General features: G+C 67.2%; 109 protein-coding genes and 2 pseudogenes (1 of these 111 only partly in view). 47 read left to right on the top strand and 64 right to left on the bottom strand.

Features of this window, described 5'->3' with window-relative positions; all coding sequences use genetic code 11:
• Window positions 1-1,424, top strand: the 3' portion of a protein-coding gene (locus KQ310_RS08700; RefSeq protein WP_259721356.1) for a bifunctional aminoglycoside phosphotransferase/ATP-binding protein. The gene continues 217 nt to the left of window position 1, outside the view; only the last 1,424 of its 1,641 coding nucleotides appear in the window; its start codon lies beyond the left edge, outside the window; the stop codon is at window positions 1,422-1,424.
• A gap of 31 nt (window positions 1,425-1,455) precedes the next feature.
• On the opposite strand, the gene KQ310_RS08695 is transcribed toward KQ310_RS08700, so the two are convergent.
• Entirely contained in the window at window positions 1,456-1,872 is a 417-nt protein-coding gene (locus tag KQ310_RS08695) for a Rid family detoxifying hydrolase (RefSeq protein ID WP_259721355.1), read from the bottom strand.
• An 86-nt stretch (window positions 1,873-1,958) separates the two neighbouring features.
• Here KQ310_RS08695 and KQ310_RS08690 point away from each other — a divergent pair, with 86 nt between their 5' ends.
• The gene (locus KQ310_RS08690; RefSeq protein ID WP_259721459.1) at window positions 1,959-3,059 is read left to right on the top strand and encodes an ABC transporter ATP-binding protein; all 1,101 of its coding nucleotides are present in this window, start codon (window positions 1,959-1,961) and stop codon (window positions 3,057-3,059) included.
• Between the two features lie 49 nt (window positions 3,060-3,108).
• Here the strand turns inward: KQ310_RS08690 and gloB are convergent, their stop codons facing one another.
• On the bottom strand, window positions 3,109-3,906 hold the full coding sequence (gloB, locus tag KQ310_RS08685; protein WP_259721354.1) for a hydroxyacylglutathione hydrolase: 798 nt from the start codon (window positions 3,904-3,906) through the stop codon (window positions 3,109-3,111).
• A gap of 89 nt (window positions 3,907-3,995) precedes the next feature.
• Here gloB and hisG point away from each other — a divergent pair, with 89 nt between their 5' ends.
• On the top strand, window positions 3,996-4,673 hold the full coding sequence (gene hisG / locus KQ310_RS08680) for an ATP phosphoribosyltransferase (protein WP_259721353.1): 678 nt from the start codon (window positions 3,996-3,998) through the stop codon (window positions 4,671-4,673).
• The gene (locus KQ310_RS08675; protein WP_259721352.1) at window positions 4,673-6,472 is read left to right on the top strand and encodes an ABC transporter ATP-binding protein; all 1,800 of its coding nucleotides are present in this window, start codon (window positions 4,673-4,675) and stop codon (window positions 6,470-6,472) included. Before hisG ends, KQ310_RS08675 begins: the two co-directional genes overlap by 1 nt.
• 10 nt (window positions 6,473-6,482) lie before the next feature.
• Here the strand turns inward: KQ310_RS08675 and KQ310_RS08670 are convergent, their stop codons facing one another.
• Window positions 6,483-7,316: an alpha/beta fold hydrolase gene (locus KQ310_RS08670; protein WP_259721351.1), complete on the bottom strand. Its 834-nt coding sequence runs from the start codon at window positions 7,314-7,316 to the stop codon at window positions 6,483-6,485.
• 64 nt (window positions 7,317-7,380) lie between these two features.
• On the opposite strand from KQ310_RS08670, the gene KQ310_RS08665 reads away from it, so the two are divergent.
• Window positions 7,381-7,857 carry a GNAT family N-acetyltransferase gene (locus KQ310_RS08665; protein ID WP_259721350.1) on the top strand — a complete coding sequence of 159 codons (477 nt, stop codon included), beginning with the start codon at window positions 7,381-7,383 and terminating at the stop codon, window positions 7,855-7,857.
• A gap of 33 nt (window positions 7,858-7,890) precedes the next feature.
• Here the strand turns inward: KQ310_RS08665 and KQ310_RS08660 are convergent, their stop codons facing one another.
• Complete coding sequence (locus tag KQ310_RS08660) at window positions 7,891-9,042, bottom strand: trypsin-like peptidase domain-containing protein (protein WP_399237981.1); 1,152 nt, start codon at window positions 9,040-9,042, stop codon at window positions 7,891-7,893.
• Between the two features lie 82 nt (window positions 9,043-9,124).
• Here KQ310_RS08660 and dnaA point away from each other — a divergent pair, with 82 nt between their 5' ends.
• Window positions 9,125-10,537 (top strand): chromosomal replication initiator protein DnaA, encoded by a 1,413-nt coding sequence (dnaA, locus tag KQ310_RS08655; protein ID WP_259721349.1) that lies wholly within the window; start codon window positions 9,125-9,127, stop codon window positions 10,535-10,537.
• 45 nt (window positions 10,538-10,582) lie between these two features.
• On the opposite strand, the gene cbbX is transcribed toward dnaA, so the two are convergent.
• The 7 genes from cbbX to KQ310_RS16020 all read right to left on the bottom strand — a co-directional run bounded on the left by cbbX (window position 10,583) and on the right by KQ310_RS16020 (window position 17,273).
• Window positions 10,583-11,587 carry a CbbX protein gene (cbbX, locus tag KQ310_RS08650; protein WP_259721348.1) on the bottom strand — a complete coding sequence of 335 codons (1,005 nt, stop codon included), beginning with the start codon at window positions 11,585-11,587 and terminating at the stop codon, window positions 10,583-10,585.
• Window positions 11,571-11,819 (bottom strand): 4a-hydroxytetrahydrobiopterin dehydratase, encoded by a 249-nt coding sequence (locus KQ310_RS08645; RefSeq protein ID WP_259721347.1) that lies wholly within the window; start codon window positions 11,817-11,819, stop codon window positions 11,571-11,573. Before KQ310_RS08645 ends, cbbX begins: the two co-directional genes overlap by 17 nt.
• Before the next feature lie 14 nt (window positions 11,820-11,833).
• Window positions 11,834-13,027 carry a CO2 hydration protein gene (locus tag KQ310_RS08640; protein WP_399237978.1) on the bottom strand — a complete coding sequence of 398 codons (1,194 nt, stop codon included), beginning with the start codon at window positions 13,025-13,027 and terminating at the stop codon, window positions 11,834-11,836.
• Entirely contained in the window at window positions 13,027-14,541 is a 1,515-nt protein-coding gene (locus tag KQ310_RS08635; protein WP_259721346.1) for an NADH-quinone oxidoreductase subunit M, read from the bottom strand. The genes KQ310_RS08640 and KQ310_RS08635 overlap by 1 nt, the downstream gene beginning before the upstream one ends.
• Before the next feature lie 10 nt (window positions 14,542-14,551).
• Window positions 14,552-16,372 (bottom strand): NAD(P)H-quinone oxidoreductase subunit F, encoded by a 1,821-nt coding sequence (locus KQ310_RS08630; protein ID WP_259721456.1) that lies wholly within the window; start codon window positions 16,370-16,372, stop codon window positions 14,552-14,554.
• Between the two features lie 83 nt (window positions 16,373-16,455).
• Window positions 16,456-16,959 carry a ferritin-like domain-containing protein gene (locus KQ310_RS08625; protein ID WP_259721345.1) on the bottom strand — a complete coding sequence of 168 codons (504 nt, stop codon included), beginning with the start codon at window positions 16,957-16,959 and terminating at the stop codon, window positions 16,456-16,458.
• 5 nt (window positions 16,960-16,964) lie between these two features.
• The gene (locus tag KQ310_RS16020; protein WP_259721344.1) at window positions 16,965-17,273 is read right to left on the bottom strand and encodes a BMC domain-containing protein; all 309 of its coding nucleotides are present in this window, start codon (window positions 17,271-17,273) and stop codon (window positions 16,965-16,967) included.
• Here KQ310_RS16020 and KQ310_RS16015 point away from each other — a divergent pair.
• The gene (locus tag KQ310_RS16015) at window positions 17,251-17,817 is read left to right on the top strand and encodes a hypothetical protein (protein ID WP_259721343.1); all 567 of its coding nucleotides are present in this window, start codon (window positions 17,251-17,253) and stop codon (window positions 17,815-17,817) included. The two genes, KQ310_RS16020 and KQ310_RS16015, sit on opposite strands and share 23 nt — an antisense overlap.
• A gap of 31 nt (window positions 17,818-17,848) precedes the next feature.
• Here the strand turns inward: KQ310_RS16015 and KQ310_RS08610 are convergent, their stop codons facing one another.
• The 9 genes from KQ310_RS08610 to KQ310_RS08570 form a co-directional block, all read right to left on the bottom strand.
• Window positions 17,849-18,100, bottom strand: coding sequence for a carboxysome peptide B (locus KQ310_RS08610; protein ID WP_259721342.1), 252 nt, complete (start codon window positions 18,098-18,100; stop codon window positions 17,849-17,851).
• Complete coding sequence (locus tag KQ310_RS08605; RefSeq protein WP_259721341.1) at window positions 18,100-18,378, bottom strand: carboxysome peptide A; 279 nt, start codon at window positions 18,376-18,378, stop codon at window positions 18,100-18,102. Before KQ310_RS08605 ends, KQ310_RS08610 begins: the two co-directional genes overlap by 1 nt.
• Before the next feature lies 1 nt (window position 18,379).
• Window positions 18,380-20,113, bottom strand: a complete 1,734-nt coding sequence (locus KQ310_RS08600) for a carboxysome shell carbonic anhydrase (protein WP_399237974.1) — start codon at window positions 20,111-20,113, stop codon at window positions 18,380-18,382.
• A gap of 4 nt (window positions 20,114-20,117) precedes the next feature.
• Window positions 20,118-22,589: a CsoS2 family carboxysome shell protein gene (locus KQ310_RS08595; RefSeq protein ID WP_259721339.1), complete on the bottom strand. Its 2,472-nt coding sequence runs from the start codon at window positions 22,587-22,589 to the stop codon at window positions 20,118-20,120.
• An 82-nt stretch (window positions 22,590-22,671) separates the two neighbouring features.
• Window positions 22,672-23,013, bottom strand: a complete 342-nt coding sequence (locus KQ310_RS08590) for a ribulose bisphosphate carboxylase small subunit (protein ID WP_259721338.1) — start codon at window positions 23,011-23,013, stop codon at window positions 22,672-22,674.
• Window positions 23,014-23,158: 145 nt separating this feature from the next.
• Window positions 23,159-24,571, bottom strand: coding sequence for a form I ribulose bisphosphate carboxylase large subunit (locus KQ310_RS08585; RefSeq protein ID WP_259721337.1), 1,413 nt, complete (start codon window positions 24,569-24,571; stop codon window positions 23,159-23,161).
• A gap of 66 nt (window positions 24,572-24,637) precedes the next feature.
• Window positions 24,638-24,949, bottom strand: a complete 312-nt coding sequence (locus KQ310_RS08580; RefSeq protein WP_197156600.1) for a BMC domain-containing protein — start codon at window positions 24,947-24,949, stop codon at window positions 24,638-24,640.
• Window positions 24,950-25,224: 275 nt separating this feature from the next.
• Entirely contained in the window at window positions 25,225-25,506 is a 282-nt protein-coding gene (locus tag KQ310_RS08575; protein WP_259721336.1) for a P-II family nitrogen regulator, read from the bottom strand.
• Window positions 25,507-25,565: 59 nt separating this feature from the next.
• Window positions 25,566-26,558: a sodium-dependent bicarbonate transport family permease gene (locus tag KQ310_RS08570; protein ID WP_259721455.1), complete on the bottom strand. Its 993-nt coding sequence runs from the start codon at window positions 26,556-26,558 to the stop codon at window positions 25,566-25,568.
• 364 nt (window positions 26,559-26,922) lie between these two features.
• Here KQ310_RS08570 and rdgB point away from each other — a divergent pair, with 364 nt between their 5' ends.
• Window positions 26,923-27,522, top strand: a complete 600-nt coding sequence (gene rdgB, locus KQ310_RS08565) for an RdgB/HAM1 family non-canonical purine NTP pyrophosphatase (protein WP_259721335.1) — start codon at window positions 26,923-26,925, stop codon at window positions 27,520-27,522.
• Between the two features lie 8 nt (window positions 27,523-27,530).
• Here rdgB and KQ310_RS08560 read toward each other — a convergent pair whose 3' ends face one another.
• Window positions 27,531-28,346: a BMC domain-containing protein gene (locus KQ310_RS08560; protein ID WP_259721334.1), complete on the bottom strand. Its 816-nt coding sequence runs from the start codon at window positions 28,344-28,346 to the stop codon at window positions 27,531-27,533.
• 306 nt (window positions 28,347-28,652) lie between these two features.
• On the opposite strand from KQ310_RS08560, the gene KQ310_RS08555 reads away from it, so the two are divergent.
• From KQ310_RS08555 to bchL, 3 genes are all read left to right on the top strand, one after another.
• A complete protein-coding gene (locus KQ310_RS08555; RefSeq protein WP_259721333.1) occupies window positions 28,653-29,951 on the top strand; it encodes a ferredoxin:protochlorophyllide reductase (ATP-dependent) subunit N in 1,299 nt (432 codons plus the stop codon).
• A 95-nt stretch (window positions 29,952-30,046) separates the two neighbouring features.
• The gene (locus tag KQ310_RS08550) at window positions 30,047-31,753 is read left to right on the top strand and encodes a ferredoxin:protochlorophyllide reductase (ATP-dependent) subunit B (protein ID WP_259721332.1); all 1,707 of its coding nucleotides are present in this window, start codon (window positions 30,047-30,049) and stop codon (window positions 31,751-31,753) included.
• A gap of 464 nt (window positions 31,754-32,217) precedes the next feature.
• Window positions 32,218-33,144, top strand: a complete 927-nt coding sequence (gene bchL, locus KQ310_RS08545; RefSeq protein ID WP_259721331.1) for a ferredoxin:protochlorophyllide reductase (ATP-dependent) iron-sulfur ATP-binding protein — start codon at window positions 32,218-32,220, stop codon at window positions 33,142-33,144.
• Window positions 33,145-33,422: 278 nt separating this feature from the next.
• Here the strand turns inward: bchL and KQ310_RS08540 are convergent, their stop codons facing one another.
• The 3 genes from KQ310_RS08540 to psaM form a co-directional block, all read right to left on the bottom strand.
• A complete protein-coding gene (locus KQ310_RS08540; RefSeq protein ID WP_259721330.1) occupies window positions 33,423-34,403 on the bottom strand; it encodes a protochlorophyllide reductase in 981 nt (326 codons plus the stop codon).
• 24 nt (window positions 34,404-34,427) lie between these two features.
• Entirely contained in the window at window positions 34,428-34,946 is a 519-nt protein-coding gene (locus tag KQ310_RS08535; RefSeq protein ID WP_259721329.1) for a hypothetical protein, read from the bottom strand.
• 86 nt (window positions 34,947-35,032) lie between these two features.
• Complete coding sequence (gene psaM / locus KQ310_RS08530; RefSeq protein WP_197156612.1) at window positions 35,033-35,137, bottom strand: photosystem I reaction center subunit XII; 105 nt, start codon at window positions 35,135-35,137, stop codon at window positions 35,033-35,035.
• A gap of 89 nt (window positions 35,138-35,226) precedes the next feature.
• Here psaM and KQ310_RS08525 point away from each other — a divergent pair, with 89 nt between their 5' ends.
• On the top strand, window positions 35,227-35,745 hold the full coding sequence (locus KQ310_RS08525; RefSeq protein WP_259721328.1) for a CRR6 family NdhI maturation factor: 519 nt from the start codon (window positions 35,227-35,229) through the stop codon (window positions 35,743-35,745).
• A 76-nt stretch (window positions 35,746-35,821) separates the two neighbouring features.
• On the opposite strand, the gene KQ310_RS08520 is transcribed toward KQ310_RS08525, so the two are convergent.
• Complete coding sequence (locus KQ310_RS08520) at window positions 35,822-36,583, bottom strand: sulfite exporter TauE/SafE family protein (protein WP_259721327.1); 762 nt, start codon at window positions 36,581-36,583, stop codon at window positions 35,822-35,824.
• Window positions 36,584-36,603: 20 nt separating this feature from the next.
• Between KQ310_RS08520 and KQ310_RS08515 the strand changes: the two genes are divergently transcribed.
• Window positions 36,604-37,383 (top strand): lipoate--protein ligase family protein, encoded by a 780-nt coding sequence (locus KQ310_RS08515; protein ID WP_259721326.1) that lies wholly within the window; start codon window positions 36,604-36,606, stop codon window positions 37,381-37,383.
• Here the strand turns inward: KQ310_RS08515 and KQ310_RS08510 are convergent.
• Window positions 37,380-38,624 (bottom strand): site-2 protease family protein, encoded by a 1,245-nt coding sequence (locus KQ310_RS08510; RefSeq protein WP_259721325.1) that lies wholly within the window; start codon window positions 38,622-38,624, stop codon window positions 37,380-37,382. The genes KQ310_RS08515 and KQ310_RS08510 overlap by 4 nt on opposite strands.
• A 95-nt stretch (window positions 38,625-38,719) precedes the next feature.
• On the opposite strand from KQ310_RS08510, the gene KQ310_RS08505 reads away from it, so the two are divergent.
• Window positions 38,720-39,388 (top strand): phosphoribosylanthranilate isomerase, encoded by a 669-nt coding sequence (locus tag KQ310_RS08505; protein WP_259721324.1) that lies wholly within the window; start codon window positions 38,720-38,722, stop codon window positions 39,386-39,388.
• A gap of 74 nt (window positions 39,389-39,462) precedes the next feature.
• Window positions 39,463-40,053 (top strand): hypothetical protein, encoded by a 591-nt coding sequence (locus KQ310_RS08500; RefSeq protein WP_259721323.1) that lies wholly within the window; start codon window positions 39,463-39,465, stop codon window positions 40,051-40,053.
• A 180-nt stretch (window positions 40,054-40,233) separates the two neighbouring features.
• Here KQ310_RS08500 and folE read toward each other — a convergent pair whose 3' ends face one another.
• The 6 genes from folE to KQ310_RS08470 form a co-directional block, all read right to left on the bottom strand.
• On the bottom strand, window positions 40,234-40,980 hold the full coding sequence (gene folE / locus KQ310_RS08495) for a GTP cyclohydrolase I (protein ID WP_399237965.1): 747 nt from the start codon (window positions 40,978-40,980) through the stop codon (window positions 40,234-40,236).
• A 9-nt stretch (window positions 40,981-40,989) separates the two neighbouring features.
• On the bottom strand, window positions 40,990-41,700 hold the full coding sequence (locus KQ310_RS08490; protein ID WP_259721322.1) for an SDR family oxidoreductase: 711 nt from the start codon (window positions 41,698-41,700) through the stop codon (window positions 40,990-40,992).
• A 24-nt stretch (window positions 41,701-41,724) separates the two neighbouring features.
• Window positions 41,725-42,717 carry an acetyl-CoA carboxylase carboxyltransferase subunit alpha gene (locus KQ310_RS08485; protein WP_259721321.1) on the bottom strand — a complete coding sequence of 331 codons (993 nt, stop codon included), beginning with the start codon at window positions 42,715-42,717 and terminating at the stop codon, window positions 41,725-41,727.
• Window positions 42,718-42,743: 26 nt separating this feature from the next.
• Entirely contained in the window at window positions 42,744-43,814 is a 1,071-nt protein-coding gene (locus KQ310_RS08480; RefSeq protein WP_259721453.1) for a long-chain acyl-[acyl-carrier-protein] reductase, read from the bottom strand.
• Window positions 43,815-43,910: 96 nt separating this feature from the next.
• The gene (locus tag KQ310_RS08475) at window positions 43,911-44,651 is read right to left on the bottom strand and encodes an aldehyde oxygenase (deformylating) (protein ID WP_259721320.1); all 741 of its coding nucleotides are present in this window, start codon (window positions 44,649-44,651) and stop codon (window positions 43,911-43,913) included.
• 18 nt (window positions 44,652-44,669) lie between these two features.
• Window positions 44,670-45,503, bottom strand: coding sequence for a creatininase family protein (locus KQ310_RS08470; protein ID WP_259721319.1), 834 nt, complete (start codon window positions 45,501-45,503; stop codon window positions 44,670-44,672).
• Between the two features lie 51 nt (window positions 45,504-45,554).
• Between KQ310_RS08470 and KQ310_RS08465 the strand changes: the two genes are divergently transcribed.
• The 3 genes from KQ310_RS08465 to pgeF are packed head-to-tail and all read left to right on the top strand — an operon-like array spanning window position 45,555 to window position 48,630.
• A complete protein-coding gene (locus KQ310_RS08465) occupies window positions 45,555-46,871 on the top strand; it encodes a S1 RNA-binding domain-containing protein (protein ID WP_259721318.1) in 1,317 nt (438 codons plus the stop codon).
• Window positions 46,868-47,803 carry a Tab2/Atab2 family RNA-binding protein gene (locus tag KQ310_RS08460; RefSeq protein WP_259721317.1) on the top strand — a complete coding sequence of 312 codons (936 nt, stop codon included), beginning with the start codon at window positions 46,868-46,870 and terminating at the stop codon, window positions 47,801-47,803. Before KQ310_RS08465 ends, KQ310_RS08460 begins: the two co-directional genes overlap by 4 nt.
• A gap of 14 nt (window positions 47,804-47,817) precedes the next feature.
• The gene (gene pgeF, locus KQ310_RS08455) at window positions 47,818-48,630 is read left to right on the top strand and encodes a peptidoglycan editing factor PgeF (RefSeq protein ID WP_259721316.1); all 813 of its coding nucleotides are present in this window, start codon (window positions 47,818-47,820) and stop codon (window positions 48,628-48,630) included.
• A 3-nt stretch (window positions 48,631-48,633) separates the two neighbouring features.
• Here the strand turns inward: pgeF and KQ310_RS08450 are convergent, their stop codons facing one another.
• A complete protein-coding gene (locus KQ310_RS08450; RefSeq protein ID WP_259721315.1) occupies window positions 48,634-50,385 on the bottom strand; it encodes an NAD(P)/FAD-dependent oxidoreductase in 1,752 nt (583 codons plus the stop codon).
• A 182-nt stretch (window positions 50,386-50,567) separates the two neighbouring features.
• On the opposite strand from KQ310_RS08450, the gene KQ310_RS08445 reads away from it, so the two are divergent.
• From KQ310_RS08445 to KQ310_RS16010, 3 genes and pseudogenes are all read left to right on the top strand, one after another.
• The gene (locus KQ310_RS08445; RefSeq protein WP_259721314.1) at window positions 50,568-50,702 is read left to right on the top strand and encodes a hypothetical protein; all 135 of its coding nucleotides are present in this window, start codon (window positions 50,568-50,570) and stop codon (window positions 50,700-50,702) included.
• A gap of 278 nt (window positions 50,703-50,980) precedes the next feature.
• Window positions 50,981-51,106: a hypothetical protein gene (locus KQ310_RS08440; protein ID WP_259721313.1), complete on the top strand. Its 126-nt coding sequence runs from the start codon at window positions 50,981-50,983 to the stop codon at window positions 51,104-51,106.
• Between the two features lie 118 nt (window positions 51,107-51,224).
• Window positions 51,225-51,323: pseudogene (locus KQ310_RS16010) on the top strand (mechanosensitive ion channel family protein); the annotation flags it as partial.
• Between the two features lie 442 nt (window positions 51,324-51,765).
• On the opposite strand, the gene KQ310_RS08430 reads toward KQ310_RS16010, so the two are convergent.
• Both KQ310_RS08430 and ppsA read right to left on the bottom strand, forming a co-directional pair.
• Window positions 51,766-53,475 carry a bifunctional UDP-sugar hydrolase/5'-nucleotidase gene (locus KQ310_RS08430; protein ID WP_259721312.1) on the bottom strand — a complete coding sequence of 570 codons (1,710 nt, stop codon included), beginning with the start codon at window positions 53,473-53,475 and terminating at the stop codon, window positions 51,766-51,768.
• Window positions 53,476-53,508: 33 nt separating this feature from the next.
• Window positions 53,509-55,995 carry a phosphoenolpyruvate synthase gene (gene ppsA, locus KQ310_RS08425; protein WP_259721311.1) on the bottom strand — a complete coding sequence of 829 codons (2,487 nt, stop codon included), beginning with the start codon at window positions 55,993-55,995 and terminating at the stop codon, window positions 53,509-53,511.
• 131 nt (window positions 55,996-56,126) lie between these two features.
• On the opposite strand from ppsA, the gene KQ310_RS08420 reads away from it, so the two are divergent.
• Complete coding sequence (locus tag KQ310_RS08420; protein ID WP_259721310.1) at window positions 56,127-56,891, top strand: Tic22 family protein; 765 nt, start codon at window positions 56,127-56,129, stop codon at window positions 56,889-56,891.
• A 39-nt stretch (window positions 56,892-56,930) separates the two neighbouring features.
• Here KQ310_RS08420 and KQ310_RS08415 read toward each other — a convergent pair whose 3' ends face one another.
• The 5 genes from KQ310_RS08415 to hemH all read right to left on the bottom strand — a co-directional run bounded on the left by KQ310_RS08415 (window position 56,931) and on the right by hemH (window position 61,418).
• Window positions 56,931-57,161 (bottom strand): GIVxVP protein, encoded by a 231-nt coding sequence (locus tag KQ310_RS08415; protein WP_259721309.1) that lies wholly within the window; start codon window positions 57,159-57,161, stop codon window positions 56,931-56,933.
• 40 nt (window positions 57,162-57,201) lie between these two features.
• Window positions 57,202-57,546, bottom strand: coding sequence for a nuclease (locus KQ310_RS08410; protein ID WP_259721308.1), 345 nt, complete (start codon window positions 57,544-57,546; stop codon window positions 57,202-57,204).
• Window positions 57,547-57,587: 41 nt separating this feature from the next.
• Window positions 57,588-59,360, bottom strand: a complete 1,773-nt coding sequence (gene ilvB / locus KQ310_RS08405; protein WP_399238024.1) for a biosynthetic-type acetolactate synthase large subunit — start codon at window positions 59,358-59,360, stop codon at window positions 57,588-57,590.
• 200 nt (window positions 59,361-59,560) lie between these two features.
• Window positions 59,561-60,121 carry a M23 family metallopeptidase gene (locus KQ310_RS08400; protein ID WP_259721307.1) on the bottom strand — a complete coding sequence of 187 codons (561 nt, stop codon included), beginning with the start codon at window positions 60,119-60,121 and terminating at the stop codon, window positions 59,561-59,563.
• Between the two features lie 43 nt (window positions 60,122-60,164).
• Complete coding sequence (hemH, locus tag KQ310_RS08395) at window positions 60,165-61,418, bottom strand: ferrochelatase (RefSeq protein ID WP_259721306.1); 1,254 nt, start codon at window positions 61,416-61,418, stop codon at window positions 60,165-60,167.
• Between the two features lie 110 nt (window positions 61,419-61,528).
• On the opposite strand from hemH, the gene KQ310_RS08390 reads away from it, so the two are divergent.
• A complete protein-coding gene (locus KQ310_RS08390) occupies window positions 61,529-62,944 on the top strand; it encodes a site-specific integrase (protein ID WP_259721305.1) in 1,416 nt (471 codons plus the stop codon).
• Between the two features lie 88 nt (window positions 62,945-63,032).
• Complete coding sequence (gene cobO, locus KQ310_RS08385; RefSeq protein ID WP_259721304.1) at window positions 63,033-63,728, top strand: cob(I)yrinic acid a,c-diamide adenosyltransferase; 696 nt, start codon at window positions 63,033-63,035, stop codon at window positions 63,726-63,728.
• A 25-nt stretch (window positions 63,729-63,753) separates the two neighbouring features.
• Here the strand turns inward: cobO and KQ310_RS08380 are convergent, their stop codons facing one another.
• Window positions 63,754-63,939, bottom strand: a complete 186-nt coding sequence (locus tag KQ310_RS08380) for a hypothetical protein (RefSeq protein ID WP_259721303.1) — start codon at window positions 63,937-63,939, stop codon at window positions 63,754-63,756.
• A gap of 122 nt (window positions 63,940-64,061) precedes the next feature.
• On the opposite strand from KQ310_RS08380, the gene pyrH reads away from it, so the two are divergent.
• The 3 genes from pyrH (at window position 64,062) to KQ310_RS08365 (ending at window position 66,587) form a co-directional block, all read left to right on the top strand.
• Complete coding sequence (pyrH, locus tag KQ310_RS08375; protein WP_259721302.1) at window positions 64,062-64,775, top strand: UMP kinase; 714 nt, start codon at window positions 64,062-64,064, stop codon at window positions 64,773-64,775.
• Window positions 64,776-64,875: 100 nt separating this feature from the next.
• Window positions 64,876-65,415, top strand: coding sequence for a ribosome recycling factor (frr, locus tag KQ310_RS08370; RefSeq protein WP_259721301.1), 540 nt, complete (start codon window positions 64,876-64,878; stop codon window positions 65,413-65,415).
• Window positions 65,416-65,426: 11 nt separating this feature from the next.
• Window positions 65,427-66,587 (top strand): geranylgeranyl reductase family protein, encoded by a 1,161-nt coding sequence (locus KQ310_RS08365; RefSeq protein WP_259721300.1) that lies wholly within the window; start codon window positions 65,427-65,429, stop codon window positions 66,585-66,587.
• Between the two features lie 125 nt (window positions 66,588-66,712).
• On the opposite strand, the gene KQ310_RS08360 is transcribed toward KQ310_RS08365, so the two are convergent.
• The 5 genes from KQ310_RS08360 to KQ310_RS08340 form a co-directional block, all read right to left on the bottom strand.
• Entirely contained in the window at window positions 66,713-67,090 is a 378-nt protein-coding gene (locus tag KQ310_RS08360; RefSeq protein ID WP_259721299.1) for a Crp/Fnr family transcriptional regulator, read from the bottom strand.
• Window positions 67,091-67,196: 106 nt separating this feature from the next.
• Entirely contained in the window at window positions 67,197-68,366 is a 1,170-nt protein-coding gene (locus tag KQ310_RS08355; protein ID WP_259721298.1) for a transaldolase, read from the bottom strand.
• Between the two features lie 100 nt (window positions 68,367-68,466).
• Window positions 68,467-70,278: a penicillin-binding protein 2 gene (locus tag KQ310_RS08350; RefSeq protein ID WP_259721297.1), complete on the bottom strand. Its 1,812-nt coding sequence runs from the start codon at window positions 70,276-70,278 to the stop codon at window positions 68,467-68,469.
• A gap of 39 nt (window positions 70,279-70,317) precedes the next feature.
• Window positions 70,318-70,761 (bottom strand): hypothetical protein, encoded by a 444-nt coding sequence (locus KQ310_RS08345; RefSeq protein WP_259721296.1) that lies wholly within the window; start codon window positions 70,759-70,761, stop codon window positions 70,318-70,320.
• A gap of 99 nt (window positions 70,762-70,860) precedes the next feature.
• Window positions 70,861-72,351 carry a CPBP family intramembrane glutamic endopeptidase gene (locus KQ310_RS08340; RefSeq protein WP_259721295.1) on the bottom strand — a complete coding sequence of 497 codons (1,491 nt, stop codon included), beginning with the start codon at window positions 72,349-72,351 and terminating at the stop codon, window positions 70,861-70,863.
• 107 nt (window positions 72,352-72,458) lie between these two features.
• On the opposite strand from KQ310_RS08340, the gene KQ310_RS08335 reads away from it, so the two are divergent.
• Window positions 72,459-73,799, top strand: coding sequence for a histidine phosphatase family protein (locus tag KQ310_RS08335; protein WP_259721294.1), 1,341 nt, complete (start codon window positions 72,459-72,461; stop codon window positions 73,797-73,799).
• Between the two features lie 8 nt (window positions 73,800-73,807).
• On the top strand, window positions 73,808-75,076 hold the full coding sequence (locus KQ310_RS08330; RefSeq protein WP_259721293.1) for a dihydroorotase: 1,269 nt from the start codon (window positions 73,808-73,810) through the stop codon (window positions 75,074-75,076).
• On the opposite strand, the gene lepB is transcribed toward KQ310_RS08330, so the two are convergent.
• Complete coding sequence (gene lepB / locus KQ310_RS08325) at window positions 75,042-75,815, bottom strand: signal peptidase I (RefSeq protein WP_259721292.1); 774 nt, start codon at window positions 75,813-75,815, stop codon at window positions 75,042-75,044. The two genes, KQ310_RS08330 and lepB, sit on opposite strands and share 35 nt — an antisense overlap.
• A 60-nt stretch (window positions 75,816-75,875) precedes the next feature.
• Between lepB and KQ310_RS08320 the strand changes: the two genes are divergently transcribed.
• Window positions 75,876-77,525, top strand: coding sequence for a hypothetical protein (locus KQ310_RS08320; protein WP_259721291.1), 1,650 nt, complete (start codon window positions 75,876-75,878; stop codon window positions 77,523-77,525).
• A gap of 118 nt (window positions 77,526-77,643) precedes the next feature.
• On the opposite strand, the gene KQ310_RS08315 is transcribed toward KQ310_RS08320, so the two are convergent.
• Both KQ310_RS08315 and KQ310_RS08310 read right to left on the bottom strand, forming a co-directional pair.
• Window positions 77,644-78,003, bottom strand: a complete 360-nt coding sequence (locus KQ310_RS08315) for a Spx/MgsR family RNA polymerase-binding regulatory protein (protein WP_259721290.1) — start codon at window positions 78,001-78,003, stop codon at window positions 77,644-77,646.
• Window positions 78,000-78,362, bottom strand: a complete 363-nt coding sequence (locus KQ310_RS08310; RefSeq protein WP_259721289.1) for a (2Fe-2S)-binding protein — start codon at window positions 78,360-78,362, stop codon at window positions 78,000-78,002. Before KQ310_RS08310 ends, KQ310_RS08315 begins: the two co-directional genes overlap by 4 nt.
• A gap of 141 nt (window positions 78,363-78,503) precedes the next feature.
• Between KQ310_RS08310 and KQ310_RS08305 the strand changes: the two genes are divergently transcribed.
• The gene (locus KQ310_RS08305; protein ID WP_259721288.1) at window positions 78,504-79,214 is read left to right on the top strand and encodes a class I SAM-dependent methyltransferase; all 711 of its coding nucleotides are present in this window, start codon (window positions 78,504-78,506) and stop codon (window positions 79,212-79,214) included.
• Here the strand turns inward: KQ310_RS08305 and KQ310_RS08300 are convergent.
• Complete coding sequence (locus tag KQ310_RS08300; RefSeq protein WP_259721287.1) at window positions 79,181-79,744, bottom strand: inorganic diphosphatase; 564 nt, start codon at window positions 79,742-79,744, stop codon at window positions 79,181-79,183. The two genes, KQ310_RS08305 and KQ310_RS08300, sit on opposite strands and share 34 nt — an antisense overlap.
• A 583-nt stretch (window positions 79,745-80,327) precedes the next feature.
• Window positions 80,328-80,759 (bottom strand): hypothetical protein, encoded by a 432-nt coding sequence (locus KQ310_RS08295; RefSeq protein ID WP_259721451.1) that lies wholly within the window; start codon window positions 80,757-80,759, stop codon window positions 80,328-80,330.
• A 403-nt stretch (window positions 80,760-81,162) separates the two neighbouring features.
• Here KQ310_RS08295 and KQ310_RS08290 point away from each other — a divergent pair, with 403 nt between their 5' ends.
• The 4 genes from KQ310_RS08290 to KQ310_RS08275 all read left to right on the top strand — a co-directional run bounded on the left by KQ310_RS08290 (window position 81,163) and on the right by KQ310_RS08275 (window position 86,087).
• Window positions 81,163-82,986: a proline--tRNA ligase gene (locus tag KQ310_RS08290; RefSeq protein WP_259721286.1), complete on the top strand. Its 1,824-nt coding sequence runs from the start codon at window positions 81,163-81,165 to the stop codon at window positions 82,984-82,986.
• Between the two features lie 56 nt (window positions 82,987-83,042).
• A complete protein-coding gene (gene psb27 / locus KQ310_RS08285) occupies window positions 83,043-83,465 on the top strand; it encodes a photosystem II protein Psb27 (protein ID WP_259721285.1) in 423 nt (140 codons plus the stop codon).
• 307 nt (window positions 83,466-83,772) lie between these two features.
• Window positions 83,773-85,086, top strand: a complete 1,314-nt coding sequence (locus KQ310_RS08280) for an adenylosuccinate synthase (RefSeq protein WP_259721284.1) — start codon at window positions 83,773-83,775, stop codon at window positions 85,084-85,086.
• An 8-nt stretch (window positions 85,087-85,094) separates the two neighbouring features.
• Window positions 85,095-86,087, top strand: a complete 993-nt coding sequence (locus KQ310_RS08275; protein ID WP_259721283.1) for an adenosine kinase — start codon at window positions 85,095-85,097, stop codon at window positions 86,085-86,087.
• Here KQ310_RS08275 and cutA read toward each other — a convergent pair.
• On the bottom strand, window positions 86,056-86,550 hold the full coding sequence (gene cutA, locus KQ310_RS08270) for a divalent-cation tolerance protein CutA (protein ID WP_311134724.1): 495 nt from the start codon (window positions 86,548-86,550) through the stop codon (window positions 86,056-86,058). The two genes, KQ310_RS08275 and cutA, sit on opposite strands and share 32 nt — an antisense overlap.
• A gap of 43 nt (window positions 86,551-86,593) precedes the next feature.
• Entirely contained in the window at window positions 86,594-87,466 is an 873-nt protein-coding gene (locus KQ310_RS08265; RefSeq protein WP_259721282.1) for a precorrin-6A/cobalt-precorrin-6A reductase, read from the bottom strand.
• 31 nt (window positions 87,467-87,497) lie between these two features.
• On the opposite strand from KQ310_RS08265, the gene KQ310_RS08260 reads away from it, so the two are divergent.
• Entirely contained in the window at window positions 87,498-88,028 is a 531-nt protein-coding gene (locus tag KQ310_RS08260; RefSeq protein WP_259721449.1) for a single-stranded DNA-binding protein, read from the top strand.
• A 33-nt stretch (window positions 88,029-88,061) separates the two neighbouring features.
• Here KQ310_RS08260 and KQ310_RS08255 read toward each other — a convergent pair whose 3' ends face one another.
• Complete coding sequence (locus KQ310_RS08255; protein ID WP_259721465.1) at window positions 88,062-88,340, bottom strand: hypothetical protein; 279 nt, start codon at window positions 88,338-88,340, stop codon at window positions 88,062-88,064.
• Window positions 88,341-88,397: 57 nt separating this feature from the next.
• Here KQ310_RS08255 and KQ310_RS08250 point away from each other — a divergent pair, with 57 nt between their 5' ends.
• The 3 genes from KQ310_RS08250 (at window position 88,398) to KQ310_RS08240 (ending at window position 91,174) form a co-directional block, all read left to right on the top strand.
• Complete coding sequence (locus KQ310_RS08250) at window positions 88,398-88,991, top strand: DUF2854 domain-containing protein (protein WP_259721281.1); 594 nt, start codon at window positions 88,398-88,400, stop codon at window positions 88,989-88,991.
• 148 nt (window positions 88,992-89,139) lie between these two features.
• Window positions 89,140-90,039, top strand: a complete 900-nt coding sequence (argB, locus tag KQ310_RS08245) for an acetylglutamate kinase (protein WP_259721280.1) — start codon at window positions 89,140-89,142, stop codon at window positions 90,037-90,039.
• A 19-nt stretch (window positions 90,040-90,058) separates the two neighbouring features.
• On the top strand, window positions 90,059-91,174 hold the full coding sequence (locus KQ310_RS08240; protein ID WP_259721279.1) for a DUF3153 domain-containing protein: 1,116 nt from the start codon (window positions 90,059-90,061) through the stop codon (window positions 91,172-91,174).
• Window positions 91,175-91,198: 24 nt separating this feature from the next.
• Here KQ310_RS08240 and priA read toward each other — a convergent pair whose 3' ends face one another.
• The gene (gene priA, locus KQ310_RS08235; RefSeq protein WP_259721278.1) at window positions 91,199-93,457 is read right to left on the bottom strand and encodes a primosomal protein N'; all 2,259 of its coding nucleotides are present in this window, start codon (window positions 93,455-93,457) and stop codon (window positions 91,199-91,201) included.
• 718 nt (window positions 93,458-94,175) lie between these two features.
• On the opposite strand from priA, the gene rpoD reads away from it, so the two are divergent.
• The 7 genes from rpoD to KQ310_RS08200 all read left to right on the top strand — a co-directional run bounded on the left by rpoD (window position 94,176) and on the right by KQ310_RS08200 (window position 103,075).
• Window positions 94,176-95,687 carry an RNA polymerase sigma factor RpoD gene (rpoD, locus tag KQ310_RS08230; protein ID WP_259721277.1) on the top strand — a complete coding sequence of 504 codons (1,512 nt, stop codon included), beginning with the start codon at window positions 94,176-94,178 and terminating at the stop codon, window positions 95,685-95,687.
• A 73-nt stretch (window positions 95,688-95,760) separates the two neighbouring features.
• Window positions 95,761-96,870: a glycosyltransferase family 2 protein gene (locus tag KQ310_RS08225; protein ID WP_259721276.1), complete on the top strand. Its 1,110-nt coding sequence runs from the start codon at window positions 95,761-95,763 to the stop codon at window positions 96,868-96,870.
• A gap of 107 nt (window positions 96,871-96,977) precedes the next feature.
• Complete coding sequence (locus tag KQ310_RS08220) at window positions 96,978-98,762, top strand: glycosyltransferase family 39 protein (RefSeq protein WP_259721275.1); 1,785 nt, start codon at window positions 96,978-96,980, stop codon at window positions 98,760-98,762.
• Entirely contained in the window at window positions 98,762-99,406 is a 645-nt protein-coding gene (locus KQ310_RS08215; protein WP_259721274.1) for a phosphatase PAP2 family protein, read from the top strand. Before KQ310_RS08220 ends, KQ310_RS08215 begins: the two co-directional genes overlap by 1 nt.
• Window positions 99,406-99,822: a DUF1824 family protein gene (locus KQ310_RS08210; protein WP_259721273.1), complete on the top strand. Its 417-nt coding sequence runs from the start codon at window positions 99,406-99,408 to the stop codon at window positions 99,820-99,822. Before KQ310_RS08215 ends, KQ310_RS08210 begins: the two co-directional genes overlap by 1 nt.
• 184 nt (window positions 99,823-100,006) lie before the next feature.
• Complete coding sequence (gene hemC, locus KQ310_RS08205; protein ID WP_259721272.1) at window positions 100,007-100,972, top strand: hydroxymethylbilane synthase; 966 nt, start codon at window positions 100,007-100,009, stop codon at window positions 100,970-100,972.
• A 27-nt stretch (window positions 100,973-100,999) separates the two neighbouring features.
• Entirely contained in the window at window positions 101,000-103,075 is a 2,076-nt protein-coding gene (locus tag KQ310_RS08200; RefSeq protein ID WP_259721271.1) for a chloride channel protein, read from the top strand.
• Window positions 103,076-103,364: 289 nt separating this feature from the next.
• Here KQ310_RS08200 and KQ310_RS08195 read toward each other — a convergent pair whose 3' ends face one another.
• From KQ310_RS08195 to KQ310_RS08180, 4 genes are all read right to left on the bottom strand, one after another.
• Window positions 103,365-104,042, bottom strand: coding sequence for a L,D-transpeptidase (locus KQ310_RS08195; RefSeq protein WP_259721270.1), 678 nt, complete (start codon window positions 104,040-104,042; stop codon window positions 103,365-103,367).
• Between the two features lie 121 nt (window positions 104,043-104,163).
• Complete coding sequence (locus KQ310_RS08190; protein WP_259721269.1) at window positions 104,164-104,751, bottom strand: inorganic diphosphatase; 588 nt, start codon at window positions 104,749-104,751, stop codon at window positions 104,164-104,166.
• A 68-nt stretch (window positions 104,752-104,819) separates the two neighbouring features.
• Window positions 104,820-106,358 carry a carboxypeptidase M32 gene (locus tag KQ310_RS08185; protein ID WP_259721268.1) on the bottom strand — a complete coding sequence of 513 codons (1,539 nt, stop codon included), beginning with the start codon at window positions 106,356-106,358 and terminating at the stop codon, window positions 104,820-104,822.
• A gap of 78 nt (window positions 106,359-106,436) precedes the next feature.
• Complete coding sequence (locus tag KQ310_RS08180) at window positions 106,437-106,610, bottom strand: chlorophyll a/b-binding protein (RefSeq protein ID WP_399237943.1); 174 nt, start codon at window positions 106,608-106,610, stop codon at window positions 106,437-106,439.
• A gap of 497 nt (window positions 106,611-107,107) precedes the next feature.
• On the opposite strand from KQ310_RS08180, the gene KQ310_RS08175 reads away from it, so the two are divergent.
• On the top strand, window positions 107,108-108,484 hold the full coding sequence (locus KQ310_RS08175) for a carbohydrate porin (RefSeq protein ID WP_259721266.1): 1,377 nt from the start codon (window positions 107,108-107,110) through the stop codon (window positions 108,482-108,484).
• 28 nt (window positions 108,485-108,512) lie between these two features.
• Here the strand turns inward: KQ310_RS08175 and gltS are convergent, their stop codons facing one another.
• The 5 genes and pseudogenes from gltS to KQ310_RS08150 form a co-directional block, all read right to left on the bottom strand.
• Complete coding sequence (gene gltS, locus KQ310_RS08170) at window positions 108,513-109,706, bottom strand: sodium/glutamate symporter (RefSeq protein WP_259721265.1); 1,194 nt, start codon at window positions 109,704-109,706, stop codon at window positions 108,513-108,515.
• Window positions 109,707-109,748: 42 nt separating this feature from the next.
• On the bottom strand, window positions 109,749-110,159 hold the full coding sequence (locus KQ310_RS08165; protein WP_259721264.1) for a hypothetical protein: 411 nt from the start codon (window positions 110,157-110,159) through the stop codon (window positions 109,749-109,751).
• A gap of 135 nt (window positions 110,160-110,294) precedes the next feature.
• Entirely contained in the window at window positions 110,295-111,275 is a 981-nt protein-coding gene (gene glsA, locus KQ310_RS08160) for a glutaminase A (RefSeq protein WP_259721263.1), read from the bottom strand.
• A gap of 61 nt (window positions 111,276-111,336) precedes the next feature.
• Complete coding sequence (locus tag KQ310_RS08155; protein ID WP_259721262.1) at window positions 111,337-111,999, bottom strand: 20S proteasome subunit A/B; 663 nt, start codon at window positions 111,997-111,999, stop codon at window positions 111,337-111,339.
• A gap of 341 nt (window positions 112,000-112,340) precedes the next feature.
• Window positions 112,341-112,620, bottom strand: a pseudogene (locus KQ310_RS08150) (sulfate ABC transporter permease subunit CysW); the annotation flags it as partial.

Here is a 112,620-nt window from a genome sequence, read left to right as displayed (position 1 = left end):
GCCAGTTCTGCGCCGAGGAGCTTCGGCTCAACCAACGGCTCGCCCCCGATCTGTACCTGGACGTGGTGCCGATTCTCGGCCCGGTGGCGCAGGCGCGCTTCGGCCCGCCCGAGGCCCTGCTGGCGTCGAGCGACGATCCCCTCGAAGACGAGCTCGACGCGGTCATCGAGGTGGCCGTGCGGATGCGCCAGTTCGATCAGGACGACCTGCTGCCGGCCGCCCTGGAACGGGGTGCCATCGATGGCGGGATGATCGATCGGCTGGCCCACGATCTGGCCTGTTTTCAGGCCCGGGCCGCCATCGCCGCTCCGGCCGACCCCTACGGCAGCCCGGCGGCGGTGGCGGCCCCGGCGGAGGCCAACTTCGAGGCGCTGATGGCGGTGGAGGCCCTGATCCCCCGGTTGCGGCCCCTGCAGGACTGGAGCCGCGCCACCCTCGCCGCCCTGGCCCCACTGCTGCCCGCCCGCCGCCAAGCGGAGCGGATACGCGAAGGTCACGGCGATCTGCACCTCGGCAACATGGCCCTGCTGGGCGGGCGGATCACCGTGTTCGACGCCCTCGAGTTCAACCCGGCCCTGCGTTGGATCGATGTGATCAGCGACCTGGCCTTTCTGGTGATGGATCTGCACCAGAGCGGCCACCCGGGCCTGGGCCGGCGCCTGCTCAACCGCTGGCTGGAGAGCAGCGGTGACTACGAAGGCCTGCGGCTGTGGCGCTGGTATGAGGCCTATCGCGCCCTGGTGCGGGCCAAGGTGGCGGTGCTGCGCGCCATCCAGCAGGGCCTGTCCCCCATGGGCGACCCATCCACAGCGGCAAGCGTGGAGCGTTATCTGGCGGTGGCCGAGGGATTGATGCAGCCAGCCCCGCAGGCTCTGGTGCTCACCCACGGGGTGTCGGGATCCGGCAAATCCCACCACAGCCTGCAGGTCTGCAAGCGGCTGGGCGCGATCCGCATCCGCTCCGACGTGGAACGCAAACGGTTGGCGGGCCTGTGGGGAGAGCCCCGCCAGCAGCACCCCCAGGCCAGCGGCCCCCTGTACGGAGCCGCCATGCATGAGCTGCTGTTCGAGCAGCGCCTGCCGCAGCTGGCCGAGGCGGTGCTGGCGGGTGGGTTCACGCCGATCGTGGATGCCACCTTCCTGCGGCGGAGTCAGCGGCAGGCCTGGGCGGAGCGGGCGCGGCGCTGGGGCGTGCCGCTGGTGATCCTGGAGTTCAGCGCCCCTGCCGAGCTGGTGCTGCAACGGATCGCCGAGCGGAGCCGCCGGGGGGACGATCCCTCCGACGCCGACGCGGCGGTGGTGCGGCAGCAGTGGGACTCGCTCGAACCGCTGGATTCCGGCGAGCGAACCCAGGCCGTGCAGGTCGACGCAACTGCCAACCCGGAGCGTACCGCCGCCGCCGTGAGGCAGCGCCTCAGGGTCTGAAGCGACGGGCAGCGCCTGCGGGCATCACGCCTCAGGCCAGCACCGCAATGCAATCGATCTCCACCCGCGCGTCCTTGGGCAGGGCCGCGACTTCCACACAGGCCCGTGCCGGGGAGATGCCGGCGCCGAACACCTCGGCGTAAAGGGCGTTGACACGGGCGAAATCCCCCAGATCCGCCAGGAAGACCGTGGTGCGCACCACCTGCTGGGGCGTGCAGCCGGCGGCGGCCAGCACCGCCTGCAGGTTGGCCAGCACCTGGCGGGTCTCGGCTTCCACGTCGCCGTCGCCCACCATGGCGCCGGTGGCCGGATCGAGGGCGATCTGGCCGGAGCAATAGAGCACGCCGCCCGCCTTCACGGCCTGGTTATAAGGACCCACCGGCGCCGGAGCGCCGCTGGTGATCACGGCTTCCAGCTGCGGGGCACCACTGGGGGAGGACGCGCTCATGGCCCGGGGACCGTTGGGAGAAGATGACGGCTGAGACTATGGCCCTTCCCGGCCCCGGCCCCATCGCCAGCGACCTCGACTCCCTGATGCCTCCCGATCTGCCGCGGCGCCAGCACGTGCGGATCGAGGGGCTCTGGCACCGCTATCCCGGCACCGACCCTGAAGCCTGGACGCTGCGGGGCATCGATCTCAGCCTGGCCCAGGGTGAGCTGGTGGGCCTGCTGGGCCCCTCGGGCTGCGGCAAGACCACCCTGCTGCGGCTGATCGCCGGCTTCGAGCACCCCAGCCGCGGCAGCGTGGCGATCGACGGCCGAGTGGTGGCGGGGCAGAACCGCTGGCTGGAACCGGAGCGCCGTGGCGTGGGCATGGTGTTTCAGGACTACGCCCTGTTCCCCCATCTCGATGCCTGGCGCAATGCCTGCTTCGGGTTGCGGCGCGGCCAGGACAGCAGCCGGGCCACCTGGCTGCTGGAACTGCTCGGCCTCAAGGGGCTGGAGGAGCGGTACCCCCACGAGCTCTCGGGAGGCCAGCGCCAGCGCCTGGCCCTGGCCCGCGCCCTGGCGCCAGGTCCCTCGGTGGTGCTGCTGGACGAACCCTTCTCCAACCTGGACGTGGAGGTGCGTCTGCGCCTGCGCAGCGAACTGCCGGCGGTGCTGAGCCGCTGCGGCGCCAGCGGCCTGATCGTGACCCACGACCCGGAGGAGGCCCTGGCGATCTGCGATCGGGTGGCGGTGCTGCGCAACGGCAACCTCGATCAATGCGCCAGCCCGCGGGATCTGGTGCAGCGGCCGGCCACACCCTTTGTGGGCCGCTTTGTGCTGCAGGGCAACCTGGTGCCGGCCCAGCGGCAGGGCGACCATCTCGACACGGCCCTGGGCCGGCTGGCTCCGCTCGACGGCCAGCATCTCCAGACCTCCCAGGGCGAAGCCCTCGAAGCCCTGATCAGCCCGGAGGCGATCAGCCTCGAAGCCGACGGCGAGGGTGACGCCTGGGTGATGGGCCGCGAGTTCCTGGGCCGCGACTGGCTGTATCAGGTTCAGCAGGGCTCCGGTTCGACTGCGGTGCAGCTGCGGCTGCGGCTGCCCCTGGAGCAGGAACATCCCCGCGGGCAACGCTGTCGCCTGCGCCTGCGCCGCGGTGAAGCGGCCCTGTTGTTTCCGGAGCGGCAGGCACTGGTGGCGCTCTGAACCGTGGCGCTTTCAACCGTGGCGCTCTGAACAGCGGCCGCCAACCCCCTCAGCCGCGCCAATGGTCCTTGCGGCCGCGGCGCTCGCCCAGCTGCTCGGCCGTGGCGGCCCGCACCATCAGGTTGGTGGCCCGCTCCAGCGCGATCGTGCTGGGGATGGTGGGGATCCCGTTACGGCGCTCAGAGCGCACCTGCGCGAGCCGGGCGGCGATCGCCGCGTCGCCAGGCTCCTCAGCCGCGGCCCAGCGCAGGTTGGCTTCGGTGTATTCGTGGGCGCACCAGACCCGGGTGGTGGCAGGCAGAGCCGCCAGGCTCTGGAGGGAGGCATACATCTGGGCGGGCGTGCCCTCGAACAGGCGCCCGCAGCCGCCCGCGAACAGGGTGTCGCCGCAGAACAGGTGGCCGCCGGCCGGTTCGCCCGGCTCCTGCATCGGCAGATGAAAGGCGAGATGGCAGCGGGTGTGGCCGGGAACCTCCAGCACCTGCACTGTTGTTCCCAGCAGCTCGAAGCGGTCGCCACCACGCACGCCGCGGGTCTGGAAAGGAATGCGGGACCGATCCGCGGCGGACGCGATCACCGCCGCTTGCGGCCAGCGCCGCAGCAGCGCCGGAGTGCCACCGATGTGATCACTGTGGTGGTGGGTCTGCAGCACCGCCACCAGCTCCAGACCCTGGCTCTCGAGGGCGGCCATCACCGGCTCGGCCACGGCCGGATCCACCACCGCCGCCTCGTTGCCGCGGCGCAGCAGGAACACGTAATTGTCCTGCAGCACCGGCAGCAGCGAGACCTCCAGAGCAGGCGCTGGAGGGTGCGGTGGGGGCTCCAGTCCCGGCGTGGTCAGTCCCATCGTTAAAGTCCGGCTGCGGCTCGGTCCCATGATCACCGCTGCATGATCTGCGCAGCAGCGCTGGCTGCGCGCCTCCCGCCGAGCCCGCCATGATCACCGTCGCCCTGGCCAAAGGAGCTCTGCTCAAGCATTCGGTGCGGCGCTTCGCAGCGGCCGGTCTCGATTTTTCGTCGCTGCTCGATCCCGACAACCGCCAGCTGATGGTGGCGAGCAGCTGCGGCCGCGCCCGCGCCCTGCTGGTGCGCAACGGCGATGTGCCGGTGTATGTGGCCTACGGCCAGGCCCAGCTGGGGGTAGTGGGGTACGACGTGCTGCGGGAGCACCAGCTGCCGGTGGCCCAGCTGGTGGATCTCGGCTTCGGCGGCTGCCGCATGGCGGTGGCGGTCAAGGCCGCCAGCGGCTACAGCCGGGCGGCCGACCTGCCGGCCCACTGCCGCATCGCCAGCAAGTTCACCCGTTGCGCCGAAGACTTCTTCGCGGCCCTCGATCTGCCGGTGGAGGTGATCCACCTCACCGGATCGGTGGAGCTGGGGCCGATCACCGGCATCTCCGAGGCGATCGTCGATCTGGTGGCCACCGGCCGCACCCTGCAGGACAACGGACTTGTGGCGATCGAGGATCTGTTCCACAGCACCGCCCGCCTGATCGGCCATCCGCTCGCCCTGCGGCTCGATGGCGGTGAGATCCAGACCCTGATCGACCGCATCGCCAGCGTGGGCCTGGCCGCCACCCTGCCGCTGCAGCCGGTCCTGGCGCAGGCCAGCTGATGGCCAGCCTCGATCGCCAGCGCCTGCTTCGTCTGATCCCCTATCTGGGCCGGGATCGGCGCCGGCTGCTGCTCACCCTGCTGCTGCTGATCCCCCTGGCCCTGTCAGCCGCCGTGCAACCGCTGCTGGTGGGCCAGGCGATCGCCGTTCTGCGGGGCGAACCCACCATGACCTGGCTGCAGGGTCAGCCGGTCCCCGCCGCCCTGCGGCAGCTGGTGTTGCTTCTGCTGGCGGCGGTGGCGGTGCGGCTCTCCCTGCAGAGCGTCCAGACCTACAACGTGCAGGCGATCGGCCAGCGGCTCACGGCCCGCATCCGTGACGATCTCTTCCGCCACGCCCTGGCTCTGTCGCTGCGGTTCCACGACCGAACACCGGTGGGCAAGTTGCTGACCCGGCTCACCAGCGACGTGGATGCCCTTTCGGAGGTGTTCGGCAGCGGAGCCTTCGGGGTGCTGGCTGATCTGGTGACCCTGCTGGTGATCGCGATCACGATGATCTCAATCGAATGGCGCCTCGGCCTGCTGCTGCTGCTCAGCCAGGTACCGGTGACCCTGGGCATCCTCTGGCTGCAGGGCCGCTACCGCACGGCCAACTATCGGGTGCGGGAGGAGCTGGGCCAGCTCAACGCCGATCTGCAGGAAAACATGCAGGGTCTGGAGGTGGTGCAGATGTTCCGCCGCGAGGCCTACAACAGCGCCCGCTTCGCCCGCACCACCGACGCCTATCGCAAGGCCGTGACCGGCACGATCCTGTTCGACAGCTCCATCTCCGCCTTCATCGAATGGGTGGCCCTCTCCGCCGTGGCGGTGGTGCTGGCCCTGGGGGGCTGGCTGGTGACCAGCGGCAGCATGGGCCTGGGGGTGCTCACCACCTTCATCCTGTTCTCGCAGCGGCTGTTCGATCCCCTGCGTCAGCTGGCCGAGCGCTTCACCCAGATTCAGGGGGGCCTCACGGCCGTTGAGCGGATCGGTGAGTTGCTGGAGCAGCCGATCGAAATCAGCGACCTTCCAGAGAATCAGCGCAGCGCCGCCGCCATCCACAGCGGAGCCCAGCGGGCCAGTGCCGGCGAGGTGGTATTCGAGAACGTCTTCTTCGCCTACCGCAGCGACGATCCGATCCTCGAGGATCTCAGCTTCCGGATCGCCCCCGGCGAGCATGTGGCCCTGGTGGGACCCACCGGCTCCGGCAAGTCGACCGTGATTCGCCTGCTCTGCCGCCTGTACGAGCCCCAGCGAGGCCGCATCCTGCTCGACGGCATCGACATCCGTCAGCTGCCCATCCCCACCCTGCGCCAGCGGCTTGGGGTGGTGCTGCAGGACACCTTCCTGTTCAGCGGCAACGTGGCCGACAATCTCCGGCTCGATGCCGCCATCGACAACGCCCGGCTCGAGCAGCTCTGCCACGATCTGGGCCTCGATCCGCTGCTGCGTCGCCTGCCGGCTGGTCTGCAGACCGAGCTGCGCGAGCGGGGCGCCAACCTCTCCTCGGGCGAGCGCCAGCTGCTGGCGGTGGCACGGGTGGCGATCCGCGACCCCTCCGTGCTGGTGATGGATGAAGCCACCGCCTTCCTCGACCCCTCCACCGAGGCCACCTTGCAGAGAGACCTGGAATCGCTGCTGCAGGAGCGCACGGCGATTGTGATCGCCCACCGCCTGGCCACGGTCGAGGCGGCCGATCGCATTCTGGTGCTGCGCAAGGGCCGGCTGATCGAGCAGGGCAACCACCGTGACCTTCGGGCAGCCGGAGGCCTCTACGCCCAGCTGGCCGATCTCCAGGAGAAGGGGCTGGCCAGGCTCTGAGCTTCGGCCTTCAGTGCCGGCCCACAGGCTCGGGGCTTGAGGCGATCGGATCGTTGGCCAGCTCAGGAGTTCCAGAGCCGAGACCTTCCTCCTCCAGCCAGGTGCGGATTAAAGCCGCCAGTTCAACCGGCCGCTGCCGCATCGGCAGATGGCCCGCCCCCGCCATCAGCTCAAACCGGTGAAGGCGGCTGTAACCAGCCAGATGACGCACGTAGCGCGGTGCCATGACGCCGTCGTTGCTGCCGGTGATCCAGAGGCTCGGCACCACCAGCTCGGCGGTCAGCGCCGGCAGTTGCCGCACCGCCGCGCGGCTGGTGCTGCAGGCCAGCAGACCGCGGGCCGCCCGCGCATCCGCCAGCAGGGGCGCCGCGATCGCGGCGGTGCCGGGCAGCCGCCCCAGCCAACGGGGCCGGAGGGTCACAAACGCGGAGCCGGCGCGGCGCACCAGGGCAAAGGGGCGCGGCTGATAAACCCCACCCCCGGCGGCAATCTGCACCAGGCCAGCCAGCCTGGCCCCGAGCCACGGGGCGGCATGGAGGGCGACGCTGCCCCCCAGGGAGTGGCCGATCAGCACAACCGGCCGGCCGGAGGCCCGCTGCGTGGCGGCATCCGCGAGCCAGCGGCCGTAGCTGGCCAGGCTGGGCTGCAGACCACGGGGGCGCACAGCGCGGCCGAAGCCCGGCAGATCAGGGCACCATAGTTCCCAGGACCGTCCCAGTTCCGCAACCAGGGGCTGCCAGAGCCGGCCCGAGAGCAGCCAGCCATGAACCGCCACCAGCAACGGTGGAGCCGTACGGGCGACAGGAGGGTGGCTCAGGGTGCCAACGGCCGCAACTTGCTCCACCCTGACGCAAGTGCCCCCATCGGGCGCGGGAATGGGGCAGGATCGTCCGATTGCTTAGCCCAGGGTGCTGCTGGAAGAGCTCTACGGCGCGACCCATCGCCTCTGCCCCACCCCCAATCCCCAGGTGCACCTGGTGCTGAGCCAGGAGCGGCCGATCGATCTGATCGAACTGGAGCAGCTCTGTGATGCGGTGGGCTGGAACCGCCGGCCCCTGCGGCGGGTGCGCAAGGCCCTGCAGCACAGCCTGCTGCGAGTCAGCCTCTGGCGCCACGATCCCCGGGTGCCGCGCCTGGTGGGTTTCGCGCGCTGCACCGGCGACGGCGTGATCGAGGCCACGGTCTGGGACGTGGCCGTGCATCCGCTCTACCAGGGAGCAGGCCTGGGCAAACAGCTGATGATTTATGTGATCGACCAGCTCCAGGCCATGGGGGTGGAGCGGGTCAGCCTGTTCGCTGATCCCGGCGTGGTGGGCTTCTATCAGAGCCAGGGCTGGGAGCTGGAGCCCCTGAGCCGCCGCTGTGCGTTCTGGTACTCCCCCTGATCCGGGCGTGAGGCGACTCCAGACCCGGCCGGATCAGCTCTTGCGGGGCAGTTCCGCCGGCCGGATGGTGAGATCGAGGGAGCGATCACCGCGCCGCACCCGCAGGGCCAGGGGCTGGCCGACGCGGCCCTGATCCACGGCCAGCTGCACATCCGAGGGGTTCTTCATGGCCTTCTCACCCACCCGTTCGATCAGATCGCAGGGCTTGAGGCCGGCGGCGGCGGCGGGACTGCCGTCAATCACGTCCACCACCACCACGGCGTTCACCTCGGGCAGGCGGCACTGGTTCGTGGTGGCATTGATCTCCCGCGCCAGCTGGGGCGTAAGCGCCTGCAGACGCACCCCGATGTAGGGGTGGCTGGCGTAGCCCCGTTCCAGGATCTGGGCGGCGATCTGGCGCGCCACGTTGATCGGGATCGCGAAGCTCAGGCCCGCCCCCGGCGCCTGACGGATGGCGGTGTTGATGCCGATCACCTGACCGCGGTCGTTGATCAGCGGTCCGCCGCTGTTGCCTGGATTCACCGCTGCGTCGGTCTGGATGTAGGGCACCCGCTGGCCCTCACCCACGGCGTTGGTGCGCTGGATGGCGCTGATGATCCCGGCGGTCACGGTGTTGTCGAGGCCGAGGGGGTTGCCGATGGCGATGGCCCACTCGCCTGGCCGCACCTTGGCGGAATCGCCCAGGGGCGCCACCGGCAGCTTCGAGGCCACCACCTTCACCACCGCCACGTCGGTGAGCGGATCACTGCCCAGCACCTTGCCATTGAAGCTGCGGCCATCCGGCAGGGTGACGCTCACCTCACCGGCGCCCTCAACCACATGGGCATTGGTGAGCAGCACCCCATCGGAGCGAGTGAAGAAGCCCGATCCCTGCCCCTGCTGCTGCTGGATCGAGGGGCCCCGTCCGAACAGCCCGCCCAGGGGATTGATCACCTGCTTGGTGGTGTCGATCCGCACCACCGCCGGCCCCACCTTGTCCACCGCGTCGACGATGACGTTGCGTCCGGGCTGCAGCGACGAGGCGGGTGCGGCATCGCTGATCTTCGGCGGCGGCGGCGTGCGCTGGGCGCCGGGCATCTGGGGCAGGAAATGTCCCTGGCAGCCCCCCAGAACCACCGAGAGGCTGGCTGGGAGCGCCACCAGCGGCAGGTGCCGCAAGGCGTTGGGGGTACGGCGGGGGGACATCACGCACAGCCTGAAGGACTCATTTAAGACGGACCGCCCCCCGGGAGCTGCGTATATTCGGCACCCGCGAGGTGACGCAACGGTGCAGCAGGGTCAGGAGCTGTGGCACCAGGTTCAAGAGGCGCTCCAGGCCAACCTCAGCAAACCCACCTTCGAGACCTGGATCCGGCCGGCCCGCTGCAGCGGCATGCGCGGCGACCAGCTGCTGCTGGAGGCCCCCAACAGCTTCGCCAGCGGCTGGTTACGCAAGAACTACCTCGGCACCATTGCGGCGGTGGCCTCCGAGATCGCCGGCCGCGAGCTGCGGGTGGAGGTGGCCACGGCCAGCGAGGGCGACGCCCCGCCGGAGGCGATCGGCGGCAACGGTCTCTCCGGGCCGGTCAGCGGCACCCGCGAGGCCGGCAATGGCCGCCCTGCGGCCCCGGTGCGCTCCCCCGCCACCGGCGAGACTCCGCGCAAGCTCGCCCCTGGCCTCAACCCCCGCTACGTGTTCAACCGCTTCGTGGTGGGACCCAACAGCCGCATGGCCCACGCGGCCGCCCTGGCGGTGGCCGAAGCACCGGGCCGGGAATTCAACCCCCTCTTCCTCTGCGGTGGCGTGGGCCTGGGCAAGACCCACCTGATGCAGGCGATCGGCCACTACCGGCTCGAGATCGACCAGGACGCGCGGGTGTTCTACGTCTCGACCGAAACCTTCACCAATGACCTGATCCAGGCAATCCGCAAGGACGGCATGCAGGCCTTCCGAGACCGCTACCGCGCCGCCGACCTGATCCTGGTGGACGACATCCAGTTCATCGAAGGCAAGGAGTACACCCAGGAGGAGTTCTTCCACACCTTCAACGCCCTGCACGAGGCAGGGCGGCAGATCGTGATCGCCTCCGACCGTCCGCCCAGTCAGATTCCCAAGCTGCAGGAGCGCCTGATCTCCCGCTTCTCGATGGGGCTGATCGCCGATATCCAGGCCCCCGACCTGGAGACGCGCATGGCGATCCTGCACAAGAAGGCCGAGCAGGAGCAGATGGCCCTGCCCCGAGATCTGATCCAGTACATCGCCGGCCGCTTCACTTCCAACATCCGCGAGCTTGAGGGGGCCCTCACCCGGGCGGTGGCCTTCGCCTCGATCACCGGCCTGCCGATGACGGTGGAATCGGTGGCGCCGATGCTCGACCCCGGCGGCAGCGATGTGGAGGTGACCCCGCAACAGGTGCTCGACAAAGTGGCCGAGGTGTTCGGCGTGCGCACCGAAGAAATGCTGAGCCCCAGCCGCAAGCGGGCCGTGAGCCAGGCCCGCCAGGTGGGGATGTACCTGATGCGCCAGGGCACCAATCTGAGCCTGCCGCGCATCGGCGAAGCCTTCGGCGGCAAGGACCACTCCACCGTGATGTATGCGGTGGAGCAGGTCGAAAAGAAGCTCCACACCGACCCGGCCCTGGCCCGCCAAGTGCAACAGGTGCGAGACCTGCTGCAGATTGATTCGCGCAAACGCAAATAGGTTTCGCGCAAGCGCAAGTAAGTTTCGCGCAAACGCAGGCTGGCCTCAGCTGGTCAGTGGCCGGGAGGGATCGAGGCCTTCCAGTTCGCCGCAGAACACCCGGCTGGCAGTGATGTCGTCGGCTTCGATCGTCATCAGATCGCGCTTGGTCACGGAGCTTCCCATGCGGGTGAACAGGCGGTTGGCCTGGCGCATGCGGGCCCGATCGATGGCATTGCGGATCGAGCGGGCGTTGGCGAAGAACGGCAGCTGCATGCGCCGCTGGATGTACTCGGCAAAGGCGGCCGTGGCCTCGTCGCTGAAGCGGTAGTTCTCCGCCGCGAGAATGAGCTTGGCAATCGCCAGCAGCTCAGGGCCACTGTAATCGGGGAAATCAATATGATTGGCGACCCGCGAGGAGAGCCCCGGATTGGACTGGTAGAACACGTCCATGCGGTCTTTGTAGCCAGCGAAGATCACCACAAGATCGTCGCGGTTGGCTTCCATCACCTGCAGCAGGATCTCGATCGCTTCGGCGCCGTAATCGCGCTCGTTCTCGGGACGGTACAGGTAGTAAGCCTCATCGATGAACAGCACCCCACCCATTGCCTTCTTCAGCATCTCGCGCGTCTTCGGTGCCGTGTGGCCGATGTACTGCCCCACCAGATCGTCACGGGTGGCGGTGACCACGTGTCCCTTGCGCACATAACCGAGCCGATGCAGGATCTGGGACATCCGCTCCGCCACAGTTGTCTTGCCGGTTCCCGGTTGGCCGGTGAACGACATGTGCAGGCTCGGAGCCGCCGTCGCCAGGCCCACCTGGGTGCGGGCCCGCTCCACCACCAGCAGCGCCGCGATCTCGCGGATCCTGGCCTTCACCGGCCTCAGCCCCACCAGGTCGTGATCGAGTTGCTCGAGCACCTCCTGAACACCCACCCCCTCGTAGGCCGCCTTCAAGTCGACGCGGGTGAGATCATCGTTGCTCAGATCTGGCTGACCAGCCTCAGCGGAGGGTTCAACGGGCGCAGAAGATGGATCAGGCGCAGACGATGGATCAATCGAGGAGGGCATCGACGGCCGCGGCAAAGGATTCGTCGGCAGCGCCGATCGGGGCGTCGTCCTGCTCACTGCGCAAGGTGAGGTTCACATAGGTGCGTCCGAAGCTGATATCCGGAAACCGATTGCTGCCTTCAGAGAGCTCGTTCAGCCGCTCCAGAAACACCCGGGTCGCCTCGTAGTTGTCGAACTCGATGCGACGTTCGAGCCGTTCGGGGCGATTCCGTTTCGTCCAGGCCTGTTCCATGGACTGACCCTAGATCAACTGCGGCTGCCATCCTCCGCTGCCGACTCGTCGCTCAGGCAGTCGGTGCGGGCATGGCTGAGACGCCCAACCCAGGCAGCGGCGTAGGCACGATTGGCCTGCTGCTGCGTCAGATCGGTGCTGGTCAGCGGATGGGGAAAGGTGCCGTTGATCGCGGCATTGGTGACGCAGAACATCGCCTTCTGAAAACTGGCGCAGATCTTCACCCGCACGTCGCCCTCGCCGCGGCCCTGCTGCCGGTACCAGTGATGCAGAGGCTCGGGCAGGTGGCGATACATGTCCTGCATCAGCAAGCTGGGCGGGATGCCCGCCCCCATGGTGGGAAGGGGATCGGCGTAGAGGGCGCCGTAGGCAAAGCGGCTCTGATCCGGGGAGATCTGCTGGGCCTGGGCGTTGAACGACACCGTGCCCAGGAAGGGCATCCCCCGCAGGAACACCGCCTCGACGTAGGGCACAGCCACATCAACCAGGAAGGTGAGCGCGGCCTCGGGCGGCAGCACCCAGAACCGCTGGCCCGCCACCTCCACCCCATAGGTGATCGGCTGAGCTGCCGCTGCCACCAGCCCATCCATCAAGAAGTTCACCAGCTGGGCAATGGAACCCACGCGTCCATCCCGCTCGGCCCGGGCCAGATCAAGGAACAGGTCACTCATCACCCGCCAGAACTGGCCGAGGGCATGGGTGGTGGCGGCCGAGCGGATCAGCTCGATCAGAAAGTCTGGAAACAGAGGATGGAGCAGGCCCAGCAGCGGATCGCGTCGGGTCTTGCAGCGGATGATGGCGGCGCAGCTCTGGCGGAAGGCGTCGGTGTCGAGATAAGCATCGAGGCCACCGGTGCCATGCCAGAACATCGCCTTCTGGCAGTACTCCGCATACTCAAAGTTGATGCGGTCGTGGTTGAGGTGCTTCCAGATCCTGGCGAGACTCGGATCACCATCGAGGAACTTGAAGATCGGCAGGGGATTGAGGAACTGCTTCTCCGCCTGGTACACCAGATTGATGCTGTAGGCATCGAGCACCTCGCCGTAGCTCTCCAGAACCCCCACCACCTCCAGAAGATGGGTGGGGCTTTCGGCCAGCAGGGTCTCTCCGGCCAGCAGGCGCTGCTCCAGTTCTGCCGCCGTGGGGATCGGAGCCTGGCGGGTCCGTGAGCGGCCGGGATTGAGGGGCGCCATGGCTGAGCTGTTCATCAGGCGGGCTTCCCACTGATGGCCGCCAAAAGAGCCGGGAACTGACTCATGGCTGTGGTGGCCTGCTCCGAGAGATAGCCCAACCCCGATGGTGCCAGTCCGATCGCCACCACCAGAAGGGTGAGCACCATGGCGGGAAGGTGACGCACCAGGGGCACGGCCGGCAAGCGGATATCCAGCGGCCCTCCGGGCTCTGGAGGGGTGACAGCCAGCCGGCCGAAGAAGACACGGTTGACCAGCAACAGGAAATAGACGGCCGTCAGACCTGATCCCACCATCGAGGCCAAGGTGGCCACGGGGAAGGCCGCCAGGCTGCCGCGGAACACCAGGAACTCGGAGATGAAACCGGCCATGCCGGGCAGACCCGCACTGGCCATCACCCCCACAATCATCAACGAACCGGTCAAGGGCAGGCCCCGCTCGGGGTTGAGCAGGCCTCGCAACACGTCCAGATCGCGGGTGCCGGTCGTTGCATACACCTCGCCCACCAGCAGAAACAGCAGGGCGGAGATGAGGCCGTGGCTCACCATCTGGAATTCCGCCCCCAGCAGACTGACGGGCGTGGCTGCTGCGGCCGCGAGCAGCACATAGCCCATGTGCCCCACGGAGCTGTAGGCCACCATCCGCTTCATGTCCCGCTGGGCGATCGCCGCCAGGGATCCATACAGCACCGAGACCGCCGCCCAGATGGCCAGCCAGGGCGCCGCCACCGCCCACGCCTCCGGGAACAGGCCAAGGCAGAAGCGCAGCAGCCCGTAGGTGCCGAGTTTGAGCAACACCCCGGCCAGCAGCACCGACACCGGCGTCGACGCCTCGGTGTGGGCATCCGGCAGCCAGGTGTGAAAGGGCACCAGCGGGATCTTGATGCCAAAGCCCACCAACAGGGCACCCAACAGCACGAGCTGGGTGCCCATGCCCAGCTGGCCGCTGAGCACGGGGGTGAGGCTGAAATCGGCCTCGCCGGTGACCAGCGCCAGGCCCAGAAAAGCAGCCAGGATCAATCCGCCGGACACCGCCGTGAAGATCAGGAACTTGGTAGCCGCATAGGCGCGCCGGGCTCCGCCCCAGACCGAGATCAGCAACCACAGCGGAATCAGTTCCAGTTCGTAGAAGAGGAAAAAGAGCAGCAGATTCAACGAGAGAAACGCCCCGTTCACGGCGCCGCTGATCACCAGCAGCAGGGCGAAGTAGAGGCGCGGCCGCTGGGTCACCGTGGTGGAGGCATAGGCCGACACCAGGGTGAGGCCGGCATTGACCAGCACCAGCGGCAGGGAGAGACCATCCACACCGAGGCGATACTCCAGCCCCAGACTCTCGATCCAGGGAATCGATTCCTGCAGTTGCATCCCGCCGCAGGAGGGATCGAACAGCAGCAGCAGTCGCAGGCTCCAGGCCAGCTGCAGTAGCAGCAGGGCCAGGGCGGCGCGGCGAACCTTCTCCAGTGAGAGCTCGCCCGGCCAGAGCATCAGGCCCAGGGCACCGAGAAAGGGAATGGCGAGAAGGGCACTCAGCATCGATCGATCCTCAGGCGATGAACCAGTTCAGGGAGGCCAGCAGGAGCACGATCGCCACCAGGGCCGTGAGCACGTAGGTCTGCATGCGGCCGCTCACGGACAAACGCAGAGTTCCGGCCGCAGCCATCGAGAGGCTGCCGACACGATCGACCAGCACATTCACCACAGCGGCATCGAAACCGTTGGTGAGCCGCGAGAGGGCTGCCACGAAGGCCACGATCGTGGCGCGATAGATGCGGTCGGTATAGAAGTCGAAGGCCAGCAGATCCTGCAAGGTGCGCAGCGGCTTGAACAGGGAGCGCGACCAGGCCTTGTTCAGCGGCACCACGGCCGCGGAGACAACCCCGATCAGACCGGAGCCCATCACCAGGGCCGCCACCCCTGGGGAGAACGAGGCGATGCCTGGCACAGGATCGATGCGGGCCATGATCCAGGGCATCAACCCCACCAGCACCGTCAGGCTCACCATCGGCAGAGCCATCAGCCAGCTCACCTCCGGTGCCCGCCGCGTCTTGGGCTGAGCGTCGCCAAGGAACACCTGCCGGTACACACGGGTGAGGTTGAACAGGGTGAGCAGGTTGGTGAGCAGCACCACCACAGCGAAGGACCGGTGCTCGGCACTGAAGGCCTGCACCAGCAAGCCGAAGCACCAGAAGCATCCCAGGGGCAACAGGCCGGTGACCCCGGCCGCCGCCATCAGGAAGGCGCCGGTGGTGGCGGGCATCCGTCGGCCCAGGCCACCAAGTTCGGTGAGGTCCTGGCAGTTGGTGGTGGCGATGATGCTTCCCACGCTCATGAACAGCAGGGCCTTGGCCAGGCCGTGGGCGAACAGCAACAGCAGGGCGATCCCCGGCTGCTGCAGGGCGATGGCGATGAACACCAGCCCCAGGTAGGAGGTGGTGGAGTAGGAGAAGGCCCGTTTGAGATCCACCTGGGCGATCGCCACCAGGGCACCGCCCACCGCACTGATCGCGCCCACGGCCAGGAGCACATCGGTAGCCACCGGAGAGATCAGCAGCAGCGGCATCAGCTTCAGCAGCACGATGGCGCCGCAGGTCACCACCACGGAATTGCGCAGGATCGAGGCCGGGTTGGGCCCCTCCATCGCCTCATCCAGCCAGAGATGCATCGGGAACTGGGCACACTTTCCCATCGGCCCGGCAATCAGTCCCAGGCCCAACAGGGTTCCGGCCAGCGGTGTGAGCGGAGCACTGGCGGCCCAGGCGTAGAGCTCGGTGAACTCTGTCTGACCCGACCAGGCCGAGAGGGCCACCACACCCATCAGCAGCAGTACGTCGCCGACCCGCTTGGTCAGAAACGCATCCCGGGCCGCGGTGACCACCAGGGGCTGGGCGTACCAGAACCCCACCAGCAGGTAGGTGGACAGGGTGAGCATCTCCAGCAGGAAATAGCTCATGAACAGGCTGCTGCTCAGCACCACCCCGGACATGGCCCCCTCGAAGAATCCCACCAGGGCATAGAAGCGGGCCAGCGACCACTCCTTGTCGAGGTAGCCCAGGGCAAAGACCTGGCCCAGCAGGCTGAGGCCGGTGACCAGCTCGAGGGCGGCCAGGTTGGTGAGGGAGAGGTCGAAGCCGATCGAGAGGTTCAGATCGGCGGCGTGGAACCAGGGGATCGCCAGATGCTGGGGGCCGACCAGCCAGACCTGCCGCAGCACCAGACTGCCGTGCAGAAAGGCCACCAAGGTGACCAGCAGATTGAGGTAGGCCGCCGGACGTGGTCCATTGCGTTTGATCCAGCCGGTGGACCATGGCAGGGAGAGCAGCACCCCGCTGAAGCCATACAGCGGAATCAACCAGACCAGCTGCATCGACAGGGGCAGGTTGGGCAGGGGAAGTTCGGCGACCAAGGCAGCAGAGGGACGGCAACGAGGCTGGACGTCCGGCGCCGGACTTAGAAGCTGGCGCGGTGACGGGAGTAGTCGTAACGGGTCGGGGCGGGCAGGGCAGCGGGCTGTGGGACCACCGCCAGCTGCCGCAGCCAGCCATTCAGCTCTTCGCCGTGATGCTGTTCCTCCTTCCAGAGCGCCCGGAAGAAATCGGCGTTTTCTTCATCACCAATCAGCACACAGAAGCGCACGGCCTCGGCGTAGTGGTTGATCAAGTCGTGCTCGAGCACGCTGTTTAGTCGCAGCAGACCGACCAGATCAGGCGCATGGGTGACAGCGCGGAGCTGGGAGGCCGCCGGGGCCACCCGCAGACGGAGCATCTGCTGCACGATGCGCTCGGCATGCTGCATTTCCTCCACGGTCTCGCGGCGAAAACGCTCTGCAGCGTCTGAATCTCCCCAGAGCTCCACAAGGGAGGCCTGGGTCATGTACTGCTGCACGGCGGAGAGCTCAAGGCTCAGGGCGCGCCCGAGATAACCGAGGACGCGGGGATGGGCGGCATCGTCCATGGGGATCAGAGGCGACGGGTGGCACCGGTGCAAACCAGGGCCGGTTCAACCTCGCCATGGGGACGGGCAATGATGTGGGCCGCCACCAGGCCGTCACCGACCCGCTCGCAGGCATCGGCACCGGCCCGGACCGCGGCGTTCACAGCCCCGGTTTCGCCACGCACCATCACGGTGACGTAGCCACCACCAACGAACTCGCGTGAGATCAGAGTGACTTCCGCGGCCTTGGTCATGGCGTCGGCGGCTTCGATGGCGGGGACCAGGCCACGCGTCTCGATCATGCCAAGGGCGATGCCCTTTACGGAAGAAGCCATCGGGAAGGAAGGAGCGGCGGAACGGTTGGGAGGCGTGAGGCTTGAGGAGCCACCGCCCGTGCCACCGGAATCAGCGGCACGACCGGAGCCGGAAGCACGGCTTGTGGAAGCACGGCTGGCGGCGGGGCGGGTCGCAGCCGAGCGGCTGGAGGCCCGGGTGGTTGAGGTGCGAGCCATGGCGGTACGGGAAGAGGGGACGCGGGCAGCGGCAATGGAGCGAGCGCTGCTGCGCTTCGCCGGAGTGGTGGGGGCAGCCGTCGGGGCACTGGCGGCAGGGGTGCCAGTGGTCGAGGGGATCGGCAGGGCCCTGGGCGCGGTGGGGGCCTTGGACTCAGTGGAGACCTTGGGCGCAGTCGAGCTGACCACGGCCTCCTCAGGCTTGGCAACTGCCGCCACAGGAGCGGCAGGGGCCGCCGCCGCGGGAGTGACGGCAGGGGCAGTCTCCGCAGACGGGGCCGGGGTGGATCCGGCGGCGGAGCTGGGCGTCGGGGTGGCCATGGTCAGGGAGGGGGTGGCGGGAGCTGGCGAACGGAACGGGCGTTAGGGGCGGGCCGGCGCGTAGGGCCGGTGGAGCGTCAGCCGTCCGGCTCCCAGAAGTCGATGATTCCACCGATGGTGAGATCGGTGAACAGGTTGGCGTCACCGGTGGCATGGCGGGCAGCGGAGCCGCTGGCGGTGAACACCCAGTTGCCAGCGGCGGCCCCGACGGGATCCACGGCGACACTGAGCTTGCCCTTCGGAGTCCGAAGAACACGAAGGTTCTGGTGGGCGAATCCTTCAACCCGTTGGGTGCACACCAGGGAACCCATCACCTGCATGATCTCCATTACTGACTCCCTCCTGACGCCATCGCCTTGGCGGCATCGGGATCCCAGTGATCGATGATGCCCACGATCGTGAGATCACTCGGGTAAGACTTACTGCCTGCCGCCTCGCGGGCCGCCGAGCTGCCCACACAGATCACCCAATCACCGGGAATGCAACCGACGGCGTCAACAGCAACCTTCTGGGTACTGCCATCCAGAACCACCTGAAGATGCTTGTGCTCGAAGTCGGGAATGCGGTTGGTCGAAACCAGGGGCTTCAACACCTTGCAGATCAACATCTCAGTGTCCTCCTCCGCTGGCGAAGCTGATCGTGGACCCGATCGTCTCGGCTGGCGCGTGGCGATCCTGATCGCGAATCGTCAGCAACACGTGCAGGAGCCCTTCACGACAGAGCTCGCCGTAGCGCGACTCGATCGCCTGTTGCACCCGCCGGCAATGGCGCTCAGCCCGGTCTCGGGCACCGGGGACCTGGCCGTTGTAGTCGAATCGCACCACCACCGGCACCGGCAGACCGCGGGACACATTGAGACCTTTGAAGATCTTCACCCCCACGTCGAGGTCGGGAGCGCCCTCCTCAACGGTGTCCATGTAGGCGAAGTAAGTGAGGTTGCGCAGATGCACTTCCTTGAACCCGATGCCGACTCCAATGAAGCGCTCGGCATGGCCGGCATCGCTGTAGTGACCGCCGTGGAACTGGCGGACGTAATCAATCTGGGAGAGGTTGTGCTCCAGCAGTTTGCTGATCAGACGCACCATGCCGGGATCCGGCGTGCTGGCGGCCGCCTGCTGAACCAGGGCCAGGATCCGGTCGCGAGCCTGCTCGGCACTGAGCCCCGCGGTGGCGTCATACACCAGGCGGGCATCGAGCCAACGCTCGAGATTGGTGCTGCCATCGAGGCCAGGAACGTGAACTCTCAGGGCATCGGTGTCGGTATCGATCCCCAGCAACAGCAGATCCACCGAGGCACCGCAGCAGAAGCTGTTCTCCACGGCCTGCTGGAAATCCTTAAGGCGACTGAGACCGCAACCGGCCGCCAGAGCATCGTTACTGCCGTGGGCCGCACAGCCCTCATGGCTCGGATCGAGGGAGCTGAAGTGGTAAAGCACCACTTTGAGATAGCGGGTATCGGCATGGGCCGGATTGGGCAGGCCCTCGCGGTAGCGGCGGTGCTCGGTCTTTACCCAGCGACTCACCGTGTTCTCGACATCAAACAGAGCACCGGCATGGGGACGCCGCCTCACCGAGCCGAAGGGCAACCGCAGGGCATAGGCGATGGCATGGGCCAAACGGCCATCGGCGCAGGGCGTGATGTCGAGCAGGTGAAAGCCGCACTCGAGCAGGAAGGCGTCGAAGGTTTCCACCTTGGCTGAGCCAGGCCTGCCCTGGAGCGGATCCTGCTCGAAGAAACTGGCGCTGGTCTGCTCGTAGGTCTCGAACACGCACCAGGCAAACAGGGTGCGCATATCCAGCTGCGTCACCCAGGCTGTCTCAAGGATCGGCTGGGGCAGCTCAAAACCAAGCTCGGCCCGGGCCAGCTCCTGCGCCCGTGGGATGAAGTCGTCCTCATGCTGCAGGGCTGAAAGCCGCTTCAGCACCGGCACAAGCCGATCAAAGGCACCCTTGACCTGGGTGTCGTAAGCCTGCAGGGCCGCGTTGGCCCGGGCGTCGGTCAGGGGATGGAGCCTCACGGAGGCGGAAGCCGAGGATCGGCGCGACCGCCAGGCTTCCAGACCGGCAGCGGCAGCACAGACGCCCGGGGAGTCATGGCGCGGGGTCAGTTCAGGCGAGCGACGGACCCGCCCACGACGGGCTGACTCCCAGGGGTTGGCGGATGGACTGGCTACGTCCTCGGAGGCGCTGGTGGCGCTGGTGATCTCAGGCTCGACCAGGCGCCCCCGCAGGCGCTGGACAGAGCGTCGCAACTCATCGGGGCTGGGGCCCGCAGGACTGCGGCGCTGGGCCGCAGCGCCCTGAGGAGGGCGCACGACAGGAGAAACCGGACGGCGTGGCATCAGGTCAGCCGCGGGCGCCGCCGGACACGGTCACCAGAGAGCCGCGATCGGTGCTGCCGCTGGATCCCGTCACCCGGCTCACCGGAGCAGGAACGGCTTCATTGCGCTTGGCCTCATAGGTGGGCATGGCCGTCATCGGACCAGGACGGCTGGGGTTGCGCTGACGGGCAGACGCTCCCTCCGTACCAGTGACCCTCTCGCCACGATCCCAGTCGTCGCCGGTGATGTTCAGGCCAGCGGAAATCCCTTCGCCGGTGACCCGGGACAGGGGACGCTCCGGAGCGGACGCAGGGCGCACATCCTCATCGACGCTGATCGGCGCCCGCCCGCGGGCCGAGATCCGATCAAAGGCGGAGGAGCCGCTGCCATGGCGGTCAAAGCGGAACTGCTCGGTGCCGGTCACCTTGCCGGAGGCCATGTCGAACGGGCCCGTGATGCGATTGCCCTGTTCATAACTGGTGCCGGTCACAGCCCCGGATTTCTGACGCTCACTCTGGGCAGCACGGGCCGGAGACTGGATGCTGAATTGCTCCCAGGGCTGGGAATCGAGCGACTGGGGGAAATCGGCGTCGTGGGTTTCGGCGGCGCCGCAGGCGGCAGCCATCTGATCGGCCCCGAGGTAGGGCGTGCCGGTGACGGGCTCACAAGCACCCCGTTCAGCACCGGTCATGACGCCACCGATGCCGGGCTGCAGGCCGGTCATGCTGGGGCCCGGAGTGCCGAGACGGGCAGGCGTGCGCTGGCGAATCTCCTTGACCTGCTTGCTGGAGCACCAGTCACCCGCCTGCTCCAGTCCGGCATAGGGGGTTCCGGTGACGGCCTTGCAGGTGCCGGGTTCATCGCCGGTGACCCGGCTGGAGCGGCCGGTGCGCGTTCCGCTCACCACCTGGGCCTTGTTGGTGATCGAGAATCCAACCTTGGCCGCTTCCGGCTCGGGCTGGGATCCACAAAACCCCTCGAATTGCTGACGGCCGATGTATTCATCGCCGGTGACGCGGCGGCAGCTGCCGGGCTCATCGCCCGTGACCCGCTCGCTACGACCGACGTGGGTGCCGGTGATCCCCGTGCCGCGGAGAGTCTGAAGCACATTGACCTTATCGGGGGCGCGGCCGGGCACCAGGGGCTCAGACCCGAGGTACTGGGTACCCGTGAGATGACGTCCGGAACCGGGCTCATCGCCGGTGACCCGCTCACTGCGCCCCACCATCACGCCGGAGACCGGACGGCCACCGAGGGTCTGGCTGTGACCCACCTTGCGCGGGCTGGGCTCGAGATCGCCGCAGTAGGCCAGGGCCTGATTGGCGGAGATGTATTCCGTGCCGGTGATCGTCTTGCAGGTGCCGGGCTCATCGCCGGTCACCTTCTCCGAGCGGCCCACCTCATTGCCGGTCACGCGGTTGCCATGGCTGGTGGCAGAGACCCGAACCTTGGCCGGCTGGGCGGGGGAAGGCCGGTCCTGGCAGAAGGTCTGAAACACCTCAGCACCCATGTATTCGGTGCCGGTGACCGTGCGGCAGGTGCCGGCCTCATTGCCCGTGGTCCTGGACGACCGATTGGCCTGGGTGCCGGTCACGATCTGGCCGCGGAGGGTTTCACTGGCGCTCACCTTCCAGTGGGCATCGGCGGCAGCCGACTGCTTGGCGCCATGCAGGTTGGGGCCCGTGGGACGGGTGCTGCCGCTGCCCCGCGTGGCACCGCTGGAGCCCACCTTGCTCTTGAGCTCACGCACCTTCTGAGCCAGTTCCCGGGTGGTGATGTCGGGGTTGCCCTGGCGCGCCACAGCTGCAGCCGTGGAATTGCTGGGCGTGTTGGCGGCCTTACCGCGCTTGCTCAGGGCTTCGCGGCGGGCCAGCACCAGGGAACGGCTGGGATTGTGCTGCGAGGAGCGCTTCACGGCAGGACGGCGATCAGCAGCACTGCTGCTGCGGGAGGACAGACTGCTGCTAAGGCTGGAACTCCCCAGAGAAGCCGAACGGCGAGCCGGAGCACTGCTGGCCGGGGCCGAGGCTTCAGCCTGGCGCTCCTGACACTTGCACTTGTGCTCGCTGGCCGGGGCGACAGAGGATCCGGCACCAGTTGCGGCGGTCTTCTGGAGATCGGTACGGGTGCGGTCGCGGCTGGTATCGGCCCGCTTGCCCCGCTTGCTGAGGGCTTCGCGGCGGGAGAGAACCAACTCCCGGCTGGGATTGCTGATCGGCCGCGCGGCGCTGCGCGCCGGAGCCGCCACAGTTTGGCTGGGTGCCGGGGCCGACAACGACAGCGAAGCCGATCGTGCCGGCCGGCTGGGCCTGGTCGCCTGGACCGGCGCGGCAGGCGTCACGACCGGCTCCGGCATGGTGGTGCGGGTAGGACGGGCATCGGCAGCCGTGCGCACGCGGCTGGCGCTGGAGCCGTAGCGGCCAGCGGCTTTCTTGCCTGCGCTGGTCAGGGCCTTGCGGCGCTCCAGAGCTGCGTCACGACTGGAAGTGCTGGCCATCTCCGCCCGATGAATGGAATGACTGAATCGAAACAAGGATCCCGGCCCTGAGGCCGGGATCACTGACGTGAAGGGCTGAAGCTCAGCGGCCTTCGAAAACCACGAAGCAAGAGCCCTGGCTCTGGGTGTAGGCGTCGTAGCCCACCAGGCGGACGTGATGATCGGGATAGGCCCGATGGCAAGCCTCAAGCTCATTGACGATCACGCCGAGATCCTTCTCACCGAAGAACGGCAGTTTCCAGAACGACCAGTAGGTCGACATGGAACGACTGGGGTGAACGTGCTCAACCAGGGGGCTCCATCCCTGGGCAATGATGTAAGCGATCTGGTCATAGATCTCGTCCTGGGTCATCGGCGGCAGGAAGCCGAATGTCTCCAGGGTGGCGACTGTTTGATAGTCACCCACGGTGCTCTTGAAAGGCATGGGGATCCTTGGGGTGCAGAGGGGGGCCCCGACGAATCAGACGACTTGCATCAGGAAGATTCCATCAGGAGCGTCCGAATCGATCGGGGCTGGATGTCGAGACGGCGTGTCGCCGCGTCGTGATGCAACGGCGTGACGCCGACGATCAATTGACGTCGAGCTTGTCGACGGTGTCGAACTCGAACTTGATTTCCTTCCAGGTCTCAAGCGCAATCGCCAGCTCGGGGCTGTGCTTGGCGGCTTCCGTGAGGATGTCGCGGCCTTCCTTCTCGATCTCTCGGCCGGCGTTGCGGGCCTTGACGCAGGCTTCCAGGGCCACCCGGTTGGCGGCAGCCCCGGCGGCCGAGCCCCAGGGGTGACCGTGGGTGCCACCACCGAACTGCAGCACGGAGTCGTCACCGAAGATGGCAACCAGGGCGGGCATGTGCCAGACGTGGATACCGCCGGAGGCAACGGCGAAGACGCCGGGCATCGAACCCCAGTCCTGATCGAAGAAGTTGCCGCGGCTGCGGTCTTCGGGGATGAAGGATTCGCGCAGCTGGTCAATGAAGCCCAGGGTGGTCTGACGGTCACCCTCCAGCTTGCCCACCACGGTGCCGGTGTGCAGCTGGTCACCACCGGAGAGGCGGAGGCACTTGGCCAGCACCCGGAAGTGGATGCCGTGCTTGGGATGGCGGTCGATCACCGCGTGCATGGCGCGGTGAATGTGCAGCAACATGCCGTTCTTGCGGCACCACTTCGAGAGACCGGTGTTGGCCGTGAAGCCACCGGTGATGTAGTCGTGCATGATGATCGGCTGCCGCAGTTCCTTGGCGAACTCGGCCCGCTCGTACATCTCCTCAGGAGTGGCGGCGGTGCAGTTGAGGTAGTGACCCTTCTTCTCACCGGTTTCTGCTTGGGCCAGTTCCACGGCTTCGGCGACGAACTCGAAACGGTTCTGCCAGCGCTGGAAGGGCTGGGAGTTGATGTTCTCGTCGTCTTTGGTGAAGTCGAGGCCACCGCGCAGGCACTCGTACACCACCCGGCCGTAGTTCTTGCCGGAGAGGCCGAGCTTCGGCTTGATGGTGCAACCCAGCAGGGGACGGCCGTACTTGTTCATCCGGTCACGTTCGACACAGATGCCGTTCGGCGGGCCGGGGCAGGTCTTGATGAAGGCCATCGGGAAGCGGATGTCTTCCAGACGCAGGTGACGCAGGGCCTTGAAGCCGAACACGTTGCCGACCAGGGAGGTCAGCACGTTGGTCACCGAGCCTTCCTCGAACAGGTCGAGGGGATAGGCGATGAAGGCATAGAAGGCTTCCTTGTCGCCAGGAACGTCTTCGATGCGATAGCAGCGGCCTTTGTAGAAGTCGAGATCGGTGAGGAGCTCGGACCAAACGGTGGACCAGGTGCCGGTCGAGGATTCAGCGGCCACAGCGGCTGCAACCTCTTCCTTGGGCACACCTTCCTGGCCGGTGCACTTGAAGCAGGCCAGCAGGTCGGTGTCGAGGGGAACGTAATCAGGAGTCCAATACGTGTCGCGGTACTCCTTAACCCCTGCGTCGTACTTCTTGCTCATGGGGGATGTCCGGGTAAGTCGGGAAAGGGAACAATCAGCGGATCAGCGCCGCAGGCGCCAAGCCGATCAGTCCTTGGAACCGACGAAGTTGCCGTTGCCCAGGGCAGGCTCCACCTCGCGGTGGGGGCGGGCAATGATGTGGGCGGCCACCAGACCGTCACCCACGCGCTCGCAGGCATCGGCGCCAGCGCGAACGGCTGCGTTCACGGCGCCGGTTTCACCACGGACCAACACGGTCACGTAACCGCCGCCCACGAACTCACGACCGATCAGACGCACTTCAGCGGCCTTGGTCATGGCATCGGCTGCTTCGATCGCCGGCACCAGGCCACGGGTCTCGATCATGCCGAGGGCGATGCCCATGGTTTCGTTTGCCATTACCTGCTCCTGAAGGAGGGGTGGAATGTTCGTCCGTAACCATGGTCTCCAGCCATTCCCTCCGTCAAGCCGCTGGCGGGCCTTGCACCATCACCGTTTCAGCATTGAAAGATAAGGCAAACTGATCAATGCCTTACAAATCGTTAGGCATTGCTTGGTCCAGCACCCAGGATGGAGCAAACCTCCCTATGGCGAGTTTGCCGAGATCGCAGTGCAGGCCGTCCCTGCTGCGGATCAGCGACCCAACGGGGCCGGGTTTCTGAGGGGCTGTGATTTCAGAGGGGCTGGGCGTCGGAAACGAAGCCAACGCCGCCGTAGTAGCTGAGCAGGGGTCGCAGCGCTGCACGGATCTGCTCCAGCACCTCCGCCTCGCAGAACACGATCACATGGGCATTGGCGCCGTAGCCGCTCATCTCCATCGATTCCTGCACCTCACCCCCCTTGCCCACACCGGTGACATGGCGCATCACCGAGTAGCCGGGAGCTCCGGAGGTGCGCAGAGCCGCGCAGATCGGGCCCAGCTCCCGCTCTCCCAACAACAGATCGAGACGTTTCATCGGACAGGCCTGAGGGGCAACACGAACGGTGACAGCCGGGGGCAGCGGCCTCCCAATCCCTAGCCGGCCGGGATCCAGCGCTGCACCATCGCCATATAAAGAGGCAGTCCAACCACGATGTTGAAGGGGAAGGTGACCCCCAGCGCGGTGGAGATGTAGAGGCTGGGATTGGCCTGCGGCACGGTCATCCGCATCGCCGCCGGAACGGCGATGTAGGAGGCGCTGGCACAGAGCACCATGAACAGCAGCGCATCCCCCTGCGGCAGCGACAGCGCCCTTGCCACCACCAGTCCAACGGCGGCGTGCACCAGGGGAGCGGCCACGGCAAAACCGATCAGGAAGGGACCGGCCCGGCGCAGATCGTGGAGGCGCTGGGCTGAGACAATTCCCATATCCAACAGGAAGAAACTGAGGGCGCCATAAAAGAGTTTATTGATGAAAGGATCCATCTTCTCCAGACCAGCGGGGCTGAAGGCTGCCACCAGATAACCGATCACCAGACTGCCCATCAGCAGAAAGACTGAACCGTTCAGGAAAGCCTCTCGCAGCAAGGCCGGCCAACCGATCGGCCGGCCGCTGTTGGTCTCGGGCGGCACCGCCAGCTTCACCAGCAGGAGCCCCACAATGATGGCGGGCGACTCCATCAGGGCCAGGGCCGCCACCATGAAGCCATCAAACTGCACATGCAGCACTGTGAGGAAACTTTCTGCGGTGATGAAGGTGACGGCACTGATCGATCCGTAGGCCGCAGCCACCGCAGCAGCGTTATACGTATCCAGACGACTGCGCAGGATCAGAAAGCTGGTCAGCGGCACCAGCATCGACATCAGCACCGCCGCCGTGATCGTGAGCGTCACCTGGCCACCGAGGCCACTGTGCTGCAGCTCCAGACCGCCCTTGAAACCGATCGCCAGCAACAGATACAGCGAAAACAGCTTCGGCAGCGGCGCCGGGATCTCCAGATCCGATCCGACCAGCACCGCCAGCATGCCGAGGAAAAAGAACAGAACCGGCGGTGACACAAGGTTCTGGAGAACCAGTCCGGATTCCATGGCCGCCGCGGGCATCGGGAAGGCCTGCAGCGTAGGCAGCGCCACCCAGCCGGCTTCTCCCGGTTTCGGTCAGCAACTCCTCAAGCCAGCCCCCCACCCCTGGTCGAACGCCGTCGTACTCCTTAACGTCTGCGGCAAGCGTGCACCCCTGAAGGTTTTCAGGGGGTGGAATGTTCAACCCGGCACGCTTTGGCCTTCGGGCCCTGACCCACCGCAGGAGGCCCATCCAACGCAGCCCACAAGCCCAATCGCCAGGCACGGGAGCCACCGTTCCCTCCCGTGGCTCACAATGGCGGCCGCCCGATCGATCGGGCCGAACCTTCGTTGCGATCCGTTGGCCGGAGCTCAGCCCCCTGATCGATCCGTGCTGGCTGCAAGCCCGTCGGTGCTGGTGATTGCCAGCGGCAATGCCCACAAGGTGGCCGAGATCACCACCATGCTCCATGCCGTGGGGCTGGAGGTGCGTCAGCAACCTGAAGGCTTGGAGATTGAGGAGACAGGCTGCACCTATCTGGAGAACGCCCGGCTGAAGGCCCAGACAGTGGCCATGCTTACCGGCTGCTGGTCCTTGGCTGACGATTCCGGTCTGGAGGTGGATGCCCTCGGCGGGGCACCGGGCCTGTATTCGGCGCGCTACGCCCCCACCGATCACGAACGGATTCACCGACTGCTCAAGGAACTGGGACGTACGCCTTACCGCAGTGCCAGCTTCAACAGCGCCATGGCGCTGGCCGATCCCGCCGGACAGATCGCCGTTGAGGCCGAGGGGATCTGCCGTGGCGAGATTCTGACCACGCCTCAGGGGCACGGCGGTGGCTACGACCCGATCTTCTGGGTGCGGGAGGCCGGCCTGAGCTATGCCCAGCTGCCCCACCATCTCAAGGAGAAGCTGGGCAGCCGCGGCAAGGCCGCCCGCCAGCTTGCACCGCGCCTGCTCCAGCTGCTCGGCCTGGCCGCTGCCTGAGCTCAACGCTATCGGTCGTTGATGTGGGCCACCGCCCGCATGGCGGCTGAAGCCGCCTCCTCCACATCGCCTTCACGGCCGGCGAGGGTGAGGCGGCCAAAGGCCCCCACCGCCTTCACATCGACCACCGTGATGTTGGAGGCTTTTTCGGCCTCATTGGCGGCGATCAACACGTAGCCGGCCGGCTCGGTCTCCAGGATGAAGATGCTCATGCCGGCCTGGATCATCGAACCCCGACGGTTCTGGCGGTTGATCAGCACGGCGTGATCCGGGGTGATTGCGCGGATGATCTCCGTCCAGGTCACCTCGCAGGGGCTGCGTTGCTCGACCCGGCTGCCGATCGCCTCGAGCACCACATCACCGGAGTGGAGCACGTTGCTCTGGTCACGGTGGTAGAGACCCAGCGAACCGAAGGCCCGCTCCACCACCATCTGGCCGAGGCGCACGGTGCTGGCCTTGAGGGCGATGTCGGTGACACGATGCACCGCCATCCCCGGAGACACCTCCAGCCAGAGGCAGGCATCACCGGGAATCGGCAGAAATCCCTGCGAGACCGTGCCCATGTAGGCGGCCAGCTGGGGCTGCAGCGAATCGAGGAACACGTAGGAGCGCAGCTCGATCGACTGGACGTGGCTCGTCTGGTTGGCCAGCCGGCGGCCTTCGCTGTCGGTGGTGATCACACAACTGGCGCCGGAGCTGTCGCTGCGGACCTCAGTGCCGGTGATCCGCGGAGCCTCGCGCCGGCTGTCCCCACGCAGTGGGTCGCTGCGGAGCTCGGAGCGCAGAGGTGCTCGAAGCGTGGATCGGGAACGAGCGCGCTCCATCAAGGGGCGGACACCTCAGGATTGGATCGCGTCGCGACTCTATCCCTCGCCCCTGCTGGGTTCCGGCGACTGCAGGGAGCGCAACGGCCCGCAGCGATGCACAGATCTTGTCGCAACGATCACCAACGCTGATCACTCCATCCGCCAGGGGGCCGTCGGCTCGCGCTGAGCTGCCAGCGGGACGGGCCACGCCAAGCGACGTGTTCCCGAAGAGTGACGTGTTCCCGAAGAGTTCTGACTCCCTGCCTGCAGAGTCCCCGTTAGTAGCTAGGCCTAAGGGATCGCATCGCCAGGAGGCCCGTTTTGATGGGCGCTGTCGCACCATGGGCTCCAGCCGCCACCGCCGGCGGCCAGGAGAGTTCCTCCCACCTTCCCCCCGTGTTGCGTGAGAGCGGTCAACGGGAGGTGTTCTGCGGCCTCACCTCGATCGTGTGGCTGCATCGCCGCATGCCCGATGCCTTCTTCCTGGTGGTGGGGTCCCGCACCTGCGCCCACCTGGTCCAGAGCGCCGCCGGGGTGATGATCTTCGCCGAACCCCGCTTCGGCACGGCCATCCTCGGGGAACGGGACCTGGCCGGCCTCGCCGATGCCAATGAGGAGCTCGACCGGCTGGTGCGCGACCTGCTGGAGAGACGGCCCGAGATCCGCACCCTCTTCCTCGTGGGGTCGTGCCCCAGCGAGGTGATCAAGCTCGACCTGGGCAAGGCGGCCGAGCGGCTCAACGGCCAACTGGCCGGGCGGGTGCGGGTGCTGAACTACAGCGGCAGTGGCATCGAAACCACCTTCACCCAGGGGGAGGATCAGGCCCTGCTGGCGATGCAGCCGCTGATGCCGCCCAGCGACGAGCCGCAGCTGCTGATCGTGGGCACCCTCGCCGATCCGGTGGAAGACCGGCTGGTCGACCTGTTCGGACGCATGGGGATCGAGCGGGTGCGCAGCCTGCCGCCACGGCGATCCACCGAACTGCCGCCGGTGGGCCGCGGCACGAAGGTGCTGCTGGCCCAGCCGTTCCTCAGTGCCACCGCCCGGGCTCTGCAGGCCCGCGGCGCCGAACTGATCACGGCCCCCTATCCCTTCGGCGTGGAGGGAAGCCGGCTCTGGATGCAGGCCGCTGCCACCGCCTGCGGCCTGGCCCCGGCGGCGATCGAGGCGGTCCTGGCGCCCCTGGTGGAGCGGGGCCGGCGGGCGGTGGCCCCCCACCGGGAGGTGCTGGCAGGCAAACGGCTGGTGCTGATGCCCGACTCCCAGCTGGAACTCTCCCTGGCTCGCTTCCTGCATCAGGAGTGCGGCATGGAGCTGGTGGAAGTGGGCACCCCCTACCTGGATCGCCAGCTGCTGGCCCAGGAACTGGCCCTGCTTCCCGCCGGCACCGTCATCACCGAGGGCCAGGACGTGGAACGCCAGCTGGAGCGGGTCCGCGCCGCCCGGCCTGATCTGGTGGTCTGCGGCCTGGGGCTGGCGAACCCGCTGGAAGCCGAAGGGATCGCCACCAAGTGGTCGATCGAACTGGTGTTCAGCCCGATCCACGGCTGCGACCAGGCCGGGGATCTGGCCGAGCTGTTCTCGCGGCCGCTGCGGCGACGCAACCTGCTCCAGTTCAGCTGAACTCCCCTGTTCACCTGAGCTGCGGGCTCTGGACGCAGGTCCACCCCAGCCCCGACCAGTTTTCCGATCCCTTCCTCCCTCTCCAACCCCTCTCTGTGGAACTCACCCTCTGGACCTACGAAGGCCCTCCCCACGTGGGCGCGATGCGCATCGCCACCTCGATGGAAGGGGTGCACTACGTGCTGCATGCCCCCCAGGGAGACACCTACGCCGATCTGCTGTTCACCATGATCGAGCGGCGCGATCGGCGCCCTCCCGTGACCTACACCACCTTCCAGGCCCGCGATCTGGGCGGTGACACGGCCGAACTGGTGAAGCGCTCGATCAACGACGCCGTCGAGCGGTTCCAGCCGGAGGCACTGCTGGTGGGAGAAAGCTGCACCGCGGAACTGATCCAGGATCAGCCTGGGGCCCTGGCCGCCGGCATGGATCTGGGCGGCATTCCGGTGGTGAGCCTGGATCTGCCGGCCTATTCCAAGAAAGAGAACTGGGGAGCAGCAGAGACCTTCTATCAATTGGTGCGTGCCCTGCTCAAGCCCCAACTGCCGCCGCCCGGGGCCGCGAAGCCCTCACCGGCCCGCTGGCGCCAGGAAGGTCGCCGGCCGCGGGTGAACCTGCTGGGCCCCACCCTGCTGGGCTTCCGCTGCCGCGACGACATCCTCGAGATCAGCCGCCTGCTGGGCGAGCACGGCATCGACGTGACCGTGGTCGCCCCCCTGGGCGCAAGACCGGCGGATCTGCTGCGCATCCCCAGCGCCGATGCCAACGTCTGCCTCTATCCCGAGGTGGCCGGCCCGGTCTGCAACTGGCTGGAGCGGAGCTTCGGCATGCCGGTGGTGCGCAGCGTGCCGATCGGCATCGGCGCCACCGGCGACTTCCTGCGGGAGGTCACCAGCCTGCTGGAGATGGACACCAAGGCGATCGCCGCAGCCACCAACGCCGAAGCGGAGCAGCGCTCACGACTGCCCTGGTATTCGCGCTCGGTGGATTCCACCTACCTCACAGGCAAACGGGTGTTCATTTTCGGTGATGCCACCCACGCCATCGCCGCCGCCCGCATCGCCAGCCGGGAACTGGGATTTCAGGTGGTGGGGCTGGGCAGTTACAGCCGCGAGCAGGCCCGCGACGTGCGGGCCGCAGCCAAGGAGCTCGACCTGGAGGCACTGATCACCGACGACTACCTGGTGGTGGAGAGGGCCATGGCCGAGGCGGCGCCGGAGCTGGTGCTGGGCACCCAGATGGAGCGGCACAGTGCCAAGCGCCTGGGCATTCCCTGCGCCGTGATCAGCACGCCGCTGCATGTCCAGGACGTGCCGGCCCGCACCTCACCGCAGATGGGCTGGGAGGGAGCCAACGTGATCTTCGACACCTGGGTGCACCCGCTGATGATGGGGCTGGAGGAACACCTGATCACGATGTTCCGCCACGATTTCGAGTTCACCGAAGGCCATCGCAGCCACCTCGGTGGCGCACCGGCGGGCGCCGGACTCGAAGCCTACGGAGCTGCTGGGGCCAAGGAGCCAACGACAGGGGCCGCAACCTTGGCAGAGACAACCACAGGAAGCGCAACAGCTACAGCCGTGGCGTCAGCAGCAACGGCCGTGGCAACAGCCGCGCCAGCAGCGGCTTTGGCGGAGAACGGCCTGCACTGGAGCCCGGATGGGGAGGCGGAACTGGCCAAAATCCCCTTCTTCGTGCGGGGCAAGGCCAGGCGCAACGCCGAATCCTTTGCCCGAGCCCAGGGACTGGATCGGATCGATGCCGAAACCCTCTACGAAGCCAAGGCCCATTTCAGCCGATGAATCCAGCCACGTTCCGACGGTGTCTCTGCTTCTGCAGCGCCGTAGACACTCTGCCTCCAGCCCCGTAACGGTCTCCCCGTCACCAACAACAGGGCACCTCGAAACATCGCTCGACCAAGGATGAGAGCTCAAGTCGAGCCTGACAATGCAATGAGTGTTATCGACTGGATCCCGCCGGTCTCGAATGTTTCGAGGTGCCCTGAAGAGAGGCCAGGCACACCTATCCAGGGCAAAGCCCTAGATAGGTAGAAGTACTTAGTGGTTCTGGGGAGATCCTTACCCGATCCCTCACGGATCTGCGGCCGAATGAGGATACGACAACCAAGCATGTTGCGGTTTACGCGATCCTGCTTACAAGGTGATCGCGCTGCCCTTGGATGGCTGTGGTGGCTGTTGCAGTCCTTCCTTCCGTCGGCGGCAGGAGTGGGCCCATCACCGCCGGAGATTTCAGGATCGACATCCGCATGACCAGCACCCTTGCGAAACCCGCAACCCAGAACGCCGGCAGCCACGGCAGCAACCAGCATGTCGATGGAGAAGGCAGCGTGCAGGTCCATCAGGACCCAGGCATGCGCATTGAGGAGGGGGCCCTAGTGATTGCCGTTTACGGCAAGGGAGGCATCGGCAAGTCCACCACCTCCTCCAATCTGTCGGCCGCCTTTTCGAAGCTGGGCAAACGCGTGCTGCAGATCGGTTGCGATCCCAAGCACGACAGCACCTTCACGCTCACCAAGCAGATGGTGCCCACGGTGATCGACATTCTCGAAACGGTGGATTTCCATACCGAAGAACTCCAGCCGAACGACTTCGTCTTTGAAGGCTATAACGGCGTCATGTGCGTCGAGTCGGGCGGCCCGCCCGCCGGCACCGGCTGCGGCGGCTATGTGACCGGGCAGACGGTGAAACTTCTCAAGGAGCATCACCTGCTCGAAGACACGGATGTGGTGATCTTCGATGTGCTGGGCGACGTGGTCTGCGGTGGCTTTGCGGCACCGCTGCAGCACGCCGACTACTGCCTGATCGTGACCGCCAACGATTTTGATTCCATCTTTGCGATGAATCGGATCATTGCCGCCATTCAGGCCAAGGCAAAGAACTACAAGGTTCGACTGGGCGGCGTGGTGGCCAACCGCAGCAAGGACACCGACCAGATCGATCGCTTCAATGATCGCGTGGGCATGCGCACCATGGCCCACTTCCCCGATCTCGACGCGATTCGTCGCTCCCGCCTGAAAAAGTGCACCATTTTTGAGATGGAAGCCACCCCGGAGGTGGAAGCCGTTCAGCAGGAGTATCTCAACCTCGCCCAACGGATGCTCGACAATGTTGAGCCCCTGGAGGCTGAGTCGCTCAAGGATCGCGAGATCTTCGATCTGCTCGGCTTCGACTGACGACTCACGTCCGTCCATCGCGGTCAGCCACCGCCATCTGCTGATGATGGCGGTGGCTGGTGCCATCCGGATGCCAACAGTGGACGGCTGTCAATGCTTAACAAGCATTGATTCCTGGCTGAGATTTTACTCTAGCCAGGAATTGATTCTGACCGTTGATTCGTGCTGGTCAGATCTTAATACTGGACGGATCTTGATTCCGTCCGCTGGAACTTCGCCCACTGAAACCAAGAATCGTGCTGGGCCTGCGCAGGATTGGGCAGGCCGCCACGCAGGCCTCAGCCCAGACCCACCAGGTCCATCGAATAATCCCACATTTTCTGGGCAGTGACCGGATTGCTGGCTTTGTAGGAGAGTTCCTGGCTGAACTGTTTGCCGCCACGCTTCTGGCGATTGCCCCAGCTCCAGTGCACTCCCGAAACGGCGAATTCGGGATTCGCCACCACCTGCGCCACCCGGTCACCGGCCAACTGCTGGCTCACGTAGCCACCGGTGATGTTTTTCTGGAACCAGGGGAAGATCTTCTGAAACAGCTTCGGCGTATTGCGGAACAGGGGCGTGTCAGCGACGCAGCCCGGGTAGAGAGAGCTGAACACGATGCCCGTGGAGGCGTTGAGGCGGCGGTGCAGCTCCTGGGTGGTGATCATGTTGCAGAGCTTGCTGTCCTTGTAGGCCTTGCCCGGCTTGAAGGGCTTGCCGCTGGCCATGCTGATCGGAGCCTTGAAGCCGAGTTCGAAGCCGGAGAGGTCGCCCAGATCGGCAGGGGCGGGGATCGGGATCTTGCCACCCAACTCCTTGGAGTTGGCGGTGACGGTGCCCAGCACCACAACCCGGCGGGAGGGATGGGTGGAGCGCTGCAGATCTTCGAGCAGCAACTGAATCAACAGAAAATGGCCGAGATGGTTGGTGGCCATCGAGAGCTCATAACCCTGCGGTGAGCGTTCAGGCTCCTTCAGACGCGGCTTGTACACAGCCGCATTGATCACCAGGGCATCCAGCGGTTGCTCCAGAGATGCCACCAGCGCCTCAACGCCGACCCGCACACTGTCGAGATCGCCCAGATCAATGCGCAGATGGTGGAGCCGGTCGGCGGGAAGGCCGAGGGAATCGCTGGCGGCAGCGGCCCGAACGGGATCGCGATTGGCTGTCACCACGGTCCAGCCTCGATCAACAAGGGACTTGACGGCGTTGAGACCGACCCCCGAGGTCGTACCGGTGATCAGAACCGTTCCGGGGGCGGCGGCGGGTAGGGCCATCATGCGGGCGAGCAGGCGCCTGACAACCTAAGGAACCGGGCTAACGGCAGGCTTGGTGCCGGAAGGCTGCTCAACAGATGGAAACGCGGCGGGGGTCTGCCAGACGATCCGCAGGCGGTTGGGAGCAATCCACTGATCCTGCTCCCGGATGAGGCGCTGCTCTCCGTCGACGCTGAAGAGCTGATCGAAACGTTCGCGAGCCCGGTGCAGTTTGGCCTTCTCGATATCAAGAACAGCGGCCAGTTCGCCCTGGCGTTCCATGCGGTCCTGGTAGGCCGCGGCCAGCCGCACCAAGCTGACTCCGACCACCGACACCAGACCGATCTTCACCACCAGACCGATCACGCTGCAGAGCGACTCCTTCTGCTCCTCACTCAGGCCGGGGGCCGGCAGGGTGGTGACACCGGCACCGGACAGGCGGACAAGGTCGGCATCGGCAGGATCAACCGCCCGCAACGGACGGGCCTGAGCCCTAGGGCGCGCCCCGGAATCGGCACGGCGCGGCTGCGGGGACGAAGGGGAACGACGGGGGACAGGCACGGGCATCGGGCCCTCAGGGCCGCTGTCGAACTGACTTGCTTGTAGCAGGCGGAGGAAGGGCTGCCAATCCCCCGCCCCGGTTCAGCGCCGAATCAGGCCTTGTACAGGCTGAAGCAGAGACGGACGGCCAGCACGCCGGCGTGGGCGGCCACCACCAAAGCGATCAGGATTTCGGCCTGGTTCAGGGTTGAAACCATGGTTGGGGGAGCATGAACGGAATCGGCACCATTCTTTGCCGCCGGCTCGCTACGGTCCAGCCTTCTTCGCCGCGCTGTCACAGCTCTTGATGGCCACCCCACCCGCCCCTGATGACTGGCTCGTGCGGATCCCGACCGAAAGCCTCCGCCGCCTCGACCTCAGCCCCCTGGAACCCTGGCGCCAGCGCAGCCCGGCCGAGCTGCTGGCCGGCACAGGCCAGCTCCGCCTCGCCTATGACTGGCCCCGCCCCGACGACGACCCCCGGGAACTCTCAGAAATCCCCGAGTTGCGTCTCTGGAGCCTCCGCGCCGATGCCCTCTGCCCCTGGCTGACGCTGCTGCTCGACCGCAGGGACGGCGACCTGATCCGCCATGTGGCGATGCTGCTGCCCCATGGCTTCAGCCGCAACGAGGGGCTCCGCTTCGCGCCGGAGAGCCTCGACCTGTGGATCACCCATCGCCTCTTCCTGCTGGATGACTGGGCCGGTGCCGCCGGTCTGCACTGCCGTCAGAGCCTGAGCCAGATGGCCGCCGTGCTCGGGTTCGAGCTAGATCCAGGCTTCTGGCAGTCGCTTCCCTCCCCCCGAGGGGAGAACAATGAGATCTGAAATCTGAGGTCTTAGATCTGAGGAAACAAGGATCTGAGGAAAGAAAGATCTGAGGAAAGAAGCCTGCGGGCTCGATTCAGCCGGCCAGCAGCAGCATCAGGGCGCGGCGGCTGCTGTCGATCGCCAGCAGCAGGGCCAGGCCACGCAGCATCCAGGCCAGAGAGCTCTCGCTGAAACGGTTCAACTGGCCCGCCGACCACTGGGCCGCCAGGGCTGCCGTTCCCCCCAGAAGCAGGGCGAGCAGAAGCTGACCGCGGCCGTCCTGCAGGAACGCCACCGAGGCCGCACTGGATGACACCAGCACCCCCAGGGTGCTGAACCGGATCGCCAGACGGATCGGCACCTGCAGAGCTTTCACCATCAGCGGCACCATGATCAGGCCGCCCCCCACGCCCAGCAGGCCACCGGCCAGACCGGCGACGCCGCCCACAGAGGCCAGACCGGCCAACGGCAGAGGGCGAGAGTCATGGGGTGCTGATGCATCCTTCGGCTCAATCGTGATCGCCAGCAGCACGTACATCAGCGCCTGAAGGCCGAGCAGCATCCAGCCCTCCAGTCCCTGACCCAGACGGCTGAACAGGGCGGCGCTGATCGCAGCGCCGGCAGCAATGGCGACGCCACCGCTGCGGGGCAGCTGACCACTGCGCAGATGGGTCCAGGTGCCCGCCAGGGTGGTGGGAACGATTGCCAGGCTGCTGGTGGCGAGAGCCTGATGGGGCTCAAGGCCGATCAGCAGCAGAATCGGAGAAAAGATCAGCCCACCGCCGATGCCCAGAAGGCCGGAGAGCAGCCCGGCCAACAGACCCAGGGGCACCAGCGCCAGCAGGGTCCAGGACATCGGCGCGGCAACCTGAGGCGATGGACGGGCCCCAGCATCCTCCACAAGGCAGCAGCGCGGCCCAGACCTGGCGCCTGCTGCCGGACTCGGTGCTCTCAGGCGCCTGGCAGATGGCGATCGATGACTGGATGCTCGATCAGGGCCAACCGGCCCTGCGTCTCTACCGGTGGAGCCGCCCCACCCTGTCGCTGGGCTATCACCAGCGGCGCCTGCCGCCCCACTGGCGGGCCCTGGCGGCGGACGGCGTGATCGACCTGGTCCGCCGGCCCAGTGGCGGCCGGGCGGTACTGCATGGCTGCGGCGATCTCACCTACGCCCTGATCTGGCCCGATCCCCCCGGCCAGCGCCTGGAGGCCTATCGCCTGGCCTGCCGCTGGCTACAGCACGCCTTCGCCGCCCTGGAGCTGCCGCTCCACTTCGGCAACGAGCCGAGCGGCGCCCAGGGGGCTGGCGCACCGAACTGCTTCGCCAGCGCCACCGCGGCGGACCTGGTGGACGCCGCTGGCATCAAACGGATCGGCAGCGCCCAGCTCTGGCGCCGCGGCCGGCTGCTGCAACACGGCGCGATCCTGTTGACGCCGGAGCCGGAGCTGTGGCGGCGGATCTTCCAGGAACCCTCACCGCCACCACCGGCGGGACCGCTCAGGAGCGCCCTGGGCCTGGAGGATCCCCACCATCCCCTCCGGCACCAACTGCTGTCCGCCGCCCAGACAGCCCTGCCGGGCGCTCCGGCCGTGCTACGACCCCAGCCCCTGACTGCCTCCGAATGGAACGCTGTGGAGGGGCGGCTACAGCGCTAAAGGGAAGGGCTGACACTCACTTCACCGGAGGCCACCATCGAGCGCGCCACCTGACCGAGGGCCAGACCGAGGGGATAGGTGCTCTGGCGCCGAGCCACCTCAAGCATGGGTGCCGGCAGCTTCACCCCCAACCGCCCCAGCACGGCCTCACTCAGTTCGGGCCGCTCCAGGGTGCCGCTGGGCAGCCCGGCGGGACTCAGCACCAACAGGCGGGGCTCCGGACCATCCTCCAGGCGCAGGGCCGCCTGCCACAGCGCATCACCCTCACCGATCGAGGGCAACGAGGCCAGCGGCTTGAGGTGATCCCCGATGCGCTCGCTGTCCCAGCGCTGCACCGGCAGGGCCTGCAGGGGGTCGTCATCAATCACACCGCACCAGCGCCCCCGATCGCAGACCAGCACCCAGTCGCTCGGCCCCTTGTCCTGGCTGAGGCGCAACTGGCTCAGCTGACGCAGCGTGTCGGACGACTCCAGCACCCGGAAACGACGCTGGGCCGCATCCCGCACCCGCAGATCCTTGAGCGCCTGCTGCAGGGCGAGCATCTGCCGCTGGTTGCGGGCAGCCCCCAGGCCAAACCAGCCGAGCAGGATCAGCCAGGCTCCGGTGATGCCACCGCCGCGCAGCAGCAGCACCGTGCCCAGACCCACGGCGAGGAAGGAGAGGAAACGGCCGGAGGCCATCGCCACCTCCACACCGCGGCGCTGGCTGCCGGTGGCCTGCCAGACCAGCGCCTTGAGGATCAGTCCTCCATCCAGGGGCAGGCCGGGCAACAGGTTGAACAACGCCAGCACCAGGTTGAGGGTGCCGAGCTCCTGCACCATCTCCCCGAGCAGGGGGGCGAGATGGGCGGCTCCGTGCTGAAGGGAGAGCAAGCTGACGCCAAGGACCAGGCTGACGGCCGGGCCCGCCGCCGCCACCAGCAGGGCACCGCGGGCTGTGGAACACTCCCGCTCGACGCTGGCCACCCCGCCGAGCAGGAACAGGGTGATCGCATTCACCCGCACCCCCTGATTGAGGGCCACCAGGGCATGACCGAGCTCGTGCAACAGCACCGAGACGAACAGGAGCACGGCCGTGAGCAAGCCCACGGACCAGGTGGCAAGACTTCCCCCCGTCTCCCCGGAGGCCATGGCGTAGTGCTGCTGGAACGCCAGCGTGGCCACTATCAGGATCACGAACCAGCTGGGGTGGATCCGCAGCGGAATGCCGCGGATCCGCAGGATTTGCCAGCCGTTGCTCAAGCCTTCACCCACAGCCGCCGCGTTCAAGAGCCTCAGGCCGGGCCCAAGGAAGGTCGAGGACAATCCTAGAAAGGCCCCAGCACCGCCCGCCCCGAATGGCCCGCCCCCAGCTCAAGATCTGCGGCCTGCGTCAGCCGGACCAGGCCGCAGCGGTGGCGGCCCTGGGCGTCGACGCGATCGGTGTGATCGCCGTGGAGCGTTCGCCCCGCTTTCTGGCGGCCGAGCGACGTCCGGCGCTGTTCGCTGCCATGCAGACCGCCAACCCAGCCTGCCTGGGCGTGCTGGTGGTGGCCGATCCCGGCGACGACCGTCTGGGGGAACTGGGCCAGGGCGGTCACAGCGTGGTGCAACTGCACGGCAGTGAGTCGGTGGCTCGCTGCAGCGACCTGCGTCGTCGGCTGGGCACGGGCGTTCAGCTCTGGAAAGCCCTGCGGATCGCTTCAGCAGACGACCTGGCGAAGGCACAGGCCTACGCCGAGGTGGTGGACGCCCTGCTGCTCGATGCCTGGGTGGAGGGACAACTGGGCGGCACGGGCCGCGCCATCCCGCTGCAGTGGCTTCAGGAGTTCCGCCCGTCCCTGCCCTGGTGGTTGGCCGGCGGCATCGGGCCGGAGAGCGTCAGCGCGGTGCTGGAGACGCTCAGCCCCGATGGCCTCGATGCTTCCAGCCGTGTGGAACTCAGCCCCGGAGACAAGGATCTCGGCCGGGTTGCGGCCCTGGTGCGGCTGGTGAAGGGCGATCGGCCCAGGCCAGTCGGCACCTAAAGCCGCCGCAGCGATCGGCTGACGAATCGCCGCCGCGGCGGCAGGATCAGGACTCCCGCCGGTTGCCGCCGCCCGTGCCGATCCCCCACTCTTTCGCGTTTCAGGCCCGCCCTGCCAGGGCCATGGGCCTGTGGCAGCTTGCCGGCGTGCGTCAGCTTGCTGGCCTGATCCTGGCCACGGCCCTGCCCTTGGTCGGCCCGGCAGCGCTGCGAGCCCAGGATCTTGTCGGCTGCCAGCTTGTCGAGGGCGCCCTGCAGTGCGTGCCGGGGGTCACGGGCACACCGCAACAGCAGATCCGGATCCTGCGGGGCGAGATCGGGGCAGACCAGCAGCTGGAGGGGGCTGTGGAGCAGCAGATCGATGGGCTGCGACGTCTGCAACTCCAGGGAGAGGCTCGGGTGGGCTCGCTGCTGCAGGCCACGATCGTGGCGGATGGCCAAGCAGCCCTGGCCGCCAGCCAATACCACTGGTACCGGCATGCGCCAGGCCGCAATCACTGGGAGCTGATCACTGAAGCGTCAGGCCCCAGCTACCAGCCCACCACCAACGATCTGGCCTATGAGGTGATGGTGGTGGTGGTGAGCGAGACACCGAACGGAACCAAGCGACTGGCCTCAGCACCCGTGGGACCGATCGGGATGGCCAGACCTTCCATCACCCCCTGAACCAGCCAGGAGAGCAACGAACGGGCAAACGATCAAGCAGCGGTCATTTTTTACTGACAACAGTTTTTACTGACCACAGTCTTCAGGATTACTGAGGACAGTGACCTTCTCTTCCGAACGGCTGCTTCCGAAACCAAACGGCTGCTTCCGAAACCGTCCTGTACACAACCCGAATCAATCTCAGGTGGAGAGAACGGCTTCCTGCTGCTTCACGAGTTCGAAGAACTCCTGCTTGAGGCTGGGGTCGAGGCGGAAATCGCCACGCACCACGGAATTGACCATGCTGGTCTGGGGTTCCTTGACGCCGCGCCACTTCATGCAATAGTGCTGCGCCTTCACCAGAATCGCCAATCCCTGGGGCTCACAGAGCCGCTCAATCTCATCGGCCAGAATCATCACGGCCTCTTCCTGGATATGGGGACGGGAGAAGACCCAGTCAGCGACCCGCGAGAATTTGGAGAGTCCGATCACGCGATCACCCGGCTTGATCCCAATCCAGCAATTGCCCAGGATGGGCACGAGGTGGTGCGAGCAGGCCGAACGGACGGAGATGGGGCCAACCGTATAAATCTCATCCAGCTTCTTCACATTGGGGAAGCTGGCAATCTTGGGCTGATCGTGGTAGCGCCCTTTGAAGACTTCGTGCAGATACATGCGGGCGACCCGCTCGGCTGTCTCTTCGGTGTTGTGATCATTCTCGATGTCAATCACCAGGCTGCGCAGCAGATCGCGCACCTTGCCTGCAACCTCGATCTCGAGCTGATCGAGTTCACCCTCGCAGAGATAGGCGGAGATGTTGTCGTTTGCGAGGAAGGAGACACCCGCCTCACGCAGCCGCTCGCGGATACGGTGGCTCGCCGGCAGGGGAGCAGCCTCGGGCGTTGCCATGGCACCGGTCGGGAAGCGGGAGGGGAGGGTGGAGGTCATGAAGGAGGGTTAGAGAGCGCCGGCGGCCGGCATGAGCGTGAGGTCTTCAACCACCTGGGTGGCGGGTTGCTGAGCCAGAAACAGCAGTGCATCGGCCGCTTGCTCAGGATCAAGCATGGCACGCCGGTCAAAGTCACTGTGGACGGTTTCGCTATCCCACAGACTCGAATTGACCGCGCCCAGAGTGAGCGTGCTGACTCGAATGCCGTGGGCGCGTTCTTCGGCAGCCAGACAACGGCTGAACGAAACCAGTGCCGCCTTGCTGGCGCAGTAGGCGCCCCATTCCGGGAAGGCCTGATGGGCGGCATGGCTGCTCACATTGATGATGTGACCACCGCCGGCGGCACGCAGGTGGGGCAGCACGGCCTGACACACCTGAAAAACGCTGGTGACGTTGAGCTGGAACAGCCACTGCCACTGCGGCAGCGGCATCGAGGCCAGGGCGCCGGTGTAGGCAACGCCGGCGTTGTTGATCACCAGCTGCGGCAGAAGCCCACGGCTGCAGAGCTGATCTACCCCGACGGGGATGGCCGTGGCATCCGCCAAGTCGATGGCGGCAACCTCAACGGTTCGACCCAGGGGACGGAGTTCGTCGGCCAGGGTCTCAAGGTCCGGCAGGGAGCGTGCCAGCAGGAGCAGGTCGTAGCCGTTGGCCGCCAGCTTGCGGGCAGCCGCTGCGCCGATCCCTCTGGAGGCACCCGTGATCAGAGCAGCAACCAAGGTGCTTGCGCGTTCATTCAGACCCTAAACAGGGGCGACGACCTCTGGGGTAGGGGAAGCCGCCTCATACCGACCCATGGCCCGGTACTTGGCGTAACGCTGCTCCAGCAGGTCGTGCTCAGACAGGCTGGACAGCTCATCGAGCGACTCCAGCAGGGCGCCCTTGAGCGTGGCGGCCGCCTGCAGGGGAGCCCAGTGGTTCCCACCCGAGGGCTCCTGCAGAACCCGATCGATGATGTCAAGGCGCAGCAGGTCGGGCCCCGTGATCTTGAGGGCCTCAGCCGCCGCCGGTGCCTTGGCGGCATCGCGCCAGAGAATCGAGGCACAGGCCTCGGGACTGGCCACCGTGTAGACGCTGTGCTCGAACATCAGCAGCCGATCCGCCACCCCGATGCCCAGGGCTCCTCCGGAGCCCCCTTCACCAATCACGGTGGCCACGATCGGCACCCGCAGGCGGAACATCTCGCGCAGGTTCACCGCAATCGCCTCGCCCTGACCCTGCTCCTCGGCCAGCACACCGGCATAGGCCCCGGGCGTGTCAATGAAGCAGAGGATCGGCAAACGAAAGCGATCGGCGTGCTCCATCAGCCGCATCGCCTTGCGATACCCACCCGGCGAGGCCATGCCGAAGTTGCGTGCCACGTTCTCCTTGGTGTCCCGCCCCTTCTGGTGGCCGATCAGCAGCACGGCCCGATCGCCGATGCGACCCACCCCGCCCACGAGGGCCTTGTCGTCGGAGCCCCGCCGATCGCCATGGAGCTCAATCCATTCGTCGGTGATCAGCTGGATGTAATCGAGGCTGCTGGGCCGCTGGGGATGGCGCGCCACCTGGATCTTCTGGGCCGGAGTGAGCGCCAGAAAGATCTCCTCGCGGCGGCGGGTGGCCAGCGTTTCCAGCTGCAGCAGCTGCTGGCTCACATCCACCTCGGAATCCCGCGCCAACTGGCGGATCTGCTCGATCTGTTCCTCGAGCTCCACCAGGGGTTTTTCGAAGTCCAGCAGGGCGCGGCGGGCCATGGCGATCGGAGGGGAGGAGAAGGAAGTCAGGCCGAAGCCAGAGCTGGGGCGGCGGTGGGGTCAGCGGATTCGGGGCCCAGATCCGAGTCCAAGGCGAGGGCAGTAAAGCCATGGCGCAGGGAAGCGGCGCCAATCAGGTCCATGGCCTCGAGGGTGATGTTGTTGCGACCCCAGCTGAAGTTCGTATGGATGTCTTCGAAATCGAGCAGCATCGCCTCAGCGAAACAGGCGAACATCTGACGCTGGGGTCTGGCCATCTCGGCCACTTCCATCATCTGCCAACCGATGTCCTGCCAGAACTCGACGATGCCGCCCTTGAGCACATGCACCCCCTCAGCCGCCGCGCGACTGTCGAGGTTCTTGGGATAGCCGCCATCGATCATCAGGCAGGGCTTGCGCAGGGTTGCCGTATCGATCTGCAGGCTCTGGGGCAGGCTCGCCACCCACACCACCACGTCGGCTTCGCTCAGGGCCTGTTCCAGCGGCAGAATCCGGCCGCTGCCGAGGCTCTCCTGGAGATCCACCAACGGCTGGGGCCGCCGTGCCACCAGCAGCAACTCACCCACACCACGGCGTTGCAACCAGCGGCAGACCGCACTGCCGATGTCGCCACTCGCACCCACCACCGCCACCTTGGCGGTGGCCAGATCAATGCCCAGCCGCGGAGCGTTGATCTCCACCTGCCGGCAGATCACCCAGGCCGTATGGGTGTTGCCGGTGGTGAAGCGCTGCCAATCGAGCTGCACCGCACTGACCCGCTCTTCCCGCAGCAGATTGAGATCTTCGAAAATGATCGACGTGAAGCCCCCCAGGGCGGTGATATCGATGCCACGTTTCTGGGCCAGTTCCATGGCCTTGAGCACCTTGCGCTTCGCCGTCTTGAAACGGCGCAGCATCTCCGGAACAAACACCGAATCGATGTAGGCGCCTCGGATCGTCTTGCCGGTGGCACTGGTGACCGTCACCTCCTCCACCAGCTGAGGAGGAGCGGCGCACCACATGTCGAGGTCGCCATCGGCGTACTCGTCGTAGCCCAGGGACCTGGCCTTGATTCTGGCCTCCTCAAAACTGGTGGAGTGACCGATCAGGCCGAACATCAGGTCTTCCGTCGCTACTAGGACAAAGGCGCGCCCCCAGGACGCGCGCCACATCTTGCCATGGGCATTCTCAAGGCCCGGAGCCTGGACCCAGCCTCAGCCCACCAGGGCCGCTGCGGCGAGTTTGGCGATCTCACGCCCAGTGAAACCGATATCCAGGAGGGCCTCCTGGTAGGAGCTGAGGAAATCGGCCATCAGATCTTCCTTTTCCATCTGCAGAACGGCAGCATCGCCGGCCACCTGTTCGAGCATCTTGCGCACCAGGGGCAGATTCTCGCGGTTGGCCTGCTCGAGCTCCTGGCGGGAGGCTTCAAGATTGGCCTTAAGCCACTCCTGACCGTAATTGAGGTGGGTGTACTCGTCTTTGACCACACCTTCGGTGATTTTGCGCGCGAACGGATCGGCCACCGGTATATAGATGTGATAGGCCGAGATCGCAAAGGCTTCGATCAGAATGGCCTGGATCAGCAGGCAGGTGACCACCTTGCCTTCGGCCAGTGCCGCCTGGAAGTTGCCATGCAGCGGCGCAAAGAAATCCTTGGCGAAGGGCATGTCGGCCGTGACACCGAGATTGTTGGCACAGGCGGTGAAGCCCTTCATATGCTTCAGTTCCATCCGGGCCAGGCGAGACAACTCCTCGGCCTGATCGGGCAACAGGCTGCCGAGCGAAATGTAGTTGTCGTGGGCTTCCTGCTCACCCTCGATCACAATCGCATTGATGCGGCTGTAAGCATCTTTGTAGCTGGAACTCTGGAAATCAGGCAGGCCGCCCTCTGCCGCCGTTGTGGGCGCAAGCTCGGGGGCAGCAGACTCAACGGCACTGGGAACTGGGGACATGGCGACCTCGCTTTCGACTTAGGGATGCTGGCCTGGACTGTAGTCACCCCCTGGGCTTGCGGGGGGCCAGTCACTGGCCAGCAGGGCCTCAAAGCGGCTCCGCCAGCCGGCCACCAAGCGCTCGAACAACGCCTGGCCCAGCTCGCCGCTGGCCTCGCCGGGATCGCCGATCACACCGGACTGGCTCAGATCGCGAGTGAGCCAGGCCGAAGGGGCGGCCCCCTCCAGGCTCCAGCCCGGGGGAGGCACCTGGGACGGCAGACCGTCAGCAGGCGGCAGCGGCCCCACCAGGGAGGGGGCCAGATGCAGCATCAGGCTGGTTTCAGCCAGGGCGGCATGCAGCCCCTGGGACCGTTCCGGTTCCGGGATCAGGTCAGCGATGCCCTCCGGCCCGCTCCAGAGGAAACAGGGCAACACCGCCAGGGCCGGATGGGCGGCCCGCAGCTGCCGGGCCGCCACCTGCAGCAGGGCGATCTGCCCGCCATGGCCGTTGAACAGCACCAGCCGGCGGAAGCCCGCCGCCGCCAGATCGCGGCCCACAGCCAGGACCACGGCGATCAGGGTTTCCGCATCGAGGCTGAGGGTGCCGGCAAAGCCCTGATGCTCCGGCGAAAAGCCGATCGCCTGCACCGGCAAGCGCCACAGGGGCCAGGTGGGCTCGGCAGCGCCCTGGCAAGCCCAACCCTCCAGCACCGCCTCCAGCACCCGCTCGGCGAAGAGGGCATCGGTGCCCAGAGGCAGATGGGGGCCATGCTGCTCGATCGCGCCGAAGGGCCAGACCACGGTGCTGCCAGGTCGGGATGCCGCTGCCCGCAGGGCCGGCCAGCTCAGTCGCTCCAGGCGTCGCTCCATCGGATTGAGGCAGGGTGCCTACAGTGTGTGGCTCCCGCAAGCACTGTGGACATGGCCGGAACCGGCAGCCCCTCGCCGCGCACGCCCTCCCAGCGCCCCGTACCGCCGGGAGCGTCCAGGCCCCAGGCAGCCGCACCGGTGCGCAAGCTGCCCCAGGTGTTGATGCTCAAGAAGGAGGAGCCAGCCGCCCCAGACGCTGTTGCGCAGCAGGCTGCTGCTCCGCTGGCACCGCCGATCCGGAGCGATGCCACCACGGCCCAGCCGGCGGCCCCGACCCAGCAGCGGCCCGCCCGCAGCGACGACGACCTGTTCGGCATGGGTGAGCTTGAGGGGCTCAGCATGGCCGATCTGCTGGGGCCCGACTCCAGCCAGCGCCGCCGCCAGAGCGGCGGTTCCGGCTCTGCCCGCGCCATCGGCCAGGGACGGCCAGGCTCCGACGCCAGTGGCGATCGGCCCGCTCAGCCCAGCCGCACGGTTGACGATTTCGACTTCGACGAGGAGGCCTTCCTCGCCGCCCTCGACGAGAACGAGCCCGTCGGCACGACGGGTGAGGTGGTGCGTGGCGTGGTGATCGCCCTGGAGAGCGATGGGGTCTATGTGGACATCGGCGGCAAGGCGCCGGGCTTCATGCCCAAGAAGGAATGCGGCCTCGGGGTGATCACCAACCTCAAGGAGCGCTTCCCCAAGGGGGTGCAGGTGGAGGTGCTGGTCACCCGCGAGCAGAACGCCGACGGCATGGTGACCGTGAGCGCCCGCGCCCTGGCCCTGCGCCAGAGCTGGGAGAAGGTGCGCCAGCTCGAGAAGGATGGCCAGGTGGTCCAGGTGAAGGTGAACGGCTTCAACCGTGGTGGCGTCACCTGCGATCTGGAGGGCCTGCGGGGCTTCATTCCCCGCTCCCAGCTCAACGAAGGCGAAAACCACGAAGCTCTGGTGGGCAAGACCATCGGCGCCACGTTCCTGGAGGTCAACCCCGAGACCCGCAAACTGGTGCTCTCCGAGAAGAAGGCCGCTTCCGCCGCCAGGTTCGCCGCCCTGGAGATCGGCCAGCTGGTGGAGGGTCAGGTGGTGGCGGTCAAGCCCTATGGCCTGTTCGTGGATCTCGGTGGCGTCAGCGGCCTGCTGCACCACTCCTCCATCACCGGCGGCCACATGCGCGACTTGCGCGAGGTGTTTGATCAGGGCGATCGGGTCAAGGCCCTGATCACCGACCTGGATCCGGGCCGCGGACGGATCGCCCTGAACACCGCCCTGCTGGAAGGCCAGCCCGGTGAGCTGCTGATTGAAAAGGAGAAGGTGATGGCCGAAGCCACAGACCGCGCCAACCGGGCTCGCTCCGTGCTGCGCCAGCAGGAGCAGAACGCCGGATGAGCGGATCCACCGCCTCTGCCCAGCCCGCGGCATCACCCCAGCCCGCAGCGCCGATCGAGACCGCCCGATCCGCCCCGGACTGGGAGCTGGACTTTTATTCCCGTCCGATCCTCGAAGCCGACGGCAAGAAACGCTGGGAGCTGCTGATCTGTGCCACGCCTGAAGCGACCGACACCGGTCTGCCCTTCCGCTGGCATTGCACCTGTCCTTCCAGCAGTGTCAACTCGATCTGGCTGAAACAGGCCATCGAAGAGGCTCTGGCCGCAGCCACCGACCAAGGTCTGGATCCGCCGCGTCGCCTGCGCTGCTGGCGTGCCTCGATGCGCACGATGGTGCAGCGAGCTGCTGAGGGCCTGGGGGTGGAACTGGTGCCGAGCCGCCGCTGTTATGCCCTGGTGGAATGGCTGCAGGAGCGTCAGGCCACCGTGTATCCCGCCGAGGAGGGCTACATGGCCGGCCCCCTGGCACCACCGCCGGCACCGATCCAGCCGGTGGCCATTCCCCTGCCGGAGGCGGCCCGAGGCGACAGCTGGAGCTGGGCCAGCCTGCCGGCAGCAGCCATCGCCGAGGCTGCGGGCTGGGAGATCGATTTTGCCGGGCTGATCCGCAGCCCCGACAACCTGGCAGGCGACACCCCGATCCCCGGTCTGCGTCTGTTCAGCCGCCATCGCTCCCTGGCCCTGGCCGCCTGGTTCGCTGGGCTGGAGCCGGTCCGGCTCGAGATCAGCGGCGATCAGCTGGTGCTGGAGGCGGGCCTGGAGGATCGCTGGTTGCTGGCCCGGCTGCCGGCCGAGGAAGCCAGAGCGTCTGCCGCCGCTTTCGCCGCCGCCCGTGAGCGGGCGGGCGGGCTTCAGTTCCTGGCCGTCCAGAGCAGTGAGACCGAACCGCGCTTTCAGGGTTTCTGGCTGCTGCGGGATCTTCCGGACGCCTGAGGCGTCGCTTTGCCATGGCCGAGCACGTTCCGCCCCCGTTCCAGCGCCCCGATGCGGGCTTCAACAACCTGGCCGGCTGGACCTGGGTGGGGTGTTATGGCGGCTACTACCTGCAGGCCGATCTGCTCGACGGCTTTGAGCACGGCTTCTTCACCCGCCAGTGGCAGGGCCGCGGCCCGGAGGTTCTGGCCGGCTATCTGAGCGCCGGGGTCAGCATCCATCGGACCCGCCAGGTGCATGGGGCGGAGGTGGTCGCCGCCTCCGCGGCGAGGACGGATCCCTGGCCGGATGCCGATGGCCTCTGCAGCGATGCGGGTGGCCAGAGCCTCTGGGTCTGCGGCGCCGATTGCACACCGGTGTTGCTGGCCGATCCAGGCAGCGGCCGGACCGCGGCCTGCCATGCCGGCTGGCGCGGGGTGGCAGGCCGGATCGTGCCAGCGGCGATCGAGGCCCTGGAGCGCAACGGCAGCCGCCGCCAGGACCTGCTGGTGGCCCTCGGACCGGCCATCAGTGGGGCCCGGTATCAGGTGGACCAGGCCGTGGTCACGGCGGTGGCCCGCAGCCTCGAGCCGTCACCGGGGTTGGCGGACGCCAGCCTGATCGAGAGCCTGCGGCACTCCGGCGCCCTGCTGGAGGATCCCGAGCCAGGGCGCCATCGCCTCGACATCCGCGCCGCCACGGTGCGGCAACTGGAGCGGGCCGGGATCGCCAGGGAGCGAATCGCGGTCTGTCCGCTCTGCACCGCCAGCCATGTGGATCTGCTCCATTCCTGGCGCCGCGACCAGGTGAAGGCGGTGCAGTGGAGTGGCATCGTGGCGCAGGGCTGAGGTTCAGCCAGAGGCCGGCGGACCCGACAACCGGGCGAGGGCCACCGCCTCGGCCACCTGGATGCCGTCGATCGCGGCCGAGAGAATGCCGCCCGCATACCCCGCCCCTTCCCCGGCCGGATAGAGACCCGGTGTGTTGAGGCTCTCGCGGCTGACAGGATCGCGGGGAATGCGCAGCGGCGAGGAGGTACGGGTCTCGACGCCCGTGAGCAGGGCACCCGCCATCGTGTAGCCGGGCAGTCGCCGCTCAAAGGCGGGCAGGGCCTCCCGCAAGGCGTCCAGCACCACCGGCGGCAGACAGGGCTCGAGCGATCCCAGCCGCACGCCGGGCAGATAGGAGGCCGCCACCGACGGCGGGGAGGCGATGGGATCGCCAGGCCCCGTCTGCTGCGGCGCCGCACGGCTGGTCTGCCCCGCCAGGAAATCCCCCACCCACTGGGCCGGCGCCCGGTAGTCGCCGCCACCGGCCGTGAAGGCCCGCTCCTCCCAGTGGCGCTGGAAGGCCACCCCGGCCAGGGGATCATCGGGGCCGGTGCCATAGGGAGCCAGATCAGCCGGCTCCACGGTCACCACCAGGCCGCTGTTGGCGTTGCGTTCATTGCGCGAATGCTGGCTCATGCCATTGGTCACCACGCACCCCGGCTCGGAGGTGGCCCCCACCACCAGCCCCCCCGGACACATGCAGAAGCTGTAGACGCTGCGGCCCGTGGTGGTGGGCCCGGTGCAGTGGTGCACAAGCTTGTACTCCGCCGGCCCCAGCCGAGGATGGCCGGCAGCCTCGCCCCAGCGGGCCCGATCGATCAGGGGCTGGGGATGTTCGATCCGCAGGCCGATCGCGAAGGGCTTGGGGGCCATCGCCACCCCCTGCCGGTGCAGGGCCGTGAAGGTATCGCGGGCGCTGTGGCCCAGAGCCAGCACCACCTGATCGGCGGCGATCGTCTCGCCGCTGGCCAGCCGCACCCCCCGCACCCGCCGCTCGGCCCCCTCCAGCAGCAGCTCCTCCACCCGCGCCTCGAAGCGCACCTCACCGCCCAGTGCCTCGATCTGGGCCCGCAGGCCGCGCACCACCGTGGCCAGCTTGAAGGTGCCGATGTGGGGGTGGTGCAGCGTGAGGATCTCGGGGTTGGCGCCGGCGGCCACCAGCTCCTCAAGCACCTTGCGCACGTAAGCCTGCGGTTCACTCACCTGGCTGTAGAGCTTGCCGTCGGAAAAGGTGCCGGCTCCGCCCTCGCCGAACTGGGCATTCGACTCAGGCTCGAAGGGGCGCTGCCCCCGCCAGAAGCCGAAGGTGTCGGCCGTGCGCTGCTTCACCGGCCGACCCCGCTCGAGCAACAGCGGCCGCAGGCCCATCTGGGCCAGCAGCAGAGCTGCGAAAAAACCGCAGGGGCCGGCTCCCACCACCAGCGGGCGCGGTCCCTGCGCCGGCACCTCAGGATCTGCCACGCCGGACTCGGCCCGCTCCGGCAGCAGCGACACCACCGGGAAGCGATAGGTGGTGTCAGGAGTGGCACGCAGATGGGGATCGCCGCCAAAGCGCTGCAGCAGCCGTTGTTCGGCCCGCGCATCCAGGTCCAGGACCAGATCCAGGCTGTAGACCAGCGCAATCGCGGAGCGGCGCCGGGCATCGACGCTGCGCTTCACCAGGCGGTGCTGCAGCAGCTGGCCCGGCGGAATCCGCAGGCGCCGGCAGATCGCCAGCTGCAGGTCGGCCTCGCTGTGATCCAGCGGCAGCTTCAGCTGACTCAGGCGCAGCACGGCAGACGATCCACGGTCTTCCACCCTTGTAGGGCAGCACCACCGATCGGGCTGCAGATCGGTGGTGCTGCGCGGTGGCCGCAGCCTGGCGCTGTTGCAATGCAAAGGGCGAGTCCGGCGCCGGACCCCGATCAATGCCAGGGTGGAGATGACCATTGAGCCCAACGGCTTCAGACTCCGCCATGGGTCTCACCCACTGCCCTCTCTGCCTTGCTCTGGCGGTGCTCTCGGCCCTGCGGGGTGGCGCCCACGCCCTGCTGGTCTGGAGGCTGTGGAGGGCAGAACCGCCATCTCCCCTGCAGCTCCAGCAGGCCTGAGTTCCGGCCTTGTGCTGCGCCCCGCTGCCCCTATGCCCCTGCACGCCAGCGGTTCCGGGGCCACTGGCTGGCTGGCTGGCTGCGGCAGTTCGATGAACCCCCCGGCCCAATGCCGCGGCCGACATCACCCCGACCGACATTGAGGCGGCCTAATTCAACTTGGCCAAGTTCAACAGGGCCGAATTCAGCACTGCCCAGTTCAAAACTGCCGAAGCGGCTGGATCACCCATTGCCCTTGCGCAGGGGCTGAGGTTCCCCCAGTGCCTTCCTCCGGCTGGTTGAACGATCCCTTGGTGGCCAAGCTGGCCTCTGAGCTGCTGGGCCTCGGCGCCCTGATCCTGATGGTGTGGCTCACCCAGGGATCCCTGATCCGCCGGCTCGACGCCCCGGACAGCCGCTCCTAGGACCGCAAACTTGTGAGTCTGAGCGGCTACGCCGTGGGGATCGTCTTTTTGTCCCTGAATTTCAAGGACCGGCTGGATCGCCATCTCCTTCGGCGGCTTCTACAAACCGGGGGATCGCGTGCAGCTGGGCGGCATCAAAGGCGATGGGATCGACATCGGCATCCTGCGCACCACCTTGATGGAGCTGAGGGGATGGGTGGCCTCCGACCTCTACACCGGCCGGATCGTGCGGATCGCCAACCGCTTCGTGTTCAAGTCGCCGGTGTTCAACTATTCCGGCGACTTCCCCTTTCTCTGGGACGAGCTCCGCCTGCCCGTGAAATACGGCAGCGATCACCAGGAAGCCCGCCGATTGCTCGAGGAGGTGGGTTCCGAGGTGGACGGCGACGCCCTCACCACCTCCGCCCGCATCGCCTGGAGCGGAATGGTGCGCAAATACCTGCTGGAGAACGACACCCTTGAGCCCCAGGTAACCCTGGTGCTCACCGACAACTGGATGGAAGTCACGCTCCGCTATGTGGTGAACGTCAAGCGCCGCCGCTCCACCAAGGACCTCCTCTACACACTGCTGCTGGATGCGGTGAACCGGCCGGACGGCCGGGTTCAGATCGCCTCCACCACCGTGCAACTGGTGGAGGCACCGCCCCTGGACATCCACATCAGCCAGCCCCCGGCTGATTTGCGCCCGACCGATCAACACCCAGCTGATCAGCGCCCGACTGATCAGCGCCCGGAGGATGCTCCCGCAGCCAGCGAATCACGGCCTGGCGCAGATCTCCGGCCGGACCGATCACCTCCACCCCAGCGGCCCCCTGCCGCAGAAAGCCCAGATTCACCTCCTGGCCGGTGAGCAGAAAATCGGGCAGCACAACCCGGTAACGCCGGCCTGGATCGAGCGGCTCGCCATCGAGCCACCAGCGGCCATCCACCCCCAGGGCGGCACCATCCACCTGCAGGTAGCCGCCGCTGCCGCGATTGGTCACCCCCACCTCCAGCACCCGCTGCAGCAGGCCACCGTCGAGGTCAACGCGGCTCAGACCACCGCCGAAGGGCAGCGCCCGGATCACCTCCATCTCCCGGATCGGGCCAGGGGGAAGCACGTCATCGAGGCGGATCGCGCCGGCATTGAGAAGCGCCGCCGCACTGGCGGGATCGGCGGCGCGCATGGCTGCCGTGATCAGGCGGGTGAGGGTGGTGGAGCCGGAACGCACCGGGCCGTCGCGGCCGTCGAGCAGCACGCCACTGATGCCGATCACCCGTTCGGGCTCCAGCCCCTGGCGACGGAAGGCCGCTTCAGCCTTCTGAAGCCAGTGATCGGCCTGCCGCGCCACGGCAGGATCACTCGGCCAGCGCCCATCGACGGGCAGCAGGCTGGACTCGATCTCCAGGCAGCGGCTGACTGTGACGTAGGCCAGGGTATGGAGCCAGACCGTGCGGGCATTGGCATCCGCCTTGGCGATCGGCACTCCGGCCGGCCGGCATCCCGGAGGCGGAAGCGCCGGGGCGGCGGCGGGCCCACCAGCGGCCGTCAGCTCAGCGGCCGAACCCTGAACGGCAGGGTTGCGGAAGCGCAGCTGCAGCAGATTCTCGTGCTCATGGCCGCCGAGGATCAGGTCAATCGGCGCCGCCGAGCTGGCCAGCTGCTGATCCTGGGCCAGGGCCTGGTGGGTGAGAGCCACAACAACATCGGCCCCCTGCTGCCGCAGCCCCTGGGCCTGGGAGGTGGCGCTGGCAACAGCATCGCTGTAGCGCACGTAGGCAGCCGGATTGCTGGGCAGGGTCACCCCCAACAGCCCCAGGCGCAGGGATGCGCCACCGGACCCACGCAGCTCGATCAGCCGTTGACGCACCACGCCGGGGAACGAGCGACCCGCCGTGTCGTTGACATTGCTGGAGATCCAGCCGAAACGAGCCTCCCGCAGACGGTCACGAAAGGGCCCCTCGGCCAGGTCGAATTCGTGGTTGCCGAAGGTGGCCTGATCCAGCCCGAGCGCATTCAGCACCGCCACCATCTGGCGACCATCAAGGCGGCGACCCTCCACCACCGCGGTGCCCACGGCCGAGGGGCTGAGGAAATCGCCCGCCAGCAGCACCAGGGTGCGGGGATTGCGGGCCCGCAACTGCCGCACCAGCCCCGCCACCTGGGCCAGGTCACCGCCGCCGCCGGGGATCGGCGTGATCTCGTAGACGTCGTTGAGCTGCACCAGCTGCAGCTCGATCCGCTCGGCCCGCGCCATCGCCGGAGCGAACACCGCCAGCAGCAGGGCGCCCATTGCCAGCAGCCCCCCGACGGCCCGCAGGCCAGCACCCGATCGCCAGGGGTGAGACGGGCGGATCTTCCCGGCATCCAGCGGCGGATTGGTCAACATGAGCAATCGCAAGAAGCTGAGGGCGTGCCGGGATCAGGACAGTGCCGCTGTAGACGGTGCCGCTGCTGACGGTGCACCTGCAGACGGAGCACCTGAAGACCGTGCCCCTGCAGCGGCATCCGCCAGCTGGCGTTCCATCTCCGCCACCCGGATGCGGGTGGCGATCACGGCATCGGGATTGAGGCTGATCGAATCGATGCCTTCGTCCACCAGGAAACGGGCGAATTCGGGGTAATCGCTCGGGGCCTGACCGCAGATGCCGATCTTGCGGCCGCAGCGCCGGGCGGTCTGGATCGCCAGGCGGATCATCGCCATCACGGCGGGATGGCGTTCGTCGAACAGATCGGCCACGAGGGCGGAATCGCGATCCAGGCCCAGAGTGAGCTGGGTGAGGTCGTTGGAGCCGATCGAGAAGCCATCAAACCGCTCGGCGAAGGCCTCGGCGGCGATCACATTGCTGGGCAGTTCGCACATCACATACACCTGCAGACCACCCTCGCCGCGCACCAGGCCGGAACGGGCCATTTCCGCCAGCACCCGATCCCCCTCCTCCGGTGTGCGGCAGAAGGGAATCATCGGAATCACGTTGGTGAGACCCATCCCCTCGCGCACCGCCTTGAGGGCCGTGCACTCCAGGGCAAAGGCCTCCCGGAACACGGGGCTGCAGTAGCGGGAGGCGCCGCGCCAGCCCAGCATCGGGTTCTCCTCCACGGGCTCGAAGGCCGAGCCCCCCAGCAGGCGCGCATATTCATTGCTCTTGAAATCGGAGAAGCGCAGGATCACCGGCCTGGGGAAGAAGGCGGCCGCGATCCGCCCCATGCCCTGGGCCAGCAGATCGACGTAGTAGTCGGCCGGATGGGCGTAGCCGCGCGTCAGCCGGGCGATCGCCTGCCGCTCGACCGGATCGCTCACCTGATCCGGCTGCAGCAGGGCCAGCGGATGGACCTTGATGTGATTGGCGATGATGAATTCCAGCCGGGCCAGGCCAACGCCATCGCAGGGAATCGCCGCCAGGTTGAAGGCCTCCTCGGGATTGCCCACGTTCATCAGGATCGCGGTGTCGGTGGCCGGCAGATGCCCCAGGGCCTGCTCATCCACGTGGAAGGGCAGGCTGCCGCGGTAGACATGCCCCACATCCCCCTCACAGCAGCTGATCGTGATCGCCTCCCCATCGGCGATACGGGTCGTGCCGTCTCCCGTTCCCACGATCGCCGTGATCCCCATCTCCCGGGCAATGATTGCCGCGTGGCAGGTGCGGCCGCCCTGGTCAGTCACCACGCCGCTGGCCCGCTTCAGGATCGGTTCCCAGTCGGGGTCGGTGCGCTCGGTCACGAGCAGATCCCCCTGCTCGAAGCGATCGATCTCGGAGGGATCACGGATCACCCGGGCCCGGCCACTGCTCACGGAGGAGCCGATCGCCCGACCGCGGCAGATCTGCTCAGCCTGATGGGGCGCCAGATGCCAGCTGCGCAGCACCGCCTCCTGACGGTGGGACTGCACGGTTTCAGGCCGGGCCTGGAGGATGAACAGCTCGCCGCTGAGGCCGTCCTTGGCCCATTCAATGTCCATCGGCGTGGGAGTGCCGCGCCGCTCGCTGTAGTGGCGCTCGATCACCACCGCCCAGCGGCTCAGGGTCAGCACCTCGGCATCGGTAAGGGCAAAGCGATCCCGCTCGGCTGCCGGCACGTCGACATTCCGCACCGTCTCACCGCCCTGGCCATAGACCATCCGGATCGCCTTGCTGCCGAGCCGCTTGCTCAGGATCGGCGCGAACCCCTGCTCCAGGGTGGGCTTGAAGATCAGGTACTCGTCTGGATTGACGGCCCCCTGCACCACGTTCTCGCCGAGGCCATAGGCGGCGGTGAGCAGCACCGCGTCCTTGAAGCCGGTCTCGGTGTCGATGCTGAACATCACCCCCGAACAGGCCAGATCGGAGCGCACCATGCGCTGCACGCCGATCGAGAGGGCCACCTCCAGGTGATCGAAGCCATTGAGCTGGCGGTAGGAGATCGCCCGATCGGTGAACAGGGAGGCGTAGCAGTGGCGGCAGGCCTCCAGCAGGGCCGCCTCCCCCTCGATGTGGAGATAGGTCTCCTGCTGACCGGCGAAGCTGGCATCCGGCAGGTCTTCGGCGGTGGCACTGGAGCGCACGGCCACGGCCACAGGCCCCTGATCACCAGCCAGGGCCCGGTAGGCCGCCGCGATCGCCTCGCACAGATCGGCCGGCAGGGTGGCGGCCAGCAGCAGCTGCCGCGCTGCCTTGCCGGCGGCCTGCAGTGCCGCAAGGTCGTTGGCGTCAAGCCCCCCCAGCAGCGCGGCCAGTGGAGCGCTGAGTCCGTTGGAGGCCAGAACGTGGCGGTAGGCCGCGGCGGTGATCGCGAAGCCGCCCGGCACCTTCACCCCGCGGGGGCCGAGCTGGCGGATCATTTCGCCGAGGGAGGCGTTCTTGCCGCCCACCTGAGCAATCGCCTCGATGCCCACCTGCTCGAAGGGCACCACCAGGCTCTCGGAACACGTCATCTGCGGCCACGGGCTGCTGAGCCAACTCTGACCATGAATCCGCAGCGGTGGTCATGACCGTTACCGTCCAGTGGCATGGGGGTTGGCCGGGCCGCCGTGCTTAGGGTGTTTCTTTGCACTGGCTGGCTGTCATGAGCATCGATCGCCCCAGGCTGCGCCCATTGGTGCGGCGCCGCTTTGCCGGTCTGGCCCTGGGCCTTCAGACCGCCCTGATCGCGGCAACCGGTGGCCTGGCTCTGACGGCCCCGATCCCAGCCCAGGCCATCCCCGAAGCGCAGGCGGTGAAGAAGCTGGCGGTGGTGCCGGTGTTCATCCTCACCAACGAGAAGGGCGCACCTCTGCCGATCCCTCGGGAGAAGACCCTGATCCTGCCGATGTATCTGGAGCGGGCCAAGGCCGACCAGGCTCTGGCGGATTTCAGCAAGGCCAATCCATCGATCAAGGCGCGGGTGGTGGCCCTGCCCATGAATGTGGCCAATGAGAAGATCACCGCCCTGAGCAAGGAGGTGAAGGACGGCCGCACGCTGATCGCACCGGTGATCCCCGCCGACGTCGATCGCCAGCAGGCCGTTCAGATTCTCAAACAGCAGGGGATGGCCGAGAAGGAGATCAATGAGGGCCTCAGCATCCCCGTGTTCTTCACCAAGCCATTCCTCACGGTGAAAACACCCGAGGGTCCGCGGGGTGTGTTCTTCCTCAGCTACGCGGATCTCCAGAAGGCTCTGACGGGTGTGCCCGACAAGGCAAAGCTCCAGATCCAGGCCGCCGACATGACCGCTGTGATGCGGGAGATCATCAAGGCCAAGGACGACTCCTACGTGTTCTTCCCCACCCGCGAGTACTTCAGGCTGGTGGAAGAGCAGAAGCGCAACGCCGCGGCTCCTGGCAGCAAGTGACCCCCACAGCCTGACGCCGGCAGGGAACCCTGGGATCCGTCAGGGATCCCCAGGGCTCTCGGTTTCGCAGGGCTGCTCCGATTCCGGAGACTGTTCCGGCAGAAGCTGGGCCAGCAGCCCGGCCCCGATCAGCACCCCTCCCAGGCTGAGGGCCAGACCGCGGTTGGCCGCCGCAGGCCCATCCAGCCAGACCCCTGCCGCCAGAAAGGCCCCGCCCAGCAGCAGGGTGGGAACAAGCACGATGCCCTTGGCGGTGCGGTTCAGGCTCATGGTGGAACGGCTCTGACGGTCTGTCTGGTCGGGACCAGTCTCAGACCGGACAGCCCTCAGGAGCAGCAGTGGCCTGCTCCGCCAGACCGGCGGCGATCAGGCCGGCATCCAGTTCGCCCGAGGAACCGATGCGGCGCACCCTGGCCTGCAGGCGACCTTGCTGCTGACCGAGGGGGCGCAGGTTCACCGCCGTGCGGCGCGGCAATTGCTGCCGCAACCAGGCCTGAGCGGCCTGCTGCTGCTCCGGCTCCACCTGGATGCAGGCCAACTCAACCTCGTAATTGCGATTGCCATCGCCCACCTGAAGCAAGGTGCCGCTGCGGACCTGCAACACATCGGCAGCGGCTGCAGCCGGCACCGCCACGCCGAGGAGTGGCACCATCATCAAGCCAAAGCTGACCAGGACAGTCAACAGCGCAAGGATGTTCAGAGCTTGGCTCCGCAGCTGGGGCAGTAGAGGTGGGCGCTGGAGGTGCTGGATCCGCAGGCGTTGCACTGGCGGGTGGTATCGATGGCCAGTTCGGGATGGCTGGGCAGACCGACCATCTGGGCATTGCTGGCACCGGGGGGAACCATCGGATAGCAGTTCTCGTTGCGCCGCACCCGCACATCGATGAAGGCAGGGCCTGGATGGGCCAGAGCTTCCTGCAACTTCAGATGAAGCTGTTCGCGCTCCGTGATCAGCACGCCGCGAACCCCGAAGGACTCGGCCAGGGCGACGAAGTCCGGCATGCCGCCGGTCATCTCGGAGGAGGAATATCGCTCGTCGTAGAAGCTTTCCTGCCACTGGCGCACCATGCCCTGCCAGCCGTTGTTGATCACGACCACCTTCACCGGCAGGTCGTACTGGCTGATCGTGCCAAGCTCCTGAATGTTCATCAGGATGCTGGCGTCGCCGGCCACACAGATCACCAGCGCCTGCGGGAAGGCGGTCTGCACGCCCATGGCGGCGGGCATGCCGAAGCCCATGGTGCCCAGGCCAGCCGAACTGATCCAGTGGCGCGGGCCGTTGTGGAGGAACTGGGCCGCCCACATCTGATGCTGGCCCACATCGGTGGTGACGTAGGCCTCGGGCGCCAGGTCCCGCAGGGCCACCATCACCTCCTGAGGTGCGATCTCGCCCTCGGGAGCGGGTACCACCAGGGGGTAGTGATGCTTCCAGGTGTCGATTCTCTCCAGCCAGGCCTGGGTGCGACCGGCCGAATCGTCGCCGCTGGACGCCGCCAGAAGCGCCTGCAGGGCCTGCTTCACATCCGCCACCACCGGCACCTCGGGCACCCGGTTCTTGCCCACCTCGGCGGCATCGATATCGATGTGGATCACCTGGGCCCGGGGGGCGAAGCTGTCCAGCCGGCCGGTGACGCGGTCGTCGAAGCGGGCCCCGACGGCGATCAGCAGATCGCACTCGGTCACAGCAAAGTTGGCGTAGGCGGTGCCATGCATGCCGAGCATGCCCACCGCCAGGGGGTGGGTCTCATCGAAGGCACCCTTGCCCATCAAGGTGGTGGTGACCGGCAGCCGGAAGCGCTCGGCCAGCTGATGGACCGCCGCGTGGGCGCCGCTGCTGATCGCGCCACCACCCACATACAGCAGGGGCCGGCGGGCCTGGTGGATCAGATCGAGGGCAGCGCGGATCGCCTCGGGCCGGGGCGCCGGCGGCAGCTGGTAGCCGGCCGGCTTGACCGAGCCTGGCTCCACCGGCACGTAGTCGAACTCCTCAACGCCCACATCCTTGGGCACATCGATCAGCACGGGCCCGGGCCGACCGGTGGCGGCGATCAGAAAGGCCTCGGCCACGATCCGGCCGATGTCGGCGGGGTCGCGCACCACCCAGGAGTGCTTCACGATCGGCAGGGTGATGCCGAAGATGTCGGTTTCCTGGAAGGCGTCGGTGCCGATCGAGGCCCGGGGCACCTGGCCGGTGATCACCACCATCGGCACCGAATCCATCTGGGCCGTGGCGATGCCGGTCACCAGGTTGGTGGCGCCGGGTCCGGAGGTGCCGAAACAGACCCCCACCCTGCCGGTCGCGCGGGCGTAGGCATCGGCGGCGTGGGTACCGCCCTGCTCATGCCGCACCAGAATGTGCTTCAGCCAGCCGCGGGCTTCGGCCTTGTGCAGCTCGTCGTAGATGGGCAGGATCGCGCCGCCCGGATACCCGAAAATATGGTCGACGCCATGGCGCCTGAGGGCATCCATCAGGGCGTAGGCCCCCGAGACCCGCAGCGGGGTCGCTCCGGCAACCGGCCCCACCACCTGGGCAGGCTCAGCGGAGGACGGGGTGACCGCGGCCTGGGCCGCCGGCGTAAGGGGCGTGAGCGTCACGGCTGCAGCGGGCCAGGCTTCTGGCCACTCTGATGGACTGGGTCAACCTTAAGCGTCGGGCCTGGAGTTGGGGCTCAGCGCGCCGCTCGGGCCGCCTGGCTGCGACGGCGGCTGTCGGCCATGGCCCTGAGGATCAGGGCAGGATCCAGCCAGCGACCCTGATGGCGGATGCCCCAGTGCAGATGGGGGCCAGTGGTGCGTCCGCTCATGCCCACGTGGCCGATCAGCTGGCCGGTTCGCACGGCCTGGCCTGGCCGCAGATGCACGGGCCCGCTGCGGTAGACGCCGCCGGCGCCGGATCCGGCCAGGTGGCAATACATGTGCTCATAGGCACCGGAGCGGATCACCAGGCCCACACCGCAGCCGCCATCCTGGATCACATCAAGCACAACGCCGCCCCACCAGCTGTGGATCCCTGAGCCCAGGGGTGCGGCGATGTCGAGGCCGTAGTGGGGCTCGCTCCAGCCGCCGGAGCGCACCCGCAGGCCAAAATGGCTGGTGTAGCCCGAAAAGCTGGCCACGGGAAAGGCTCCCTGCTGCCAGCGGGTCAGGTTGCTGGCCCCCGCAGGACGATCCACCGCCGCGCTGATCCACAGGCCCGCGAGCAGAGCACCGCTCAGGACACGGCGAGCCATGACGGGCCAGCGCCCGGAACCGGCGGCGGCTCGGCAGAACGGCTTAGAGCAGACCAATGGCATGGAGCGGACCCCGACCACTGAGCAACTCCAGCAGGAAAGCGGAAAAGCCCACCATGGCCAGCCGGCCGTTCCACACCTCCGAACTGTTGTTCCAGCCCCAGGCCCACTTGTCCTGGGGATAGAGCTTCACCTTGGTGGAGAGGGCCGCCGCCTGATCGAGGTTCACCTCCGGCCCCGCCATCGACTGCTGCACCAGATCCGCCAGACCCGAGATAAAGGTGGGATCGATATCCAGGGCCGGAACCCGGCGGAAGTTGGTGATGCCCACTTCGGTGGCGATCTCGCGGTATTCGATGTCGATCTCCTCGAGGGTTTCGATGTGCTCGCTCACGAAGCTGATCGGCACCACCACCAGGTCTTTGACCCCCTGCTCCCCCAGCTCGTGCAGGGCTTCGTCGGTGTAAGGCTTCAGCCATTCGACCGGCCCGACCCGGCTCTGATAAGCCAGGGTGAAGGGATTGCCGTGGCCCAGCCGCTCGGCCAGGCGATCCATGATCAGGTCCGCGCAGGCCTCGATTTCCCGCTGATAGGGATCACCGGCCTCCTCGACATAGCTCTTCGGAACACCATGGGCGCTGAAGAACACATGGGCGCTGGCGGGATCGGGGCAGGCCAGCACCTGGCGTTCGATCAGGCCGGCCATGGCATTCACATAGCCAGGGTGGTCGTAATAGCTGCGGATGCAGCGGATCGGCAGGTGGGCGAAATCCGGATCGCTCTGGCGCAGCCGCTGCAGCTCGCGAAAGCTGGAGCCACTGGTGCTGATCGAGAAGTGGGGGTAGAGGGGCAACACCACCACTTCGTGGATGCCATCCGCCTTCATATCCGACACGGCGGATTCGGTGAAGGGATGCCAGTAGCGCATTGCCACGTAGGTGGTGGCCTCCAGGCCCCGCTGGCGCAGGACGCTCTGCAGTTCGCGGGCCTGCTGTTCGGTGATGCGGCGCAGGGGGGAGCCACCACCGATCGAGCGGTAGGCCTCCCGGGATTTGCCACTGCGCAGGGTGCTGATCAGCCAGGCCAGGGGCTTCTGCAGCGCCGGCGTCGGGAGGCGAATGATCTCCGGGTCAGCAAAGAGGTTGTAGAGAAACGGCCCTACATCCTGAATCCGCTCCGGTCCACCCAGGTTGAGCAGAACCACGCCCACCTTGCCGCGCCCCTGGGCAGTGCCGGCATCCAGTCCGGTGCCTACGCCCGTGCTGGTCTCGACCGGGCTGCTGTCGACCTGAGTCATGCCCGGCGAAAAGCGGAGAAAGACGGGATTGAGCGTAACGCTGTCCCTTTGCCCCTGGTGTCGCGGCGGTTGGATCGGTAAGTTCAGCGCCCGCCACCGCAGGACCAGCCGTGGATCCCGCCCTGCAGGAGCGCATCCTCCGCCGCAACGCCCTGATGGCCAGCAGCGGCATCGCCCTGCGCCTGGAGGCCCGCGGCCAGAGGATCGGCCTGCGGGGACCACTGCCCTGCCGCCATGGTGGCGGCATGCGGGTGCAGCGGATCAGCCTTGGGCTGCCCCTCAGCGAGGCCGGGCTGGAGCAGGCCGAGCAGCAGTTGCGGCAGGTGGTGCAGGAGCTGCAGCACCAGCGTTTCCGCTGGGAGAGCTGGAGCCGAGCCGGCGGGGATCGCCCCAGCCAGGCAGCCCCGCTGCGATCCGTCCGCACCGGGGCCAAGGCCAGTGTGCGGTCGATCGGAGGTGGCCAGACAACCGCCGCTGCCACCGGTCGGACCATGACATCCAGGCGCAGCGCCACGTCGCAGCAGGAGAGAGCACGACCCCGCAGACAAAGCCAGTCCCAGCCCAGCAACGCCAACAGCCGCACCAGCGCCAGCCAGATCGCCGCACCGATCACCACAGCGACGATCGGGGGGATGGAAGCCCTGATCGAAGACTTCGAAACGGCCTTCTTCAGCGATCCGAAGCGGCGGCGCAGTCCCGCCGGCAGTCGCACCACCTGGAGCAGCGCTTACCAGCCGTACCTGCGGCGACTGGCGGCCCAGTGCGGCAGCGGCGGCGCTTCCTCAGGCCCGAGGTGCGGCCTGGATGCAGTCCTGCTCGAGCAGGTGCTGGAGAGCTACGCCCCCACCAGCCGCAGCCGCCAGCAGTGCGGCACCGCCCTGGCCGCCTTGGCACGGCACCTGGAACTGGACCTGCCGGCGGACTGGACCGAGCGGGCCGCCGGCTACGGCCTCCACACCGCCCAGTTCCGCCATCTCCCCAGTGACACGGAGGTGCAGCAGTGGGTCGAGCGGATTCCCAATCCGGGCTGGCGCCTGGCCTACGGCCTGATGGCCACCTACGGGCTGCGCAACCACGAGGTGTTCTTCTGCGATCTCTCGGCCCTGGCCCCCGGCGGTGATCAGGTGCTGCGGGTGCTGCCCACCAGCAAGACCGGCGAGCACCAGGTGTGGCCCTTCCAGCCCGACTGGGTCGAGCGCTTCGGGCTGGAGCGGCTCGTGCTCGAGCCGGAGGCCATGCCGACGGTCTGCACCGACCTGCGCCGCACCACCCTGCAGCAGGTGGGTCGGCGGGTGGCCGAGCAGTTCCGCCGCTATGACCTGCCGCTCACCCCCTACGACCTGCGCCATGCCTGGGCGGTGCGCACGATCCACATCGGTCTGCCCGACACGGTGGCAGCGCGGATGATGGGCCACTCGGTGGCGATCCACACCCGCACCTATCACCACTGGATCACCCGGCGCGATCAGCAGCAGGCGGTGGATGCGGCCCTGGCCCGCAGCCGCTACGGCCAGCAGGCTGCCTGATCCAGTCCGCCTGATCCGGACCGCCTGATTCAGACCGCCGCCGCCTTCCGCCAGAGTGGCCCCAGTCCTGCGGTCCCACGACCAGCGCATGAGCGATCCGGCAGCCTCCTCGACGACGCCCGATGCGAACAGCCTCGATCAGGTGGCCGCCGAGCTGGGCCCAGGCGGCGACCTGGCCCCCGAAGCCGACCAGGAGTCCTACCGCCGCCGCATGGCCCGCCGCCAGGAGGTGCAGCGGCAGCGCGTCGGCGAGCGCAACCTCGAAAAGGGGCTGGTGCTGGTGTTCACCGGCGACGGCAAGGGCAAGACCACCGCGGCGCTGGGGCTGGTGCTGCGCACCCTCGGCCACGGCGAGCAGGTGGCGGTGGTGCAGTTCATCAAGGGCGGCTGGCAGCCCGGCGAGGCCAAGGCCCTGCAGCTGTTCGGCGAGGCCCTGGCCTGGCACGCCCTGGGAGAAGGCTTCACCTGGGAGACCCAGGACCGGGAGCGCGACCGTCAACTGGTGCAATTGGCCTGGCAGCGCTCCCTCACCTACCTGGCGGACGGGGGCCGCAAGCTGGTGGTGCTGGATGAGGTGAACGTCGCCCTCAAGCTCGGTTACCTCTCGATCGAGCAGGTGATCGAGGGCCTCGCCCAGCGGCCGCCGCTCACCCACGTGGCCCTGACGGGCCGGGGGGCGCCGCCGGCACTGCTGGAGCGGGCCGACCTGGTCACGGAGATGAAGCTGGTGCGCCACCCCTTCCGTGAGCAGGGGGTGAAGGCCCAGGCGGGCATCGAGTTCTGAGCCTGTTTCCCTCGGGTGCCCGAGGTCAGCCCAGGTCCTGCTGCAGCGGCGTCAGTGCATGCAGCAGCACCGACAGACCGCTCACCAGCACGGCGCGATGCACCTCCGGTTCACTCCAGAAACCCGGCTGATCGCTGCCCCGCTCCAGGGCTGAGAGGGTGAGCCGGGCCAGCACAGCGCTGGAGCGCGGTGCCTGGGGATCGCTGGCCATCGGGCACGGGGCGAAGGACGGAGCCGCGGACCGCTGGGGCCTTATGGAACCACCATCAGCCTGGGGCCTTCCTTGGTGAGGGGTTGGCATGGTTGCTACGGTGCGGGCGATTGTGGATGTCGATGGCCTACAAGCGCGTCCTCCTGAAGCTCAGCGGCGAGGCGCTGATGGGCGACCAGGGTTATGGCATCGATCCCGCCATCGTTCAGTCGATCGCCAGGGATGTGGCCGAGGTGGTGGCCAGTGGCACGGAGCTGGCCATCGTGGTGGGCGGCGGCAACATCTTCCGGGGCCTCAAAGGCTCCGCCGCCGGCATGGACCGGGCCACGGCCGACTACGTGGGCATGCTCGCCACCGTGATGAATGCCATCACCCTGCAGGACGGCCTTGAGCAGGCCGGCATCCCGACCCGGGTGCAGAGCGCCATTTCGATGCAGGAGGTGGCGGAGCCTTACATCCGTCGCCGCGCCATCCGCCACCTTGAAAAGGGCCGGGTGGTGATCTTCGGGGCCGGCTGCGGCAATCCCTTCTTCACCACCGACACCACCGCCGCCCTGCGGGCCGCCGAAATCAATGCCGACGTGGTGTTCAAGGCCACCAAGGTGGACGGCGTCTACGACAAGGATCCGGCCAAGCACCCTGATGCGGTGCGCTACGACACGCTCACCTTCCTGGAGGTGCTCAGCGGCGAACTGGAGGTGATGGACAGCACCGCGATCGCGCTGTGCAAGGACAATGCCATCCCGATCGTGGTGTTTGACCTGTTCGGTGCGGGCAACATCGGGCGGGCCGTTTCAGGCCAGTCGATCGGAACCCGTATCGTTCCCTCGCGTTGACCTCTGCGCTGAGCACCACTGCGCGTTGACCACTGCGCGCTGAGCACCACGGCGTGACCATCGCGCCGTTTCGATTGCGTCCCTTCTGCGTCATCCCGTCATGGATCTCGAAGCCAGCATGCGCAAGTCGCTGGAATCCACCCAGCGCACCTTCAACACCATCCGCACCGGCCGGGCCAATCCCTCCCTGCTCGACAAGATCAGCGTGGAGTACTACGGCGCCGAGACGTCGCTGAAATCGCTGGCCACGATCACTACCCCCGATTCGCAGACGATCCAGATTCAGCCCTTCGACGGCGGCTCGATCAGCCTGATCGAAAAGGCGATCGCCATGAGTGATCTAGGGCTCACCCCCAACAACGACGGCAAATCGATCCGCATCAACATCCCACCCCTCACCGAGGATCGGCGCAAGGAATTCTGCAAGCTCGCCTCCAAATACGCCGAGGAAGGCAAGGTGGCCCTGCGCAACATCCGCCGCGACGGCATTGATCGGATCAAGAAACAGGAGAAGGACGGCGAGTTCTCCGAGGATCAGAGCCGCGACGAGCAGGACAAGGTGCAGAAGCTCACCGACCGCTTCATCAGCGAGCTTGAAAAGCATCTGACCACCAAAGAAGCCGAAATTCTCAAGGTCTGAGGGCAGATGCTTTGACCCGTGATGCCGAGGTGATCGTGCTGGGGGCCGGCGCCGCCGGCGCTGCCGCCGCCTTCCATCTCAGCCATGCCGGCCGGCGGGTGCTGCTGCTGGAACGCCAGAGCTGGCCGCGGCCCAAGGCCTGCGGTGGCGGCATGGCCGCATCGGTGCAGCGCTGGTTCCCCTTCGATCTCAGCCCGGCGGTGGACCGGGTGATCCGCCAGGTGCGCTTCACCTGGAATCTGGAGGATCCAGTCACGGCCGAGCTCCCCGGCGAAGCGCCGTTCTGGATCGTGCGCCGCCAGCGGCTTGATCAGTACCTGGTGGAGCAGGCTGTGGCGGCAGGCTGCACCCTGGAGAGCCCCTGGAGTGCGAGCGACGTGAGCCGCCATGGCTCCCTCTGGCAGGTGCGCAGCGACGACGGTCGCCTTGCCCGGGCGAAGGCTCTGGTGATTGCCGATGGCTCCACCTCCGCCTTCAGCGCACCGCTGGGGCTGGGTCCGGCCCGGCCCCGCTTTGCCACCACCCTGGCCGCCGAGGTGGATCAAACCCCCGAAACCACGCTCAACGATGGAACGGCCCGTGTCGATGACACCGCCCATTTCGAGTTCGGCCTGGTGCACCACGGCTTCTGCTGGGCCTTTCCCCGCCAGGGGGGCATGAGCCTGGGGGTGGGCACCTTCATCGGCCGCGATCCGGCCGACCATGCGGCCGTGCTGGGGCGGATGCTGCCCAGCCTCGGCTATGCCGCCACGGCCGGCGAGCGCCGCGGTGCCCCGTTGCGCGTCTGGGACGGCCACCACCGCCTGCATGGCGACGGGGGGGTGATCGCCGTGGGGGATGCGGCCTCGCTCTGCGATCCATTCCTGGCGGAGGGGCTGCGACCGGCCCTGATGAGCGGCAGCAGCGGCGCTGCCTGTCTGGAGCGCTGGTTGGCGGGCGACGCCAAGGCTCTCGGGACCTACACCAGCCAGATGCGTGCCGACTGGGGCGAATCGATGGCCTGGGGCCGGCGCATCGCCCAGGTGTTCTATCGCTTCCCGCGGGTGGGCTATCAGCTGGGGATCAAGCGTCCCACCGCGCCGCAGCGGATCGCCCAGATCCTTTCAGGATCGATGGGCTACGGCGACATCGCCCAACGGGTGATCCGCAGGTTGCTGCTGCAACAGGGCTGAAACAGACCTGAAACAGGGCTGACCCGTCCGGCACAGAACATCGTCTGCAGTCCAGAGCCTCTGCAGTCCAGAGCCTCGAAAGCGCCAGGATCCATCGCCAGGAATCGCCAGGACTGCGGGCGTGATCAGGGCTTGATGCAATCCTTGAGGTGTCGCAGCCGCTGATCGATCGAGCCGAGCAGCTCGATGGCGAACATGGGGGATTCCTGCACCGCAAACAGGAACTTCTCGCGGTTCATCACCAGAAGCCTGCAGGGGGTGAGTGCCCGGGCATTGCCATAGCGGCGGTGGTCGTGGGTGACGAGCGCGCCGGCGCCGAACACATCGCCGGCCTCAATCTGCTCGTGGCCGGTGTCCCCATGCCAGCTGAGCTGCACCGTGCCCTCCAGCACGCCGAACATGCAGTCGCCGGATTCGCCGGAGCGGAAGATCAGCTCACCCTGGGGCACGGAAACCACCTCGCCGGTGCTGGCCAGGGCGCGCATCGTATCCAGGGCATTCACAGCGACAGCAGGCAGAGTGGACTTCACAGTGTCGCCGATGCGGGGCCCGCTCCGGTTAACGGCGCCTCAAGGACGGGGATCAGAGCCGTCGCAGGACTTGGATCCCTCAGCGGCTCAGGGCGAGCGGAGCCCCAAGTCCGCCGCGCACATCCTCAGGGGCAAGGCGGCCATCACGATCGGTGTCGAGGGCATCGAACACCGCATCGCTGCCCAGCCACTCCTCGCGGGTGATGCAACCGTCGCCATCGAGATCGTTGAGCAGGAAGATCTCCTGCACCGCATGGGTGAAGGCGGCTCCGCCCTCCAACACCGCCAGTCGGTGGGCCAGCTGGGCCTCCAGGGTCTCGATCGCCTTGGAGAAGCCGCGGATCCCCTCATCCAGCTTGTCGGTGGCCATGGGATCTTCGGCCAGCATGGTGCGGAACCCCGACTCATCCAGGCTGATGCGCGGCTCGCTCGGCGCCGGATCGCTGCCGTTGAGCTTGCGGGGCAACTCGGCCTGGGTGCTGCGCAGCTGATCCAGCAGGGCCGGCGAGATCGTCAGCAGATCACACCCAGCCAGCTCGAGGATCTCGTCGAGGTTGCGGAAGCTGGCTCCCATCACCTCGGTGTGGTAGCCGTAGGTCTTGAAGTAATTGAAGATCCGCGTCACCGACACCACACCGGGATCCTCGGCACCGGGGTAGTGATCGCGGCCTGTGGATTTCTTGTACCAATCCAGAATCCGCCCCACGAAGGGAGAGATCAACGTCACACCGGCCTCCGCCGCTGCCACGGCCTGGGCGAAGCCGAACAGCAGGGTGAGATTGCAGTGGATGCCGTCCTTCTCCAGCCGTTCAGCCGCCTTGATGCCCTCCCAGGTGGAGGCGATCTTGATCAGCACCCGTTCGCGGCCCACTCCCGCCTGCTCATAGAGGCCGATCAGTTTGTAGGCCTTGGCCACCGTGGCCTCGGTGTCGTAGCTGAGGCGGGCATCCACTTCCGTGGACACACGGCCAGGCACGATCTTCAGAATCTCCTTGCCGAAGGTGACGCAGATCTCGTCGAGGGCTTCGTTCACCACCTCCTCGGCCGGAGCCTCCGCACCGATCACAGCCCGCGATTCCTGCAGCGAGCGGTCGATCAGGTTCTGGTAGGTGGAGATCTGGGCCGCCGCCAGGATCAACGAGGGGTTGGTGGTGGCATCCCGCGGTGTGAACTGCCGTATCGCATCGATGTCGCCGGTATCGGCGACCACCACCGTCATGGCGGCGAGTTGATCCAGGAGATTGGCCATCGGCTGTCGTCCGTTCCCGGAAGGCTAGCCAGGCCCCTGCCAGCGGCCTGAGCCGCTTGTGGGAATGGCCACAGGCCTGGTCGCCCCGATCCCAGGGCCCTCAGGCGGCGGGTCTGGGGGTTGGAGCGGCGGCCGCAGCCGGCTTGCTGGGGGGGATCTTCTCGAGCACCAGCAGGGCCTCCATGATCTGGCGCGACACCGGCAGGGCCACGGTGGAGCCATACGCGTTTTCGCCCTGGGGTTCATCCACCACCACCAGCACGGCAAAGCGGGGATCCTCGATGGGCAGCACCGAGACAAAGCTGCAGATCCGGGCCCCCGGGATGTAGACGCCATTGAGGGCCTTCTGGGCCGTGCCCGTCTTGCCGCCGATGCGATAGGCGGCGAGCTTGGCCCCCTTGCCGCTGCCCTTCTCCACGACCGATTCCATCCAGCCAAGCACGACCCTGGTCACAGCCGGATCGAGCAGTTGCACGCCGGAGGGCGCCGGTGGGCTGGCCAGGGCATCACCGGAACGGAGACCGCGGGTGATGTGGGGGCTCACCAGCCGGCCGCCATTGGCGAGCATGGCGTGCATCTGCAGCAGTTTGAGGGGGGTGAGCGAGAACCCCTGACCGAAGGCCGCCACGGCCGGCTCGATCGGATGGGAGACGAACTGCTGGCGATCCTTGAGCTGGCCGGCCACCGCTCCGGGCAGATCCGTGTCGGGCACCGCATCGATGCCGAGCGTATGCAGCCAGTGCCAGAAGCGATCGCGCTTCACCCGTGCCATGGCCTTCACCATCCCCACGTTGCTCGACACCTGCAGCACGGTGGGGAAATCGATCAGCCCGTTGGCCCGCTTGTCGTGGTTGAAGATCGGCCAGCCGCCGATCGAGAGGGAACCGGTGTCGTTGACTCGGCCGTTGGGGTCAATCGCCTTCTCCTGCAGGGCCAGGGCGAGGTTGATCGGCTTGAAGGTGGAACCGGGTTCATAGAGATCCTGCACCGACCACTCGCGGAACAGGCCAGGGTTGTACTGCCAGAATTTGTTGGGGTCGTAGGTGGGCGTGGAGGCAAGAGCGAGCAGTTCGCCGTTGCGCACGTCCATCACCAGGGCCACACCCCGCTTCGCCTTCCACTGCTTCACCTGCTTGCTGAGGGCCTGCTGGGCCACCTGCTGCAGACGGGCATCGAGGGTGAGCTGAAGGCGCAGGTCGTCGCCGTAGAGCACGCCGGCCTGCAAGCCCTCCGGCAAGGGGGTGCCATCGGCGCCGCGGCGCATGCGCAGCACCGACTCATGGCGCTTGAGATCCCGGTCGCGGCTCTGCTCCAGCCCCGCCTGAGGCACCCTCTCCAGGTTGAGGAAGCCCACCACGTTGGCGAACAGGGAGCCCTGGGGATAGAGGCGCTGGGGATAGGCCTCGAGATCCAGGCCACTGATGCCCAGCTCCCGCACCCGTTCAGCCGTGTCGGGGTCAAGGTCGGTGGCCAGCTTGACGCCGCTGCGGCGGCCGCCGATCCGGCCCTTCAAGGTGGCGGGAGGAAGGGCCAGCACCGGGGCCAGCAGCTCGACCACATCGGCGGCAGGCCTGAGCTTCTGGGGCTCATCGCCCGGCAGGTTGAAATAGCGGGGATGAGCCCAGAGGGTGTAACGCTCCTCATCGAGGGCCACGAGGCGCCCGGAACGATCGACGATGGTGCGGCGCTTACCGATCGGCACCTGGGCGTGAGTCTGGATCGCCCGGGCCTTGGCCTGCAACGTGGGAGCCTGCACCACCTGCAGCCAGGCCAGACGCACGGCCAAGCCACTCAGGCCTGCCGCCAGGATCAGGTAGACGGCCAGCAGCCGCGCCGGAGAGATCGGATGCAGATCGACCACCCGACCCGGGGGGCGGCGGCGCGGGCGGAGATCGGTCGAAGATGCCGCCATGGAAAGGATCGACGCTGCAGAGACCGGTGAACCGGAAGGTCAGTAGCCAGGCGGGATGCGATCGATCTGGATGCTGGCCAACAGTGGCAGACCCCGCTGCCCGACTTCTGCCTGTGGTGCCGGCAGATAGACCAGTTTCTCACTGCTGGTGGGTTCGACCAGGCCGGGCGTGCGAGCCACCCCGAGATGATGCTGCTCCAGCACGGCGGTAGCTTCCTGGAGGCGATGCTCCAGCACCTGGGAGGTCTCCAGTTCCTGGTAACTACGGGCCCAGTTTGACTGCCAATAAAGGGTGAGAGCACTGAGGCCCAGCATGGCAAGGCCCAGACCGACCAGAGCTCCGTCGCTGGCGCGGTGCAGGCCGGCCAGCCAGGGGGACCGGCGGGCGATCCGGGTCGGCGAGAGCGACCCCTGGATCAGCTCGAGGGATCGACGGACCGGGGCTCGCCGCGAGGGTTGAGGGGGGGAGACGGAGGCGAGCAAGGCCTGGTTGGAATCTGCGCAAGTGAACCATTGAACAGGGGCGCTCGCAAGGTGTGGCGGCGCCATCCGCGAATCGGCACAGCCCAGCCCGCTCCGGGCTCAGCCCCCGAGCAACAGCAGGTTGGAGAAGGTGAGGGCATTCCAGAGGCCATGCATCAGCACGCAGGCCCCGAGGCGACCGCTGCGCAACCGCAGCCAGCCCAGCCCCAGACCCAGCACAAACAACGGCGCCAGCTCGCCCAGGCTGAGATGGGCCAGGGCGAAGAGGGCCGCACTGCCTAGTACGGCGCCCGTATCACCGAAACGCCGCGCCAGGACCGGCAGCAGCACGCCTCGGAACAGGGTCTCCTCGAACAGGGGTGCCAGCACCATGGCCGTAACGGCAAAACAGAGCAGCGCCGCAGAGTTGCCGCTGGTGAGCACCAGCTCCAGCAGAGGATTGCTGCCGCTGGGGTCACTCCAGATCCACTGCAGGATCCAGCCGGTCAGCGCCACCACCGGCAACACCATCACCAGGTGGGAGGTCGCCCAGCCGAGGCTGAGGCGGAGCGGCCGCCAGCGCCACTGCAGCCAGCCCCCTTCCGGCATGGGCCCCAGCCCAGCCAACAGGACAGCGAGCAGGGTCAGGGGGGCGGCCATCAGCCCCAGGTAGAGCCCGAACACCTGCAGCCCCTGGCCCAAAGCCAGATCCAGCCCGAGCGCGGCGACTGCAGAACTGAGCAGCGGGCCGAGCAACAGGGGTGTGAGCACTTCACCGAGCAGCACGAAACCACCGGCGATCAGCAGGGTCACATCCACACCGGAGAGGGTGGGGCCCTGCAAGGGGGGAAGGGGCGCCTGGCGACCACGCCAGCTCAGCCACAGCTGCCGCACCAGCAGAGCCAGTCCAAGCAGCAGCAGCAGAGCGGGCAGCAGATTGATGCCGACCAGCCGCCAGAGAGCTCCCCGGGCGGCTCCGGCCTCGAGGCATCGCAGCGGCCGTTCCCCGGCATCAACGCTGAGCTGCTCGCAGCCCAGGCGCCGCAACAGCGGCGAGGGTGACCAGGGCTCCAGCAGAGTGGCGATCCGGTCGTCGGGTGTCAGGGCGGCCAGCAGGGCGGGATCGACGACCGCCGGAGCCGTAGCCGGAGCCAGAGCCGTAGCACTGGCCGCCGGCTTCTCAACGGACCGGGAGGGGGAGGGAGCCCCCAGCAGAGCATCGAGCAGGGGCCGCCGGGAGGGGGGAAGCTCGGCGCTTGCGCGCAAATCCTGCAGCAACACCCGGGCCTGGGCGTCGTCGCCGCGGCGACGTTCGAGCAGGGCCCACTGCAGCCGCTGCGGCGGGGCGTTCAGTCCAGCCGCGTCGCCATCGAGGCGTTCCAGCTCCTTGCGCAGCGCTTCCAGCGGGTCGGCCCCCACCAGCAGGGGCTGCAACGGAGCAGGAACCGCCGGGGCCGCCAGGGCCGCCAGCTCCAGCTGGCGCAGATCGAGGGCGGTGGCCACCGACGGCCGCTGCAGGCTGTCGAGCAGGCCGTTGAACCAGACCAGGGCACTCAGAGCCAGGCTGAGGAAGGCCAGGGCGGGCTTCCAGGTTGCGGAGGACGGAGCCATGCAGTGCGCCGGTGGCCCTGGGATTCTGGGCTGCAGCGGCAGCACGCTCCCCCGGGACCCGGCTCCCGACCCCTCCCATACGATGGCCGCACCTGCGTCACAGCTCCGTGTCCCTCCGGTTGGTTCTGGTCCGTCACGGGCTGAGCACCTTCAACACCGAGCACCGCATCCAGGGACGCGACGATCTCTCCAGCCTCACCGCCGAGGGCTACGAGCAGGCCCGCCGCACCGGTGAGGCCCTGCGGGATCTTCCCCTCACCGCCGCCTACTGCTCCCCCCTCAGCCGGGCCCGAGACACGGCCCGAGAGCTGCTACAGGCGCAGGGCACCGCCCTGCAGGCGAGAGCGGACGACGGGCTGCTGGAAATTGATCTGACCCCCTGGACCGGCCTGCTGCGCAGCGAGTTGCGGCAGACCTTTCCAGAGGAGGAACGCCGCTGGCGGGATGCGCCCCAGACCCTGGAGTTCAGCCGCCCCGACGGCAGCCGCTACCGCCCGCTCGAAGAGCTGATGGCTCAGGCCCAAGACTGGGTGAATGCCTTGCTGCGGCACCACGCCGAGGCCGTGAGCAGCGCCAGCACGAGCACGGTACTGGTGGTGGCCCATAACGGCATCCTGCGCTGCCTGCTGCTCACCCTGCTGGGCCTGCCGGCCAGTGAGTTCCGCCGGCTGCGCCTCGATAACGCCTCGGTGTCGGTGCTGAACCTGAGAGGCTCGGCCAGCGATCCGGAGGTCCAGATCGAATCGCTGAACGGCACTGTCCATCTCGGCCGCGGCCTGCCGGCCAAGGGCGATGGACCGAGGCTGCTGCTGGTGCGCCACGGCGAAACCGACTGGAACCGCCAAGGGCGTTTTCAGGGCCAGATCGATATTCCCCTCAACGCCAATGGCCTGGCCCAGGCCCAGGCCGCCAGGTCCTTCCTGGCGGATCAGAGCCTGCAGCGGGCCTACACCAGCTCGATGTCACGGCCGCGCCGCACCGCTGAGGTGATCCTCGAGGACCACCCCGGTGTGCCACTCACCAGCACCGACGGGCTGGTGGAGATCGGCCATGGCCTCTGGGAGGGCTGTCTGGAAGCGGAGATCGCCGAGCGCTGGCCACAGCTGCTGGCCGACTGGAAGCGCGCGCCGGAGACGGTGCTGATGCCGGAGGGGGAAACGATCCAGAACGTGTCGGATCGCTCCCTGCACACCTGGGACGTGATCGCCGCCAGCCTCGATCACGAGGAAACGGCCCTGGTGGTGGCCCACGACGCCGTCAACAAGACGATCCTCTGTGGCCTGCTGGGCCTCCGGCCGGCTGACATCTGGGCGATCAAGCAGGGCAACGGTGGTGTGACCGTGATCGACTATCCCCACGGCGTGGCGGCAGGGCCGGTGGTGAGCTGCCTCAATCTCACCGCCCACCTCGGCGGCGTGCTGGACCGCACCGCGGCCGGAGCCCTCTGAGCCGGCCGATGGTGCGCCATCTGCTGCAGGGGGTGACACTGCTGCCAGGCCCGCAGCAGCAGCCCCGCACCAGCGACGTTCTGCTCGAGGACAATCGCCTTGTGGCCGAAGGCGACGAGGCCCACCGCCTTCTGCCTCTGGCGCCCGTGGTGCGCATCGAGGCTGGCGGCTGCTGGCTGGCGCCCCCCCTGGTGGATCCCCACAGCGTTCTGGAAGATCCCTGGGACGGCCGCGCCGAAACCCTCAGCAGCCTGGCGGCGGCGGCCGTATCCGGCGGCTACGGCACTGTGGCCCTGCTGCCGCGGGCCCACGACTGGCGCGACCGGCCCGAGCGCCTGCAGCTGCACTGGCCGGAGCCCCTGCGCCTGCGGCTCTGGGGCAGCCTCAGCCTCAAGGGGGCCGATCAGGATCTGGCCGCCCACGCCGATCAGCTGGCCGCAGGAGCCCTCGGCCTGGCCGGCGATGACCACCTGCCGCCTCTGCCGCTGCTGGAGAGCAGCCTGCGGCTGGCGGAGATGGCCGAACGGCCGGTGCTGCTGGCCCCGAGGGAGACCCCGCTGACGCGCCAGGGATTCGTGCGGGAACGGGTCGAGGCCCTGCGGGCCGGCTGGCCGCTCGACCCGGTGGTGAGCGAAACCCTGCCCCTGCAGACCCTGCTGGCCCTGGGCGACGCCCATCCGTCTGCCCGGCTGGTGCTGATGAACCTCTCCACCCGCGAGGCGGTGGAGCAGCTGCGCCGCCATCCCCAGCCGCCAGCGGCGACGGTGAGCTGGTGGCACCTGCTGGCCGACAGCGGCCGTCTGGATCCGAGCGATGAAGGCTGGCGAGTGGTTCCCTCCCTGGGCAATCCGGCCGATCGGGAAGCCCTGATCGCCGCCCTGGCGGAGGGACTGATCACGGCAGTGGCGGTGCAACACCAGCCCCTTGACGCCGAGGAACGGCTGCTGCCTGTGGATCAGCGCCGTGCCGGCGTGGCCGGCCATGGGCTGGCCCTGTCCCTGCTCTGGCACGAGCTGGTGGTGGGCCGGGGCTGGGCCGTGCCGCAGCTCTGGCAGGTGCTCTGCTGGGGTCCGGCTGCCCTGCTGGGGGAACAGCCGGAGAGCCTGGTCTTCCCCAGTCAGCGCTGGATCCTGTTCGATCCGGCCGCATTCTGGAACTGGGACGCCACCAGTTGCCCGTCACTGGCCGCCAACCAGATGCACTGGGGCCAGCCCCTGGTGGGACGGGTGCGGGCCAGCGGGCTCAGCGATCCTGCCGGCTGGTGTCTGATGGACTGAGACTGCCCATCTGATCGAAGGGGAAGAAGCGCCAGAACGCCCGGCCGATGATCTCCTTCTGCGGCAGGAAGTTGCCGCCGGGCCAGAAGCGACCATCCCAGCTGTTGGCGCGGTTGTCGCCCAGCACCAGAACATGGCCGGGCGGCACCACAGCGTTGAGGGTGCGGCAGGGCCCGATGCCCTGGCTGTCCACCGGGCAGTAGTTGCCCACGTAGGGCTCGTTCAGCCGCTCGCCGTCGATGAACACCTGGCCGCGGGGATCCACCGCGACCCGATCACCCGGCACAGCCACCACCCGCTTGATGAAGGCATCGCAGGCCGGCACCTGCAGGCCCGGCAGAGTGCCGATGAACGGCAGGTTGACGAGCAGGCAGCGCAGCGGATTGGGGGAGCTCTCGCCGGTCAGGACCGGATCAAAATGATAGGGGGAATGGAACACCACGATCTCGCCGCGACGCGGTTCGCGGCTGCGGTAGGTGAGCTTCTCCACCAGCAGCCGATCCTGGATCTGCAGGCCCGGCAACATCGAGCCGGACGGGATGTAACGGGCCTCCATCAGGAACTGGCGGATTCCCAGGGCCACCGCCAGGGTGATCAGCACACTGCGCCAGAACGCCCAGGGGTTCTCGGCCGGCAGTGGCGGGGGCGTTTCCTCCAGGCCAGCCGGTGGATCGGGCCGCGCCGCAGGGGTGTCGTGGTCGTTGGGCGGGTGGGGCAGGGGATCGCTCAATGCACTCATCGACGGCGGCGGCTGGGGCCGAGCCAGGCAGATTAGGCAGAGATCGGCCTGCTGCCCCCCATGGCACGACCCCGCTGGCAAGCTCAGGCCCCACGCAGCCGCAGCACCCTCACCCTGACGTGGGATCGCTTCGTGGCCCTGTGGGCAGCGGTGAATCTGCTGTGGGTGGGCTTCGATCTCACCTACATCCCCCTGCGCAATTTCTGGCTGCAGCGCAATCTGTATCCGCTGCAATCGCTGCCCCTGCGGGTACCGGTGCCCTTCCTGCCGGATCTCACCCCCCTGGTGGATCCGATCAAGGGCATCGAACCCCACCGCGAAACCCAGGCCTACCTCGATCAATTCGAGCGCCTGGATCGAGCCCTGCAGACCGGCACATCCCCACCAGGAAGCCCACCAGCAGCCGGCTTACCCACAAACGGCTCGCCAGCAAGCAGCAGTACAGGCAGCTTTAACCCCGAGCAGCGGCGGCTGCTGGAGAAGCAGGTGAAGCTGACGCAGCAGATGATCGACAGCAATCCCTTCCTGGCTGCCAACGCCTCCGGCACGCTGGAGAAGATCAAGAATCTGTTGCGCCAGCGGGCCGATGAGACCTCGGCCAAGCAGGCCGCGGCCGAACTGCTCGATCCGGCCTGGCTGCGGAACCACCCCTGGTCCAGGGAGCGGATCTTCTGGCGGGAGCAGCTGCTGCCCCTGGTCGCCACCAACTACTGGCGATCGATCGACGAAAACGGTCGCCCCACCGACCACTTCTGGTTCTACGACCTGGTGCTGTTCCAGAGCGTCTTCGCGCTGGACATCCTGCTGCGCTGCCTGCGGATCCGGCGGCGACTGCCCGGCCTGAGCTGGAGGGATGCGCTGCTGCGACGCTGGATCGATCTGCCCTTGCTGCTGCCCTTCTGGCGCTGGCTGCGCCTGGTGCCGGTGGTGGAACGCCTGCAGTCCAGCGGGCTGATCAATATCGAGCCCCTGCGGGCGGTGATCAGCCGCGGGGTGGTGGCGATGTTGGCGGTGGAGCTGTTCGAGGTGCTGTCGCTGCAGCTGGTCGACGGGATCCAGCAGCTGGTTCGCTCACGGCGCTGGCCGGAACGGCTGCGGGCCCTGCGCAGCCACCAGAGCGTGATCAGCCCGGACGAGCAGGAGCTGGTGGAGCTGGTGCGGATCTGGGCACCGCTGCTGCTCAACCAGGTGGCGCCTCGGCTGGAGCCGGAGATCCAGGGCGTTCTCGGCCACGCCCTGCAGCAGAGCCTGCAGAACACGATCGTGCCGGGGCCGCTGCGGCGCATCCAGCTGCTGATGCAGGTGGAGCAGGGGCTGAGCCGGCAGCTGGCCAACGGCATGGTGGAGAGTCTGCTGGACGTCTCCCGCGGCACCGGCGAGCGTCTGCAGCGCAGGGATGATCTGCAGCTGGAGCTGCTGCAGCGCTTCATCGACCGCTTCTGGGAAGAACTGGCCTCAGCCCTCGAAAACGGAGAGGCGCTGCTGCGCTCCCAGGCGCTGCTCTGCTCGCTGCTGGAGCAGCTGAAGCGCACGTACTTAGGCCAGATCAACCGAGCCAGCATCGAGGCCCTGATCGAAGAACTCGAGGAAATCACCCTGCCATCGCCACTGGCTGCCCAAGAGGCAGCCGATCAGGGCGAGGCCGGCGAGGAGTCCGATCCCAGCGGTAGCAGCCGGCCCGTGGTGAATCCCAAGCGCGGCGGACGCTGAGTTCAGGGACATTGCCAGCACAGGACGTCAGACCCAGGCTCCAGTAGGTCCCGGAAAGAGCCAGAAGCTCAGGGAGGCTCTGAGCCTCAGGGATTCTGAGCCTCGGGGAGCCTGAGGCTCAGGGTTCTGCGAAGAAGGCCTGCCACTCGGGCAGCGAGAAGCCGGTCAGCACCCGTCCGTCCCCACGCACCAGGAAGGGCCGTTTGATCAACTTGCCATCCGCAGCCAGGGCATCCAAAGCCGCCTCATCGTCCATCGCCTTGACGGCGGCAGCCCCCAGAGCACGGTAGCTCTGGCCACTGGTGTTGAACAGGCGACGACGACCGAGCTGCTCGAGGGCCGCCGCCAGTTCCAGGCGTGTGGGAGGGGTGAGGGTGATGTCCACCAGCTCAGGCTTGAGGCCCTGGCTGGCCAGCCACTGCTGGGCCTTGCGGCAGGTGGAGCACTGGGCATAGGCGTAGAGACGCCAGCCGCTCACTTCTTGCCGACCAGAGCCTTGAGAGCACCCACCAAGCTGTTGGAGCCTTTGCCCACGCCAGAATCAGGGCGAGTCCGAACGGTCACGTCTCCGTTGACGGACGTGCGGCAGCTGAGGCGGTAGTTGGCCGGACGATCAGCCAGGTACACCTCCTCGACATCACTGCGGGGAGAGAGATTGCGCTGGCCCTCGATCACCTCGACCACACAGGTGCCGCACTGGCCAAGGCCGCCGCAATTGTTGACATTATTAAGGCCCTTGTAAGGGTTGATGCCCGCATCCAGGGCCGCCTTACGAAGATTGGCCCCTTCGATGCAACCAACCTGCTGGCCTTCGCGTTCAAAACGGATGGTGGGCACGGTCGATCCGGGGGGAATGGGCGCCGACCAACTTAGGGCACCCACCGCAGCATCCCCAGCCGTTACGGCCGGCCTGAAACGGAGTGTTGAGGAGTCAAAGCCCCCGTAGCATCGCGGTTCACCGTCCAATCCGCACCAGCCGTGGTCGAGGAACGCCAACGCGACACCAGCCAGCCGGCCGACGGCGACGGCTATGAGCGGGTGGTCCAGCGGCTGATCCCGGGATACGCCAGCCTGGCCCGCCTGGCCGTGGCACTGCTGGCAGCCTCGCCCTTGGCCAGCCGTGAGGGTGCCGCCATCCTCGTGGCCGGCTGCGGCACCGGTTCGGAACTGCTGGAAGCCCAGGCTCAGCGTCCCGATTGGAGCCTCACCGCCACCGATCCCTCCGCCGAGATGCTGGCCATCGCCCGGGACCGGCTCGCCGGCGGCGGCAGAATCGACTGGCGCCAGAGCACGGTGGAAGCCCTCGCTGACGACGGGGCGTCGCAGGGACGCTTTGCCGGCGCCCTTTCGGTGCTGGTGTTGCAGTCGCTCCCCGATGACGGCAGCAAGCTGGCCTTTCTCACCGCCCTGTCCCGCAGCCTGCAGCCCGGCGGTCAGCTGGTGCTGGTCGATCGGATGCAGCCGGAGCGTTCCCCCTTGCAGAAGCAGGTGGAGGCCGCCTGGATCGGCTTCCAGCAGGCCAGCGGCCTCGATGCCGCCGCCGAGGAGCTGGCCCCCCTCACCGACCAGACCCACCCGATCGGCCTGGCCCGGCTCAGCGCCCTGGTGAACGCAGCGGGATTCAGCGATCCGGCACGGATCTTCCAGGCGCTCAACTACGAGGGCTTCCTGCTGCAGCGAGCGCTTTGAATCGAACTGAGGGTGGTGGCAGCCTCCGCCGCCTCCATGCAACGCTTCAGCAAGGCCGGCACCTCCACCGCATCCAGCCAGCCACTGATCGTGGTCTTACGGCCCTCGATACTTTTGTAGGTGCGAAAGAACTCGGCCACATCCTCAAGCTGACTCGGTGAGATCTGGCGGATGCTGCGCACGCCGACCCGACGCACATCGGCAGCCGGCACGCAGAGAAGCTTGCCATCGTTGGCGCCAGAATCGATCATGTCGAGGATGCCGATCGGCCGGGCTCTGATCAGGCAACCGGCAAAGGTTGGTTCCTCCATGATCACCATCGCATCGAGCGGAGCCCCATCCTCGGCCAGGGTGTTGGGCACAAAGCCATAATCGAAGGGGTAGCGCACCGAAGAGTGCAGCACCCGATCGAGGGCCATGATGCCGGCCTCGGCGTTGTACTCATACTTGTTGCGGCTGCCGGCCGGAATCTCAACGATCAGATTGACCAGGCCAGGAGCCGGGCAGGCCGCCAGTTTGCTGAGATCCATGGGCCGTCTCGCGCAGGGGGGTGGTCACCGCAGGCCCTGGAGCTGCGGCAGATGGCAGCCAGATGGGCCGGTGAGCAATCACGCTACCGAGCGGCACTAGCAGCGTGGCAAGGGCGATGGTGAAGCCCAGAACCGGAGAGAAGGAGAGCTGCAGCAGCCCCGGACTGGGGGGCTCCTCAATCGATTCCGGTCCAGATTCAGGACTGTCTTGCCTCAGGTCTGCGGGAGTGACACAGGGCATGGCCCCGATCAGTGAAGCGATGGCAGGAGGAGGGTGGTCCATGGAGGAGCGGAACCCACGATGCCGGCAGGAGCAGCCATGGAGGCAGCTGACCTGGCGAGCTCTGGCCATCGCGCTGGTTCAACTATGGGCGTCAGGCAGATCCCGCAAGGGAAGCGACGAGCCGGCAGCAGTTGAGCAGGCAGAGATGACCGGTTCGAAGGGTCCTGGAGTCCGGAGAAAGAAGGATCACTGATCTTACGTCTTCCGGTTGGCAAACCAACGATCCTGCTCGGCAAGACACAAAGCGAGTCTTTCGATCGGCGATTCCACGCCTGAGATGAGCCGAACGCCATGCCTCCCTCAGGCGGCCGGTCGCGACTGCTCAAAGGTGTCACGGTGCGCGGACAGGGAGGTGGGGCCCTGCTCGAACGCATCCAGACGGCTGCGGATCGAGCGCAGCTCGTCGAGAATCGAGCTGAGCAGCTGCTGCGTCGCGGTTGAGGGCGAGTTGAGCACTTCGACGGTCACCTCCTTGATGCGCAGCACATCGCGGGCGAAGCGGGCCACCTCATTGGGATGGAACAGCAGGGGATCCTTCTGGTCGCTTCGGTATTCGGGATTGAGCTTGCGCGGATTGAAGGGTGGGTTGAGGTTGCGCGGATCGGTGTTGGTGTAGCGATACACCGAAGCCCGCGAACGGTTGAGCGCCCTCTGCACCTCATCGATGCCGATCAGCCCCTCGGGGGTGATCGGCGCAGCGGTCTCAGAGGCGGGCAGGCTGTCCTGCTCGATGACAGGGCGGTCTTGCCCAGGTGCGACAGGGGCGTATCCGGAGGGAGCCACAGCGCCGTAGCCCACCCCACGGGACGGGGCGGCAGGTGACGCAGCAGGGGCACTGCGCAGGCCCGGGGCCAGACCGGTGAAACCGCTGGACACTGCCGAAACCGGTGCTGCACCGGCAGAAGCCAGCCCTCCCGCTCCACCGTTTGATCCTGGGAAGGGTGGCATGAGACGACAGTTAGACAGGTGGGAAACGCGCCAGACGCTAGCAGAGCTTTCCAGGCGTGCCAGGGGCTCCGCCAAGCAACCAGGCCCCTTCGCCAACCGTCCTGTCCGCCCTTGCAGCACCCGCGCCCCCGGGGTCGAGCCATGGCATGGGGCAGTGGTAACTTCCCAGATCCCTTGCCTCACCGCGATGCGCGTCTCCCGCCTGATGCTGGTGACGCTCCGGGACGATCCGGCCGAAGCTGAGATTGTCTCCCACAAGCTGTTGTTGCGAGCCGGCTACATCCGCCGCATCGCCTCGGGCATCTACGCCTATCTCCCCCTGCTCTGGCGAGTCCTGCGCAAGGTGTCGGCGATCGTGCGCGAGGAGCTCGACGCCACCGGGGCCCTCGAGACACTCCTGCCCCAGCTGCAGCCTGCTGATCTGTGGGAGCGCAGCGGGCGATGGGCCGGCTATACCGCCGGCGAGGGGATCATGTTCCACCTGGAGGATCGCCAGGGCCGCGAGCTGGGCCTCGGCCCCACCCATGAAGAGGTGATCACGGCGCTGGCGGCAGAGCTGCTGCGCTCCTACCGCCAACTTCCGGTGAACCTCTACCAGATTCAGACCAAATTCCGCGATGAGATCCGGCCACGCTTCGGCCTGATGCGGGGGCGGGAATTCATCATGAAGGATGCCTATTCCTTCCACGCCAGCGAAGCCTGCCTCAAGGACACCTACGCGGTAATGGATCAGGCCTACCGCCGCATCTTCAACCGCTGCGGCCTGCGGACCGTGGCGGTGGAAGCCGACAGCGGCGCCATCGGCGGCTCGGCCAGCCAGGAATTCATGGTGACTGCCGAAGCCGGCGAAGACCTGATCCTCACCAGCCCCGATGGCCGCTACGCCGCCAACCAGGAGCGGGCCGTCTCCCTGGCACCCGAGCCGGTGGCGCTGGCGGACCAGCCCTGCCACGACCTGAGCACGCCAGGCCAGACGACGATCGAACAGCTCTGCAGCGGGCACGGCTTCGATCCAAGCCAGATCGTCAAGGTGCTGCTGCTGCTGGCCCGCTTCGCCGATGGCGCCGACCAGCCCCTGATCGTGAGCCTGCGGGGTGACCAGCAACTCAACGAGGTCAAGCTGGCCAATGCCGTTCAGGCCCGCCTGGGTGCGGAGCGGGGCAGTCTGCTGGAGCTGGCCCCGATCACCGCTGATCAGCTGGAGCGCCAGGGCCTGGAGCCCCTGCCCTTCGGCTCGCTTGGCCCGGATCTCAGCGATGCCCTGCTGTCGGGAGCCCGGGACTGGACCCCGCGCTTCCTGCGGCTCGCCGACGGCACCGCCGCCTCTCTGGAACGCTTCGTCTGCGGGGCCAACCGCCTCGACACCCACCGCGTCGGCGCCCGCTGGGACCCGTCCAACCCCTGTCCGGAGTCCCTGGATCTCCGCGCTGCCCAGCCCGGCGACCGCTGCCACCACGATCCGAGCCAGCACCTGGAGGCCGCCCGCGGCATCGAAGTGGGCCACATCTTCCAGCTGGGCCGCAAATATTCCGAGGCCCTCGAAGCCCGCTTCACCACCGAGAGCGGGGCCGACGAGGCCCTGTGGATGGGGTGCTACGGCATCGGGGTCTCGCGGCTGGCCCAGGCCGCGGTGGAACAGAACCACGACCGCAACGGCATCTGCTGGCCTGTCTCGATCGCGCCGTTCGAGGTGATTGTGGTGGTCGCCAGCAGCCAGGACAGCCAGCAGGTGGAGCTGGCCGAACGGCTGTATGGCGAGCTGCAGCAGGCGGGCCTGGAGGTGCTGCTGGACGACCGCAACGAGCGCGCCGGCGTCAAATTCAAGGATGCGGATCTGATCGGCATCCCCTGGCGCGTGGTGGTGGGCCGCGGCGCCACTGACGGCCAGGTGGAGCTGGTGGAACGGGCCGGCGGCAGCAAGCGCGATCTCAGCGCCGACGAACTGCTGGCCGCACTGCTGCCCCAGATCCAGGCGGGCCGCCAGGGCCTGAACAACCCGGCCCAGAGCTGAGCGCTGGCCTGGCGATGCCCAATCCCTAGGATTCCCCAACCCTTTGCCCATTCCCCATGGCTGCCTTCTGGCAACGCGTCCAGCACCAGTTGCGTGCTGTGCTGGTGGCTCTGGGTCTGTGCCTGGCGCTCGGGCTCACGGCCTGCAGTGGAGCCTCCACCGGCCTGAGCGGCAACTATGTGGACGACACCATGGCCGTGGCGCAGAACCTGCTGACCACGATCGCGATCCCGCAGGATGATCCAGGGCACGCCGCCGCCGAGAGCGAGTCCCGGGCCCTGATCAACAGCTACATGGCCCGTTACCGGCCCCAGAGCAGGGTCAACGGCCTGAGCTCGTTCACCACCATGCAGACGGCGCTCAACTCCCTGGCCGGCCACTACACCAATTACGCCAATCGGCCCCTGCCCGATGCCCTCAGGGAGCGGATCGAGAAGGAACTCCAGAAGGCTGAGCGCAACGTGGTGCGCGGCGCCTGATCCTGCTGGGGTGACCCCAGCCGCGTTCACCAGGCCGGCAGCCGCTCGGATCGGCCCGCCTCAAGCGGTCCCATCGGGGCCGCTTGTTCTGGTTTTGAGACCCTGGTTTTCGGACTCCAGCTTGCACAACAGGCCTGGGCAAACTGGCTTGCGCCAACCGACCGACCTGCGCCTACAGGCTTTCGGAAAGGGCTTTCGGCCCCAGGCTCATCAGGGCTGCCGGCCCCGAGATTTTGACGAAAAGCCACCTGATCTGAGAGGCTTTCGGATTGTGCTTTGAAGCGGCTTCGGGCCGCTGTGTTCTTCCTTGGCCAACGTTGTCGTCATCGGTGCGCAGTGGGGTGACGAGGGGAAGGGGAAGATCACCGATCTGCTGAGTCGCTCCGCCGATGTGGTGGTGCGCTATCAGGGAGGCGTCAACGCCGGCCACACGATCGTGGTGGATGGTCGGGTGCTGAAGCTGCACCTGATTCCCTCTGGAATTCTCTATGCGGACACCACTTGCCTGATCGGCTCAGGCACGGTGGTGGATCCCAAGGTGATGCTGGGCGAGCTCGACATGCTGCTCGGCCTGGGCATCGATGTGGGCGGCCTGCAGCTGGCGTCCACCGCCCACGTGACCATGCCCTACCACCGCCTGCTGGATCAGGCGATGGAGGAGCGCCGCGGCGATCGCCGCATCGGCACCACCGGCCGCGGCATCGGCCCCACCTACGCCGACAAGGCCGAACGCAACGGCATCCGGGTGATCGATCTGCTCGATGAGACCCGGCTGCGCGACCGGCTCGCCGGCCCCCTGGCCGAGAAGAACGAGATCCTGCAAAAGCTCTACGGCCTCGAACCGCTCGATTTCGAGGCAGTGGTGGCCGAGTACGTGGTCTACGGCCAGCGCCTCGCCCCCCACGTGGTGGAGTGCACCCGCACCATCCATGAAGCGGCCCGGGCCCGCAAGAACATCCTGTTCGAGGGCGCCCAGGGAACCCTCCTGGACCTGGACCATGGCACCTACCCCTACGTCACTTCCTCCAACCCGGTGAGCGGTGGGGCCTGCATCGGCGCCGGCGTGGGTCCCACCCTGATCGACCGGGTGATCGGCGTGGCCAAGGCCTACACCACCCGCGTCGGCGAAGGCCCCTTCCCCACCGAGCTGGAGGGCAGCCTCAACGACCACCTCTGCGATCGCGGCGGCGAGTACGGCACCACCACCGGCCGCCGCCGCCGCTGCGGCTGGTTCGACGGCGTGATCGGTCGCTACGCCGTGCAGGTTAACGGGCTCGACTGCCTGGCGATCACCAAGCTCGACGTGCTCGATGAGCTCGACGAGATCCAGGTGTGCGTCGCCTACGAACTCGACGGCGAGCGCATCGTCCATTTCCCCAGCAGCTCCGAAGCCTTCGCCCGCTGCAAACCGATCTACGAAACCCTGCCCGGCTGGCAGACCTCCACCGCCGACTGCCGCAGCCTCGAGGATCTGCCTGGCACAGCGATGGCCTACCTCCGCTTCCTCGCCGAACTGATGGAGGTGCCGATCGCGATCGTGTCGCTCGGCGCCAGCCGTGATCAGACGATCGTGGTCGAGGATCCGATCCACGGTCCCAAACGCGCCCTCCTGAACGTCTGAGCATCGCCATGACGACCAAATGCTTTGACGTGGTGGGCATCGGCAACGCCATCGTGGACGTGCTGGTGCAGGCCGACGACCGCTTTCTCGGCGACCATGGCCTCACCAAGGGCACCATGGCCCTGATCGATGAGCAGCAGGCCGAGCGGCTCTACGCCAGTGTCGGGCCCGGCCTGGAGACCTCCGGTGGCTCCGCCGCCAACACCCTGGCCGGCATCGCCCAGCTGGGGGGCCGAGCCGGCTTCATCGGCCGGGTACGCGATGACCAGCTTGGGGCGATCTTCAGCCACGACATCCGCTCGGTGGGCGCCCATTTCGACACCCCCGCGGCCCGCAGCGGCCCGTCGACAGCTCGCTGCCTGATTCTGGTCACCCCGGACGCCCAGCGCACGATGTGCACCTACCTGGGGGCTTCCGTGGGGCTCGATCCCACCGACCTCGACCTCACCCTGGTGAGCCAGGCCAGGCTGCTTTACCTGGAGGGCTACCTCTGGGACAGCGAAGAGGCCAAGCGCGCCTTCCTGGCCGCGGCCGAAGCCATCCGCGCCACTGGCGGCGAGGTGGCCCTGAGCCTGTCCGATGCTTTCTGCGTGGAACGCCACCGCGACAGCTTCCTCGAACTGGTTGATGGTCACGTCGATCTGCTGTTCGCCAACGAGATGGAGATCACGGCCCTCTACCGGGCCAACAGCTTCGAGGAGGCCGCCGATCAGGTGCGGGGCAGGTGCAAGGTGGCGGCCCTGACCCGCAGTGAACAGGGCTCCCTGATTCTCAGCGGCGACACGACGATCCAGGTGGAACCGGTGGTGCTGGGCAACCTGGTCGATACCACCGGAGCCGGAGACCTCTACGCCGCCGGCTTCCTGTACGGCTACACCCGCGGAGAGCCCCTTGAACGCTGCGGGCAACTCGGATCGCTCTGTGCCGGTGCGGTGGTGACCCAGCTGGGTCCGCGCCCCCAGGGCTCCCTCAAGGACCTGGTGGCGTCCCACCTGGGTTGAGCGGAGCCTCGCCCAGCCCACAGCTCTCGGCCAGCCAACGCCCGTAGGCGGCGCTGGCCGCCACGGGCCAGTGGATCCACTCGGGCGTCTCATAGCTGTGCAGGGCCCGCACGGCGCTCTCCAGTTCAACCAGGCGGGAGGCATGGGTCTTGAGCAGCAGCTGCACCTCCTCAGCGGTCTCGATCGCCCCCTGCCAGCGGTAGATCGAGCGGAGCGGTGTCAGGGCGACACAGGCCACCAGCCGCCGTTCCACCAAGGCGCGGGCCAGGGCCTGGGCCCTTTCGGCATCGGCCTCCGTGGTGAGGGCCAGCACCAGGGGAGCGGGGCCGGCGGACCCATCCGCGCTGGGTTCAGGCTGGGAAATCTCGACCTGTTGATGGCCAGCCTGCGGCATGGCGACCTGCGGAGGATCGGCCTGTTGCATCGCGGCCGCCAGGGGGCAACCGGTTTCGCTGGACACCATGGCGGGCATGGGCGGAACTAGATCTTGCAAATGCTGGAACGGATCAACCAGGCCAGCCGATCCGCTCCAGCAAGGCCGCCCAGCTGAGGCCCTGGCGCGAATCCGGTTCCGGTGGAGCGCGCAGCAACAGCAAGTGCAGTCCCAGCTCCGCCGCCAGCGTTCGCCAGAGGGTTTCGGTGCGACCGCCGGACTGGCGGCAGAGCACGTGGCTGATCGCCCAGCGGCGGCACAGGGCCCGTTCCACCGCCGCTCCGGCAGCGGGTCGCAGACAGGCGATCCTCTCGGGGGGCAACCCGGCCGCCAGGGCCAAGGCCAGGGAACTGGGAGCCGGCAGCACCCGGGCGAAGTGGTGGGCTCCGCCGCTGGAGGCCAGCGCCTCAGGTAACTGCCGCGAGCCGATCGCCAGCAGCAGGCGGCGGCCCTGCCAGGAGCCGCACCCCTCCAGGGCAGACACACCATCCAAGAGCAAGGGCTCTGGAGGGGATGTCTTTGGCATGGACAACTTTGACGTGGACAGCAATGGAGCACCACTGGCTGTCGTCAGCTCCAGCGCCGCATCCTCCCGCCGCAGGCGCAGCAGCGGCTGTTCCAGACCAGCGCAGGCCCTCTGCAGCTCAGCGGAGATCCGCACCGCAAAGGGATGGCTGGCATCCACCACCCAGCGGAAGGGACGCCCCTGCTGGACGGCCTCCTGCAGCACCTGCGCCACGCCCTGCGGCCCGAGGGCTCCCGCCTCAATCTCCAGGGCGGGATGGGGGTCATAGGCGCGCGCGGCCGCGGCCGTCACCACACTCACCCAGACCCGCCAGCCCCGCTGCAGCAGCTCTGCCGCCAGGGGCGGCCCCTCGCCCGTGCCGGCCACCAACCAGAGACGATCCTGACCCACAGGGGCAGCGACAGGGCTTGAGCGGTGCATCAGGATGGGGCGATCAACCGGCCGGCGGGGCGTGAATCACTGTTTGCTTGAAGTGGAGGTGCTGGAGGCTCCCCAGATCCGCTACACCCAGGACAGCCAGACCCCGATCGCCGAGATGGCGGTGCGGCTGGATGGCCTGCGGCCCGATGATCCTCCGGGACAGCTGAAGGTGGTGGGCTGGGGCAACCTCGCCCAGGATCTGCAGAACCGGGTGCAGGTGGGCCAGAGGCTGGTGCTGGAGGGTCGACTGCGGATCAACACCGTGAGCCGCCCCGATGGGGTCAAGGAAAAGCGGGCGGAATTCACCCTCTCGCGGCTGCACCCGATCGGACCGGACGGCGGCAGCCCTGGCGGACCGGGACTGGGCAGCGCCGGCATGGCCACAGCCGTGGGTCCTGGCATGGCCACTGGCCAGCGGCCAGTGGCTGCGGCGCCCCAACACCGCCCGGCGGGTGAGCCGGAGGCCCGCAGCGCGGCCACAGCCGCCGCTCCACCACCACCCACCTGGAACACCTCCCCCCTGGTGCCAGACCTGCCGGACGACGACGACATCCCCTTCTGAAACAGGCCAGCTCAGCGATCGTTCGCTCAACGATCAGCTCTGGGGGAAGCGCTCACCGGCCTGATCGAGCAGCTGACCAAGTTCCCGCTCCAGAGCGGCCAGATCCAGCCGCCACTGGGGCCAGAGACCGGCATCGATCTGGCGCAACAGCCAGAGCCGGTCGGCCTGCAGCTGGCTGATCAGGTCGGCGGTGCTCAGCCCAGGGGTGCTCGGATCGGGAGAACCTGGATCGCCGACCGCCGCTGCGGTTCCCGCAGCAGCGGCGGCGCTGACATCAGCGGCGCTGGCGGCAGCGGCGTTCGGAGCGGTCACGGCGGAGCGGGATGGAGGCCATCGCCATCCTGCTACCCCCTGCAGGAAGATGGCGACATGCAAGCGCTCACATCCCCCGGCAGCCTGGTGACGATCGCCGGAGCTGCCCTCACGGTGATCGGCTCGATCGCCTACGCCACAGACAGCCCGAACCTCAGCCTGGCCGGGGTGTTCTACGGGGTGCCCGTCCTACTCGGCGGACTGGCCCTGAAGTCGTCGGAGCTGCCTCCCGCCGAGCGCCTGACCCCGGCCAGTCAGTTCAAGGCGCTGCGCCAGCAGGAGGCCAATGAACCCCTGCGCAAGCTGCTGGGCGACGTGACCCGCTGGCGTTACGGCCAGAAAGCACACCTGGAGAGTTCCCTCGAAGCCCTCAAGCTCTGGGACGACGATGCCCCCCCCCAGCTGCTGAGCATCGCCGAGGTCGAGCAAAACGGCGGCTACGGCCTGCGGATGCGCTTCAGCACCGGTGCCGTGCCCTATGACCAGTGGCAAGCACGCCAGGAGCGGCTGGGCCGCTTCTTCGGGCCCGGCCTGCAGGCGGAACTGAGCCGGCTGGGCGGTGATCAACTCCAGCTCAGCCTCCTGCCGACTGCTGGCACGGAGACTGGCGCCACGGAGACTGTCACCACGGAAACAACCGGCGACGTCTGACGTCAAGGCCCGATCGCACCGCTGCCAACACCACGCCCGAGGCCAAAGGCCCAAGGCCAAAGACCCAACTCCCGAGGCCCAACGCCAACCGAAGCCGCTTCGACGGACCGCCTCCCCCCGCTCACTCCCCACCCTTTCCACCAGACCGTTGAGCACCGAGCCCTCGATCAGCCATCAGGACACCCTGCGGGTGTCGGTTCTCAGTGAGGCGCTGCCTTACATCCAGCGCTTCGCCGGACGGCGCATTGTGGTCAAGTACGGCGGCGCCGCCATGGTGCAGGAGGAGCTGCGCGATGCCGTGTTCCGCGATCTGGCCCTGCTGGCCTCCGTCGGCGTCCAGCCTGTAGTGGTTCACGGCGGCGGCCCGGAGATCAACCAGTGGCTTGGGCGCCTGGCGATCGAGCCCCAGTTCCGTGACGGCCTCAGGGTCACCGATGCCGCCACCATGGATGTGGTGGAGATGGTGCTGGTCGGACGGGTCAACAAGCAGATCGTCAATGGCCTCAACCAGGTGGGGGTGCGGGCGGTGGGCCTCTCCGGCAGCGATGGATCCCTGGTGCGGGCCCGTCCCTATGGCGACGGCGAACATGGTCTGGTGGGTGATGTGGCCGCTGTGAAGCCCGACGTGCTGCGGCCGCTGCTCGACAACGGCTACGTGCCAGTGATCTCCAGCGTGGCCCCCGACTCCGCCGGTCGGGCCCACAACATCAACGCCGACACCGTGGCCGGGGAGCTGGCCGCCTCCCTCCAGGCCGAAAAGCTGATCCTGCTCACCGACACGGCCGGCATCCTGCGGGACCGGCACGATCCGGCCTCCCTGCTGCGCCAGCTCACCCTCTCCGAAGCGCGGGCCCTGATTGCCGAAGGAATTGTCGAGGGGGGCATGACCCCCAAAACCGAGTGCTGCATCCGCGCCCTGGCCCAGGGGGTCGCCGCCGCCCACATCGTCGATGGCCGGGTCCCCCACGCCCTGCTGCTGGAGGTGTTCACCAACAGCGGCATCGGCACGATGGTGGTGGGCAGCTGCCGCGGCCTCAAGCACGGCTGACGGCACCGCGATGGAGCGCTTGAGCGGGGCTGGGCCTGGACTGACAGACGACCCTCTGGAGGCGGCCCGCCGCGGCCTTGAGCGCGGCGACTATGGCCAGGTGCTGCGCCTGCTGGAGCCGCTCGCGGCCCTGCATCCAGCGCGCACCGCCCTGGGCGGGGAGGTGCGGCTGCTGATGACCACGGCCCTGATGGGTCAGGGCCAGAGCGAACGGGCCCAGGCCTGCTGCCGCGAGCTGCTGCGCTGCAGCGATCCCATGCTCCGGACCCAGGCGCGGGATCTGCTGCTGGTCCTGGAGGCCCCGGCGCTCAGTCGCCCCCGCGATTGGTCTCTCACCCTTCCCGCCCTTGGAGACGCGCCCTCCCTGGAGGGCAGCCGGGCAGCCGCTCTGCGGCGGCGGACCAACAGCGGCCCGCCGCCGCCACCGCCCCCACCGGTGGGGGCCACCCGCGCCCCGATCGGCTTCGCGGCCCTGGTGATTGCCCTGGTGCTGCTGGCCCTTGGCCTGGGCGGCTGCATGCAGGTGCGCAGCGACCTCCACTTCGAAGGACCGGGCCGGCTGCGCCTGGAGCACCATCTGCGCAGTGACAGCGGCCGCATCACCCCCTGGCAGCGGCAGTTCGCGCTGGCCCTGGAAGCCGAGGGCTTTCGCCACGACCGCAGCGGCGGCGTGGAGAACCTGATCGGATCCGTTCAACCGGCCGCGGCCGCCCTGACCCAGCTGGCCCGCAACCTGGAGCTCGCCTCGCAGCTTGGTGGCGTCCCCCTGCCGCCGCCCCAGCTGGCGCTGCGGGAGCGCAACTGGGGCCTGGGAGTGCGGCAGGAGCTGCAACTGGAGCTGGATCTGCGCCACCTCGCCACCGTTCCAGGCCTGGATCTGGGCCTGGACCTGGCTCCGGTGCGGCCTTCGGCAGTGCGCCTGGCCACCCCGACGGCCACCCGGCCCTCGCGGCAACCCGGAGGGCAGCTCTGGCCCCTGCAGGCCGGGGCCGTCAACAGGCTGGAGCTGCGCTGCTGGCGCTGGAGCCCGTTGGGGCTGGGCGGGGCCTCGATCCTGCTGCTGCTGCTGGTGGTCTCCCTGCTGCAGTGGTTGCGGCGACGGGCGGGCTTCGGCTGGCCGGAGCTGCCGGCCTGATCGATCCCCAGAACCAGCGGGCGCTCAGAGGCTGAGGGGGTCGGGATCGATCGCCAGGCTCACCCCGGTTGGCAGGGTCTGCCGAAGCTCTGCCTCAGACGGCAGTGGCAGGGATGTCCCCGCCGGTCCATGCAGGAGCAGTTGCCAGCGGCTGCGCCCCGCCACCCGGGCCACCGGCGCAGGCGCCGGGCCCACCAGCATCCAGCCCGCCGCCAGGAGTGTGGGGCGCAGATGCTCGGCCAAGGACGAGGCTGCCGTGGCCGTGGCAGTGGCGCTCGGCCCGGCCAGCCGGAGCAGGCAGGCGCGGCTGAACGGCACCAGGCCCGCCTGGCGGCGCAGGGCCAACTCCTCGACCAGGAACTGCTCGTAGCGCCCATCCACCAAGTGCCGGATCACCGGATGCTCCGGGCAGTAGGTCTGCACCAGCACCTCGCCGGGTCGCTCGCCGCGGCCGGCCCGGCCGGCCAGCTGCAGCAGCAACTGCAGGCTCAGCTCGCTGGAGCGCAGATCGGGGCGATGCAGCAGCCCGTCGGCGGCCAACACCGCCGCCAGGGTGACCCGCGGAAGATCCATGCCCTTGGCCAGCATCTGGGTGCCCACCAGCACGTCGGCGTCACCGGCGGCGAAGCGCTCGAGAAGACGGCGGTGACCGTCGCGGCCGCGGGTGGTGTCCCGATCGAAACGCAGCACCCGCAGGCCCTCGAGCTCAGCGGCCAGCTGCTCCATCACCCGCTGGGTGCCGGCACCGAAAGGCTTGAAGGCGGTGGAACCGCAATGGCTGCAGCGATGGCTGATGGCGCTGCGGTGATCGCACCAGTGGCAGCGCAGCCACTCATGGCCGGCGCCATCGGCGCGGGCACTGCGGTGCACGGTGAGGGCCACGTCGCAGTGGGGACAGAGCACCACCTCACCGCAACTGCGGCAACTGAGAAAGGAGCGGTAGCCACGCCGCGGCACCAGCACCACAGCCTGTTCGCCGCGTTCCTGCAAGTGCTGCAGACGCCCCATCAGGGCCCGGCTGAGCAGGCGTCGATGCCCCTCGACCAACTCCATCCGCATGTCCACCACAAGCACGGGCGGCAGGGGCCGGGCCCCGATCCGCTCGGGCAGGCGCAGCAACCGGGTGTCGGCGGCCTCGCCCTGGCAGCGCAGCCAGGTTTCAAGCGACGGTGTGGCACTGCCGAGCACCAGCCGCGCGCCACAGCCGGACAGCCGCAGCCGGGCCACATCGCGGGCGTGGTAGCAGGGCATCGGACTCTCCTGCTTGTAGGAGTCGTCGTGCTCCTCATCCAGCACGATCAAGCCAAGACGGGGCAGCGGCAGAAACACCGCCGAGCGGGTTCCCACCGCCACCAGGGCCACGGACTCGGCAGCCGCCTCCAGGCAGCGCCGCCACACCCGCACCCGCTCGGCGTCGCCCATGCCGCTGTGATATTCGAGCACCTGCGCGCCGAACCGCTGGCGGCAACGGTCCAGCAACTGGGGGATCAGGCCGATCTCCGGGGCCAGCAGCAGCACGCTCTCACCCCTGGCGAGGCAGGCGGCCGCCGCCTGCAGATAGACCTCGGTCTTGCCGGCCCCCGTCACACCCCAGAGCAGCAGGGCCTGGGCAGGGGCCGATGCCTCGATCGCCGCGACGGCCTCCTGCTGGGCCGGCGTCAGCCGGTACCCAACGGGTCCATCAGACACAGGGGAGGCAGGCGGTGGGCAACGGAACAGCAATCCCCGCCGCTCCAGGGTGCGCAGAACCGCCGGCGAGTAGCCCTCCACCTGCTGGAGGGCCGTCAGCGGCAGCTGGCCACCCCGCTCGGCCAGGGCCTGCAGCAAACGTCCCTGCCGTTCAGTGGTGGGGAGAGGATCGTCTGGCTGGTCGGCCGGTAACGCGACCCAGCTGCGGGCCAGGGCCCGGGAGGCGGCCCCCACCGAGGAGCGGCTGAGCGGGGTCTTGCGGCGCTGTCCCAGCCAGCCGGCCGGCAGGGCGCTCTTGATGGTGCGCAACAGACTGGTGTGGCACTGATCGGCCACCTGGGCGATCCAGGCACGCCAGCGGGGGTCCACGGCGGCGGGCTGCAGCAGCTCCAGCACCGGCTCCAGGGTGCGGCCCAGAAGCTCAGCGGGAACCTCGGCGATGGTCTCCACCACGAGACCGCCATGACGCCGGCCCTGCAGGCGTACCGCCACCAGATCCCCTGGCCCCAGAACGAGCCGATCGGGATTGGCATAGGTGAACACCTGCCCCTCCCGGCCGGCCTCCAGCCACACCTGCACGAAGCCGTGGATCAAATCAGGGCCGTGGATCGAATCTGGGGCGTCAAAAATGGACAGGGAAGTTGCGGCTGTCTCCCTGTCTTCTTAAGATAATGGCGTTGAGCAGTTTCAAAGCTGCTGTCGGAACCCGGCAGAGTTCCGTCCAGAGGGAAGACCCGAAGCGCAGGACCGTCCTCGAGATCAGGTCCTCCAGGTCTGCGACCACCCCTGACAGCACTGCCTCGGCTCCGTTCTCCATCTTCTCCCGTTATCGGTCAGGTTCTCGGCCTTCGATCAGGTCCCCCACACGCCCTTCGACCGGCCCGCCCCAGCGGTTCGGTCACGCTGTTGGCTTCCAGGCACTGCTTTGCCCAGGGAGCCGCAGTGACCCACCGGCCGGCAGCTCCACTGCCGCAAGCGTCTCCCTTGCTCCCTTCCGGGGAGTCCCGGGAAGACCCAGGTGATCCGGCCATGGGCTGATCTGGCGTCCCGATCGCTGAACAACCTGACCCGATCGCGTTTGATCCTGAACCGATCCGTTCTGCAGGGCTCCTGATCCGGAGCCTCCACCTGCCGATTGATTCGTCCTGCCGTCAGGGCGCTCTCCATGGGACACCCCCTGAGCTCCCTTGATCTTCTTGCGTTCCTCCGGTGCGTTCCAGCGCCGGTCCGGTCCACCGCAGGTCCATCCCACAGGCTGAACGCTCCGATTCCCCAGTTTCGCCTTCCCCACACCATCGTCTCGCCGCATCCGATGAGCCCAGTCGCCGCCCAACCCACCGCCAAAGCCAAGTCCGCCGCGCCGGAGATCCTGATGGTGGCCAGCGCGTCCGGCGAGTCGGTCATCGTCAAGACACCCGCTGCCGCCCAGGCCGCCGAGGCCGGCCTGGATGCCGCCAAAGCCAGCAAGGCCAAGCCGCGCGCCAGCCGCACCGCCAAGACCGCCGAACCGGGCAGTGAGGAGCAGGCCGGCACTACCAAGAGCAGCAGCCGCAAGAGCAGCGCCAAGGACACCACCGCGAAAGCCGCCAAGAGCAGCAGCACCAAAGCCGCGACCAAGGCCAGCGCCAAGAGCGCTTCTGCCAAGAGCCCTGCCGCCAAGGGTGCATCCGCCAAGACCACTGCCACCAAGTCCGCTGCCACCAAGACAGCGTCCCGCAGCAGCAAGGCCAAAGCCGCAGAGGTGGCCGGCGCTCCCGCCAACCTGGACCTGGCTGCTGATGAGCTCCTGGCCAGCAGCGACACCGAGGCAGACACCGACAAGAAATCCGCCAAGGACGCCAAGGCCCTCGCCAGCATCAAGGTGGGGCCGAAGGGCGTCTACACCGAAGATTCGATCCGCGTCTACCTGCAGGAGATCGGCCGCATCCGCCTGTTGCGGCCGGATGAGGAGATTGAACTGGCCCGCAAGATCGCTGACCTGCTTCAGCTCGAGGAACTGGCTAGCCAGTTCGAAGCCGACAAGGGCCACTACCCCGATACCAAGGAATGGGCTGTCCTGCTGGACATGCCGGTGATCAAGTTCCGGCGCCGCCTGATGCTCGGCCGCCGGGCCAAGGAAAAGATGGTGCAGTCCAACCTGCGCCTGGTGGTGTCGATCGCCAAGAAGTACATGAACCGGGGCCTGAGCTTCCAGGACCTGATCCAGGAAGGTTCACTTGGTCTGATCCGGGCAGCGGAAAAATTCGACCATGAGAAGGGTTACAAGTTCTCCACCTACGCCACCTGGTGGATTCGCCAGGCCATCACCCGCGCCATCGCCGATCAGAGCCGCACCATCCGCCTGCCGGTGCATCTCTACGAAACCATCTCCCGCATCAAAAAAACCACCAAGACCCTCTCCCAGGAATTCGGCCGCAAGCCCACCGAAGAGGAGATCGCTGAATCGATGGAGATGACCATCGAGAAGCTGCGCTTCATCGCCAAGAGTGCCCAGCTGCCGATCTCCCTGGAGACCCCGATCGGCAAGGAGGAGGATTCCCGCCTCGGCGACTTCATCGAAGCCGACATCGAGAATCCCGAGCAGGACGTGGCCAAGAACCTGTTGCGCGAAGACCTCGAAGGCGTGCTGGCCACCCTCAGCCCGCGCGAGCGCGATGTGCTGCGGCTGCGCTACGGCCTCGATGACGGCCGCATGAAGACCCTCGAAGAGATCGGCCAGATCTTCGATGTGACCCGCGAGCGCATCCGCCAGATCGAGGCCAAGGCCCTGCGCAAGCTCCGCCATCCCAACCGCAACGGCGTGCTCAAGGAATACATCAAGTGATCCTGTGCCTGCTGAGCCTGGAGCGCCCGTTCACCCCTTGACCGCACTCCCCTCGTCCGAGCCGGCCCCTGCGATGGCGGCGCCGGCCCCGGTCCGCGTCTCGATCGTGCTGCCCACCTACAACGAGCGGGGCAACATCGAGCCCTTGCTGGCGCAGTTGCTGCCGCTGCGCCGCCAGTTCGATCTCGAGATCCTGGTGGTGGACGACGACTCCGCCGACGGCACCGCCGAGCTGGTGAGGAGGCTGGCCCATGGCGAACCGGCGATCCGGCTGATCCGCCGCGTCGGCCGGGCCGGTCTGGCCAGCGCCATCAAGGAAGGGCTGCTGGATGCCACCGGGGATCTGGCGGTGGTGATGGACAGCGACGGTCAGCACGAACCGGGTTCGGTGTTCCGTGCTCTCGAGAGGCTGCAGACCGACGATCTCGATCTGGTGATCGGCAGCCGCTTCCACCCGGGGGCCGAGATCCGCGGTCTGAGCGGCCGCCGGGAGACCGGCTCCACCTGGGCCAACAGCGTGGCCCGCTTCAGCCTGGCCCGAGCCTATGGGCCGCTGAGCGATTTCATGAGCGGCTTCTTCGCGCTGCGGCTCGACAAAGTGCTGCCCCTGATCCGCGCCGTGGACGTGAATGGCTTCAAGTTCCTCTACGAACTGCTGGCCGTCAGCGGCGGCCGCCTCAGGGCCGCCGATATCCCGCTCACCTTCCAGCCGCGCAGCTACGGCAGCTCCAAGCTGGATCTGGCGGTGTTCTGGGACTTCCTGATCTCGATCCTGCACAGCCTCAGTTTTCGGCTGCTGCCCCGACGGGCGATCAGCTTCGGTCTGGTGGGGATCAGCGGTGTAGCGGTACAGCTGCTGATGACCGCCCTGCTGATGGCCGGCGACCGGTTCGACTTTGAACAGGCCCTGCCCGTGGCCGTGGTGGCCGCCGCCAGCTCGAACTACCTGATCAACAACGCCCTCACCTTCCGCTTCCAGCGGTTGCGAGGCCTGGGATTGCTGCGGGGCCTGCTCAAATTTCTGCTGGTGGCGTCCCTGCCGGTGCTGGCCAATGTGGGCCTGGCCTCGGCGTTCTACAACTTCGTCTCGCCCGACACCTTCTGGGCCCAGCTGGCCGGCATCCTGGTGGTGTTTGTCTGGAACTACGCCGCCTCCTCCCGCTTCGTCTGGAACACGCCCTGAAGCGGTCCGCTCCTCAACCAGCCGGCCCGGAGGCGGAGCCTTAACCTGTCGATCACGATGGGCACGTGGCTGGATTGCAGAACCTGGCTGATGTTCAGAGTGCTGGATTGAAGAGCAGGCTGAGCGTGTTGCAAGACCAGCCGATCCGGCTGGCGTTGCTGGCAATCGTGGGGCTGATCGGGCTCTGCTGGCTGGCTTTCTTCAACGGCCTCGGCGCCCTCGGCCTGATGGACAAGACCGAGGCCCTCTTTGTGGAGGTGGGCCATCAGATGCTGCTGCGCAACGACTGGGTCACGCCCTGGTGGAACGGCACCACGTTCTTCGACTATCCGGCCTGGGGCTATTGGATGGTGGCCCTGAGCTTCCGACTGTTCGGTGTCTCCGAAGTAGCGGCGCGACTGCCGGTGGCCCTGGCCGCCAGTGCCGTGGTGCTGGCCACGTTCGGCCTGTTGCTGCTCTGGGCGCCCGCTGGGGAATCGCGGCTGAAAGCCGTGGCGCGGGCCGGGCTGGCGGCCGGAGTGCTGGCCACCACACCGGCCTGGATCGGCTGGGGCCGCACCGCCACCACCGACATGTTCCTGTCCAGCGCCATCACCCTGGCGCTGTTCAGCTATCTGGTGGCGGAACGGGATCCTTCCAACCGGCGCCTGATCGCCCTGGGGCGGATGGGCATGGCCTGCTTCGCCGGCATCGCCGTGCTGGCCAAGGGCCCGGTGGGCCTGTTGCTGCCTGCCATCGTGATCGGCGCCGACCTGGTGGTGCGGGGCCATTGGTCCCGCTGGCTGCGGCCCTTCCCCCTGGCCGCGATGACCCTGCTGTTCTGCGGCATCGCCCTGCCCTGGTACGCCGCTGCCACGGCGGTCCACGGCCAGGCCTTCCTGGGCGGCTTCCTCGGTTTCAGCAACCTGGAGCGCTTCACCAGCGTGCTCTATGACCACCCAGGACCGCCCTGGTTCTACCTGCCCTGGCTGGTGCTGCTGCTGCTGCCCTGGTCGCCGTTCCTGCCCCAGGCGATCGCCCGGTCCGCCCCCTGGCCCCTGGCCCGCGCACGCCAAGCCGACGCCCTGGCCCTGCCGACGATCCTGCTGCTGTGGCTGGTCTTGATCGTGGCGTTCTTTTCGGCCGCCGCCACCAAGCTGCCGGGTTACATCCTGCCGGCCATTCCAGCCGCCAGCCTGCTGGTGGCCCTGCTGTGGCATCCCCTGCCCACCGATTCACGGGTGCGGCAGGTTCCAACGCCCTGGGCCTTGGCCAGCTGGGTGAACGTGGCGCTGCTGGCCGCGGGTTCCGCCGCGGCCGCCCTGGCACCGGGCTGGGTCAGCCGGGATCCGGCCTATCCCCAGCTCGCCGCCGCCCTGAGCAGCTCCGGTCTGCCGCAGCTGCTGGCGGTGCTGCTCGGCCTGGCCGCGCTGGTGGGCCTGGCCTTGATGCTGGGCCGCCGCAGCGACTGGATCTGGCTTCCCAATCTGGCCGGCTTCCTGGCGGTGCTGTTCGGTGTGGTGGCACCCCTTGGTCCGCTGCTGGATCGGGAACGCCAGCTCCCCGTGCGGCAGCTGCAACAGCTGGCGGGCAGCCAGAGCCGCCCGGATGAACCCCTGTGGGTGGTGGGCACCAAGCGCTACAGCACCCTCTTCTATGGCGGACGGTCGGCCGTGTTCCTCGGCGATGCCAGCGACGTCAAGGATCTCTGGAAGCAGGATCCCTCCTTGCTCGACGTTCAGCCCGCAAGTGTCAGCGTCCTTCTGCTGGGCGATCGCCACGAACTCGATGGCTTCGCCCTGCCGGCCGATCGGATCGAACGGCTGGGTCAGCGCGGGGTTCAGGAGCTCTGGCGCGTCCCCCTCGACGACCTGCGTCCGCGCAAACGATCCCGCAACCGGAGGACCTCCTGATGCCGCGCCTTTCCCTTCCCCGGCCGCAGCTCCGCTGGATCGACGCTCTGACGGTCCTGGTCTGCATCGCTCTGGTGACCGCACTGGCGATGAACCTCGATCCCAAGCAGCCGCCGCGCTTCGATGAGGCGGTGCTCGACTGGATCGGCGAGAGCATCCGCGGCCCCCTGCGGGCGGTGCTGGTGCAGGTCTATCGGATCAGTGGCGTCGGCTTCACCTTCGTGCTGGTGCTCGCCGCCCTGTTCTATGTGTCGTTCAAGCGGTGGTGGCGCGATCTGGCCATGCTGGTGGTGGCCACCGGCGGCATTCTGCTGATCGTGGATCGGCTGCTGAAACCCTTCTTCGATCGCTCCAGGCCCCACGAGAAGTTGCTGGAGGTGGATGGGCGCAGCTTTCCCAGTGGCCATGCCGCTGGTGGCGTGGTCTTCTATTTCGCCATGGTGACGATCCTGGCGGCGCACCATCCACGGCTGCGCTGGCCCCTGACGATCGGCGCGGGCCTGTGGGTGGCGCTGGTGTGGTTGAGCACCCTGGTGGTGCGGGCCCATTGGCCCAGCGACCTGATCGCCGGCGGAGCCGTGGGCCTCGCCTGGCTGACGGTCTGCCTGTCAATCTGGCGCAGCCCTGCCGATTCCTCCCCCTGATGGCTGTCGCTGCCCTCGTCGACCTGCGCGGACTGCGCACCGCCCCCAGCCTCAGTGAGGCTGAACGGCAGGTGCTGCGCCAGGAGCTGCAGGAGTTGCTGGCCGCCTGCGACTGGTTCACCGTGGGGGTGATGGCCCCGTCGGCCTCTGCCGCCACAACCGCCCTGCGCCACTGCGAAGCGGCCCTGGGCTGGAGCCCCCTGACCCCCCTGAACGGCCGTGACCCGGAGGGCGGCGCCAGCGCAGCGGCGGCCGAGGCTGGGCCGGTGTTCCTCAAGGGCAACCAGAACACCGGCAGCTTCAGCCTGCGTCATGAGAACGGCCTGGGCGAAGGGCTGCTGATCAGCGGCCACAGCCCCGCCGATCCCGATGCAGAGGACACCTGGGGACCGCTGCCCCTGGATTTCTTCGGCTGAACGCGCGCCGGATGGCCTGAAAGCTGGCGGATGACCTGATCGCCAGCTGGATCTTCCTGCAGCAGCAGCAGGATGCATGCATCGGCAGATCACGGAGCATCGCGCTGCTGGCTGACCCGAGCGGGCCGGTCCTTAGGCTGGGCGGCTGTTGATCGGCAGCTCGACTGCCAACCGAAGGTTTTCGATGGCCGGCTCCACCCTGCGCATTGCCTCCCGCCGCAGCCAGCTCGCCATGGTGCAGACCCACTGGGTGCGCGATGAGCTGGCCAAGGCCCACGACGGCCTGGAGATCTCGATCGAGGCGATGGCCACCCAGGGCGACAAGATCCTCGATGTGGCCCTGGCCAAGATCGGCGACAAGGGGCTGTTCACCAAGGAGCTGGAAGCCCAGATGCTGGTGGACCAGGCCGACATCGCCGTCCACAGCCTCAAGGATCTGCCCACCAACCTGCCCGAGGGGCTGATGCTGGGTTGCATCACCGAGCGGGAGGATCCGGCCGATGCCCTGGTGGTGCACGAGACGCACAGGGACAAGACCCTGGCCACCCTGCCGCAGGGCGCTGTAGTGGGCACCAGCTCGTTGCGCCGCCTGGCCCAGCTGCGGCACCACTACCCGCACCTCGTCTTCAAGGATGTGCGCGGCAATGTGATCACCCGCCTCGAAAAACTCGATTCCGGCGAGTTCGACTGCCTGATCCTGGCGGCAGCCGGCCTGGGTCGCCTCGGCCTGGGCGACCGCATCCACGAACTGATCGACCCGTCGATCTCTCTGCATGCCGTGGGCCAGGGCGCCCTGGGCATCGAATGCCGCGAGGGTGACGAGGCCGTGCTGCAGCAGATCAAGGTGCTGGAGCACACCCCCACCGCCCGCCGCTGCCTGGCGGAACGGGCCTTCCTGCGGGAACTGGAGGGTGGCTGCCAGGTGCCGATCGGTGTGAACACCCGCTTCGAGGGGCCAGACGGCAGCGGCGACCTGGTGCTCACCGGCATGGTGGCCAGCCTTGATGGCCTGCGCCTGATCCGCGACGAAGCCCATGGTCCCCAGGAGGATCCAGAAGCGATCGGCATCGCCCTGGCCCACACGCTCAAGCAGCAGGGCGCCGGCGAGATCCTGCAGGAGATCTTCGCCAGCGTCCGGCCTGAGGCCTGAAGCGGAGAGGCGGTCACGGCCTCGGCCATGCAGCAGTCGTCCTCCGAGGCCACGGCCCTGCCCTTCCAGTGGAATCTGCTGGCCTGGGCCGCGCTGGTGGGCACCGCCACCGGCCTGGCGGTCGTGGGGTTCCATGAGCTGCTGGGCTTCATCAACAATTTCCTGTTCGGCCCCTTCGTGGAAGGCCTGCTCAGCCTGGGAACCTCCGCCGCACCGCCGGCCCCGGAGCTGCCTTCCCTGCCGCCAGAAGGGAGCACACCGCTGAAGGCCCTGCTGGAGATCGGCCTGGGGGGCCTGGGGTTCCTGCCGCCGCCGCCGGCTGCACCGCTGCCCACGCCTCCACCCCTGCCATCGGCGCCAGGCTGGCTGGAGCTCTGGCCCGTGGTGGTGGTCCCGACGCTGGGGGGGCTGGCCGTGGGGGTGCTGCGCCGGATCGGCGGGGACCTCGGCCCTGGCCTGCCCAGCCTGCAGGCCATGGCCGAGGGCAGCCAGCCGGCCGCCCCCAAACTGCCGTTGCTGCGGCTGGTGGCAGCCTCGCTCAGCCTCGGCAGCGGCGCCTCCCTGGGACCCGAGGGCCCCAGCGTGGAGGGCGGTGGCAACATCGGCCTGTGGGTGGGCGAACGCGGCAGGCTGACACCCCAGAGCCAGAAAACGCTGGTGGCGGCAGGGGTAGCGGCGGGTCTGGCGGCGGGCTTCAAGGCCCCGATCGCCGGCGTGTTCTTCGCGCTGGAGGGCAGTTTCAGCGCGATTCCCGGTCGTCCCAGCGTGCGGGCCGTGCTGGTGGCGGCGGTGGCCTCCTGCCTGGTCACCCAGCTCTGCCTCGGCGATACCCCGATCCTGAGGCTGCCGGCCTACGAGGTGCGCTCACCGCTGGAACTGCCGCTGTATCTGGGCCTGGGAGTGGTCTCCAGCCTGATGTCCTGGCTGTTGATCAGCCTGCTGGCCGCAGGGCGCAGCCAGAGGCTGCAGCAGTGGCTGGGGCGCCTGCCGATCGGGCTGCCCACCGCCCTCGGCGGTGCGGCCGTGGGTGGCATGGCCCTGTTGTTCCCCCAGGTGCTGGGGGTGGGTTACGACACGATCGAAGCCCTGCTGGGCCGCGATGGTGGCATCCCCCTGCTCACCCTGGCGGTGCTGCTCGTGGTCAAGGTGCTCGCCACGGCCGTGAGCAGTGCCACCGGATTCGTGGGCGGCGGCTTCGCACCATCGCTTTTCCTCGGAGCAGTGCTGGGCAATTGCTACGGCCAGATCCTGGGGGAGAGCGGCCTGCATCTACCGGTGGCTGAACCACCGGCCTACGCCATGGTGGGCATGGCGGCGGTGCTGGCGGGCAGCGCCCGGGCTCCCCTCACGGCCCTGCTGCTGCTGTTCGAGCTCACCCGTGACATCCGCATCGTGCTGCCGCTGATGGCGGCCGCCGGTCTGAGTGCAGCCCTGGTGGAGCGCTGGCAAGGGCTGCACGATCCTGGCCTGCTGGGACCGGATCCGATCGAGGAGGAGCGGCGTGGCCGGCTCACGGCCTTATCGGTGGCGGAAGCCTTTGAACCGGAAGCTCCTCTGGTGCTGGAGGCAGACACACCGGTTCTCGAGGCCCTGAACCAACTGGTGGCCTGCCATGGCCATGCCCTGATCGTCAGCGAGGGGGAGTGGGCCATGGGGCTGGTCACCCTGCCGGACCTGCAGCGGGTCCTCAGCGCCAAGCAGCGATGGACCACCCAGCAGATCCCCCAACAGGACCCATCCCGCCGACTGGATGGGCAAACGGACCTTCACGGCCAGGATGACGCCCTGGACAATCGGCCACGGCTGCTCGATTGCCGCCGCAGCGAACTGGTCTGGTTACCGCTCAGCGCCAACCTGGCCCAACTGGAGGAACAGTTGCTGTCCCAAGGGCTGCGCCAGCTGCCGGTGTTCGACCTGCCGCAATCGCTGGGGGGGGCTTTGCCCCATGGGCTACCGGCCGGCGGTCTGCTGCTGAGCCGACTGCAGGGGCTGGCCAGCCGCGATGGCATGGCCTTGGCCCTGGCCCGTCAGATCAGCTGGCCAGATCGCAAGCCTGAGGGTCCAACGGACCCGCCACCGGATCCACCTGGGACAGACGGCTGAGAATGCGATGCAGATCGAGTTCGGAGAGCTCGCCATTGCTGCACCACTTCAGCGCTGTGCTGTTGAGCGGATCAAAGCTGTGGGGGTGATCCGAGGGATGCAACGGAAATCCAGCGCGAAGGGGAACGGAATGGGCCATGGTGCCGGCTGAGACCGAATCCACGTCACCGCGCCAGCAGCAGCGATTGCGTGGATTCGATCACGAAGATGCCAATGACCCTACGGGCCGGCACAGGCCTTCCTATGCATTCGCGGCTGGATCTGCAGAATGTTTTTGGTTCCTGCCGGATCAGCGGGTCACCACCACGGGCGTCCCCACCTCGACCAGTTCAAAGAGTTTGCGGACATGGTCGGACAACATGCGCACGCAACCATTGGTGACCGCCGAGCGGGAACTCACGGTCCAGGACCAGGCGCTGGGGGTGCCGTGGATGCCGTACTGGTTGGCACCACTGCTCTTGAAGCCGATCCAGCGATCACCCAGTGGGCCATTGGCGCCCAACACGGGATTGATCTTGCCGCTCTTGGTGCTCTGGTACTGAGGATTGACCACCTTGTTCTCGACCTTGAAGCGGCCCGTGGGGGTGGGGGTACCGGGATCACCGATGGCGACCGGCCAGCTGCTGATCACCTTGCCGTTCTCCCGCAGGCTGATGGTGCGCCGCCCCAGCTCCAGGAGGATCTCGCGGGTGATCGGCGCCGTGGCGGCATCACCAGCCCCCGTTCCTGCAGGTGTCGTGCCTGAGGGAAGCGTGGTGGCGGGAGCCGACAGGCCTGGGGTGGGCTGGGTAGCGGCGGACCCGGTGGCGCTGAACTCGGTGGAGCGGGTCTGAGTGGCCGCCGGCAACGACGAGGTGGATGGCTCCGCCGCCACGGCGGTGGTGCCCAGGCTCAGGGAGCCAACACTCGCAAGGACAGGCAGGGCAACCAGTGCCGCAACAGACCGGGAATGGAGAAAGCGCACCATGGCCGAAACAGGGGTTGGAACAGACAACGTCGTTGCAAAGCAGACTAGGGAGTCCAGCCGGGTTGGGCATGGAAGCCAAGGGGGATCACCCCCACAGGGCGTGATCCCGATCCTGCGAGGCTCAGCCGACCAGCTTGGGCTCGATGACTTCGAGATAACGCGCTTCGCACTCTTTGATGATCTTCACGGCTTCACCACTGTCGAAAAAGCCATTGACACGGCAGGTGCCGGGCTTCTTGAGATCTTTGTAATGCTCCCAGTAATACTGAGTTTCCTTGAGCCAGTGATCACCCAGCTGGGTGTAGCAGGTGATGTGGTCCATGCGCTTGTCATCAGCCAATACGGCAATCACCTTGTCATCCACTTCGCCGCCATCATCAAATTTCATGATGCCGATGATGCGAGCCTCCACCAGGCTGCCGGGCACCAGAGGTTCGGTCACGCTCACGATTTCGATGTCGAGCGGGTCGCCATCCTCATCCCAGGTGCGGGGGATGCAGCCATAGGCAAAAGGATAAGAAAGGGAGGAATAGCCGACTCGATCCAGCTTGAGCTGCCCGGTTTCGGTGATCAGCTCGTATTTGTTGATGGTGTTGCTGTTCAGCTCCACGATCGTGTTCAGCCGCAGTTCCGCTTCATCGGCAAAAGCCGGCAGCACATGCAGCAGATTCATCATCGTGCGGCTGGGGGCTTGATCGATGTTCGCCATGAAGCACTTCAAAACGGCTGGCGGGCATCCTACGGATCGCCCCAGACCGCGCCGCCATCTGGCCACCCTCAGGCCGGAGCCAGCAAACGGTGCACCTTCTGCCTGAGATAGGCCAGGAACGGCTCCGCACTCAAGGGTCGGCCGGTGACCGTCTCCACCAGCTCCTCGCCGTTCACCGAGCGACCCAGCGGCCAGACCTGCTCCGCCAGCCAACCGCGCAGCCTCTCCTCCTGACCCTCCGCCACGCGTTCCTCGATCGGACCGGTCTGCCGTTCCATCGCTTCGGACAGCTGGGCACTGATCAGATGACCCAGGGCGTAGGAGGGGAAATAGCCGAAGAGTCCTTCGGCCCAGTGAATGTCCTGAAGGCAACCCTGGGCGTCGGTGGGTGGCTGGATTCCGAGCAGGTCGCGCATGCGGCGATTCCACTGCTCCGGCAGATCCTCGACCGGCATCTCCTGCTCCAGCAAGGCCAGCTCCAGCTCGAAGCGCAGCACGATGTGCAGGCCGTAGCTGAGCTCATCAGCCTCGACCCGGATCAGCCCCGGCCGCAGCGGGTTGAGGGCGCGCCAGAAGCCGGCGGCGCCTCCCCAGGGATCAGCCCCCAGACCATCGCGGAAGCGAGAATGCCAGCGGTCAGCAAAGGCGCGGCTGCGGGCCACCCGGCATTCCCAGAACAACGACTGGGATTCATGCACCCCCATCGACGTGGCTTCTCCCAGGGGCCAGGGGAAGTAATGGTCGTCGGTCTGGGGAAGGCCCTGCTCATAGAGGGAGTGGCCCCACTCGTGGGCGGTGGCCAGGAAGGCGGAGAGCGGCTGGCCGGGCACCACCCGGGTGGTGATGCGGAAGTCCTGGGGGCCCACCGTGCAGGAAAAGGGGTGGGCGGAACGGGAGCGCTGGCAGCGGCTGGGGTCATAGCCCCAGCCGTCGAGCAGCGCCGCGCAGAGACTCTCCTGCAGGCCCTCGGGCAGGTCGGCAGTGGGCGCAGCTGCGCTTGCAGCTGCTGTGTGTGCTGCAGAGGTGACCTGGTCCAGCAAAGCCGGAAGCTCGGCCTTCAGGGGGGCAAACAACGCCTCCAGCCGCGCCACGCTGATATCCGGCTCAAAGGGCTGGGCCAGGATCTCCCAGGGACTGCGGACCACCGGTTCGGCGGCGGCCAGCTGGCTGGCCTGCTCACGCCGCAGCCGGATCAACGTGGTCAGGGCCGGCGCGAAGGCGCTGAAGTCGTTGCGCGCCCGGGCCTCCTGCCACACCGCATTGCCGCGCGACTGAGCCATGGCCAGGGCCGCCACCAGATCAGGATCGAGGCAGCGCTGGCGCTCCTGCTCCAGCCGCAGCAGCTGCAGATTGCGGCGCCGCTGCGGCGGAGCTTCAACGTCGAGCTCGGCCTCCGCCTCCGCCACCAGATCGGCCAGCTCATCGCTGCTCTGGCGCTCGTGCAGCTGGCCGGCCAGCAAGGCCAGTTGCTCCCCCCGCCAGGCGGCCCCCGCCGCTGGCATCACCGTGTTCTGGTCGTAGTAGAGGGCGCTGCTGATCGAGCCCAGCAGCCGGGTCTGGTGCAGATGGCTGCGCAGGCGATCGAGGGTCGAACCCGAGGGGGCCATGGAGTCAGGCAACGGCTGACGCCAGCATCGCGCTCGCCTGGCGCGTTCAGTCTGGCTGGCCGATGGGGCCGGGACTGATCATCCTTGGGGGAGCAGGGCAGCAAGGCCGAGTTGCTGCAGGATTCCCTGGCCTGAGAGGGCCTCGACCACAAGACCGATCACGAAGCCCAGCATGGCCAGGCGACCATTCAGGAGTTCGGCACGGCTGTGGAAACCCCAGCCACTGTGACTGGCTGCGCTGGCGAGATACATACGTGGTTCAATGACCCGCGGATCGAGGAGCTCTGACTCCTGCGAATCCCACATCCCTCCTTCTGATTCGGCATGGTTTTTGACATGGGTCCGTGCTGCGTTTTTGGTTGAAGCTGACATGGCAATGAGTCCTGTAAGTGAATTCGGTGAATGTCCTGAAGCAGGAACGCGTGCTGGAGAGCAACCAGGGCGTCCAGGCCCATGGCAGTAGCGAAAGATCTGTAGCGCTTCGACGATGCCCTGATCAATGACTGTCAGGGCTCCTCTTCATGACAACACCGTAGATCCAGAATGACGTTGCCAACAATTTCCAGGCTGAATGGTCAGATGAAGGGCGGTTTCCCCCGGCCCTCTGATCAGCCAGATGGGGCACATCACCGCAATGGAGAGTGAAACCCGTACCGGATATCTGCCTGTGCTGTGATCAACACCATGCCGGTCACCACGCGTTCAGGCGCCGGAGGCCAAAACGCAAGGAATATGGGGTGGCAGGCAACGTGAGCTCCCTACCGTTCGGGTTCCGGTGCTGTGCCATCGCCTCGATCGCCTTTGCCGCAGGCCCCCTGCTCGCCCAGGACATCCCCCTTGAGGCGCCCCAGGAAGCAAGAGAAGACATCGAGGCGATCGAGGAGCTTGAAGACTCTCGCTTTGCTCCCACCACAACGGTGCAAGTGCAGGTCAATGGCGCCCTGGGAGCCCTGCGCTACAGCGGCAGTGAGGTTGAGACCTCCAGCAACACGGCAGCGGGAGCCCCCCTGCTCAACGGCCTCAGCTTCAACCACGAGGCCCGGCTGACGATCGACACCAGCGTCACCGGCCAGGATCTGCTGAGGATCCGCTTCCGCGCTGGCAACTTCGCCCGATCCGGCTTTTTCTCCAACGCTCCCACACCACTGTCGCGGCTGGATTTCGCCTTCCAGGAGCCCGCCTGCAGCGCGGGGCAGGGAGACTGCGCGGTGCAACAGATCAGCATCAACAGGGCCTACCTGCAGGTCCCCCTCACCCCCGAGATCCGCCTCAGCTTCGGTGCGCGGATCATGCAGCTCGACATGCTTCCCGTGTGGCCGAGCGTCTACAACCAGTCCCCCATCCTCGACCTGTTCCAGTTCGCCGGAGCGCCGGGTGCCTACAGCAAACGACTCGGCGGAGGCTTCGGTGTCTGGTGGCAGCCCAAAGGGTCGCTGCAGGGTCTCAGCCTCGGCACGGCCTACGTCGCCGGCCGAGCCGGCAGCTCGCCCCAGGGAGGCGGCCTGTTCTCGCCGAGCTCCTCCCAGACCAGCACCATCCAGCTGGCCCTGACCCGACCCCAATGGAACATCACCGGGGCCTACAGCCTCAGCGGCCCTCCGGTGAGGCTGAGGGGAACTCCTCTGGCCAGCCAGCTGGCCGAAGAGTCCAGCCAGGGAAGCGTCGGGTCCTGGTCAGTGGCGGGCTACTGGCAACCCCGCTCCTCCGGCTGGCTGCCTTCGATCAGTGTGGGCTGGGGCCACGACAGATTCCGTTTCGGCCGCACTCCCGTGGCCGATGGATCCAGCATCCGTACAGGGTCCTGGTACACCGGCCTGGTCTGGAGCGATGTGCTGGGCCTGGGCAACAGCCTGGGATTCGCCGTGGGATCCCCCGCCCATGTGACGGCCATCCAGGCCCCAGGGCTGACCTCCATCAACGACCGCGGCCTCGCCTACGAGTTGTCCTACAGGATCGAGATCAGTGACCGCCTCTCCCTGACGCCAGCGGTCTTCTGGCTGAGCCGCCCTCGCGGCGCCATGACTGCGACCGCGGATCGATTCGAGGCTCTTCTGTCGCCAGCGCCATCGGGCAATCCCAGCCTTGGCGTCTGGGCCGGAGTGATCCGAACGACGCTGCGCTTCTGACTCGGTGTGTGATTGACTCGGCATGTGTTCAACCGAACCAATTCAGAAAGCGCTGGATCACCACGGCGTTGCTGATATCCACGAAGAAGCCGGACACCAGCGGCACCACAATGAAAGCCTTGTGGGCCGGACCGTACCGCTGAACCACCGCCGACATGTTGGCCATCGCCGTGGGCGTCGCCCCCAGGGAACTCCCCCCGAAACCGGCGCAGATCACGGCGGCTTCGTAGTCGGCCCCCATCACCTTGAACACCACGAACAAGGCGAACAGGAAGGTGAGCACGAACTGCGCCGCCAGAATGGCCAGGATCGGACCCGCCAGGGAGGCGATCGTCCAGAGTTGCAGGCTCATCAACGACATCGTCAGGAAGATGCCCAGAGCAATATCCGAGACGATGTCGAGGGAACGGGGCGGTGCCAGACACCGGATCGGCAGCAGCCGCGGCACGGTGTTGGTGAGGAAGATCGCCGCGAACAGGGTGCAGACAAACAGGGGCAAGTTGCTACCGACGGCCTGGAGAGCTTCATGCAGCAGCTCACCCAGACCCAGGCTCAAGTTGAGCCAGAAGAGGGTTCGCAGCAGCGTGAAATAGGTCACCTCATCCTGCTCACTTCCGGAGTTGCGGCCAACCTCACCATTCATGGGCTGAGCAGGCTTCAGCTTCTTGCCAAGAATCAGAATGCGGGCAATCGGGCCTCCCATCAAGGAGGCCAGAACCAGGCCGAAGGTGGCACAGGCAATGGCGATTTCCAGGGCGTTGCTGATGCCATGGGCTTCAGCGAAGCGCGGCGCCCAGGCGATGGCCGTGCCATGGCCACCGAGCAGGGACACGGACCCACCCAGCAACCCCACCAGTGGATTCAATCCCAGCAGCGTTGCCATACCGACCCCAGTGAGATTCTGAAGAAACATGAATGCCACCGTGGAGGCGATCAGGATCAGCAGAGGCCAGCCACCTGCAAGCAGGGTCTTGATATCGGCATTCAGTCCAATCGATGCAAAAAAGTAGAGCAGCAGAAAATCCCGCGACAGCAGATTGAAGCTGATCTCCATGCCGTTGATGGAATGGATCAGCGCCAGCAGGATACAAACCAGCAAGCCGCTGGTGACCGGCTCGGGAATGTTGAATTCCCGTAGAAAGGCAACCTTTCGATTCAGCCATCGACCGAGCGCCAATACCACGATGGCGATATTAAACGTGGCGAAGCTCTCAAACTGCATGGAGGATCATGCTCAGGAAAAACTGGCAGGTCTGAAGATGCGTCATTCACACCCCTGCACGGAGATGCGATAGCTGAAACCAACCGCCGCTGGCCTGCTGCTGGAGCCGACCCGGAAGTTCATCAGATTGGTGCGCTTACCAGGAACGGCCTGGAATGGGCCGAATTTCCGGCCGGCCCCTGGCTCGAAGGTCGGCGTTTCATTCACCACCTGCAGGCTGGTGCCATCGGTGAAGCGCATGAACGCGGAAATCGGGAAGGTGGCACGCTCCGAGGAAGCCGATGTGAAAAAGAACTGGTAAGAACGAAACGGCCGATCCACGATGAAGTCGGTATTCCAGTTGGTGCTACCCAGCAAGCGATCCGGGCCGATCCGCTTGGAGACCACCGGATCGCCACTGCCACCCAATGGCATCAGAAAGCGGCAGCTGGCCTGGGCACTGGGGACGCTCAAGGCAGCCGTCACAAGAGCCGTGAGCAGAACCGGCGGAATCAGGCGAATCGAAACCATTGTCGGAAGGTCGCATCCAGGAGGCAGCATGACAGCCCGCACAGAGAGGGGGAGGAACACATCCACTGCAGGATCCCGTTATCCCTCTGGCCTGGACGCGAACAGGTTCAGGCCTAACTGCTCGGAGAGAAAGCGAGCGGTGAGCTGACCGCGCACGCTGTTGCCCGCCTCATCGAGGGGGGGTGAATACGTGGCCAGTCCACCCTTTCCGGGTGCGACGGTGATCATGCCGCCCGCCACCCCGCTCTTGCCGGGGAGCCCGGTGGCATAGAGCCAGTCGCCGGAGGTTTCGTAGAGCCCGGCGGTGACCATCACCGCCAGCACATGCTGGCAATGAACCGCCTCGATCACCTGCTCGCCCGTGACCGGTTGGCGGCCGCCGTTGGCCAGGGTGGCGGCCATCACCGCCAGGTCAGCAGCAGTAACACTGAGGGAACACTGGCGGGTGTAGAGATCGGTGGCTTCTTCGGGATCCCACCAGAGGCGTTGGTGGTCGCTGAGCAGGGTGGCGATGCCGGCATTGCGCCGATTGGTGGCCAGCTCCGACTCGCAGACAACCGGATCGATCTCGAGGCGGCGGCCAGCGAAACGGGAGAAGCCGTCTTGAATGAAGGCCCACTTCTGCTCGCTGGTGGCGCCAGGGGCGAGGCTGGTGGCAGCGATCGCCCCGGCATTGACCATAGGGTTGGAAAGACCTTCCCCACTGCGCTCCACCGCCAGGACGGAATTGAACGGCAGACCGGTGCTGTTCACACCGAGCTTCTCACGGGCCTCCGCCTCGCCAATAGCCTGGCAGATCAGAGCAAACAGGAACGGCTTGGAGATGCTCTGGATGCTGAAGGGCACCCGGGCCTCGCCCGCGTCGAACAGTGCGCCTCCACTGCTGGACACGCAGAGGCCGAAATGCTCCGGAGACGCTGCAGCCAGGGCGGGAATGTAGTTCGCAACCCGGCCATCCAGCACGGGAGAGAACCGCCGATGAGCTTCCGCGACCAGATCCTGCACCACCTCTGCGGTGGGCAGATGGCCGGTGGAAACCCATTCGGACACGGACCTCATGGTGGGCAGGCGGGGTGAGGGGTGAAAGCGTCAGCGGGTGAGGCGGATCGGTTCGGCCGGATCAATCCGACGCCGATTGCTCCCAGGTGAAATGGGGCAGCCGATAGAGCGCCTCCCGCTGGGCGCTGCTCCAAGTCTCGAACATGGCGGAAAGCTCGGGGGCATCCGCCTCAAACTTGATCTGGTGAGCAATCGCCAGCGTGTTGCGCGGCACGATGGCCAGCTCGAAAGGGGGGCCCACGGTGAGATTGGAGCGCTGGGTGAGCACTTCCGAAATCAGGCAGAGGCGCGCAGCATCCTCAAGGGAAAGATTGGTGTGCCCGACATTGTCAAGCGGGGGCTTGCCATATTTCGTCTCACCGATCTGCAGATAGGGCGTATCGCGGGTCGCCATCACCGCGTTTCCCTGAGGATAGATCATAGAAAGACCGTGAGACTCACCACCAATCTGCCCACCAAGGATGAACGAGGCCCCAACATCGGCACCAACCTCCTTCAAAGCAGGCCCATCTTGCCGTTGCACAGCGAGGCTCACCCGACCAACATAGGCAGCCGCCTCGAAAAGATACTCGCAAGTCCTCAGATTTTTCCCGCCCTCATGATCCTCGCCACTGGCCCGATCCAGATCCCTCCGAATCCAGTTCAGCACTGCCTGTGTCGTAGCTAGATTTCCAGCCGCCAACAGAATAAATAGCCGATCCGATGCCGGCTGAAACACATGCATCTTGCTATAGGATGATATGTAGTCAACACCTGCATTTGTACGCGAATCAGAAACCAAGACCAGTCCTTTCTCAAGCCAATATCCAATGCAATAGGTCACTTGAGCCCAGCCAGGGAAGGAGGGTAGCAATCTTAAGTCCTGATCGGGCTCAGATCCGCCTGCGAACTCTCCACATAATGTCTCCACCCCCTTGAATCCGCACGTCAATCGACTCGGTCTGAGCCCTCCGGGACGGAACCAGACCAACGATCAGGCAAGCAACTTCTGGGCAGGCCATCTCGACATAGATCCCCAAGCACCTTAGCCCTGCCACCGCGAAGAGCCTGGGGACCCTCGCCGAATCAATTGGTGGGCTGGGATTGATTCCTCCCACCCAGTGCCTGCTCCACCAGCAGCTTGAGCAGTAGCGACACCAGACCCACACCTCCCAGCACGAGGGCGGCGCCGTAGGCCAGTTCGGTGTCGTACTGCTTGTAGGCATCCTCCACGAACAGCGGCAAGGTCTGGGTCTGGCCGGCGATGTTGCCGCTCACCACGGACACGGCACCGAATTCCCCCAGGGCCCGGGCGGTGGTGAGGATCAGGCCGTAGACCACAGCCCAGCGCACCGAAGGCAGGGTG

This window comes from Synechococcus sp. CS-1328 (assembly GCF_025128095.1).
Taxonomy (GTDB): Bacteria; Cyanobacteriota; Cyanobacteriia; order PCC-6307; family Cyanobiaceae; genus CBW1002.
The sequence above is the reverse complement of the archived record's forward strand: the minus strand, read 5'-3'. Positions and strand labels throughout refer to the sequence as shown.

Coding starts and splice junctions, on each gene's coding strand:
- KQ310_RS08695 (WP_259721355.1), bottom strand. CDS start 1,872: ATGAGCGCGTCCTCCCCCAGTGGTGCCCCGCAGCTGGAAGCCGTGATC.
- KQ310_RS08690 (WP_259721459.1), top strand. CDS start 1,959: ATGCCTCCCGATCTGCCGCGGCGCCAGCACGTGCGGATCGAGGGGCTC.
- gloB (WP_259721354.1), bottom strand. CDS start 3,906: ATGGGACTGACCACGCCGGGACTGGAGCCCCCACCGCACCCTCCAGCG.
- hisG (WP_259721353.1), top strand. CDS start 3,996: ATGATCACCGTCGCCCTGGCCAAAGGAGCTCTGCTCAAGCATTCGGTG.
- KQ310_RS08675 (WP_259721352.1), top strand. CDS start 4,673: ATGGCCAGCCTCGATCGCCAGCGCCTGCTTCGTCTGATCCCCTATCTG.
- KQ310_RS08660 (WP_399237981.1), bottom strand. CDS start 9,042: ATGTCCCCCCGCCGTACCCCCAACGCCTTGCGGCACCTGCCGCTGGTG.
- cbbX (WP_259721348.1), bottom strand. CDS start 11,587: ATGCCCTCCTCGATTGATCCATCGTCTGCGCCTGATCCATCTTCTGCG.
- KQ310_RS08645 (WP_259721347.1), bottom strand. CDS start 11,819: ATGGAACAGGCCTGGACGAAACGGAATCGCCCCGAACGGCTCGAACGT.
- KQ310_RS08640 (WP_399237978.1), bottom strand. CDS start 13,027: ATGAACAGCTCAGCCATGGCGCCCCTCAATCCCGGCCGCTCACGGACC.
- KQ310_RS08635 (WP_259721346.1), bottom strand. CDS start 14,541: ATGCTGAGTGCCCTTCTCGCCATTCCCTTTCTCGGTGCCCTGGGCCTG.
- KQ310_RS08630 (WP_259721456.1), bottom strand. CDS start 16,372: ATGCAGCTGGTCTGGTTGATTCCGCTGTATGGCTTCAGCGGGGTGCTG.
- KQ310_RS08625 (WP_259721345.1), bottom strand. CDS start 16,959: ATGGACGATGCCGCCCATCCCCGCGTCCTCGGTTATCTCGGGCGCGCC.
- KQ310_RS16015 (WP_259721343.1), top strand. CDS start 17,251: ATGCCCTTTACGGAAGAAGCCATCGGGAAGGAAGGAGCGGCGGAACGG.
- KQ310_RS16020 (WP_259721344.1), bottom strand. CDS start 17,273: ATGGCTTCTTCCGTAAAGGGCATCGCCCTTGGCATGATCGAGACGCGT.
- KQ310_RS08610 (WP_259721342.1), bottom strand. CDS start 18,100: ATGGAGATCATGCAGGTGATGGGTTCCCTGGTGTGCACCCAACGGGTT.
- KQ310_RS08605 (WP_259721341.1), bottom strand. CDS start 18,378: ATGTTGATCTGCAAGGTGTTGAAGCCCCTGGTTTCGACCAACCGCATT.
- KQ310_RS08600 (WP_399237974.1), bottom strand. CDS start 20,113: ATGCCACGCCGTCCGGTTTCTCCTGTCGTGCGCCCTCCTCAGGGCGCT.
- KQ310_RS08595 (WP_259721339.1), bottom strand. CDS start 22,589: ATGGCCAGCACTTCCAGTCGTGACGCAGCTCTGGAGCGCCGCAAGGCC.
- KQ310_RS08590 (WP_259721338.1), bottom strand. CDS start 23,013: ATGCCTTTCAAGAGCACCGTGGGTGACTATCAAACAGTCGCCACCCTG.
- KQ310_RS08585 (WP_259721337.1), bottom strand. CDS start 24,571: ATGAGCAAGAAGTACGACGCAGGGGTTAAGGAGTACCGCGACACGTAT.
- KQ310_RS08580 (WP_197156600.1), bottom strand. CDS start 24,949: ATGGCAAACGAAACCATGGGCATCGCCCTCGGCATGATCGAGACCCGT.
- KQ310_RS08575 (WP_259721336.1), bottom strand. CDS start 25,506: ATGAAACGTCTCGATCTGTTGTTGGGAGAGCGGGAGCTGGGCCCGATC.
- KQ310_RS08570 (WP_259721455.1), bottom strand. CDS start 26,558: ATGGAATCCGGACTGGTTCTCCAGAACCTTGTGTCACCGCCGGTTCTG.
- KQ310_RS08560 (WP_259721334.1), bottom strand. CDS start 28,346: ATGGAGCGCGCTCGTTCCCGATCCACGCTTCGAGCACCTCTGCGCTCC.
- KQ310_RS08555 (WP_259721333.1), top strand. CDS start 28,653: ATGGGCGCTGTCGCACCATGGGCTCCAGCCGCCACCGCCGGCGGCCAG.
- bchL (WP_259721331.1), top strand. CDS start 32,218: ATGACCAGCACCCTTGCGAAACCCGCAACCCAGAACGCCGGCAGCCAC.
- KQ310_RS08540 (WP_259721330.1), bottom strand. CDS start 34,403: ATGATGGCCCTACCCGCCGCCGCCCCCGGAACGGTTCTGATCACCGGT.
- KQ310_RS08535 (WP_259721329.1), bottom strand. CDS start 34,946: ATGCCCGTGCCTGTCCCCCGTCGTTCCCCTTCGTCCCCGCAGCCGCGC.
- psaM (WP_197156612.1), bottom strand. CDS start 35,137: ATGGTTTCAACCCTGAACCAGGCCGAAATCCTGATCGCTTTGGTGGTG.
- KQ310_RS08525 (WP_259721328.1), top strand. CDS start 35,227: ATGGCCACCCCACCCGCCCCTGATGACTGGCTCGTGCGGATCCCGACC.
- KQ310_RS08520 (WP_259721327.1), bottom strand. CDS start 36,583: ATGTCCTGGACCCTGCTGGCGCTGGTGCCCCTGGGTCTGTTGGCCGGG.
- KQ310_RS08515 (WP_259721326.1), top strand. CDS start 36,604: ATGGACGGGCCCCAGCATCCTCCACAAGGCAGCAGCGCGGCCCAGACC.
- KQ310_RS08505 (WP_259721324.1), top strand. CDS start 38,720: ATGGCCCGCCCCCAGCTCAAGATCTGCGGCCTGCGTCAGCCGGACCAG.
- folE (WP_399237965.1), bottom strand. CDS start 40,980: ATGACCTCCACCCTCCCCTCCCGCTTCCCGACCGGTGCCATGGCAACG.
- KQ310_RS08485 (WP_259721321.1), bottom strand. CDS start 42,717: ATGGCCCGCCGCGCCCTGCTGGACTTCGAAAAACCCCTGGTGGAGCTC.
- KQ310_RS08480 (WP_259721453.1), bottom strand. CDS start 43,814: ATGTTCGGCCTGATCGGTCACTCCACCAGTTTTGAGGAGGCCAGAATC.
- KQ310_RS08475 (WP_259721320.1), bottom strand. CDS start 44,651: ATGTCCCCAGTTCCCAGTGCCGTTGAGTCTGCTGCCCCCGAGCTTGCG.
- KQ310_RS08470 (WP_259721319.1), bottom strand. CDS start 45,503: ATGGAGCGACGCCTGGAGCGACTGAGCTGGCCGGCCCTGCGGGCAGCG.
- KQ310_RS08465 (WP_259721318.1), top strand. CDS start 45,555: ATGGCCGGAACCGGCAGCCCCTCGCCGCGCACGCCCTCCCAGCGCCCC.
- KQ310_RS08460 (WP_259721317.1), top strand. CDS start 46,868: ATGAGCGGATCCACCGCCTCTGCCCAGCCCGCGGCATCACCCCAGCCC.
- pgeF (WP_259721316.1), top strand. CDS start 47,818: ATGGCCGAGCACGTTCCGCCCCCGTTCCAGCGCCCCGATGCGGGCTTC.
- KQ310_RS08445 (WP_259721314.1), top strand. CDS start 50,568: ATGGGTCTCACCCACTGCCCTCTCTGCCTTGCTCTGGCGGTGCTCTCG.
- KQ310_RS08430 (WP_259721312.1), bottom strand. CDS start 53,475: ATGTTGACCAATCCGCCGCTGGATGCCGGGAAGATCCGCCCGTCTCAC.
- ppsA (WP_259721311.1), bottom strand. CDS start 55,995: ATGACGTGTTCCGAGAGCCTGGTGGTGCCCTTCGAGCAGGTGGGCATC.
- KQ310_RS08420 (WP_259721310.1), top strand. CDS start 56,127: ATGAGCATCGATCGCCCCAGGCTGCGCCCATTGGTGCGGCGCCGCTTT.
- KQ310_RS08415 (WP_259721309.1), bottom strand. CDS start 57,161: ATGAGCCTGAACCGCACCGCCAAGGGCATCGTGCTTGTTCCCACCCTG.
- KQ310_RS08410 (WP_259721308.1), bottom strand. CDS start 57,546: ATGATGGTGCCACTCCTCGGCGTGGCGGTGCCGGCTGCAGCCGCTGCC.
- ilvB (WP_399238024.1), bottom strand. CDS start 59,360: ATGGATGCCCTCAGGCGCCATGGCGTCGACCATATTTTCGGGTATCCG.
- KQ310_RS08400 (WP_259721307.1), bottom strand. CDS start 60,121: ATGGCTCGCCGTGTCCTGAGCGGTGCTCTGCTCGCGGGCCTGTGGATC.
- hemH (WP_259721306.1), bottom strand. CDS start 61,418: ATGACTCAGGTCGACAGCAGCCCGGTCGAGACCAGCACGGGCGTAGGC.
- cobO (WP_259721304.1), top strand. CDS start 63,033: ATGAGCGATCCGGCAGCCTCCTCGACGACGCCCGATGCGAACAGCCTC.
- KQ310_RS08380 (WP_259721303.1), bottom strand. CDS start 63,939: ATGGCCAGCGATCCCCAGGCACCGCGCTCCAGCGCTGTGCTGGCCCGG.
- pyrH (WP_259721302.1), top strand. CDS start 64,062: ATGGCCTACAAGCGCGTCCTCCTGAAGCTCAGCGGCGAGGCGCTGATG.
- frr (WP_259721301.1), top strand. CDS start 64,876: ATGGATCTCGAAGCCAGCATGCGCAAGTCGCTGGAATCCACCCAGCGC.
- KQ310_RS08355 (WP_259721298.1), bottom strand. CDS start 68,366: ATGGCCAATCTCCTGGATCAACTCGCCGCCATGACGGTGGTGGTCGCC.
- KQ310_RS08350 (WP_259721297.1), bottom strand. CDS start 70,278: ATGGCGGCATCTTCGACCGATCTCCGCCCGCGCCGCCGCCCCCCGGGT.
- KQ310_RS08340 (WP_259721295.1), bottom strand. CDS start 72,351: ATGGCTCCGTCCTCCGCAACCTGGAAGCCCGCCCTGGCCTTCCTCAGC.
- KQ310_RS08330 (WP_259721293.1), top strand. CDS start 73,808: ATGGTGCGCCATCTGCTGCAGGGGGTGACACTGCTGCCAGGCCCGCAG.
- lepB (WP_259721292.1), bottom strand. CDS start 75,815: ATGAGTGCATTGAGCGATCCCCTGCCCCACCCGCCCAACGACCACGAC.
- KQ310_RS08320 (WP_259721291.1), top strand. CDS start 75,876: ATGGCACGACCCCGCTGGCAAGCTCAGGCCCCACGCAGCCGCAGCACC.
- KQ310_RS08300 (WP_259721287.1), bottom strand. CDS start 79,744: ATGGATCTCAGCAAACTGGCGGCCTGCCCGGCTCCTGGCCTGGTCAAT.
- KQ310_RS08290 (WP_259721286.1), top strand. CDS start 81,163: ATGCGCGTCTCCCGCCTGATGCTGGTGACGCTCCGGGACGATCCGGCC.
- psb27 (WP_259721285.1), top strand. CDS start 83,043: ATGGCTGCCTTCTGGCAACGCGTCCAGCACCAGTTGCGTGCTGTGCTG.
- KQ310_RS08275 (WP_259721283.1), top strand. CDS start 85,095: ATGACGACCAAATGCTTTGACGTGGTGGGCATCGGCAACGCCATCGTG.
- cutA (WP_311134724.1), bottom strand. CDS start 86,550: ATGGTGTCCAGCGAAACCGGTTGCCCCCTGGCGGCCGCGATGCAACAG.
- KQ310_RS08265 (WP_259721282.1), bottom strand. CDS start 87,466: ATGCACCGCTCAAGCCCTGTCGCTGCCCCTGTGGGTCAGGATCGTCTC.
- KQ310_RS08250 (WP_259721281.1), top strand. CDS start 88,398: ATGCAAGCGCTCACATCCCCCGGCAGCCTGGTGACGATCGCCGGAGCT.
- rpoD (WP_259721277.1), top strand. CDS start 94,176: ATGAGCCCAGTCGCCGCCCAACCCACCGCCAAAGCCAAGTCCGCCGCG.
- KQ310_RS08225 (WP_259721276.1), top strand. CDS start 95,761: ATGGCGGCGCCGGCCCCGGTCCGCGTCTCGATCGTGCTGCCCACCTAC.
- KQ310_RS08215 (WP_259721274.1), top strand. CDS start 98,762: ATGCCGCGCCTTTCCCTTCCCCGGCCGCAGCTCCGCTGGATCGACGCT.
- KQ310_RS08210 (WP_259721273.1), top strand. CDS start 99,406: ATGGCTGTCGCTGCCCTCGTCGACCTGCGCGGACTGCGCACCGCCCCC.
- hemC (WP_259721272.1), top strand. CDS start 100,007: ATGGCCGGCTCCACCCTGCGCATTGCCTCCCGCCGCAGCCAGCTCGCC.
- KQ310_RS08200 (WP_259721271.1), top strand. CDS start 101,000: ATGCAGCAGTCGTCCTCCGAGGCCACGGCCCTGCCCTTCCAGTGGAAT.
- KQ310_RS08195 (WP_259721270.1), bottom strand. CDS start 104,042: ATGGTGCGCTTTCTCCATTCCCGGTCTGTTGCGGCACTGGTTGCCCTG.
- KQ310_RS08190 (WP_259721269.1), bottom strand. CDS start 104,751: ATGGCGAACATCGATCAAGCCCCCAGCCGCACGATGATGAATCTGCTG.
- KQ310_RS08185 (WP_259721268.1), bottom strand. CDS start 106,358: ATGGCCCCCTCGGGTTCGACCCTCGATCGCCTGCGCAGCCATCTGCAC.
- KQ310_RS08180 (WP_399237943.1), bottom strand. CDS start 106,610: ATGTATCTCGCCAGCGCAGCCAGTCACAGTGGCTGGGGTTTCCACAGC.
- gltS (WP_259721265.1), bottom strand. CDS start 109,706: ATGCAGTTTGAGAGCTTCGCCACGTTTAATATCGCCATCGTGGTATTG.
- glsA (WP_259721263.1), bottom strand. CDS start 111,275: ATGAGGTCCGTGTCCGAATGGGTTTCCACCGGCCATCTGCCCACCGCA.
- KQ310_RS08155 (WP_259721262.1), bottom strand. CDS start 111,999: ATGCATGTGTTTCAGCCGGCATCGGATCGGCTATTTATTCTGTTGGCG.